61 protein-coding genes (1 of these 61 running past the window's edge) are annotated in these 115,343 nt (G+C 69.5%); 26 read left to right on the forward strand and 35 right to left on the reverse strand.

Annotated elements, in window-relative coordinates:
* Positions 1-309: 309 nt before the first annotated feature.
* Complete coding sequence (locus tag ACT53Q_RS00005) at positions 310-786, forward strand: hypothetical protein (protein ID WP_476184615.1); 477 nt, start codon at positions 310-312, stop codon at positions 784-786.
* Here ACT53Q_RS00005 and ACT53Q_RS00010 read toward each other — a convergent pair.
* The 5 genes from ACT53Q_RS00010 to aptA all read right to left on the reverse strand — a co-directional run bounded on the left by ACT53Q_RS00010 (position 769) and on the right by aptA (position 6,327).
* The gene (locus ACT53Q_RS00010; protein WP_476184616.1) at positions 769-1,476 is read right to left on the reverse strand and encodes an SIR2 family NAD-dependent protein deacylase; all 708 of its coding nucleotides are present in this window, start codon (positions 1,474-1,476) and stop codon (positions 769-771) included. The genes ACT53Q_RS00005 and ACT53Q_RS00010 overlap by 18 nt on opposite strands.
* 10 nt (positions 1,477-1,486) lie before the next feature.
* Positions 1,487-2,053, reverse strand: coding sequence for a hypothetical protein (locus ACT53Q_RS00015; protein ID WP_476184617.1), 567 nt, complete (start codon positions 2,051-2,053; stop codon positions 1,487-1,489).
* Positions 2,054-2,108: 55 nt separating this feature from the next.
* Positions 2,109-3,599: a CoA-acylating methylmalonate-semialdehyde dehydrogenase gene (locus tag ACT53Q_RS00020; protein WP_476184618.1), complete on the reverse strand. Its 1,491-nt coding sequence runs from the start codon at positions 3,597-3,599 to the stop codon at positions 2,109-2,111.
* A gap of 265 nt (positions 3,600-3,864) precedes the next feature.
* Complete coding sequence (ald, locus tag ACT53Q_RS00025) at positions 3,865-4,980, reverse strand: alanine dehydrogenase (RefSeq protein ID WP_476184619.1); 1,116 nt, start codon at positions 4,978-4,980, stop codon at positions 3,865-3,867.
* Between the two features lie 36 nt (positions 4,981-5,016).
* Positions 5,017-6,327: an omega-aminotransferase AptA gene (gene aptA, locus ACT53Q_RS00030; RefSeq protein ID WP_476185146.1), complete on the reverse strand. Its 1,311-nt coding sequence runs from the start codon at positions 6,325-6,327 to the stop codon at positions 5,017-5,019.
* A 202-nt stretch (positions 6,328-6,529) separates the two neighbouring features.
* On the opposite strand from aptA, the gene ACT53Q_RS00035 reads away from it, so the two are divergent.
* From ACT53Q_RS00035 to ACT53Q_RS00050, 4 genes are all read left to right on the forward strand, one after another.
* Entirely contained in the window at positions 6,530-7,078 is a 549-nt protein-coding gene (locus tag ACT53Q_RS00035) for a cupin domain-containing protein (protein WP_476184620.1), read from the forward strand.
* Positions 7,079-7,139: 61 nt separating this feature from the next.
* Complete coding sequence (locus tag ACT53Q_RS00040) at positions 7,140-8,642, forward strand: aldehyde dehydrogenase (protein WP_476184621.1); 1,503 nt, start codon at positions 7,140-7,142, stop codon at positions 8,640-8,642.
* Positions 8,643-8,791: 149 nt separating this feature from the next.
* Positions 8,792-9,553 carry a metallophosphoesterase family protein gene (locus ACT53Q_RS00045; RefSeq protein ID WP_476184622.1) on the forward strand — a complete coding sequence of 254 codons (762 nt, stop codon included), beginning with the start codon at positions 8,792-8,794 and terminating at the stop codon, positions 9,551-9,553.
* Positions 9,554-9,563: 10 nt separating this feature from the next.
* Positions 9,564-10,382 (forward strand): 4'-phosphopantetheinyl transferase family protein, encoded by an 819-nt coding sequence (locus tag ACT53Q_RS00050; protein WP_476184623.1) that lies wholly within the window; start codon positions 9,564-9,566, stop codon positions 10,380-10,382.
* A gap of 36 nt (positions 10,383-10,418) precedes the next feature.
* On the opposite strand, the gene ACT53Q_RS00055 is transcribed toward ACT53Q_RS00050, so the two are convergent.
* Together ACT53Q_RS00055 and ACT53Q_RS00060 are read right to left on the reverse strand one after the other, a co-directional pair.
* Positions 10,419-13,076, reverse strand: coding sequence for a hypothetical protein (locus ACT53Q_RS00055; protein WP_476184624.1), 2,658 nt, complete (start codon positions 13,074-13,076; stop codon positions 10,419-10,421).
* Positions 13,073-14,026 carry an acyltransferase domain-containing protein gene (locus ACT53Q_RS00060; RefSeq protein WP_476184625.1) on the reverse strand — a complete coding sequence of 318 codons (954 nt, stop codon included), beginning with the start codon at positions 14,024-14,026 and terminating at the stop codon, positions 13,073-13,075. Before ACT53Q_RS00060 ends, ACT53Q_RS00055 begins: the two co-directional genes overlap by 4 nt.
* A gap of 210 nt (positions 14,027-14,236) precedes the next feature.
* Between ACT53Q_RS00060 and ACT53Q_RS00065 the strand changes: the two genes are divergently transcribed.
* Positions 14,237-16,996, forward strand: coding sequence for an Ig-like domain-containing protein (locus tag ACT53Q_RS00065; protein WP_476184626.1), 2,760 nt, complete (start codon positions 14,237-14,239; stop codon positions 16,994-16,996).
* 147 nt (positions 16,997-17,143) lie between these two features.
* Here ACT53Q_RS00065 and ACT53Q_RS00070 read toward each other — a convergent pair whose 3' ends face one another.
* The 4 genes from ACT53Q_RS00070 to ACT53Q_RS00085 form a co-directional block, all read right to left on the reverse strand.
* On the reverse strand, positions 17,144-18,073 hold the full coding sequence (locus ACT53Q_RS00070) for a hypothetical protein (protein WP_476184627.1): 930 nt from the start codon (positions 18,071-18,073) through the stop codon (positions 17,144-17,146).
* A 3-nt stretch (positions 18,074-18,076) separates the two neighbouring features.
* On the reverse strand, positions 18,077-18,526 hold the full coding sequence (locus tag ACT53Q_RS00075) for a hypothetical protein (protein ID WP_476184628.1): 450 nt from the start codon (positions 18,524-18,526) through the stop codon (positions 18,077-18,079).
* Entirely contained in the window at positions 18,526-19,341 is an 816-nt protein-coding gene (locus tag ACT53Q_RS00080) for a hypothetical protein (protein ID WP_476184629.1), read from the reverse strand. Before ACT53Q_RS00080 ends, ACT53Q_RS00075 begins: the two co-directional genes overlap by 1 nt.
* A gap of 298 nt (positions 19,342-19,639) precedes the next feature.
* Positions 19,640-20,860, reverse strand: coding sequence for a glycosyltransferase family 4 protein (locus ACT53Q_RS00085; protein WP_476184630.1), 1,221 nt, complete (start codon positions 20,858-20,860; stop codon positions 19,640-19,642).
* Positions 20,861-21,052: 192 nt separating this feature from the next.
* On the opposite strand from ACT53Q_RS00085, the gene ACT53Q_RS00090 reads away from it, so the two are divergent.
* Positions 21,053-22,087, forward strand: a complete 1,035-nt coding sequence (locus ACT53Q_RS00090; RefSeq protein WP_476184631.1) for a zinc-dependent alcohol dehydrogenase family protein — start codon at positions 21,053-21,055, stop codon at positions 22,085-22,087.
* A gap of 12 nt (positions 22,088-22,099) precedes the next feature.
* Here the strand turns inward: ACT53Q_RS00090 and ACT53Q_RS00095 are convergent, their stop codons facing one another.
* Positions 22,100-23,947, reverse strand: a complete 1,848-nt coding sequence (locus ACT53Q_RS00095) for an ATP-binding cassette domain-containing protein (RefSeq protein WP_476184632.1) — start codon at positions 23,945-23,947, stop codon at positions 22,100-22,102.
* Positions 23,948-24,121: 174 nt separating this feature from the next.
* Between ACT53Q_RS00095 and ACT53Q_RS00100 the strand changes: the two genes are divergently transcribed.
* From ACT53Q_RS00100 to ACT53Q_RS00120, 5 genes are all read left to right on the forward strand, one after another.
* Positions 24,122-24,925, forward strand: coding sequence for a class I SAM-dependent methyltransferase (locus ACT53Q_RS00100; protein WP_476184633.1), 804 nt, complete (start codon positions 24,122-24,124; stop codon positions 24,923-24,925).
* A gap of 103 nt (positions 24,926-25,028) precedes the next feature.
* Entirely contained in the window at positions 25,029-27,152 is a 2,124-nt protein-coding gene (locus ACT53Q_RS00105) for a hypothetical protein (RefSeq protein WP_476184634.1), read from the forward strand.
* Between the two features lie 69 nt (positions 27,153-27,221).
* Positions 27,222-29,336 carry a hypothetical protein gene (locus tag ACT53Q_RS00110; protein ID WP_476184635.1) on the forward strand — a complete coding sequence of 705 codons (2,115 nt, stop codon included), beginning with the start codon at positions 27,222-27,224 and terminating at the stop codon, positions 29,334-29,336.
* Between the two features lie 45 nt (positions 29,337-29,381).
* The gene (locus ACT53Q_RS00115; RefSeq protein WP_476184636.1) at positions 29,382-31,385 is read left to right on the forward strand and encodes a carbamoyltransferase family protein; all 2,004 of its coding nucleotides are present in this window, start codon (positions 29,382-29,384) and stop codon (positions 31,383-31,385) included.
* Positions 31,386-31,557: 172 nt separating this feature from the next.
* Positions 31,558-32,868, forward strand: coding sequence for an amidohydrolase family protein (locus ACT53Q_RS00120; RefSeq protein ID WP_476184637.1), 1,311 nt, complete (start codon positions 31,558-31,560; stop codon positions 32,866-32,868).
* A gap of 98 nt (positions 32,869-32,966) precedes the next feature.
* Here the strand turns inward: ACT53Q_RS00120 and ACT53Q_RS00125 are convergent, their stop codons facing one another.
* From ACT53Q_RS00125 to ACT53Q_RS00195, 15 genes are all read right to left on the reverse strand, one after another.
* A complete protein-coding gene (locus ACT53Q_RS00125; RefSeq protein WP_476184638.1) occupies positions 32,967-33,461 on the reverse strand; it encodes a DinB family protein in 495 nt (164 codons plus the stop codon).
* Between the two features lie 102 nt (positions 33,462-33,563).
* Entirely contained in the window at positions 33,564-34,844 is a 1,281-nt protein-coding gene (locus ACT53Q_RS00130; RefSeq protein WP_476184639.1) for a cupin-like domain-containing protein, read from the reverse strand.
* A gap of 14 nt (positions 34,845-34,858) precedes the next feature.
* Positions 34,859-36,046, reverse strand: a complete 1,188-nt coding sequence (locus tag ACT53Q_RS00135) for an ABC transporter permease (protein ID WP_476184640.1) — start codon at positions 36,044-36,046, stop codon at positions 34,859-34,861.
* Between the two features lie 10 nt (positions 36,047-36,056).
* Positions 36,057-37,205, reverse strand: a complete 1,149-nt coding sequence (locus ACT53Q_RS00140) for an ABC transporter permease (protein ID WP_476184641.1) — start codon at positions 37,203-37,205, stop codon at positions 36,057-36,059.
* 128 nt (positions 37,206-37,333) lie between these two features.
* A complete protein-coding gene (locus tag ACT53Q_RS00145; protein WP_476184642.1) occupies positions 37,334-38,284 on the reverse strand; it encodes an aldo/keto reductase in 951 nt (316 codons plus the stop codon).
* A 10-nt stretch (positions 38,285-38,294) separates the two neighbouring features.
* Positions 38,295-38,981 carry an ABC transporter ATP-binding protein gene (locus ACT53Q_RS00150; protein WP_476184643.1) on the reverse strand — a complete coding sequence of 229 codons (687 nt, stop codon included), beginning with the start codon at positions 38,979-38,981 and terminating at the stop codon, positions 38,295-38,297.
* Entirely contained in the window at positions 38,978-39,970 is a 993-nt protein-coding gene (locus tag ACT53Q_RS00155; protein WP_476184644.1) for a polysaccharide deacetylase family protein, read from the reverse strand. The genes ACT53Q_RS00150 and ACT53Q_RS00155 overlap by 4 nt, the downstream gene beginning before the upstream one ends.
* A gap of 30 nt (positions 39,971-40,000) precedes the next feature.
* A complete protein-coding gene (locus ACT53Q_RS00160; RefSeq protein ID WP_476184645.1) occupies positions 40,001-41,101 on the reverse strand; it encodes a glycosyltransferase in 1,101 nt (366 codons plus the stop codon).
* Positions 41,102-41,104: 3 nt separating this feature from the next.
* Positions 41,105-41,986: an alpha/beta fold hydrolase gene (locus ACT53Q_RS00165; protein WP_476184646.1), complete on the reverse strand. Its 882-nt coding sequence runs from the start codon at positions 41,984-41,986 to the stop codon at positions 41,105-41,107.
* Positions 41,983-42,213 (reverse strand): MbtH family protein, encoded by a 231-nt coding sequence (locus tag ACT53Q_RS00170; protein WP_476184647.1) that lies wholly within the window; start codon positions 42,211-42,213, stop codon positions 41,983-41,985. Before ACT53Q_RS00170 ends, ACT53Q_RS00165 begins: the two co-directional genes overlap by 4 nt.
* A gap of 147 nt (positions 42,214-42,360) precedes the next feature.
* Positions 42,361-52,710 carry an SDR family NAD(P)-dependent oxidoreductase gene (locus ACT53Q_RS00175; RefSeq protein ID WP_476184648.1) on the reverse strand — a complete coding sequence of 3,450 codons (10,350 nt, stop codon included), beginning with the start codon at positions 52,708-52,710 and terminating at the stop codon, positions 42,361-42,363.
* Between the two features lie 108 nt (positions 52,711-52,818).
* On the reverse strand, positions 52,819-69,795 hold the full coding sequence (locus ACT53Q_RS00180; protein WP_476184649.1) for an amino acid adenylation domain-containing protein: 16,977 nt from the start codon (positions 69,793-69,795) through the stop codon (positions 52,819-52,821).
* On the reverse strand, positions 69,792-88,685 hold the full coding sequence (locus ACT53Q_RS00185; RefSeq protein WP_476184650.1) for an amino acid adenylation domain-containing protein: 18,894 nt from the start codon (positions 88,683-88,685) through the stop codon (positions 69,792-69,794). The genes ACT53Q_RS00180 and ACT53Q_RS00185 overlap by 4 nt, the downstream gene beginning before the upstream one ends.
* A 68-nt stretch (positions 88,686-88,753) precedes the next feature.
* Complete coding sequence (locus tag ACT53Q_RS00190; RefSeq protein WP_476184651.1) at positions 88,754-89,536, reverse strand: Stf0 family sulfotransferase; 783 nt, start codon at positions 89,534-89,536, stop codon at positions 88,754-88,756.
* Positions 89,537-90,261: 725 nt separating this feature from the next.
* Positions 90,262-90,759: a DUF4124 domain-containing protein gene (locus ACT53Q_RS00195; protein ID WP_476184652.1), complete on the reverse strand. Its 498-nt coding sequence runs from the start codon at positions 90,757-90,759 to the stop codon at positions 90,262-90,264.
* A 206-nt stretch (positions 90,760-90,965) separates the two neighbouring features.
* Between ACT53Q_RS00195 and ACT53Q_RS00200 the strand changes: the two genes are divergently transcribed.
* The 3 genes from ACT53Q_RS00200 to ACT53Q_RS00210 are packed head-to-tail and all read left to right on the forward strand — an operon-like array spanning position 90,966 to position 96,494.
* Complete coding sequence (locus tag ACT53Q_RS00200; protein WP_476185147.1) at positions 90,966-92,417, forward strand: Wadjet anti-phage system protein JetA family protein; 1,452 nt, start codon at positions 90,966-90,968, stop codon at positions 92,415-92,417.
* A complete protein-coding gene (locus ACT53Q_RS00205; protein WP_476184653.1) occupies positions 92,414-93,073 on the forward strand; it encodes a DUF4194 domain-containing protein in 660 nt (219 codons plus the stop codon). The genes ACT53Q_RS00200 and ACT53Q_RS00205 overlap by 4 nt, the downstream gene beginning before the upstream one ends.
* Complete coding sequence (locus ACT53Q_RS00210; protein ID WP_476184654.1) at positions 93,060-96,494, forward strand: SbcC/MukB-like Walker B domain-containing protein; 3,435 nt, start codon at positions 93,060-93,062, stop codon at positions 96,492-96,494. The genes ACT53Q_RS00205 and ACT53Q_RS00210 overlap by 14 nt, the downstream gene beginning before the upstream one ends.
* Positions 96,495-96,501: 7 nt before the next feature.
* Here ACT53Q_RS00210 and ACT53Q_RS00215 read toward each other — a convergent pair whose 3' ends face one another.
* From ACT53Q_RS00215 to ACT53Q_RS00240, 6 genes are all read right to left on the reverse strand, one after another.
* Positions 96,502-96,978: a DUF4124 domain-containing protein gene (locus ACT53Q_RS00215; protein ID WP_476184655.1), complete on the reverse strand. Its 477-nt coding sequence runs from the start codon at positions 96,976-96,978 to the stop codon at positions 96,502-96,504.
* Between the two features lie 64 nt (positions 96,979-97,042).
* A complete protein-coding gene (gene crcB, locus ACT53Q_RS00220) occupies positions 97,043-97,444 on the reverse strand; it encodes a fluoride efflux transporter CrcB (protein ID WP_476184656.1) in 402 nt (133 codons plus the stop codon).
* A gap of 64 nt (positions 97,445-97,508) precedes the next feature.
* Positions 97,509-98,840 (reverse strand): replication-associated recombination protein A, encoded by a 1,332-nt coding sequence (locus tag ACT53Q_RS00225; RefSeq protein ID WP_476185148.1) that lies wholly within the window; start codon positions 98,838-98,840, stop codon positions 97,509-97,511.
* A 162-nt stretch (positions 98,841-99,002) separates the two neighbouring features.
* The gene (locus ACT53Q_RS00230) at positions 99,003-99,713 is read right to left on the reverse strand and encodes a hypothetical protein (protein ID WP_476184657.1); all 711 of its coding nucleotides are present in this window, start codon (positions 99,711-99,713) and stop codon (positions 99,003-99,005) included.
* Complete coding sequence (lolA, locus tag ACT53Q_RS00235) at positions 99,710-100,354, reverse strand: outer membrane lipoprotein periplasmic chaperone LolA (RefSeq protein ID WP_476184658.1); 645 nt, start codon at positions 100,352-100,354, stop codon at positions 99,710-99,712. The genes ACT53Q_RS00230 and lolA overlap by 4 nt, the downstream gene beginning before the upstream one ends.
* A gap of 127 nt (positions 100,355-100,481) precedes the next feature.
* The gene (locus tag ACT53Q_RS00240) at positions 100,482-102,773 is read right to left on the reverse strand and encodes a DNA translocase FtsK (RefSeq protein ID WP_476184659.1); all 2,292 of its coding nucleotides are present in this window, start codon (positions 102,771-102,773) and stop codon (positions 100,482-100,484) included.
* A gap of 220 nt (positions 102,774-102,993) precedes the next feature.
* Here ACT53Q_RS00240 and ACT53Q_RS00245 point away from each other — a divergent pair, with 220 nt between their 5' ends.
* The 5 genes from ACT53Q_RS00245 to aat all read left to right on the forward strand — a co-directional run bounded on the left by ACT53Q_RS00245 (position 102,994) and on the right by aat (position 107,104).
* Positions 102,994-103,707 (forward strand): pseudouridine synthase, encoded by a 714-nt coding sequence (locus ACT53Q_RS00245; protein ID WP_476184660.1) that lies wholly within the window; start codon positions 102,994-102,996, stop codon positions 103,705-103,707.
* A gap of 135 nt (positions 103,708-103,842) precedes the next feature.
* Positions 103,843-104,796 (forward strand): thioredoxin-disulfide reductase, encoded by a 954-nt coding sequence (trxB, locus tag ACT53Q_RS00250; protein WP_476184661.1) that lies wholly within the window; start codon positions 103,843-103,845, stop codon positions 104,794-104,796.
* Positions 104,797-104,799: 3 nt separating this feature from the next.
* Complete coding sequence (locus ACT53Q_RS00255; protein ID WP_476184662.1) at positions 104,800-105,234, forward strand: GNAT family N-acetyltransferase; 435 nt, start codon at positions 104,800-104,802, stop codon at positions 105,232-105,234.
* On the forward strand, positions 105,231-106,364 hold the full coding sequence (locus tag ACT53Q_RS00260; protein WP_476184663.1) for a GNAT family N-acetyltransferase: 1,134 nt from the start codon (positions 105,231-105,233) through the stop codon (positions 106,362-106,364). Before ACT53Q_RS00255 ends, ACT53Q_RS00260 begins: the two co-directional genes overlap by 4 nt.
* Complete coding sequence (gene aat / locus ACT53Q_RS00265; RefSeq protein ID WP_476184664.1) at positions 106,361-107,104, forward strand: leucyl/phenylalanyl-tRNA--protein transferase; 744 nt, start codon at positions 106,361-106,363, stop codon at positions 107,102-107,104. Before ACT53Q_RS00260 ends, aat begins: the two co-directional genes overlap by 4 nt.
* Positions 107,105-107,183: 79 nt before the next feature.
* On the opposite strand, the gene ACT53Q_RS00270 is transcribed toward aat, so the two are convergent.
* The gene (locus tag ACT53Q_RS00270; RefSeq protein ID WP_476184665.1) at positions 107,184-108,443 is read right to left on the reverse strand and encodes a beta-ketoacyl synthase N-terminal-like domain-containing protein; all 1,260 of its coding nucleotides are present in this window, start codon (positions 108,441-108,443) and stop codon (positions 107,184-107,186) included.
* 708 nt (positions 108,444-109,151) lie between these two features.
* Between ACT53Q_RS00270 and ACT53Q_RS00275 the strand changes: the two genes are divergently transcribed.
* The 6 genes from ACT53Q_RS00275 to ACT53Q_RS00300 all read left to right on the forward strand — a co-directional run bounded on the left by ACT53Q_RS00275 (position 109,152) and on the right by ACT53Q_RS00300 (position 114,870).
* Positions 109,152-109,283: a hypothetical protein gene (locus ACT53Q_RS00275; protein ID WP_476184666.1), complete on the forward strand. Its 132-nt coding sequence runs from the start codon at positions 109,152-109,154 to the stop codon at positions 109,281-109,283.
* Between the two features lie 390 nt (positions 109,284-109,673).
* A complete protein-coding gene (locus ACT53Q_RS00280) occupies positions 109,674-110,903 on the forward strand; it encodes a cytochrome P450 (RefSeq protein ID WP_476184667.1) in 1,230 nt (409 codons plus the stop codon).
* Between the two features lie 297 nt (positions 110,904-111,200).
* Positions 111,201-112,169: an ATP-binding cassette domain-containing protein gene (locus ACT53Q_RS00285; protein ID WP_476184668.1), complete on the forward strand. Its 969-nt coding sequence runs from the start codon at positions 111,201-111,203 to the stop codon at positions 112,167-112,169.
* A complete protein-coding gene (locus ACT53Q_RS00290) occupies positions 112,166-112,969 on the forward strand; it encodes an ABC transporter permease (RefSeq protein ID WP_476184669.1) in 804 nt (267 codons plus the stop codon). The genes ACT53Q_RS00285 and ACT53Q_RS00290 overlap by 4 nt, the downstream gene beginning before the upstream one ends.
* Positions 112,970-113,121: 152 nt before the next feature.
* Positions 113,122-113,268: a hypothetical protein gene (locus ACT53Q_RS00295; RefSeq protein WP_476184670.1), complete on the forward strand. Its 147-nt coding sequence runs from the start codon at positions 113,122-113,124 to the stop codon at positions 113,266-113,268.
* Between the two features lie 276 nt (positions 113,269-113,544).
* Positions 113,545-114,870, forward strand: a complete 1,326-nt coding sequence (locus ACT53Q_RS00300; protein ID WP_476184671.1) for a cytochrome P450 — start codon at positions 113,545-113,547, stop codon at positions 114,868-114,870.
* Between the two features lie 190 nt (positions 114,871-115,060).
* Here the strand turns inward: ACT53Q_RS00300 and ACT53Q_RS00305 are convergent, their stop codons facing one another.
* On the reverse strand, positions 115,061-115,343 hold the 3' end of the coding sequence (locus ACT53Q_RS00305) for a GMC family oxidoreductase N-terminal domain-containing protein (RefSeq protein WP_476184672.1). 1,022 nt of this gene lie beyond the right edge of the window; the window shows 283 of its 1,305 coding nt (coding positions 1,023-1,305); the start codon falls outside the window, past its right edge — the gene reads right to left on this strand; its stop codon occupies positions 115,061-115,063.

Raw genomic sequence — 115,343 nt, forward strand, 5'->3', positions numbered from 1 at the left:
TTCTTCATGAGTTCTCCTTGGTCTGTCGAGGGTAGAGAACTCACCTGCCGATCGGCTACATGATTCGTCTCAGGTCAGCTCGACTTCCATCGTGACGACGCGCAGACGCTGCTGTTCTTCCTCGTCCGCGAACCCGATGGCCGCTACGCCCCGGTCGCAGGCCAGACCGACCCGGCGGGGTTCTCTGTGTTCCGGATGGATCGGGGGTTGTAGCTCGCGTATGTTTCACAGAAACCGGTGGGAAATTCCAACCCTTGTGATTGAGGCTGCATGAAATCTGCGCCAAGAAAGATGTCGAAGGACCGAATAATGCGGCTTGTAGAGGGGCAGGTCTTTCATGTCACAAGGGTTGAAAATTGGCCGGAAATCATTCGTTCCGACGGCCTTCTCCCCAACTCGGATGATTCCTTTGTCAGTACTTTCGGATCATCGAAGAACTCGTTCTTCAGGCGCCTTGGCTGCGTTTCACTCTTTGATTGGCGGGATCAGCCTAATGAAGAAATCGATGATTTCAGAAGAAGATGCTGGCCATTCCAGGCGGCAAAGCCAGGTGGTGACGGTGTCATCTTCATGATTGCCAAGCAGGAAATCTACGGGCAACTTGTTTCGTGGAAAAAATGGCAGGAGGAAAGAGCGTTCGATCAGATGATCGTGCCATTCGTCGAGACGGGATTTCCCGGCAAGTTATCTCTCGATCATTTCAAGCGTTTCGCTCTATACAAGTGCAAACCTGACAAGCCCGGATCTCTGGCGGAGATTGTTGCATCGTCATTTGGGCCTCGATAATGTCGATGTTCCCAACCACTCCCGCACCAACCCCGGCACGATCTCCGTCGCCGGGCCGCGCAGCATGCGGAAGCCCCACGGCAGGTCGTCGACCTCGAACGCGCACACCACCTTCTCCGCGGTCGGGCTGGCGTAGCGGGTCAGCGAGGCGGCGGGGTAGACCGACAGCGAGGTGCCGACGACCAGCACTTTCGCCGCTTCGGTCACGTGGCGTGCGGCGACGTCCATCATCGGCACGTCCTCGCCGAACCAGACGATGTCGGGTCGCAGTTGCGAGCCGTCGTCGCACAGGTCGCCGATGTGGATCGGCGCGGCGTCGATGCGACGACGCAGCCGCCGCGGCGAGGTGCCGCGCGCCCACGCCAGTTCGCCGTGCAGGTGCACGACCTGCGTCGACCCGCCGCGCTCGTGCAGGTCGTCGACGTTCTGGGTGACGACCACGACCTCGTACTTCGATTCCAGTTCGGCGATCGCGCGGTGCGCGGCGTTCGGTTGCGCTTCGGCGGCGCGGGCGCGGCGTTCGTTGTAGAACTCGAGCACGACTTCCGGATGCTTGCGCCAGCCTTCCGGGCTGGCGAGCGCACGCCAGTCGTGATTGCGCCACAGCCCGTCGGCGTCGCGGAACGTGGGCAGCCCGCTTTCGGCGCTGATGCCGGCGCCGGAGAGGATGACGATCTTGTTCGGATGCATGCGTTTTCCGTCATCCATGATCGATCGCCTTGCGCATGGAGTGGCGGCCACCGGGACGATCGATTTCGCATTCGATGTCGTCGAGCCGCCAGCCGGCCTGCGTGCGGATCCAGCGATAGCGGTCCTTCCAGCGGTAGGTTTCGCCGTGATAGAGCTCGTGGAACGAAACGATCACGTCGGCGGACGAGGATGAGGTGTGGCGCACGGACGAAATGGCGTAACCGTCCAATGAACCGTCCGAGCAGATGAAGGTGAAATCGGCGTGGGGCGGCTTGGCAGTCGGATCCTGTGCCGAGGTTTCGCGATCTTCGCGGAAGGCCGCGTCGAGGGCCCGGAAGAACGCCGGCGACAGGACGCGGCGCAAGTTCGCCATGTCCCGTGCATCGCGTTCCGGAGAGACCTTGTAGTGCTCCACGAAACGACGGGTTTGCGCGCCGAGATCGGGGCGTGCCGGGCGGCCCGCGGAAACCGGCACGGAGACCGCGGCCAGCGAAGCGAGGGCGGCTGCGACCAGAGCCCGGGCGCTGATCCCGGCGCCCGAGAGGATGACGATCCTGGTGCGGTTCAGCGTGTGCAAGCAGATCCCTCGCATGCGTTCGGGATGACCTTCGATGCGCGATGCGCATCGTTGGTCACTTCATCGTCGGCATCACGAATTCCGCGTGGCGGACGTCGTCCGGCCAGCGCGCGGTGATCGTCTTCAATCGCGTGTAGAAGCGCACGCCGTCGGGGCCGTGGACGTGCAGCGGGCCGAAGATCGAGCGCTTCCAGCCGCCGAAGCTGTGGAAGGCCATCGGCACCGGGATGGGCACGTTCACTCCGACCATGCCGGCCTGCACGCGATGCGCGAATTCGCGCGCGGCGCCGCCGTCGCGGGTGAAGATCGCGGTGCCGTTGCCGTATTCGTGTTCGTTCACCAGCTTCAACGCGGTCTCGAAATCCGGCACGCGGACCACGCTCAGCACCGGGCCAAAGATTTCCTCGCGGTAGATCGTCATCGCCGGCGTGACGCGGTCGAACAGGCAGCCGCCGAGGAAGAAACCGTCGGCGTGGCCGTCGACCGCGTGGCCGCGGCCGTCGACGACCAGCGTCGCGCCCTCGGCCACGCCGGCGTCGACGTAGCCGCGGACCTTGTCGCGGTGCGCGCCGGTGACCAGCGGGCCCATCTCGGGATCGAGGCAGCCGGGACCGATCTTCAGCGCGGCGACCTTCGGTGCCAGCTTCGCGACCAGCGCGTCCGCGGTGGCGTCGCCGACGCACACGGCGACCGAGATCGCCATGCAGCGTTCGCCGGCCGAGCCGTAGCCGGCGCCGAGCAACGCGGAGACCGCGCCGTCGAGATCGGCGTCGGGCAGCACGACCATGTGGTTCTTGGCGCCGCCCAGCGCCTGCACGCGCTTGCCGTTGGCGCTGCCGCGGGCATAGATGTACTCGGCGATCGGTGTGGAGCCGACGAAACTGATCGCCTGCACGCGCGGCGCATCGAGCAGCGCATCGACCGCGACCTTGTCGCCGTGGACGACGTTGAACACGCCGTCGGGCAGCCCGGCCTGCTTCAGCAGATCGGCCATGAAGTTGGCGGCGGACGGATCGCGCTCGGAAGGTTTCAGCACGAACGTGTTGCCGCAGGCGAGGGCAACCGGGAACATCCACAGCGGCACCATCGCCGGGAAGTTGAACGGCGTGATGCCGGCGACGACGCCCAGCGGCGCGTATTCGGTCCACGAATCGACCTCGCGGCCGACGTTCATCGAATGCTCGCCCTTGAGTAGGTGCGGGATGCCGCAGGCGAACTCGACCACTTCGAGGCCACGGGTCACTTCGCCACGCGCATCGGACAGCACCTTGCCGTGCTCGGCGGTGATGATCGCCGCGAGGTCGCCAGCGTGTCGCTCCAGCAGATCCTTGAAGCGGAACATCACCCGCGCGCGGTTGAGCGGCGTGGTCTCGGCCCAGGCCGGAAACGCGGCGGCCGCGGCGTCGACCGCGGTGTGCACGTCGTCGACGGAGGCCAGCGGCACGCGCTTCGTCACCGCGCCGGTGGCGGGATCGAAGACGTCGGCGTGGCGGTCGGAGCGGCCGGCGGTGTGGGTGCCGGCGATGCAGTGGGGGAGAGTGGGCACGGAAGCTGACATCGGATTGAACCTCTCTTCAAACGTCGATCGTGTCCGTCATCGCTTCCGCGATATGGCTTGATCAGGTTTCGGCAGAGCGCCCCTCATCCGCCTTCGGCACCTTCTCCCCGCATGCGGGGAGAAGGAACTCCCGCATCCGCCGCCTGCGTGTGGAAATCACCGACTGGCTTCGGTAGAGCGGCCTTCAGGCCGCTGCTTCATTCGGAAGCCAAAGCAGCGGCCTGAAGGCCGCTCTACCGATGTGCTGCGTGCCTCAACCCAGCGCCTTCTCCGCCGGCACGTATTCGTAGCCGAGGTCCTGGGCGACCGCCTGGTAGGTGATCTTGCCGGCGTGCACGTTCAGGCCGTTGAGCAGGTGGGGGTCGTCCAGCAGCGCCTTCTTCGCGCCCTTGTTCGCCAGCTGCACCGCGAAGGGCAGGGTGGCGTTGGTGAGGGCGAAGGTGGAGGTGCGGGCGACGCCGCCGGGCATGTTGGCGACACAGTAGTGGATGATGCCGTCCACTTCGTAGGTCGGGTTCTGGTGGGTGGTGGCCTTCGAGGTCTCGAAGCAGCCGCCCTGGTCGATCGCGACGTCGACCAGCACCGAGCCCGGGCGCATCAGCTTCAGCTGGTCGCGCGACACCAGCTTCGGCGCGGCGGCGCCGGGGATGAGCACCGCGCCGATCACCAGGTCGGTGTCGGGCAGGCGTTCCTCGATGGCGTCGTGCGTCGAGTAGATGGTGGTGAGCTGGTGACCGTAGACCTCGTCGAGGTACTTCAGGCGCTCCAGCGAGCGGTCGAGGATGGTGACGTGCGCGTTCAGGCCCATCGCCATGCGTGCGGCGTTGATGCCGACCACGCCGCCGCCGATCACCAGCACTTCCGCCGGCTTCACGCCCGGCACGCCGCCGAGCAGCACGCCCGAGCCGCCCTGCGCCTTCTCCAGCGCATGCGCGCCGGCCTGGATCGACATGCGGCCGGCGACCTCGGACATCGGCGCCAGCAGCGGCAGGCCGCCGCGCTTGTCGGTGACGGTCTCGTAGGCGATCGCGGTGCAACCGGACTTCACCAGCGCCGCGGTCTGCGCGGGGTCGGGCGCGAGATGCAGGTAGGTGTAGAGCACCTGGCCGGGGCGCAGCATCGCGCATTCGACCGGCTGCGGTTCCTTCACCTTGATGATCATGTCGGCGCGGGCAAAGATTTCCTCCGCGGTGTCCACGATCTCGGCGCCGGCCTTCACGTACATCTCGTTGGTGAGGCCGATGGCCTTGCCGCCGTCGCGCTGCACCATCACCCGGTGGCCATGGTTCACCAGCTCGCGCGCGCCCGCGGGCGTCAGGCCGATGCGGTATTCGTGATTCTTGATTTCCTTGGGAACGCCGATGAGCATGGCTGGATACCGTTCAGAGGATGGGCAAGGCGCGCATTAGGCCGTTTCGGCGATCACATGCGCAAGGGTTCGGAAGATGCGGTCGATGTGGTCGCGGTCGAGGATCAGCGGCGGCGACAGCGCGATGACGTCGCCGGTCACGCGGATCAGCAGGTTTTCCTGGTGGAAGCAGCGGGTGAACACGTCGTAGGCGCGGGCGCCGGGCGCGCCCGGGCGCGGCGCCAGCTCGATCGCGCCGATCAGGCCGATGTTGCGGATGTCGACCACGTTCGGCAGCCCGCGCAGGGCGTGGATGGCATCGGCCCAGGCGTCTTCCAGCACGATGGCCTGCTCGAAGAGGTTTTCCTCGGCGTAGGTGTCCAGCGTCGCCAGCGCGGCGGCGCAGGCCAGCGGGTGGCCGGAATAGGTGTAGCCGTGGAACAGCTCGATCATCTGCTCCGGGCCCTTCATGAAGGCCTCGTGGATGCCGTCGGATACGAACACCGCGCCCATCGGCACGCAGCCGTTGGTCAGGCCCTTCGCGCAGGTGATCATGTCGGGCTTCACGCCGAAGCGTTCGGCGGCGAACGCCTTGCCGACGCGGCCGAAGCCGGTGATGACTTCGTCGAAGATCAGCAGGATGCCGTGCCTGTCGCAGATTTCCCTCAGTCGGCGCAGGTAGCCTTCCGGCGGCAGAACCACGCCGGCCGAACCGGCGACCGGTTCGACGATGACGGCGGCGATCGTGCTGGCATCGTGCAGCAGGACGAGGCGTTCGAGGTCCTCGGCCAGTTCCAGCCCGTGCGCGGGCAGGCCTCGGCTGAAAGCGTTGCGTTCGATGTCGAGCGTGTGGCGCAGGTGGTCGACGCCCGGCAGCAGGCTGCCGAACCACTTGCGGTTGTTGGGCAGGCCGCCCACCGAGATGCCGCCGAAACCGACGCCGTGGTAGCCCTTCTCGCGGCCGATCAGGCGGGTGCGCTGGCCTTCGCCGCGGGCGCGGTGGTAGGCGAGGGCGATCTTCAGCGCGGTGTCGACCGATTCCGAACCGGAGTTGGTGAAGAACAGGTGGCCGAGATGGTCCGGCGCGATCGCCTTCAGGCGCTCGGCCAGCGTGAACGGCAGCGGGTGGCCCATCTGGAAGGTGGGCGCGAAATCGAGCGTCGAGATCTGCTGGCGCACGGCCTCGACGATGCGCGGGCGGGCGTGGCCGGCGTTGCAGCACCACAGGCCACCGGTGGCGTCGAGGATCTCGCGGCCGTCGACGGAGCGGTAGAACATGCCTTCGGCGCTGGCGAGCAGGCGCGGGTTCGCCTTGAACTGGCGGTTCGCCGAGAACGGCATCCAGAACGCGTCCATCGCGTCCGGCATGCGGGTGGCCTGGGCCGTGTAGGCGGCGCCGAGGGAAGAGGCGGAAGTGTCGTCGCGCATGGGGCGGGATCCTGGGCCGAACGGGTCGACGGGAAGCTTAGCGCGTTGAAAAAACTTTACAACCGGTTCGCATTTGACGAAAAATGCTGCACGGCCGTAGCCGTGTAAAGTATCCCGCTACACCAAAGTCGACCGGAACCCAATGGACATCGGCGCACGTCTGCAGCTCGTCCGCAAGAACAAGGGGCTCAGCCAGCGCGAGCTGGCCAAGCGGGTGGGGGTCACCAACAGCACCATCTCGCTGATCGAACAGAACAAGGTCAGCCCGTCGGTGAGTTCGCTGAAGAAGGTGCTGGACGGGATCCCGATCTCGATGGCCGACTTCTTCACGCTCGACATCGACACGCGGCCGTCGGACCAGCCGTTCTACGGCGTCGACGAGCAGCCCGACATGGGCAGCAACGACATCCACTATTTCCTGATCGGCCACCATCGCCCGAAGCGGCAGATGTGCGTGTTGCGCGAAGTCATGGAACCGGGCAGCGACACCGGCTCGGGCATGATCACCCACGACGGCGAGGAGGGCGGCGTGATCCTGCAGGGCCGGGTCGAACTGACCGTGGACGACCAGGTGCGGGTGCTGGAGGCGGGCGAGGGCTACTACTTCGACTGCCGCAAGCCGCACCGCTTCCGCAACGTCGGCGATGCCGACGCGGTGATCGTCAGCGCCAGCACGCCGCCGACCTTCTGACCTCCTCCCAATCTCCCACGGGCCGTTCCGTCGGCCCCGTCCCGCATCCCGGAGCCCCCGCATGACCACCCCCGACACCCGCGAACGCTGGCAGGCGATCGCCGACGGCCTCGCCATCCGGACCCGGGCCTTCATCGATGGCCGCTACGTCGACGCGGCCGACGGCCGCACCTTCGACTGCGTCAGCCCGATCGACGGCCGCGTGCTGGCGCAGGTGGCCGAGGGCGGCGCCGAGGACATCGACCGTGCCGTGGCCGCGGCGCGACGCAGTTTCGAGGCGGGGATCTGGGCGGACACCCGGCCCACGCATCGCAAGAAGATTCTCATCAAGTTCGCGCAGCTCATTGAAAAATATGGCGACGAGCTGGCCGTGCTCGAATCGCTGGACATGGGCAAGCCGGTCACCGACGCCCGCCAGGTCGACATCGCCGCGACCATCCGCTGCCTGTCGTGGACCGGCGAGGCGATCGACAAGGTCTACGGCGAGGTGGCCGCGACCGGCCAGGACGAGCTGGGCCTGATCACCCGTGAACCGCTGGGCGTGATCGGCGCGATCGTCCCCTGGAACTTCCCGCTGCTGATGGCGGCGTGGAAGATCGCCCCGGCGCTGGCCACCGGCAATTCGGTGGTGCTCAAGCCGTCCGAGAAGTCGCCGCTGACCGCGCTGCGGCTGGCGGAGATCGCGATGGAGGCGGGCATCCCGGCCGGCGTGTTCAACGTCGTCCCGGGCTTCGGTCGCGAGGCCGGCGAGCCGCTGGCGCTGCACATGGACGTCGACGGGCTGGTGTTCACCGGCTCGACCGCCGTCGGCCGGCACCTGCTGCAGTGCGCCGGGCGCTCGAACATGAAACGCGCCTACATGGAGTGCGGCGGCAAGAGCCCGAACCTCGTCTTCGCCGACGCGCCCGACCTGGAGCAGGCCGCGAAGGCCGCCGCCACCGCGATCTTCTACAACCAGGGCGAGGTCTGCACCGCTGCCTCGCGCCTGCTGGTGCAGCGCTCGGTGAAGGAGGAATTCGTCGCGGCGGTGGTCGAGGCCGGCCGCGCGATGCAGCCGCGGCATCCGTTCGAGCCCGGCGCGGCGATGGGCGCGATGGTCGACGAAGGCCAGACCGCGCGCGTGCTGGAGTTCATCGCGAAGGGGCAGGCCGAGGGCGGGAAGCTGCTGCTGGGCGGACGCCGGGCCGACGTGGTGGCCGGCGGCTGCTACCTCGAACCGACCGTGTTCGACGACGTCGCCCACGACCACACCATCGCCCGCGAGGAAATCTTCGGCCCGGTGCTGTCGGTGATCGGCTTCGACGACGAGGCCGAGGCCCTGCGGCTGGCCAACGACACCGAGTACGGCCTCGCCGCCGGCGTCTGGACCCGCGACATCGGCCGCGCGCACCGCGTGGCGCGCAAGCTGCGCGCCGGCAGCGTCTGGGTGAACTACTGGGACGGCGGCGACATGACCGCGCCGTTCGGCGGCTACAAGCAGTCCGGCAACGGGCGCGACAAGTCGCTGCACGCCTTCGAGAAATACACCGAAGTGAAGGCGACCTGGATCAATCTCGCCACCTGAGTGATCCATCGCGCATGCCGGGCCGGCGTCGTGCATGAACGCCGGTCACGGATGCGAAACGCTCGCGTTTGACCCGGTCCGGGGCACGGTGGAGAATCGCCGCGGCCCGCGCCATTGCCGGGCTTTCCCTTTCACGCCCCAGGACAGCGATGCGCGTCTTCGCGATTTCGGACATCCATGTCGACTACGACGCGAACATGCGCTGGGTCCACGGCCTGTCCCGTGCCGACCATCGCGACGACCTGCTGATCCTCGCCGGCGACGTGTCGCATCGGCCGAAGCTGCTGGCCGAATGCATCGATGCCTTCTCCCGCCGGTTCGCGCAGGTGCTGTTCGTGCCCGGCAACCACGACCTGTGGGTGGTGGGCGAGCCGCCGGAGCGGCATTCCCTGCAGAAATTCCGCGAAGTGGCCGACATCGCCGCCGACAACGGCGCCTCGATGCAGGCCTTCCGTCGCGAGGGCACGCTGATCCAGCCGCTGCTGGGCTGGTACGACTTCTCCTTCGGCAAGCCCGACGACAGCCTGCTGCAGATGTGGGCCGACTTCCGCACCTGCCGCTGGCCGGACGGCGCGGGGCCGGAGGAGGTCTCGGCGCTGTTCGACGACATGAACGAGGCGCCGCCGGACGACGTGCCGGCGCGGGTGATCACCTACTCGCACTTCATGCCCCGGATCGACCTGGTGCCGATGTTCGTGCCGCAGCGGCACCGCACGCTGGACCCGGTGCTGGGTACGGTGCGGCTGGAGGCGCAGCTGCGCCGGTTCACGCCGCACATCCACGTCTACGGCCACAGCCACATCAACCGCTCGGTGCGGCTCGACGGCGTGCACTACATCAACAACGCCTTCGGCTATCCGCAGGAGGATGGGATCGCCTCCAAGCGGCTGCTGTGCATCGACGAGATCTGAGTACCGGCGCATGGGCGGAACGGACGCCACCGACACGTCGACATCGACGCCCGGCGCCGACATCGACCTGTGGCTGGCGTACTACGACCTCGCCGCCGACCTCGTGCCGCGGCTGCGCGCGCTGCTGACCGAGGACGAACTGGCGCGCGAGTCGCGCTTCTATTTCGCCGACGATCGCCTGTGCTACCTCGTGACGCGCGCGCTGGTGCGCACCGTCCTCTCTCGTTATGCGCCGCTGCCGCCTGCCGACTGGCGGTTCGCCGACAACGGTCACGGCCGGCCGCACATCGCACCTGAGATCGTCGCCCGCTGCCCCGAGGCCGCCGACCTGCGTTTCAACGTGTCGCACACCAGCGGCCTGATCGCGCTGGGCGTGACCCGCGGCCGCGAACTCGGCGTGGACGTGGAGCACGTCGGCGACCGCAAGGGCCCGCTGGAGGTCGTCGACCGTTACTTCGCCCCGGCCGAGGTCGAAGCGCTGCGGCAGCAGCCCGAATCGATCCGCCACGATCGCTTCTTCGAGTACTGGACCTTCAAGGAGTCGTACATCAAGGCGCGCGGCCTGGGGCTGGCGCTGCCGCTGGAGCGTTTCAGCTTCCACTACCCGCACGAGACCGGGGTGCGGCTGGCGATCGAGCCCGAGCTGGAGGACGCGCCCGAACGCTGGGCGCTGTGGCAGTACCGGCCCGCCGGCGACTACCTGCTGGCGATCTGCGCCGAGCGCGGCGAGCGGCCGCCGACGACCGTCGCGCTGCGCCGCTGCCTGCCGCTGTGTCCGGACGAGCCGATCGCGGCCGTGTCGACGCGGCGCTCCGACGCCGACGCCTGAGCGTCGGCGTGTGCCGGCCGTCAGTGCGGCCGGCTCTCAGTCCGGCGCGTTGAGGAACATCCGCAGGAAACGCTCGGCGATCACCGGGTCCAGCCCGTGGCGCGCCGGATCGACCGCCAGGCGCTGCGCGATCGCGGCGACCTTGCGGTACTCGTCCGGATCCTGCGCGCAGTGCTGCAGCAGTTGCCCGGTGCGCTGGTCGAGTTCGGCGTTGGCCGCGAGCCAGTTCGGGTCCAGCCGCGGCAGGCGCGAGAAGGCCTCCTTCGGCAGTTCGTCCTGGCGCCACTGGAAGCGCAGGGCACTGCCGTTGTGCTTCGCGGCCAGCGGTAGCGCCTGCCCGGCCGAGATCCGGACCTCGGGCAGGAACTGCAGGCCCTGGTGCCAGTGCAGCGGCGCGGCGTCGGGCGCGTTCGACAGTGCGATGTCGCCGTCCAGGCGCAGGTCGAACCAGAAGAGCAGGGCGCCGGCGGTGCCGTCGGCGGTCGCGACCGGATCGATCGCCATCTCCTGCGGCTCCGGCCCGGCGGTCGCGAAATCGAAGTCGAACAGGTCGAACGGGTCGCTCAGCGGGCGATGGCCGAGCGTGCGCGCATCGACGTTCACGAATTCCAGCGACGCCAGGTAGGGATTGAGCAGCCCGGCGTCGACGCCGAGCACGTGGTCGAAGCGGTACTCGACCACCTGTGCGCGCAGCCGCGCACCGGCGGGCAGGAAGCGCGCGTCCGGTCGCAGCAGGTGCTCGCGGGCGTGGGCGAGGAAATGCAGCACGCCTTCGCCGATCAGGCTGCAGTCGAACAGCTCGAACAGCGCGAGGTCGGCGCGTTCGGGCAGGTCGGCGGGGATTTCCAGCGCGCGGCAGTCCTTCTCGACGAAGGCCACCCGGCCGGCATGGCCGTTCGCGGCCACGGTCTCGCGGCCGACGGCCGCGATCGCGGGCAGTTGTTCGCAGGCGACGACCCGCGTGGCCCCGGCTTCCACGGCCAGCATCGACAGCAGTCCGGTGCCGGCGCCGATGTCCAGCGCCAGCCGCGTCGGTGCCAGCCGCAGCAGGTCGCGCAGCGCGCGCCGATACGCCGCGTTGCGGCGAGCGTCGCATAGCATCGGCACGTACCACGACGGCAGCGTGTTGGCGTGCGGGCGCACGGGCGCGGGCACGGTGCGCACGTGCAGCCTGGTGTCGTGGAGGCCGACATGGAGCTGCAGCGGCTCGCCCGCGCGCACCGGCACGCCGTCTGCGGCGTGGACCGCCGGGCGCAGGCAGCGCAGGCCGCCGTCGGGCGCGCTGCTCAGGCGCGCGTCGGCCGAGGTACCGTCGAGGTCCAGGTCGAACCAAGTCAGCACGGCGTCGATGCGGCCGTCGCACAGCGCGGGCAGGTCGAAGGCCTGCACGCGCTCCTCGAACGCGGCGAAGTCGAGCGTGCCCACGCAGACCGGCGCGGCGAGGGCGGTCCAGCACTCGGGACCCAGCTCCAGCGCCTGCGGATAGGCGCTCCAGCGCAGGCGGTCGACGGCGGTCAGGTCGAAGCCGGCCGCGGCTTCGTCGTCGGGATACCGCCACTGGATCGGCATCGCGTACAGCGTCGCCCGCGCGGGCATGACCCGCGGCACGCCGCCGTCGGCGGTGCGGGCGGCGCGGATCGCCGGCACCAGGCCGGTGCCGAGGAGGGTGTGGTCGATGCCCGGGAACACCACGACGTCGCAGGGCGCGTGCGCAGCGGCGGCGTCGGCGGCCGCGATGTCGACGGCCTGGGTGAAGGCGTCGAAGGAGTCGCGGCGCTCGTCGTCGGTCCAGGTGCGGACGACGTCGCCGTGCTGCGCGTGCCAGGCGCCGAGGAAATGCTTCTGCACCATGCCGGTGGCGATGCGGCCGTCCAGCGGGTGGCGCTCGACGCACAGCGCGTGCGCGGCACCGTGCTGCAGCGCGCGCAGCGCCAGCACGCCGAGGTCGCTGCCGGCGAAGCGGACGCGCAGGCCGGCGGTGCCCCCGAGCGCGCGGTCCCACGCCTCGCACCAGCGCGGATCGCGCAGGCGGTTGATCGCGAGGCGCGGCGAGGCCTGGTTGCCGTAGCGGCCGAGGTGGCGCACGAGACCGTCGATGCGGAAGGCCTCGGCGTCGGCGGGCATCGCCGGGTCGTCGCGGATCGCGGGATCGAAACGGGACTGCGGGGGCGGCGGCAGTTCGATCCGGGGCGACTCGGTGGCGGCGTCCGGGTCCAGCGTGCGCCGCAGCAGCTCCGCGCGGCCGTGTTCTGCCTCGAGGATGCGGATGCGCTCGGCCAGCGCCGGGTCCGACGTCGCGGCCTGCGCCCGGCGATAGGCCGCCAGCGCTTCGCCGAGGTCGCCCAGACCTTCGTGGGCCTCGCCGGCGAGGCGCAGGGCGTCGGCGTGGTCGCCGGCCGCGTGCAGCAGGCGGCGGGCGTCGTCGAGCGCATCGTCGTGCAGGCCCAGCCGCAGCCGCAGGCGTCCGCGGGCCAGCCGGGCCGCGGCCCGTTCCGGCGCCGCTTCCACCAGGCAGTCGCGGTAGAACAGCGCTTCCTCCAGCCGCCCGGCGCGCTCGCCGTCGTCGGCCATCCGGTCCAGCAGCGGGATCGCCTGCCGCAGCGCGCCCTGCGGCACGGTCGACAGCGCCCGGCGCATGGCCTCGGGTTCGCCGGACGCCAGCGCGTCGGCGAGCAGCGTGCTCCAGTCACTCATCGCGGTGCCGCCAGCAGGGTGTCGAGGTTGCGCACGTCCTGCCCGTACGGCGTGAGCACGGCATGCACCGTGGACGCGGAGCCGCGGGGCAGGGCGTACTTCAGGAAGGTCGCCATCGTCCCCGAGGGGCCGACGTCGATGTAGCGGCACGGGCCTTCGCTTTCGAGCCGGGCGATCGTGTCGAAGAAGCGGATGGGCAGCCGGGGGGCGTCCCACAGGTCCTGATGGACGAGGGTGCGGACGTCGGTGGTCGCGCGGTCGCAGCAGGCGATCGGCAACGTGCCCGGGCGCAGCGTCAGCCCGCGGATCGCGTCCAGGTACGGCGCGCGGGCGGGGTCGATCCACCGCGAATGGAAGGCGAACGACACCGCGAGCCGCTGGTACACGATGCCGCGCCGCTTCAGTTCGACCTCGATCGCATCCAGCGCCGCCTGCGGCGCCGCCACCCCGAAATGCATGTCGAAATTCAGCGCGGCCAGTTCGCTCGCCTCGTGCAGGAAGGGTTCCTGCTCGTACAGCGACGGGCTGTCGAGGATCGCGATGATGCCGCCGCGCGGGCAGGTGGCCTCGAAGGTGCGGGCCTGGGCCACCACGGCGGTCATCGCCGTCGCTTCGTCCATGCAGCCGGCCTGGGTGGCTGCGGCGAAGGTGCCGAGGCTGGCCCCCAGCACCACGTCCGGGCGGATACCGCCGGCGACCAGCCGCAGCGCCAGCGCCTGTTCCAGCATGAAGATCGCCGGATGGGTCAGCAGTGTCCGGTCGAAAGCGTCGTCCTTCCGGCCGGCGAAGGTGGCCTCCAGGACCGAGACGCCGCAGTGTTCGACCGCCAGCGCATCGAGGCGGTGCAGGTGTTCGCGGAAGAGGGGGTCGGCGTCGTACAGCGGCTGACCCATGCGGTAGTACTGCGATCCCTGTCCGGAAAAGACGAAGACCGTCCTGGCAAACGACATCCCACCACTCCTGTGCGTCCGTGTCGGCGACCCGCGATTATGGCATCGCCGTCGTGGCCGCGGCGGCGGGCCGGCACCGGGGCAGGGCGGTCGCCCGCCCGCCGGGCCTGCCCGGGCGGGCGTCTCGTGCTTGCAATGTGCACGGTCCATACTATGCGGCGCAGGACGCCAGCCGCACGGACGCGGACCACATCCCCGGGAATCCCACACATGCACAATCGCCTTTGGCGCCGGCAGGCCCTTGCCTGCGCGCTTGCCTTCTGCTGTACCAGTCTCGCGACCGCGGCCGATCTCGGCCATCCCGACCATTACGAATTCGACGCCACGCTGTCGGTGCCGTTCCAGCCCGTCGACGCGAAGTTCCCGATCCGGGTGGACTTCGACTACCCCGGTGCCGGCGACAACACCCGCGCGGCGTGGATGGTCGAGGTGCTCGCCGCCAGCGGCCGGGTGATCGGCAGCGACAGCGGCATCGCCCGGCTGACCGACGGCCGCGGCTTCAAGCTCGGTCGCTGGAACGGCCTGGACGCCAGTGGCCGCGCCCTGCCGTCGGGCTACTACACCGTCCGCCTGCGCGCGGTGCCGACCGTCGCCACCAAAAGCGATGCGCGCCTGAGCGTCGCCCAGCAGGTGAAGCTGGCCTTCGCCACGTTCCATGACGAGATGGTCGAACAGCGTTACGACGTGATGCTGGGCACGGTGCCCGCCGCGCGCGTCCAGACGATCGCGCCGCTGCCGACGGGTCGCCAGAGCGCCGCCGCCACCGGCGCCCCGACGGCGACGCAGAAGAGCATCGCCGCCACCGGCGGCCTGCCGTACACCATCTACTACGGCAACATGCACAGCCAGACCAGCCACAGCGACGGCGGCACGCCGGTGGCCAGCTGCGGCGGTTCGGAAGTCCCGCAGGGCGGCACGATGGGCCCGGCCGATGCCTACACGATGATGCGGACGCAGGCGGGCGGCGATTTCCTGCTGACCTCCGAACACAACCACATGTACGACGGGTCGACCGGCACCAACACCTCCGCCTCGCCGACGACCGCCAACAACCTCTTCAGCAGCGGCCTGCAGGCGGCGGCGTCCGCGCGCACGGCCAACCCGGGCTTCATGGCGCTGTACGGCCTGGAGTGGGGCGTCATCAGCAACGGCGGCCACCTCAACATCATCAATCCCGATGTGCTGGCGGAGTGGGAATACAACGGCTCCAACCAGCTGATCGGCGGTGTCTTCACCGCGAAGAACGACTACGCCGGGCTGTATTCGGTGATGAAGCAGCGCGGCTGGATCGGCCAGTTCAACCATCCGGCGAGCAGCGGCCAGTTCCAGATCGGCGGCGTGTCGCTGGCGTACGACGCCAACGGCGCGGACGTGATGGTGCTGGCGGAAGTGATGAACAGCGCCGCGTTCTCGACCAACACCACCCAGACCGAAGTCGGCCGCAGCAACTACGGCGACGCCTGGAACAAGCTGCTGGAAGCCGGCTACCACGTCGCGCCGTCGAGCGACCAGGACAACCACTGCGCGAACTGGGGCCTGAGCTTCACCAACCGCACCGGCGTGCTGCTGCCCAGCGGCACCGCGCTGACCACGACCGCGTTCTACGACGCCCTGCGCGCGCGCCGCGTGTTCGCGACCGAAGATCGCACCAGCCAGCTCGTGCTGACCGCGAACGGCCACGTGATGGGCGAATCCTTCACCAACACCGGCAACGTCACCCTGACCGCGAACTTCGCCAGCACCAGCGGCCAGACCGCGCAGCGCGTGCAGTTCTTCGAGGGCGTCCCGGGCCGCAAGGGCACGGTCACGCAGCTCACGGAGGGCAGCGGCACTTACACCTTCACGCCCGCCACCGGCCAGCACTTCTACTACGCGCTGATCACCCAGGCGAACGGCCTGCGCCTGTGGTCCGCGCCGGTGTGGGTGGACCAGGGCGGCACGCCGCCGACCGATACCACGCCGCCGACCGTCAGCGCCAGCGAGACCGGCACCAGCGGCACGATCACCCTGGCCGCGACCGCCAGCGACAACGTCGGCGTCAGCCGCGTCGAGTTCTACGTCGACGGCGTGCTGGTCGGCACCGACACCACGGCGGCCTATTCGCTGTCGCTGAATTCGACCACGCTGGCCAACGGCAGCCACAGCCTGACCGCCAAGGCCTTCGACGCCGCCGGCAACAGCGCCACGTCGACGCCGGTCGCCTTCACCGTGTCGAACACCACCGCCGACACCACGCCGCCGACGGTCAGCGCCACCGAGACCGGCACCAGCGGCACGATCACCCTGGCCGCCACTGCCAGCGACAACGTCGGCGTCGCCAAGGTCGAGTTCTACGTCGACAACGTCCTCAAGGCCACCGACACGACCTCGCCGTATTCGACGACGCTGGATTCGACCACGCTGGCCAACGGCAGCCACACCCTGACCGCCAAGGCCTACGACGCCGCCAACAACGTCGGCACGTCCAGCGCGGTCGCGTTCTCGGTCAGCAACACCACGTCCGCGGTGGAGCGCATCGTCAACGGCGGCTTCGAGTCCGGCAGCACCAGCTGGACCGTGACCAGCGGCGTGATCACCAGCACCGGCACGCTGCCGGCCCGCACCGGCACCTGGAAGGCGTGGCTCAACGGCTACGGCGCCACGCACACGGATACGGCGTACCAGACGGTCACGATCCCGTCCACCGTCACCAGCGCGACGCTGACGTTCTGGCTGCGCGTGGACAGTGCCGAGACCACGACCACCAACGCGTACGACACGCTGACGGTGCAGGTCCGCAACAGCAGCAACACCGTGCTGGGCACGCTGGCCACGTACTCGAACCTCAACAAGGGCACGAGCTACGTCCAGCGCAGCTTCAACCTGAGCGCCTACAAGGGCCAGACCATCCGCGTGTACTTCCTCGGCGTGGAAGGCACGCAGGTGGCGACGTCGTTCCTGATCGACGACGTGTCGCTGATGACGCAGTAAGCGACGTCCTTCGCCCCCGCAACGCCAGGCCGGCGATCCGGCCTGGCGACGGGCGAGGCGGGGGAGGTCGGAATATCGGTGCAGGCACGTCCCTGCACCGTTTCGAAGGACCGGGCGGCCGCATCGGCGACCGCCCGGCCTGCGACATCAGCAGGCGTCGACCGTGAAGTTCGTGTCCGGATCGACGTGGCTGAAGGGCGGGGCACCGGTGGATCGCCCGGACAGCGCATGCCCGCCTTCGCGCACGAACCAGTACGCGCGGGCATTGTCCAGGTCGCCCATGATGATCAGGTTCCCCGGCGTGGTGATGTAGTCGCCGATCGTCAGCGGGTTGTCGCCCGCGGTCGGATCGTTGTCCTCGGCGGCGGCCTTGCCGATCATGCCGCCGACGAAGGCGCCGACGAGCGCGCACACCGCGACCACCACCGCGACGATCAGCAGCACCACCAGCAGGCACAGCAGGTAGAACGGGCCCGAGGCCGAGCAGCCGATCGCCGCGCCGATGGCCACGCCGGCGACGATGCCACCGATGCCGCCCACGGCCGCGCCGATCATCGCCCCGCCACCGGCCGCGCACACGGCCTTGCTGTCGAAGAACGCCGAGAGGATGGGGGAGCGATCCGTGTCGTCGTTGCACACCACGGTCGCGCCGCCCTGCTCGACGAGGTTCCAGTAGTCGCACTTGACCACGACGTCGATGCGCGGATGGCTCGCGGAGAACGGGAACATCCACTCGTGCCAGTCGTCGAACGAGGGGAACACTTCCTCGATCACGCCGGCGGAGCAGGTGTCCAGGCCCTCGGGCTTCTCGAAGCAGTTCTTGTACCAGAAGACGCCGATGACGATCAGCACGGTGACGAAGGTGGCGATCGCGCCCAGCCAGTACAGCGCCGGTGCCGAGATGCCGATGACGGTCCAGATCTGGGTGAGAAACGCGGTCACCTCGGCGAACTTGGTGATCACGCCGATCACGCCGGAGATCAGCCCCACGAGGAAGATGATCAGGCCCCAGAGGTCGGAGAACGTGGAGGCGGTCGAAGCGCTGCCCGAGCCGCAGGGTGGTTTGGTCAATGACATGGCTCAGCCCTCCTTTCCCTGGACGATGGCGGCGCGCGACGGACGGCGGCAGAACCGGCACAGCAGCCGGCCCACGGCGAATCCGACGGCGATCCCGATGGCGACGAACAGCGCGGGCTTGCCGACGACGTTGCACAGCCAGACGGTCAGCACGCTGGTCAGCACCGCGTTGACCAGTAGCGGCCCGGCCACCGACGACGGCGAATAGCGCAGCGGCCCGCACAGCAGCCCGAACAGCGCGCACCAGCAGAACGCGGCCAGCGCCAGCGCCATCTGCAGCCACAGCGGGAAGGCCACCGGCACCCAGGTCGGGTCGGCCTGCCGGCCGGCCATCCAGGCGACGGAGAAGAACAGCCCGGTGAGCGCGCCGATCAGCGCGCCGTTGAGTTCGCAGGGGGTCATCCGCATCGAGAACGGGCGGCTGACGGCGATCAATCCCCGGATCATGGTCATCATGCGTCGACCCTCACGAGCAGCGTGACGCCACCGATCAGATGGCCGCCGGCGTCGTAGCCGACGACGGTGGCTTCCTTCAGGATGAAATCGCCCGCCGGCGGCACGATGGCGGCGGGCACGGTCGTCGACAGCGTCGCCACGATCTGTTCGTTCGGGGCGTACAGCCGGCTTGCCGGCGTGACCGTGGCGCCGATGTCGTTGGGCATCACCGCCAGCGTCAGCACCTGCGATGCCCCCGACGGATTGCGCACCGCGAAGTGCATCGACGGCGAACGGCCGACCTGCGAGGTGCGCACGCCGTGGATCGCCTGGTAGCCGAGGTTGTTGTCCGGCGCCTTGTCGTGCGGGTGGCTGATCCGCACCTCGATCGAGACATCGTTGCCCAGCGCCCGGACCGCATCGTTGATCGGGAACTGCAGGTCGCGGGCGTCCGGCGCGAAGCCGAGGTTGATCATCTGGTCGCCCAGCGGCGAGAACGGCGTGCCGATCCCGAACGCCGCCCAGCGCACCTGGACGAGCGTGTTGATCGCGCTGGCCTCGTTCGATTCGTTGTGGACCCGGACCTGGATCGCGTCCATGAACCGCCAGTCGTCCCACCAGTTCGTCTGGACGTCGGGGCTTTCCCAGCTCGCGGGCTGGCCCTGGGCGATCCGCTGGGTCTGGCTGTAGATGGCGGGATCGGGCCGCTTCGGCGGGTGGTCCGTGCTGATGCATGTGCAATGCGGACGCTTCGGCCGTGGCCGCCAGTCGCACCGGTTGTCGTTCGGCCGCGTCACTGAATCCTGCGCGACCCTGCGTGCAAATTCCGACATGACATCCTCCTGACGTGGTGCGGGACCATCCCGCGTTGCACCTCATGAACTGCAACGCGCGTCACACATTTGCACGGACATCGCCAGAAGGTGCTACGGGAGAAGGTGACGGAAAGCCCGGGAACCTGCGCCTCCGCATGGCCATGGCTTTATTTACATAATATGCATTATGCGAAATAATGGGGAATGCGCCCGGGCGATCGAAATGGCATCTGCGCTGCCTGCCAAGGCCAAGTCCCCCGGATCGCGACCCTCGCCGGCAATGCCGTCTTCCTCGCCCGCGCCGTCCCGCCGATCCTCAGGCCTTGGCGGTTTGCGTGCGGCGATACGCCTGCAGCGTCCGGTCGGCCATGCGCGTGCCGGTGAATTCGGCGGCGCGCGTCAGGCCCGCCTGGCGGAGGCGTTCGGCCTTCGCCGGATCGTCGACCAGATCGACGATGGCCGCTGCGAGTGCGTCCGGGTCGATCCGCGCCAGGCCGTCGGCATCGAACGCGACGTCGACGAGCACGCCGTTGCGGTCGTGCTCGACGATCTCGGCGAGTCCGCCGATGCGGCTAGCGACCAGCGGCACGCCGGCGGCCATCGCCTCGGTCGCGGCGTAGCCGAACGGCTCGTACAGCGACGGCACCACCGCGACCGCCGCCCGTGCGTACAGCGCCCGCAGTTGCGGCCGGTCCAGCTTGCCCACGAGCCGGGTCGAGGCCGCCAGCAGCGGATCGGTGGCGGCGAATTCGCGAAGGGCCTCGGTGTGGTCCTCGTTGCCGTCGCCGGCGACGATGAGCCGGAGGTCGTCGCGTTCCGCCGCGATCCGGCGGAACGCATGCAGCAGGAAGCGCAGTCCCTTCTGCGCCGTCAGCCGTCCGGCGAAGACGACGAGCTTCACCGGCGATCCGTCGGCGGCGGTGTCCCCGGGGCACAGCGCATCGATGGCCGCGGCGGCCTCGGGATCGACCGCCGGCCACGGCGCCGCGCCGTTGTGGATCACGACGACGTCCGCATCGGGGTGCAGGCTGCGGACCTCCGCCTCCACCGACCGGCTCACGGCGATGATGAGGTCGCTGGTGCGGCACAGATCGCGTTCCAGCCGGGCGATGAAGCCCAGCGTGTCCACGCCCCAGCGCGGCGTGATCAGGTGTTCCAGTGAATGCACCGTCGACACGATCGGCCGGCCCCAGCGCGCGCGCAGCCGCTGCCCGCAGCGATAGGTGAACCAGTTGTTGCAGTGGATGACGTCCGGGATGCCCGGTCCCGCTTCGCAGCGCCGCGCGACTTCATCGGCGATGCCGTCGGAAAACAGGTTGAAGCGTTCGCTGCCGAGCACCAGCGGATCGACGTCGGCATGCACGAAATGCACCTGCCGGTTGGCTTCGACGAGGGTGTCGCGCGGCCCGCATCCGCCGATCGCGATGGTCAGCCGGAGGTTTTCCGACGCCAGCGCGTCCGCGATCTGCCCCAGGTAGGTGGCCACGCCGCCGATGGTGACCGGCGGGAATTCATGGGCGAGGATCAGGATGTGCATGCGGTGCGAGGCCTGTCGGTGCGGGGCGATGCGCCGCCCTCCCCGGCCAGCGCGTCGCCGCGGCGTGGCGGGAGTGCCGATTCTCGCCGATCAGTCAACGAATGCAATCAATGCGTGGCAGGGAACGCTCCAGCGAAGCTCGCGCGAGTGTGGTAAGCCTGTGCTTCCCCGAATCGACTTCGAGCAGGTTCCATGCGCGCCACAGTCCTCCACGGAGCGGGCGACGTCCGCATCGAGCACGTCCCGGACGCGACCCTCGTCCACGACACCGACGCGGTGATCCGCGTCCTCCGCAGTTGCATCTGCGGCAGCGACCTGTGGCCGTACCAGTCGATGCCGCCGAACGGGCCCGGGCTCCGGATCGGCCACGAGGCGATCGGCGTGGTCGAGGCGATCGGCCGCGAGGTCCGCACGCTCCGGGTCGGGGATGTCGTGATCATGCCGTTCGCGTTCTCCGACGGGACCTGCGCCTTCTGCGACGCGCACCTGCACACGTCGTGCGTGCAGGGCGGGCTGTTCGGGATGGGGCCGGTCGCGGGCGCACAGGCCGAAGCGGTGCGCGTGCCACTGGCCGACGGCACGCTCTACCCCGTCGCCGCCACGGCCGACGAGGCGATGCTCGCGTCGCTGCTGACGCTGTCCGACGTGATGGGCACGGGCCACCATGCCGCACGCGCCGCGCAGGTCGCGCCCGGGAAGACGGTGGCCGTCGTCGGCGATGGCGCGGTCGGCCTGTGCGGTGTGATCGCGGCCAGGCGGCTCGGTGCCGAACGCATCATCCTGCTCGGCCGCCATGCCGATCGCGTCGCGCTGGGCCGCGAATTCGGCGCGACGGACGTCGTGGGCGAACGCGGCGAGGAAGCGGTCGTGCGCGTGCGCGAACTCACCAACGGCTTCGGCGTGCATTCGGTGCTCGAATGCGCAGGGCATGGCGAATCGATGGCGACGGCGATCCTCATCGCCCGCCCGGGCGGCCACGTCGGCCGCGTCGGCGTGCCGCAGGACGGCACCCTGCCCGCGTCCATGCCCGCCTTCATGCGCAACGTCACCATCGGCGGCGGCGTGGCACCGGCGCGCGCCTACATCGACGAACTGCTGCCCGATGTGCTCGAAGGCCGCATCGCGCCCGGGCGGGTGTTCGACCGCACCACCGACCTCGACGGCGTGCCCGACGGCTACGCCGCGATGCAGGAACGGCGGGCGCTGAAGGTGATGATCGCGCCCTGAGGCGGGCCGGCCTCAGGCCGGCGTCGCCGTGGCGGTGTCTGCCGACTCGCGCTGCAGCGTGGCCGCGCGCAGTTCCGCGTATTCGCGCGAGGTCGCGGCCAGCAGCGATTCCGGTCCCTGCGCCACCAGCCGGCCGTCGCCCATCAGCAGGACTTCGTCGAAGTGCTGCAGCAGGTCGAGGCGATGCACCGAGGCGACCAGGCAGGTGTCGGCGAATTCGGCGAAGAGATTGCGGTACACCGCCGCTTCCGTCCGCGCATCGAGGCTCGCGGTCGGTTCGTCCAGCAGCACCAGCGAACTGCCGTGCGCGGCGAGGATGCCCCGCGCCAGCGCCACGCGCGCACGCTGCCCGCCCGACCAGTTCGCGCCGTTCTCCGCGATCTGCGCCTGCAGCGGATCGGTGTCGGCGGCCATGAAGTCCGTCACCATCGCCAGTTCCAGCGCGCGCGGCAGCGTGTCCGGCGCCGGCGGGCCGTGCAGCGACTCGCACATCGAAAGATTCTCGGCGATGGTCGCCTGGAACAATTCCGCGTCCTGCGGAATCATGGTCGTTGATCCGCGCAGGAGGCGTGCCGCGGCGCGCGGCGTGTCCGCCACCGTGCCGTCGCTGGTTTCGACGACGATGCCTTCGGCGACGTACAGGCCGGCGAGCACGCGCATCAGCGTGCTCTTGCCCGAGCCGCTCTTGCCGATCAGCGCGTAACGCTTGCCGCGCTGCAGCGACAGCCGGATGTGGTCGAGCGTGGGCGCTTCGTCGCGGCCGTCGACATGGCGGAACACCACGTCGCGGACTTCGCAGCGCTGCCACGACAGCGGGACGATCGGCGCGTCGAGTTCCGTGTCGACCTCGGCGTGGCGGATGGGATCGGCGCTCTGGTAGTTGGCGTATTGCCCGGCGAACTGCTGGAAGTTGCTGGCCACCGACGCCACGACGGCGCCGGCCTGCACCGCGTATTCCCACACCATGTAGAGGCTGCCGAGCATCAGCCCCTGCCCGCCCGACGACGACGGGCGCAGCACGAGCCAGGCATACACGCCGACCAGGCAGCCGCTCAGCACGCGGCTCGCCATGTCGACCACGAACCACTTGCCTTCGTTGAGCACGATCATCCGCTTCAGCGGCACGAAGATGCCGTCCACCAGTTGCCCGAGCAGGTGGACGAAGGGGCGCACCTGGCGCAGGGCGAACACGGTGGTCGCGTTGCCCAGCGCATCCGCCAGCACAGCGCCGTAGCGCCGGTCCGCGTCGTTGGTGCTGATCGCCAGCCGCACGATCGCGCGATCGAAACCCGCGACGGACGTGGCGATCACCACCAGGCCCAGCGCCGCCATGCCGCCCACCAGCGGATGGATGACGACGAGCGCGGCGACCGGGCCGACCAGCCGCACCGCACTGCTGAGGTACACGAACTGGCTTTCGGCGAAGTTGCCCAGCGCCGCACTGCTCTGCTGCACCCGCTGCGCGGTGGCCACCGAATGGTTGCGGTCGTGCCACGACAACGGGAACGACAGCAGGCGCTGGGTCAGCGTGGTCGCCACGCGCGCACGCACGCCGAGCGCGATGTTGCGTTCGAGGATCCGTCCGGGCGCATGGATCAGCCAGCTCCCGAGCGCGGCCGCGAGCACGGCGACGAGCCAGAGGGCCGCTTCCCCCGCGCCGGCACCGCCCTTCGCCTGCAGGACATTGAAAGCGCGGCCGAGCAGGTACGGGATCAGCAGCAGCACCAGCTGCGCCCCGATCAGCAGCAGCATCGAGCTCACCAGGGTGGTGCGCCTGCCGCGTGCCTGCCGCCAGAGTTCTCGGTAGAGCAGCAGGACCGGGCTGACCGATCTGCCCTTCTTTGCCTCGTCGGGATTCATGCGCTTCCAGCGATGTGGGACGGGATGCCGCAACGCACTGTAGTCGAGCAGCCCCAAAACTCAACCTTCCGGATTCCGCCTGAGGTCTGCCGCACCGCGCCTTGTGGGGGGCAAGGGGCCATGCAATACTCCGGCCGCGACGGAAACGGAACTAGTCTAAGGTTGGAGACGCGCGTGTCACAGAGCGCCATGATCAAGGGCTACGACACGGCCATGCAAGGCGCCGTGATCGAGGCCTACTACGGCTCCAGCGACTTCTACAACTTCGGATTCTGGACTCCGGACACGAAGGCACAGTCGCAGGCTTCCGAACAGCTCGTCGAACGCCTGCTCGCGTTCATTCCCGACGACGCACGCGGCGGACGCATCCTCGACGTGGCCTGCGGACTGGGGGCGTCCACCCGCCATCTGCTGCGCCATTTCTCCGCGGACCGCATCGTGGCGATCAACGTGTCCGGGCACCAGCTGGAACGCGCCCGCCGGAATGCGCCGGGCTGCGATTTCCGGGTGATGGACGCGACCCGGCTGGATTTCCCCGACGCGTCGTTCGACAACATCCTCTGCGTCGAGGCGGCGTTCCACTTCGACACCCGCGAGGCCTTCCTGCGCGAAGCGCTGCGCGTGCTCAAGCCCGGCGGCAGGCTGGTGCTGTCCGACATCCTGATGTCCGGGCTCTCGCCGACCACGGCGAAACGCACGCACATCCCCGACGCCAATGCCATGACCTCGCCGGCCGCGTACGAACCCGCGCTCGTCGGCGCCGGTTTCGCGGAGGTGACGGTCGTCGATGCGACCGACGCGTGCTGGAAGCCGTTCCTGCGTTCGGTGCGGCAGTTCAAGGCGAGCCACGCGGCCGCCGGCCAGGTCTCGGCCATTCCACCCTCGCGACGCGAGGGGCCGATCTTCTTCAATCCTGAATACCTGGCGCGCTTCATCCGCGGATACGTGCTCGCCTGCGCGCGCAAGGCAGGCGATTGACCACGCGTTGAATCCCGGGGCGTGCTGTCCCGGCGTCGTGCATGGCATGGATGCATGGCGCCCGGGCGTCGTTCGGGACGCCCGTCCTGATCATGGAGACACGATGCAATCCGATGTTCCCGCCACCGCTCCTGCCGCATCGGCGGACGAGGTCGATGCGATCCTGCTGCAGGACCCGATGCAGGCGTTCGCATGCATGGATGCACGTTCCCGCCAGGATTACCGCGACCGTGTGCGCATGTGGGCCGCACGCGCGCGGCGCGACGCACCGGAGGTCGCGCGGCTCGTGGTCGATCTCGCGACGCAGGCTGGCGAGCGCCACGGCCTGTCCGACCGACGCGCGCACGTGGGCTATTTCCTCGTCGACGACGGCATCGCGGACCTTGCCCGTGCCCTGAAGACGAAGACGACCTGGCGCGAAGCCCTGCGCCTGCAGCGACAGGGCACGCTGGTGTTCGCGTATTGCGCGCTGGCGGGCTTCCTCTGCCTCGGCGCCGGCGTGGCGGCGGTCCTGCTGTTCGACATCCGCATGCCGTGGCCGGGCCAGGCCTTGCTGGGACTCGCGGTGGCGCTGTTCCTGAGCGGCATCATCCCGGGCTGGTTCAACATGGTCATCTCGCGCGCGCTGGCGCCGCGCTGGGTGCCGCGGCTCGACTTCCGCCAGGGCATTCCCGATTCGGCGAAGACGCTGGTCGTCATCCCCTGCCTGCTCACGTCGCGCGAAGGCACGCTCAAGCTCGCGCGCACGCTGGAACGCCTCTACCTGGGCAGCGTGCGCACCGGCGTCGGCTTCGCGATGCTGTCCGACTTCGTCGACGCCGATGCCGAGACCGCCGAAGGCGACGACGCGCTGCTCGGACATGCGCGTGCGGAGATTTCCGCGCTCAACGAGCGCCACGGCGGCGGCTTCGCGCTGCTGCACCGGCCGCGCCGCTGGAATCCTTCCGAAGGTCGCTGGATCGGCTGGGAGCGCAAGCGCGGCAAGCTCGAAGAGCTCAACGCGTTCCTCGCCGGCGAGGCGTCGCCCTTCACGACGATGCACGGCGACCTCGCTGTCGTCGACGGCGCGCGCTACGTGCTGACGCTGGACGACGACAACGCCAATCTCTCGCCAGGCGCCATCGCGGCGCTCGCCGGTGCGATGGCGCATCCGCTGCATCGCCCGGTGCTCGACGCCGGCGGCAAGCGGGTCGTGGCCGGCTTCGTGATCATGCTGCCGCGATTCCGGATCAGCCTGCCGGACGACGACGAAGCGAGCCGGATGGAGCAGCTCTTCCAGTCGACGATCGACATCGAGACCGCGGGCGAGCACTACTCGCCCGAGCCGATCGTCGACGTCGACCAGGACGTCTTCGGCGAGACGGTCTACCTCGGCAAAGGCATGTACGACGCCGCGATGTTCCACCGCCTCACCCGCGGGCTCATCGCCGAGAACACCATCCTCAACCACGACGTGCTGGAAAGCGGCCTGCTTCGTGCCGGCCTGGTCAGCGACGTGCTGCTGGACGAGACCTTCGCGCCGACGTTCCTGGCCGCCACCAAGCGCACGCATCGCTGGCAGCGCGGCGACTGGCAGCAGATCCCGTGGCTGTTCCCGAAGATCCGCAACGCCGCCGGCGTCCGCGTCGAGAACACCGTGTCGCTGTTCGGGCGCTGGAAACTGGTGCAGAACATCATGCGGCTGCTGTTCCCGGTGTCGGCCATCCTGTGTTTCGTGGCGGGTTGGGCCACGTCGGGGCGGCCCGGCCCGTGGACGCTCAGCCTGCTGGCGATCGTCTGGCTGCCGTCTCTCTTCGGGTTGCTGCTGGGTGCGATCCGCAGCCTGCTTTCGAGGAATTTCGCGTCGATGCTGCGCGGCATGGGAGCCGCGCTGTCCATGCGCCTCGGCGGCTTCATCTTCGGCGTGCACCATGCCCGCGTCGCGCTCGACGCCGTCCTGCGCTCGAGCTGGCGGATGTGGGTCTCGCACCGGAAGATGCTGGAGTGGACGGCCTCGATCATGGACACCTCGCAGCGCGGGCTCACGCTGTGGCAGTACGTGCGGCTGATGTGGTTCTCGCCCGTCTTCGCGATCGCGGTGTTCCTGCTCGTCGCCAGGGTGAATCCGCCGGCGATCACGAGCGCGATCCCGTTCGTCGTGCTCTGGTCCCTGGCGCCGTGGCTGGCCTGGTGGTGGAGCCAGAAATCCGGCGAAGACGCCTATTCCGCGCAGCCTTCCCAGCCGTGATGGCGAGGCGCCCACCCGCATGCCGGTTCCCCGTCCCGGCGGCATCGAGCCCGGCACCGGAGGAATGCGATGGCGACTGAGGGTTCTGCGATGGAAGCGGTCGACACGGTCGACGCCCTCCTCCACGCGGATCCCGCCCGCGCCTTCGGGCGCATGGACGCGGGATCGCGCGACGACTATCGCGATCGCGTGCAGGCATGGGCCGCACGGGCGCGACGATCCGGTGAAGACATCGCGCGCACGGTGCTCGCGCTCGCGACGACCGCCTGCGACCGCCACGGTCCCGACGATCGCCGTGCCCATGTCGGTTACTACCTGACCGACGCCGGCGTCGTCGATCTCGCCGCGGCCCTGCAACTGCGGTTGCACTGGCGCGAGAAACTGCGCGTGCGCACGTCCGATGGCCTGCTGCTGGCGTACTGCGGCCTGACCTATGCGCTCTGTGCGCTGTACGGCGTGCTGTCTGTCCGCTGGTTCGACATCCGCCTGCCGTGGCCCGGCCAGGCGCTGCTGGCGCTGGCGGTCACGCTGTACGTCGGCGGCATCATCCCCGGCTGGTTCAACATGATCCTCCACCTGTCGCTGGTGCCGCGCCGGATGCCCCGGCTCGATTTCGGCGCAGGCATCCCCGCTTCGGCGAAGACGCTGGTGGTGATCCCCTGCCTGCTCACCTCGCAGGTCGGCATCGAACGGCTGGCGCGCACGCTGGAACGCCTGCGCGCGCGCAACGTGGAGGCCGGCGCGGGCTACGCGATGCTCTCCGACTTCGTCGATGCCGATGCCGAACACGCGGACGGCGATGCGGCGCTGCTCGACGCCGCGCGTGCGCAGATCGATGCGCTGAATGCGCGCCACGGCGGCGGCTTCGCGCTGCTGCACCGGCCGCGTCGCTGGAATCCCGCCGAAGGTCGCTGGATCGGCTGGGAGCGCAAGCGCGGCAAGCTGGAAGAGCTCAACGCGTTCCTCGCCGGCGAGGCGTCGCCGTTCGCGACGATGCACGGCGATCTCGGCGTCGTCGACGGCGCGCGCTACGTGCTGACGCTGGACGACGACAATGCGGACCTCTCGCCCGGCGCCATCCGGCAACTGGCCGGCGCGCTCGCGCATCCGCTCAACCGTCCGGTGCTCGACGACAGCGGCCGGCGCGTCGTGGCGGGTTACGTCATCATGCTGCCGCGCTCGCGCATCAGCCTGCCCGGCGAAGAGGCGCCGACCCGGCTCGAGATGCTGTTCCACACGACCGTGGAGATCGAGACCTCGCGCGGGCAGGACGACGACAAACCCGTCGTCGACGTCGACCAGGACGTGTTCGGCCAGAGCTGCTACGTCGGCAAGGGCATGTACGACGCCCACCTGTTCCATCGCCTGACGCGCGGCCTGATCGCGGAAAACACCATCCTCAGCCACGACATCCTCGAAGGCGCGCTGGTGCGTGCGGCGATGGTCGGCGACCTGACCCTCGACGAGACCTTCGTCCCCACGTTCTACGCCGCCGCGCGGCGTACCCATCGCTGGCAGCGCGGCGACTGGCAGCTGATCCCGTGGCTGCTGCCGTGGATCCGCGACGCCTCGGGCCAGCGCGTGAAGAACACGCTGTCGCTGTTCGGTCGCTGGAAGCTGTTCCAGAACCTCATGCGCGTGATGTTCCCGGTCGCGGCGCTGGTGTGTTTCGTCGCCGGCTGGGCCACGTCGGGCCGGCCCGGCGCATGGACGCTGAACCTGCTGGCGATCGCCTGGATCCCCGCCTTCGTCGGTCTGTTCATCGGCGCCATCGTGATGCTGCTGTCCGGCGACCTGCGATCGATGCTGCGCGGGTTGTGGGCCTCGCTGTCGATGCGCGCGGCCACCTTCATCTTCGCGGTGGACCATGCCCGGAACGCGCTCGACGCGATCGTCCGCGCCAGCTACCGCATGTGGGTGTCGCACCGGAAACTGCTCGAATGGACGGCATCGATCCTGGTGTCGACGCAGCAGGGGCTCACGTTCCCGCAGTACCTGCGATTGCTCTGGTTCTCGCCGGTCTTCGCGATCGCCGTGGTCGCGCTCGTCGTGCGGGTCAATCCGCAGGCCCTGTGGAGCGCCCTCCCCTTCGCCGTGCTGTGGTTCATCGCCCCCTTCGTTGCCTGGTGGTGGAGCCAGACGGTGGCGGCGCCGCGCACGCCGTCCCGACCTTCGCGCGACTGATGCATCCACGCCACGGACATCGTTTCACCATGGAGGACAAGACTGATGCGGATACTCGGTTATTACGGCGGCTTCGGCACGGAGTTCGAGGACGATTCGCCCACCCAGACCCATGATGGCGCCGCGGTGCTGATCAAGGACGGCGACGTCGTCGCCGCGATCGAGGAAGAGCGGCTCAACCGGATCAAGCATTCGTATGCCGCGCCCCTGCGCGCGACCCGCTTCGTGCTGGCGGAGGCGGGAATCGGGCTGGGCGATGTCGACTTCGTCGCGATCCCCTACCGGCCCGAATCCGCCGAACGGCTGCTGCGCAGGCTGTACCGCGAAGACCCGACGGCGACGCATCCGATGGACATCGTCGACGCCCTGCGCGCGCAGTGGCGCGAACACCTCGGGGTGGACGTGCCGCGCGACCGGGTCCGGTTCGTCCCGCACCACATCGCCCACGCCACCGCGACCTTCGCGATGTCCGGCTTCGAAGACGCGCTGGTGATGACCATCGATGGCCAGGGCGACGCCGAATCGGGCCTGGCGCTGGCAGGCCGCGCGGAGGGGCTCGATCTGCTGCGCAGCATGTCGATCCGCGACTCGCTCGGCCATTTCTACCTCGACGCGATCGGCTTCCTGGGCTACCGGCTGTTCGACGAGTACAAGGTCATGGGCCTGGCCCCCTACGGCGATCCGGCGCGCTTCCGGGCCGATTTCGCGCGCATGTGCGAACTGCTGCCCGACGGTCACTGGCGCCTGCATCCGCACCTGCTCGACGAGTTCCACGCCACGCTGGTCCCGCGCCGCAAGGCCGAGCCCATCGTGCAGATCCACATGGACTTCGCCGCCGCCCTGCAGGAAACCCTCGAACGGGCGGTGATGCATGCGCTGCGGCATTTCCGCGCCGCCACGGGGCTGCGCCGGCTCTGCCTGAGCGGCGGCGTCGCCCACAACTGCACCATGAACGGGAACATCCTGCGCTCCGGTCTGTTCGACGACGTCTTCGTGCACCCCGCTTCGCACGACGGCGGCAATGCGCTCGGCGCCGCGCTCGTCGTCCACCGTTCGATCGCCGGCCCCGGCACGCCGCAGCGCCTGCGCAGCGTCTGCTGGGGATCGGACATCGGCGGCCGCGACGACGTCGAAAGCCGGCTGCGCGCGTGGTCGGACGTGCTCGACATCGTGCACAGCGCCGGGATCGAGGAGGACACCGCGGCGCTGCTGGCCGCGGGCGAAGTGGTCGGCTGGGTGCAGGGCCGCTCGGAATTCGGGCCGCGGGCGCTGGGCCATCGCAGCATCCTGGCCGATCCGCGCCCGGCGGCGTTCAAGGGACTGATCAACCGCATGGTCAAGACCCGCGAGTCGTTCCGCCCGTTCGCGCCGGCGGTGCTGGAGGAAGCCGCGGCCGACCATTTCGAACTGCCCGACGGCAGGACCGAATTCCCGTTCATGTCGTTCGTCCTGTACGTGCGGCCCGAGAAGCGCGAGCTGCTCGGCGCGGTGACCCACGTCGACGGCAGCGCCCGCGTGCAGACCGTCTCGCGCGACGCGAATCCGCGGTTCTGGCGCCTGATCGACGCGTTCGGCCGCCGCACCGGCGTGCCCGTGGTGCTCAACACGTCCTTCAACAACAACGTGGAGCCGATCGTCGACTCGATCGAGGACGCCATCGCCTGCTTCCTCACCACCGGCCTGAACGCGCTGGTGGTGGGGGATTTCATCCTGCGCCGGAAGGACGGCGGCGACCGTTCCTCGCTCGTGCCCGGCCTCGCCGACAACGCGCGCCTCGTCGCCACGCGTCGGCGCGAGGCGGACGGTCGTTTCCACGATCGCTTCGAACTGCGCCGCTCGGAATGGAACGGCCACGCCGCGAAGCCGCTGGATGCGGGGATCCACGCCATGCTGCGGGCGATGGACGGCCGTGCCTCGATCGCGGCGCTGGCCGCGACGGCCGGCGTGCCGCTGGACGAGGCCATGCCGGTCATGGACGCGCTGTGGGCGGAACGTTTCCTGGTGATGCGTCCGTCGCGCACGCCCGTCGTCGCGGAGCCGACGCCGTGAACCTGATAGAGTGCATGGCCTTCCCTGCGGCCGCCCCGCGGCATGCGCGGCTGCCGCCGATGCCTTTGCCGATAACGGTACCGATACCGCGGTGCCGCAGCGGTCGGAACCGCACGATGCAGACGGATCGCCATGGCGGATCCGTGGACCCGATGACCAGGAGGTGCCCGCGATGAAACCCTACACCCTCATTTCCGTGGACGGTCATGCAGGCCTGCCGGCCGCGGGCTACCGCGACTATCTGGAGCGCAAGTACCACGCCGCGTTCGACGAAGAGCTGGAGCAACTGGCCGAGATGCGCAAGCACTTCGTCAATGCCGGCAGGAACGTCGCCGACGTGCCGCTGATGTACAAGGCGCACATGCACCGCTACTCGAACCCCGACAACACCGAGATGCAGGAACGCATCCGCGGCGCCTGGGACATCTCGGTGCGCCTGAAGGAACTGGATGCCGAAGGCATCGCCGGCGAAGTGCTGTTCCCGGACGGCCAAGGCTTCAATACCTTCCCCTTCGGCGGGTTCTTCGGCGATCCGAAGTGGGCGGGCGATGCCGAGCTGCGCGTCGCCGGTGCGCGCGCCTACAACCGCTGGCTGGCCGAGTTCTGCGCGTCCAGCGGCGGGCGCCTGCAGGGCGTCGCGATGATCATGCCGTTCGACATCTGGCAGGCCGTGTCCGACGTGCGCTCGGCCTACGCGGCCGGTCTTCGCGGCATCGTGCTGCCGCCGCCGGACGAAACCTATCCGCTCTACCACGAGAGCGTGTTCGATCCGCTGTGGGCAGTGTGCGCCGAACTCGGCATGGCGGTGCATACGCACGGCGGCGATCCGCCGAAGATCTATGGCAACGGCATCGCCTCGCAGACGCTGGCGATCCTCGAACTCGGCTTCTTCCGCCGGCGCATCCTCGCCCAGCTGATCTTCGGCGGCGTGTTCGTGCGCCACCCCAACCTGCGTTTCGTCTACACCGAGCAGGGCATCGACTGGTTGCCCAACCACATCGAGATGCTGGAGCACGTCTACCACAACGACTGGCTGCGGATGGGGCATGCGCCGAAGAAGTGGCTGGCGCTGTCCCCGAAGGAGGCCTGGGCGCGCAACTGCGCCGCCGCCGCCACCGCCGCGACCTACGACGAGGTCCAGCAGATCCGCCGGATCGGCATCGACAACATCATGTGGGGCGCCGACTATCCGCACGTCGAGGGCGGCTGGCCGAACTCGTGGAAGGAGATCCGGCAGGCGTTCGCGACGCTGGACGATGGCGACCGCCGCAAGCTGGTCGGCGAGAACGCCATGCGCTTCTACGGGTTCGATCCCGACGTGATCGCGCCGCTGGTGTCGCGGATCGGGCCGCCCGAAGGCGCGCTGGTCGGCGACGAAGCACCCGCGGGCCCGTCGCCGTTCAACGAGCACGATTTCACCAACGGCTGGGTCAACACCTACGGCGGTTTCGCCCGCAACATGCGCTGGTCGCTCGATTCCTGAGCGGCCGCGGCCGGCGACGGTCCCGATCCGTCAGCCCGGGCACCCGCCGGTGCCCGGTGCCCCGCCCCGCCGAGATGGCGGGGCATTGCGTTTCGCGGTCAGCCCGCATCCTCGATGTTGATGCCCGGGGCGCCGTAGATCGTCGGCGGCTGCCCGCCCGCCACCATCATCAGCATGCTGAGCTGGCCGCGATGGTGCACCTCGTGGCGGAACATCAGGTGCAGCAGATCCATGCGCGTCCACGGCTTGCCGTAGAAGTTCACGCTCTCGTCGACCCAGGCCTCGTCCTTCGACGCGACGATGTCCATCAAGGCCGTGTGGGATGTGCGGAAGGCATCCGTCATCTCGGCGATGCTCTCCGGCTGCCGGTTGGACGGCACCGGATTCTCGCCCTCGGGCTTCGCGCCCATGATCTCCGCGCAGAACCAGCGCTCGCTGATGCAGATGTGCCAGGCCAGTTCGCCCAGTTTCCATCCCTTGCCGGGAACGATGGTTTGCTCGTTGCGGCCCTCGGGGATGGCCGCGAAGACCTCGAGGGTCGTGTTGTACTCGCGTTCCCACGTGTTCAGGGCGCTCTGGATATCGGCTCGCATGCGTAGGGCTCCAGTCTTGGGAGAAACCAGGATTCGTGAACAGGATCAGCGAAATCGAGGGATGCGTGGGATCAGATGACGCGGACGACGCGGCGCGGACGGTCAGACCAGCGTCGCGCCGGGCGAGCGCAGGTAGACCATGAACTGCACGGCGTCGATCTTGCTGAGGCTGTCGAGGTCGGTCTTGCCGAGCCGATTCCACATCAGGTGCAGCAGCAGGTCATCGGAGTAGCCGAGCCGGCTCGCGATGCGTCCGATCGTCTGCTTCTGGACGTCGGTGATGGGGCCGACCGGCCGGGCGCGGGCCGCGAGGTCGGGCGCGACGTAGCGTGCCGTCTGGCCGATGTCCGCGATGATCTTGTCCACCTCCTGGTTTTCCAGGTGCGGCGGACAGAACCGCGACGGCTGCGCTTCGGGCATCACGCGCTCGCAGACGCGGCGCAGCACCGAGCGCATGCCGGCGACCTTGTCGCGCAGCGAGTCCGCCGGTCGCACGTATTCCGCCTCGATCTCCGGCATCGCCCGGGTGTAGACGTTCTCGCCGCGTGATCCCGCCAGCTTCCAGCCGAGGTTCTGGATGTACGAATCCCGGTGCACGTTGTCGACGCAGAGGAAGCGGCCGTAGCGATTGCGCTTGAAGCGCAGGTTGAACGACATCGCGTCGTCGATGTAGCCGAGGTAATGCCAGATCAGCGCCGGCATGTAGATCGTCTCGCCCGGCTCCAGCACCGCGTGGTAGCCGCCCACTTCGGCGACGAAATCCAGCCGCTCCTGCGGCGACATCCGCTCCAGGTAGATGCCCGGCGTCCACGGCGAGGCCGTCGTGGTCCGCAGGTGGAGGCAGGCGTCGGGATTGAACAGGATCACTTCCTTGCGGCCGAACATCTGGTGCAGCAGCACCTGCCGGTGGTCGCCGTCGAAATGCAGGTGCGCCCGGTTGCCGCTGTTGGCGACGAAGATGTTGAGGTAGAGGTCGTGGTCCCCGTACTTGCGCGGCAGGCCGAGGACCTCCGGCACGTCCAGGTCGTCCGCGAGGCAGAAGTCGGGCAGCCGGAACATCCGCATGATGCTCGGCGGGATCTCGTACTCGGTGCACAGCAGCGATGTGTCCGGATGGGCATCGACGTGCGCCCAGTACTCGTCGAACGTCATCGTCGTCTCGACGGCGCTCTCCGGCGATTCCGCCGCGACCGTGTATTCCGTCTGCACGTTCAGCGGCACCTTGCCGAAGGCGGCGCTCGCGTCTTCCCGCGTGCGGATGCGGTCGATCGGCTGCCCCTCGAACAGGCCGGTGATGATGACCGGCGTACCGGTTTCCACGTACTCGCGCAGGAACTTCTCCGGTTCCGGCCTGGAGATTCTCGCGATTGCTTTCGCTGTCATGTCGTTTCCCGTTTTCAGATGGCCCGCAGATCGTCGACGATCTGACTCCTGATCGAACGCACGGCCGGGATCGCGCCCCCGAAGATCCCGATCGCCAGCGCCGCCCCCAACCCCTTCAACACCACCGCCGGCGTCATCGCCACGTCGAACACCAGCTGGCGGAGATCGCCGCCCACCGCCGTGCTCACCGTGCTGCCGTTGGCGACCATCCACGCCACCAGTGCGCCCACCGCGCCGCCGCCGAGCGCCAGCAGCGCCGACTCCACGACGATCGATGCGACGACCACCGTCGACGGGAACCCGAGCGCCCGCAGCGTGGCGATCTCGCGGCGGCGGTCGTCGACGCTGGCGTACATCGCGTTGATCGCGACGAACACCGCACCGAGCGCCATGATCCCGCCCATGACGTAGGCCATGAATTCCAGCAGGCCGTTGAGGCTCTGCGACTCGCGCTGCAGGAACTCCGATTCGCTGAACACGTCCATCGCGATGCCGGGGTTCGCGGCGATCGCCTTCTTGAACGCGTCCATCTTCGAGGCGTCGGGCAGCACGACGGTGACGTTCTGGAACATCGGTCGCTGGCTGACCTCCATCACGACGCTGGCGTCGGCCATCAGTTCGGATTCGCGCACGCTGCGGCCGGACGTGAAGACGCCGACGATCTTCCACTTCGTGTTGTAGGCGGACAGCTCGCCGCCCAGCTTCAGCCCTTCGAACTGCTGCAGCGCCTGCTGGCCGACGACGAGCTCGAACTTGCCGGGGTTGAACATGCGGCCGGCGACGATCCGGATCTCCGGCCGCACCGCCATGACCTCGGGGCCGACGCCGCGGATCGTGCCGTTGACCTCCATGCCGCTGCGCTTCTCGATCAGGGTCAGCGGCGCGACCGCCTCGCCGGTGATCAGCGGCACGCCGTCGGCGCCTTTCCGCGCCGTGGTGGAGTTGCGGATGATGTCCAGCTCGTCTCGCGAGATCGCGCTGGCGATCTCCACGGTGGAGCCGGCGCGCAGCACGACGGCGCGGTCGGGCCGGCCGGCGTCGCGCATCGCGTCGTCGAGGCCGGCGTTCATCGCCAGCACGCCGGAGAACACCGCCACCACGCCGGCGATGCTCAGGCACATGACCAGCGCGTTGAGGCGCCTGCGCGCGAGGTTGCGCAGGTTCATGACCGCCGTGGACAGGATCAGCTTGAATGCATGCATGGGCGTCTCCTCAGCGTCCGGACAGCGCGCCGACGATGCTGAAACGCATCGCACGGACGATCGGCAGGGCCGCGCTGACCAGCGCCAGCGCCACCGCGATGAGCAGACCGGTGACGAATCCGCCCGGCTGCAGGCGCATCGAGCCGAACAACGCGGCCACGGACGGGAACGCCACCGCGGTCAAGGCGAAGCCGGCCGCCGCGGCCAGCAGGCAGAGCAGCAGCGCCTCGCCGAGGATCAATCCGGCGATGCGCGCGGGCGTGAAGCCAAGCGTCATCAGCACCGCCAGTTCGGAGAATCGCTGCCGCACCGACTGCATCATCGTGCTGGCGCTGACCACGAACAGCGTGAACAGCACCGCGATCACGATGACGTTGCTGATCTTGCGCAGGTCGGTGATCTGCCGCCATTGCACGGCGGCGTAGGCGTTCTCGGTGCGCGTGCGGGTCTGGAACGGCGAGTTCTCGGACATCTGGTCGATGGTCTTCGCGATCGCACCGCTCTGCGCCTTGTCCTTGACGCGGACGATGATCAGGTGCACCGCGCCGGCGCCGAACGCACGCGCTTCGTCGAAGTGGTCGAGGTTGATGAAGAACAGGTCGTTCAGCGCCGGCGACGCCTCGGACGGCTGGTAGATGCCGACGATGTCGAAGTACCACGCATCGCCGCCGTCCTTGCGCGGCCAGATCGCCGACTTCACCGGCACGCGGTCGCCGATCTTCCAGCCGAAGCGCTTGGCCAGGTGGTCGCTGATCACCGCGCCGGTCTTGATCCGCGACATCGCCTGCAGCTGGTCGGCGGGCAGGCGCAGTTCGGGATACATGCGGAACATGCGCGGCACGTCCGCCGCGACGATCGGCAGCTGCACGGTCGGCTTCTGGTAGTAGCCGACGAAGTAGGCCCAGTACGCGACGTCCGCGACGCCGGGCATCTTCTCCACTTCCTGCGCGAACGGCACGATCAGCGGGTGGTACATGCTGATCTTGTTCATGACGTAGAGACGGTCGAGGTGGAACCGCTCGGTGACGTGGTCGAGGCCCTGGTTGATGCCGTTGAGCAATCCGAACAGCAGGAACGCGATCGTCATCGAGGCGAAGGTCAGCGAAGTGCGCACGGGCTTGCGCCAGAGCCCTTTCCAGATCAGCAGCCAGTCGTTCATGGTCCCTGCGTCCTCTTCGCCGATGGTGTGGAGCGTCGTTTCATCCGGTCATGTCCTGGTTCGCACGGGCCTGGCGCTTCGCGTCGCCCGTGCATGGTTCAATCGAAGCATCTTCAATTGGAGCATCTTCAATCGGAGCATCGCAGTGCGCGCACGTGGGGGTCGAGCAGCGCCGGGTACGGCGTGTGCGGCATCGACGCGGCGTCGAGCATCGCGAGGTGTTCGGGCGCCAGCCGCAGGCCGGTGACGCCGAGGTTCGCCTCGATCTGCGCGAGCGACGACGCCCCGACCGCCACCGCATCGACGCCGCTGCGATCCAGCGTCCAGCGCAGCGCGACCTGCGCCATCGGGCGCGCGACCTGCGCCGCCACTTCGGCCAGCGTCGATCGGATGCGCATGATGCGCGACGCTTCCGCCGCGTCCGCTGCCCCGACCTCCGCGTCGGCATTCGCCAGCGCGCCGCGCGCCAGCGGGCTCCACGCGACGACGCCGACCCGCTTCTGCACGCACATCGGCAGCAGTTCGGCCTCGATGTCGCGCGCCAGCAGGTTGTAGTGCACCTGCACGCAGCAGTAGCGGGCGAGATTGCGCGTCAGCGCGATCCACAGCGCCTCGTTGAGGCGCCATGCGGTGTGGTTCGAGGCGCCGACGTACAGCACCTTGCCCTGGCGCACGAGCTGGTCGAAGGCGGACAGCGTTTCCTCGATCGGCGTGAGCAGATCATCCGAATGCGCGAGGTAGAGGTCGATGTGGTCGGTCTTCAACCGGCGTAGCGAGGCCTCGCAGGCCTGCACGATGTGCTTGCGCGACAGGCCGGCATCGTTCGGGCCCGGGCCGGTCGGCCGGAACACCTTGGTCGAGAGCACCAGCGCGTGGCGGCGCCCGTCGCACCAGTCGCCGAGCAGCGTTTCGCTTTCCGGCGACGCGTCGGCGGTGTCGATGAAGTTCACGCCGGCATCGACGCTGCGATCCAGGATCGTCCGCGAGACATCGGCGGGCGTGCTCGTCCCGAACGCTGCCGCACCGAGGCACAGCTCGGAGACTTTCAGGCCGGTTCCGCCGAGGAAGACGTGGCGCATGCCCGATGCCTCAGTGGACCGCCGGGGCGTCGACCGCGCGCCCCTTGTCGAGATGCAACTGGCGCGTCGCGCGCGCCGCTGCCTGCGGATCGTGGGTCACCATCACGATGGTCTTGCCCTGGTGCTGGTTCAGCGCGGACAGCAGGTCGAGCACCTCGTCGGCGCTCGCGCGGTCCAGGTCGCCGGTCGGTTCGTCGCAGACCAGCAGCGGTGCATCGGTGACGATCGCGCGGGCGATGGCCACGCGCTGCTGCTGTCCGCCCGAGAGCTGCGACGGCTTGTGGTCGTCGCGATCGGCCAGGCCCACCAGCGACAGCGCCGCGCGCACCCGCTGCCGGCGCTGGGCGCTGCCCAGGCCGGTCAGCAGCAGCGGCACTTCCACGTTCTGCGCCGCGGTCAGCATCGGCAGCAGGTGATAGAGCTGGAACACGAAGCCGATGTGGCGGGCGCGCCAGTGCGCCAGTTCGGTCACGCCCATGGTGGCGATGCGCGCATCGGCGACCACGACTTCGCCCGAGGTCGGCTTGTCGAGGCCCGCGATGATGTTGAGCAGCGTCGACTTGCCGGAGCCGGACGGCCCCATCAGTGCGAGGAATTCGCCCTGCGCCACCTCCAGATCCACGCCGTGCAGCACTTCGACGCCCTGCCGGCCGAGTCCGTACGTCTTCTTCAATCCCTGCAGCGATACCAGGCTCATGCGAAGGTCCTGTCGAAATGATGGGGCTGCGGCGGCATCGCGAACATCGCCTGCAGGCGTGCGCCGAAATCGTCCCCGGCCTGCACCGCGCAGCGCGGCAGCACCAGCGGATGGCTGCGCCGCCAGGCCGGCTGGTTGCCGGTGGTGACGGCGACGGTGAAGCCCGCCCTGCCCGTCACGTCCACCGTCTCCGCGTCGAAGGCGCCGTGCGGATACGACAGCGACTGCACCGCATGCCCGAGCAGCGTTTCCAGTCGCTGTTTGCAGTGTGCGATCTCGTGTTCCTTCGTCGCCGCGGACTGCGCCGGCAGCAGCAGGTGGTGCGCGGTGTGCGCGCCGATCTCCATGCCTGGCAGACGATCCAGCGCGCGGATCTCCTCGGGCGTCATCGGCCGGATCGCCCGCGTCGCCTCCGCCGGCGGCAGCCCGGCCCAGCGCAGCAGCGTCGCGACGCGTTCGCGCTGCCCTTCGAGCGGCAGCGTGTAGAACGTGCGCCGCACGGCATCGAACGCCGCGCGGATCTCGTCCGGCGTGCGCGTGGGCATCGGCTCGGCGCCATCGGCCAGCGCGACATCGAGCATGGCGGGCAAGCCGTCGTGGGCGAACACGCGCTCCAGCGCTTCCCACCAGAATTCCGAGGTTTCGTCGAGCGTGGAGGAGATGATGAAGAAGGTCGCCGGGTGGTCGAATTCCTGCAGGATCGGCACCGCATGCGTCAGCGCATCGAGATAGCCGTCGTCCAGCGTGATCGCGACGCTCTTCTCCGGCGCGTCGCCGCGCGCGAGTGCAGCGGCCAGTTCGGGCAGCGGCAGCACGCGATAGCCCGCCTCGCGCAGCAGCGCCATGTGCGCACGGAATTCGGCCGGCGGCACGCACAGGTCGGTGCCGTCGTCGGCGATGCGGTGGTACATCAGGATGACGGCGTTTCCGGCGAGCGGCTCACCGGCACGCACGTCTTCGGCCACGTCATCGGCAGGGGCATCGGTCATCGAAAGTCTCTCCATGGCATCGTGGCGGCCTCAGGCTTGCCGGTAACGGCCGGTGGCCCAGGCGATCAGGCGCAGTCGCGGCCGCAGCGGGATGGGCTTCGACCACAATTCGCGCACGAGTTCGCGGTAGACGCGCGACCGCTTGCCGAAGGCGGCCGCGTTGCGCCGGAAACGATCGAAATCCAGCGGCACGTCCGGGAAATCCTGCGGTCCGGCCACGGGCGCACGATCGGGCTTGGGCTCGAACAGGCGCAGCACCTGGTCGTTGCCGAAATGGTTGCTGACGACGAACGCTTCGACGCCATCGCTGATGTCGACGAAGCGGAGGGCGTCGTCGATCGCGTCCGGCGTATCGCTGCTGCTCTCGACGCGCCGCCTGAAATCGTCCATGCGTCCGCCGATGAAGGCGGCGGCTTCGCCGGCATGCGTGTCGGGCAGCGACCAGCGTTCCTGCAGGAGCCGCATCAACGCCTCGCCGCGCTCCGGCAGGAACCACAGGTCGGCGATCTGGTGATGGATGGCGAGTACCGTCAGTCGGTGCGTGGGCCATCGGCACAGCAGCGAGAGCCCGGTGGACAGGATCCATCCGCCGCGATGCCAGGCGCAGGTGTAGCCGAGCGGCGCGCGCCGGCTGTGCACGAGTTCCCATTGCACGCCCTTGCGGCTGGCGAGCGTGGCGACCGGCGCCAGCGTGTCGGCGTGTTCGACGGCCGCGCGCTGCAGCGTCTCGATGAAGTGCGCGGGCAGCGCATCGTCGTCGTCCAGCAGCGTGGTCAGCAGCCGGGTGGCCTGCGGCGGCGCATAGGGCTTGAGCCACGTCGTCCCGGTCAGGTCTTCGGACGGATCGTAGACATGCAGATGCGTGCGCGGACGCCCGGCGACCAGGGCCTCCAGCCGTTCGCGCCACGTCGGCGGCAGGTCGCGGTCGACGATGAGGAACCAGTCGAAGTCCTGTTCCGTCTGCGCCAGCAGCGACGGCAGGCAGGTCAGCTCGAACAGGGAATAGCGGAACGCCAGCCGCTCCGGCTGCAGCGGATCGCGCTTGAGCACCGAGACGAGCACGCCGTCGAGACCGGCGGCCGCGGTCGTGTGGCGGTAACTGAAACGGGTGATGACGGCGTGCCAGAGCATGGGTCAGCCCGCGCTCCCGGCGTGCAGTCGCGGGACATCGCGCAGGCCCTGCCAATGCGACAGGTATTGCAGGACGAGCGCATTGAAGCGGGTCGGGTTGTCGAGCATGACTGCATGGCCCGCGCGGTTCACGGTCTCGATCGCGGCCTGCGGCATGAGGGCCGAGAACGCATCGCACCACGCCTTCGTGCACAGCGCGGACGCCGCGCCGCGCACCACCAGCAGCGGGATGCGCATGCGTTGCAGCGCCTGCCACAGTGCGGCGTCGATCGAAGGATCGTGCACCTGGTAGCCCAGCGTGCGATCCGCCTTGAGGCGATATTCGCCGGGTGCAAGCTGTGCCAGCGCATCGGCGGCCATCGCCTCCAGCACGGGCGTCGCCGCCATGGGCATGCTGGCCTGCAGTTGATCGCGATATTCGTCCGTCGATCGATAGCGGAACTTCAGCTGCAGGAATTCCTCGCGGATGTGCGCCGATGCCGCGGCGCTCAGGCCCGGGCCGCCATCCACGAGGATGACGGCCTGCGGCCGGTGCGGCAGGCGCTCCGCGGCGAGGATCGCCACCGAGGCGCCGAGCGAATGGCCGACGAGCACGCAGTCCTGCAGATCGAGTGCACGCGCGACCGCGGTCACATCGGCGACGTGGGTCGCGATGTCGTACCGCCCGTGGCGATCGCGGTCGGAATCGCCGTGCCCGCGCAGATCGACCGCGGCCAGGCCCAGGTCGGGCATGGCATCGGCCAGCGCATCGGCGAGACCACGCCAGACGAAACCGCCATGGCTGAAACCGTGGACGAGGAGCATCCCGGGCGGCCGCGCGCCCCACGTGCGCACGTGCAGCGCGATGCCGTCGTCGACATCGATGTGCAGGGATGCGGAGGTCATTCCGGCTTGTCGACGGGGGCGGCGGACGACGAACGCGCGAGCCGCACGCTGCGCGGCGTGAGGTCCTTCCACACGGCATCGACGTAGTCGAGGCAGGCCTGCCTGCCGGCCGGGCCGTGCACCACGCGCCAGCCGGCGGGAACGGGATTCGATTCGGACCAGAGCGAGTACTGCTCTTCGTCGTTGATCAGGACGATGAAGTCCAGCGAAGCTTCATGCTCAGACATCGTCACCTCTGACGTGGGGTGTGGCGGGCGCCGTACGCTCCTGCGGGACGGCGCGGCCACCCCGTACCCATGGTAATTGCAGAGCGGGAACGACGTCCATGGACGTCGTCCCTGCCCCGCCCGTTTCGCATGCGGGCATTGCGGCGGTCATATCGTGTAGCTCATCGGCTGCGGACGCCGCTTCGCCTGCGCGGCCGCTGCCGGCTCGGGGATGGCCGCATCGACGGGCGACGCCTCGTCGTCGCGACCGGCGAGGATGTGCGTCATCAGAGCATCGAGCGTCGGATGGTCGAACGGACTGGTCGTCGTCAGTTCCAGTTGCAGCGACTGGTTCAGCCGCTCCACCCACTGCACGGCCAGCATGGAATCGAGCCCGTAGTCGGTGAACGGCGTCTGCGCATCGATCTCGGCGACGTCGATCTCCAGCACCTCGGCCAGCGACTGCAGCACCTGCGTGCGCAGCACCCCGCCGGACGATGCAGGTTTCGCGCGCGCCACCGGTGGCGCGGTCTCCATGGCCGGGGCCGGCGGTGCCGATGCGATCGCGACGCCGAGGTCGAAGCCGCCGTCGCCATCGATCGCGGTCTCGCCGCCCGCGAGATGCGCGACCAGCGCATCGATCGTCGGATGGTCGAACAGGCTGGTGGTCGTCAGCTCGACCGACAGCCGCTGGTTCAACACTTCGACGATCTGCACGGCGAGCATCGAATCGACGCCGTAGTCGGTGAACGGCACATCGCCGCGGATGTCCCCGGCGTCGATGCCGGCGATGTCCACGAGCGCCTGCGCGATGCCGCGCGCCAGGGCCTGCGCGGTGTCCGTCCGCGCGGGTGCCGCCGGTCGCGGCGTGGCTGCGGCGGCAGGCGGTGCCGTGTGCTGCGACGGCGCCTCGGCCGGGACGGCTTCGACCGCGATGCCCGACGTCGACAGCAGGTGTGCGACCAGAGCGTCGATGCTCGGGTAGTCGAACAGGCTGGTCGTGGTCAGCGACGTGCCGGCCGTGGTGTTGAGGACTTCCACCGCCTGCACCGCGAGCATCGAATCGAGGCCGTAGTCGGTCAGCGGCGCATCGTCGCGGATCGCGGCCGGGTCGATGTCGAGCGTGGTCGCCAGCGTCTTGCGCACGATGCGGCGGATCGCCGCTCCCGCGCGATCGACGGGGGCCGCGGCCACGGGCGCTGGCGCCGCAGGTGCCGGTGCTGGCACCGACGGCTTCGCCGCGATGTTCGACGCCGACGATGTGCTTGCGGCAGTGAGCGCAGGCGCGGACGACGATGCGATCGCGGGCTGGCGGAGCCAGCCGTCGCTGCGGGCGACGACGATCTGCTGCCCGAGGATGGCCGCGTTCTCGGCCGGCAGGCCGATCGCCTCGAACCCCTCCTCTGTCAGCACGCTGCGCCACGACGCCGGCGACAGCGCCGGCGAGCCGGGGATGCGCAGGTGCGCGTCCTCGTACAGCCACCAGCCCTTGAGCAGGCCGAAGGTGACGTGCGCGAACAGGCTGGTCGCGCAGACCTCGTTGACCAGCAGGATGCCGTTGCGCTTCAGCGTCGCCTTCGCGTTGCGCAGCGTGCGCCGGATGTCGCGGGTCGCGTGCAGCACGTTCGCGGCGACGACGATGTCGAATTCGCCGAGGCCGATGCCCTGCGACGCCGGCGAACGCTCCACGTCGAAGCTGCCGTACTGCATGTACGGCGCGCGTTCGGCGAATTCACGCTCGGCGGCCACCGCGAACGCCTTCGACAGATCGGTGAAACGGTATTCGGCGATGGCATCCGCATACGGCGCCAGTGCCTTCACCAGCGGCGTCGTCGTGCCGCCGGTGCCCGCGCCGATCTCCAGGATGCGCAGGCGGACATCCGGGTCCACGCGGCGACGGCGTTCGATGTGGCGGACCAGCACCGAACTCAACACGCGGTTGAAGAAATCCGGCACCGGACTGTCGCGATATATGCCTTCGACCAGATGCGGCGAGGCCTTCGGGAACAGCACGTCGGTGGCCTGGCGTCGACCGCTCAGCACGGCATCGAGTTCGCGTAGCGTCGCTTCCGCGAGCGCGACCGGTGCCGCGGTTTCCGGATTCGCGCGCCACGCCGGCGCGGCGCTGTCCCACTCATCCCAGGGCGACACGTCCGCCGAGGGGCCGGCGATGCGCCAGCCGTCCTCGCCTTCGACGACGAGACCGCGTTCGGCGAGCAGGTCGAGCGTGTGCCGCAGCCACGGCTGGTACTGCGGGACGATGCCATTCGACGGAGACGATGCACCGCCGTCCGCGAACACGCCGAGTCCCGCGAGCGTGTGCCGCAGCAGCTTCAGGATCAGCGTCTCGAACGCTTCGGGCAGGCCCTGGCCGATCAGGCTGTCGATGTCGGTGTCGACGGGCGTGTCGAGCAGCACGACGGGCGCGGTGTTCTCGATGCGCGACACGCGATCGTTGGAGAAATGCACGCCGCGGAGCGCGTCGGCGCGCTTCGTCTTCAGGAAGGCGAGCTGGCGGAACGGACCGGCGAGCAGGCGTTCCAGCGCGGCCATGCCCTCGGCGGGTTCGACCGATCCCATGCCGGCCTGCGCGATCCAGTTGCGGTAGCCGCTGGAGATCGCGGCGAAGCCGACGCTGCCCCAGTAGCCCCAGTTGACCACGCGCACCGGACAGCGCCAGTCGTGCGCGAGCCGCGCGGCGAAGGCGTCCTCCACCGTGCAGCCCGCGGCGTAGTTGGCCTGCCGCGGCGTCTTTTCCAGCGCCTGGATCGACGAGAAGAACAGCACGAAGTCCAGCGGCAGGTGCGCGAAGGCCTGTGCCATGCGCACCGACACCTCGATCTTCGCGGCCAGCCCGCGCCAGAAGCGCTGTTCGTCCATGCGCTCCAGCGGATCGCCGGCCATCAGCAGCGCTGCGTGCACGATGCCGTGGATGGTGCCGAAGCGACGCTCGACGTCGGCGCTCGTCCGCTCCAGTGCCAGCGCGTCGGTCGCATCGGCCGAGATGTAGTGCGGCGCGGGCCCGAGCTTCGCCAGACGGTCGATCTTCTCCTCGATCACCTCGTCGCGCTTGCGCAGGCCGATCCACACGACCTGCGCGGCGTGGCGACGGATCAGGTATTCGCTGAAGGCTTCACCGATGCCGCCCGCACCGCCGATGATCACGTAGACGCCGCCGTGCCGGAACGCACTCTGCTCCGGCTCGGGCATGCGGCACGGCACCCAGCGCTGGCGGTGCCAGCGACCGAAGCGATGCGCCCAGGCGTTGCCGTCGGGGTCCGCCGGCAGCGCCAGCATGTCCTGCCACGGCCAGCGCGGGCCCGGCTGCACGTCCACGAGCCGCACGCGCCAACCGGGATATTCCTTCGCCAGCGTGCCGACCAGACCGTGCACGCCGGCGTGCATGGGATCCACCGCCTCGTCCTCGAACACCGGCTGCGCACTGCTGGTGACGAAGGTGAGGCCCAGCGGCTTCTTCGCGTACTCCAGCCGCAGCAGCGCCTTGACGAGACGGAACACGGCCATCACGCCACGCTGCTGGCCGACGACGAGGCCGTCACTGTCGATCGACGTGAAGCCCGTGTCCGGCAGCAGCCAGACGAGATGGTCGATGCTGCCGAGGCCGCGCAGTTCTTCCGCCGCGCGATCCACCGTGTCGGCGATCGCGCCGGACACGCGCCGGGCGCGCGGGTAATGACGTTTGAGCTGCGCGTACTGCGCCTCGTTGTCGCCGATGACGACGACCGCCGCCGTCCCGACCGGCCAGCGCTCGCCCTCGGGCGGCACGGCCGGTTCCCACGCGGGCGCGAGCGTCAATGCGCCCACCCGCACGTCGTCCGTCTCGACCTCGACAGCCGCGGCCGGCGACGTTGCGGGCACGCTCGCGACGGCGGCCGGGGGTTGCGGCGCGACGCGCGGCGCGGCGACTTGCGTCGGCATCGGCTGCGCGGGTCGTGCGGAAGCGCCCGCCTCGCGCGAGGTCACGCCCTGCAGTCGGGCGACGACGCGCCCGCTCGGCGTGCACAGGTCGACGTCGAGCTTGTGGCTGGCCTGCCGGCGGTCGCGACGGATCCACACCCACATCTGCGACGTGCAGCGTCCGAAAATCTCCATGCTGTCGAGCGCGAAGAGCATCAGCGAGCGCTGCTCGCCCTGCCCGTCCCCGGGCTGCACGACGCCGATCTCGAAGCCGATCGACACCTGCAGCGCACTGTCGAGCAGGCTGGGATGCAGCTGGAACGCCGAATCCTCCATATCCTCCGACTCGGTGGCTGCGATCACGTCGGGCAGCCGGAGCTGCGCGAGGATCTGGTCCTCGCCGACGAACGCGCGCTGGATGCCGCGATAGCCCTCGCCGTAATGCAGCCCCATCAGATCGAAGACGGCGTAGTAGTCCTGCGTCGTGAGCACGCGCGCATCGCAGCGGGTGCGCACCAGACCGATGTCGATGGCCGGTGCGGCCGCGGGCTGCGCCGCGGGGGCCATCGCGATGCGTCCCTGGCAGTGCGGCGTCGCGCTGCCGGCGCCGAGCACGCGGAAGGCGATGTCGCCCGACGGCGCGGGTTCCAGCACGATCTCCAGGTCCACCGGCGTGGCGACCGCGAGCGGCCGCAGCCACACGACGTTGCGCAACTGGCGGACGCGCTGCTCCGGATACGCCAGGCCGGCCGCGGCGCGCACCATTTCGAGACAGCCCGCGCCGGGCAGCATCGGTGCGCCCTGCACGACGTGATCGCGCAGGAATAACTCCTGCCCGGTCCAGTGCGTGGCGAAACGATGGACGCCCGTCGAGGCATCACCGACGGCCGCATGCACGAACGGATGCAGCGGCGCGGCATGCGGGGCCACCCTGGCGGTCGGCGCAGTGGCGACGATGGCCGCTGCAGGCGCAGACGACGGTACTGCCGACGTGGCGACAGGCGCGATCGATGCCCGGGGCTCCGCCGCCTTCGTTTCCACGACCTTCGCCGGGTCCGGCACCCAGTAGCGCTTGCGCGAGAACCGGTACAGCGGCAGCGGCACGCGTCGCCGGGTGTCGAACAGCTTCGCGAAATCGAGTGCCGCGCCCTGCACATGCAGGGACGCGATGTCCGACAGCGCCTGCGCGCGTCGGGCGTCGCCCGACGCGGTCGCCAGCGCTTCGACGGCACGCTGCGCCTGCGCGGACAGCGCGGCGCGTGCGTCGTTGCCGAGGATGCTGGCAGCGATCACGCGCGACGGCGTGCCGGCACGCCAGCGGCGCAGTTCGGCGGTCGCTTCGATCGCCGAGTCGGCCACGAGCGCAATGCGATGGCGATGATGGCGGCGACCGATCGCCAGCGTGAAGCCGACGGCGTCGAGATCGATGGTCGCGGCCTCGCGTTCGAGGTGCGCGGCGAGCGCATCGATCTGCGCGGGCAGGTCTTCCTCGCGATAGCCCGAGACCACGAGCAGCGTCGGACGCGGTGCGGACGCGGCGACGGATCGTGCCGGCGCCTCTTCGACGACCATGTGCGCGTTCGTGCCGCTCAGCCCGAACGAACTCACGGCCGCGAGACGGCGACGCCCGATCGGCGCGGGCCAGTCGCGCAGCGTCGTGTTGACGACGAACGGACTGTCGGCGAAGGCGATGTGCGGGTTCGGCGCCTCGAAATGCAGCGACGGCGGGATCTGCCGGTGGCGGAGCGCCAGCAGTACCTTGATCAGCCCCGCGACGCCGGCCGCGGCGCCGGTGTGGCCGAGGTTGGTCTTGATCGAGCCCAGCGCGCAGAAGCCCTTGCGATCGGTGTAGTGGCGGAATGCGCGCGTCAGCGCCGAAGCCTCGATCGGATCGCCGAGGATCGTGCCGGTACCGTGCGCTTCGACCAGTTGCAGGTCCGCGGGATCGATCCCGAACATGGCGTAGACGTGCCGCTCCAGCCGCTCCTGCGCGGCGGCGCTGGGCGCGGTGATGCCGTTGCTCGCGCCGTCCTGGTTGATGGCGCTGCCCTTGATCACGCCGTGGATGTGATCGCCCGCGTCCAGCGCATCCTGCAGGCGCTTGAGCACGACCACGCCGACGCCTTCGGACGGCACGAAACCGTCCGCGCCCGCAGCGAAGGCGCGGCACTGGCCGGTCGGCGACAGCATGCCGGCGCGGCTGGACGACATCAGGAAGCCCGGCGTGCACTGGATCCACACGCCGCCCGCGAGCGCGATGTCGGTTTCGCCGGTCCACAGGCCCTGGCAGGCCAGGTGCACGGCGACCAGCGAACTCGAACACGCGGTGTCCAGCGTGATCGCCGGCCCCTGCAGGTCGAGGTGGTAGGCGATGCGCGAGGACAGCACCGACGCCGCGTTGCCCCACATCGCGTGCGGCGGCAGCGACGGCTGCGCCTGCAGCAGTTCGCCGTAGTCGCCGCCGTTGAAGCCGACGTAGACGCCGCAGCGCGCGCCGGCGATGCCTTCGCCGGCGTAGCCCGCGTCTTCCAGCGCGTGCCAGCACGACTCCAGCAGCAGGCGATGCTGCGGGTCCATGTAGGTCGCTTCGGTGCCGGAGATGTTGAAGAACAGCGGATCGAACAGGTCGATGTCGCTCAGGAATCCGCCGCGCGGACAGACGCGGACGTTCTCCGGCAGTGATGAGGTGTCGACCGGCCAGCGCGAGATCGGTTCGGTCACTTCATGGCCCGCGGCGAGATGCATCCACAGGGCATCCAGATCGTCCGACTTCGGGAAACGACCGCTCATGCCGACGACGGCGATCGGGCCGGGCGCGGTCATCGCCGCGACGCGGGGGCCGGCCGGTGCCATGGATACGGTCGCATCCGCTGCTGAGCGAACCTCGTCGACGGCAGGCGATGCCGGCACGACATGCTGCGCCGGTTGCGGCGCGCGGGATGCCGCGGCCGCGGCCTGCAGGCGCGACGCATCGCCCTCCTGCAGGATGTGGCGAACGAGCTTGTTGACCGAGCTGTGGTCGAAGAGGCTGGTGCCCGCCAGTTCGATGCCGAGCGCCTCGTTGAGCGCGCGCACGATGCGCACGCTGCTGATCGAATCCACGCCGTAATCGGCGAAGGCGCCGTCGGGATCGATGCGCTCCGGCGAGAGTTTCAGCGTGGTCGCCAGCTGCGTCAGCAGCGTGTCCTTCACGTGGGCTTCCAGCGCCCGGGCGTCGATGTCGATGGTGGCCACCGTGTCGTGTGTCGTGGATGTGGGGGCGGATGCAGTTGCGGAAACCGCTTCGGATGCGGCGGTGTCGTACGTGACTGGTGTGAGGCGATGCAGCGCCGCCATCTGCGGGACGCCGGACTGCATCAGGATCTCGACCGCGGCCATGGCCTCGTCGGGCTGCAGCGCGCCGACACCGGCCTGCGCGAAGCGTTCGCGCACGAGCGGAGACATCGCCGCCGTCGCGCCGATCGCGCCCCAGAAGCCCCAGTTGATCGTCTTCACGGGGCGACCGAAGCGCAGCGCCATCTGCCGGGCCAGCGCATCCTGGTAGAGACTGCCCGCGCTGTAATTGCTCTGCCCCGCCTCGCGCGAATAGCTCGCCAGCGACGAGAACAGCAGTACGCAGTCGAGCGCGTCATCGGCGAACGTGCGGAAGACGTTGGCGGCGATCCGCGCCTTGATCGCGAACGCCTGCTCGAAGTGCGCGGCGTCGAGGCTGGCGATGCTGCGGTCATGCAGTTCGATCGCCGAGTGGATCACGCCGTGGATCGCGCCGAACGTCCGCAGCGCGACGTCGCGCGCGGCGGCCAGCGCCACTGCGTCCGTCGCGTCTGCCTGCAGGTACAGCGGTGTCGGGCCGAACGCGGCCAGCCGCGCCAGCTTGCCGGCGATGGCCTCGTCCGCACGACGCCGGCCGATCCACACGACCCGCGCGCCGTAGCGGCGCAGCAGGTGTTCGGTGAAGACCTCGCCGACGCCGCCGGCGCCGCCGATGATCACGTACACGCCATCGCGTCGGAACGCACGCTCCGCCTGTGGGCGCGCTTCCACGCTGCGCAGGCACTCGCGCGTCCACTGGCCATCGCGATGGAGCCAGGCGCGACCCTGCGCATCGCCGGGGATCGCAGCGATGCGTTCGACCGGCAGCGCGTCGTCGCGACCGAGGTCGACGAGCGCCGCTGTCCAGTCCGGATGTTCCTTGACCGCGCTCGCCACCAGCCCCTGCAGCGCGGCATGGGTCGGATCATTCCGCGCATCGCGGGTGACCAGCGTCCACTGCAGGCGCGCGTCGCCGCCGCCCTGCGCCAACAGGGCCTTGAGCGCATGGAAGCAGGCCAGCACCGGCAGGCGTCCGCGTTCGTAGGTCAACAGGGCGTCCTGCGAGGCATCGCCGGCCTCCGGCGCGAACCAGAGGACCTGGTCGATGCGGCCGGCGGCGCGCAGCGAGTCCGTCCACGCGTCGATGCGATCGGGCGCAGGTGCCGGCAGCGCGATCGCGTGCGGCCAGACGCGCGCGAAGGCCGCGATCTGCGCATCGGTGGCACCGACGATCGCCACGCATGCATCCGCGGCGATGGCCTGTTGCGGGAGCGGCACGGCTTCGGCGTCGGGCACGAGCAGTTCGAGGTGGTCGAGCGATGCAGGCGCAGTCTCCGCAGAAACCGATGCCACGGCCGACGCCGACAGGCTGCCGGCATCGGAAGCCGCATCGACCCAGCAACGCTCGCGCGCGAACGGATACGTCGGCAGATGCGCCAGACGCACGCGCCCGGTCCGCGGCAGATCGCGCCACTTGGGCTCGAAGCCGCGCACCCACTGCGCCGCGAGTTCCGCCAGGAAACCGGCGGTCACGAACGCCGGCATCGGCAGCGGCGCCGCGTCGTTCGCGGTCTCGCGCATCAGCGCCGTGAGACGTCCCATGAAGAGGCCGTCTGCGCTGCGTCCCTCGCGTGCGTCTTCCAGCTTCGCGATGGCCTCGTGGTGCGTGGTGGCGACGAACGCGAGGCGGTGATCGAAGGCCGCGCGCCCGACCTGCAGCGTGTGGGCGACATCGGCCAGCGGCAGGCCCGTCTCGCGCGCGAGGAAGCGCGCGAGCGCCGCGCATTGCGCCTTCAGTTCCTCCGCGCCACGGGCGGAGACGACGAACAGTTGCGGCTCGGCGTCCGCGGTCGGCGTCGCAACCGGCTCGTTCCATTCCTCCAGCACCACATGGGCATTCGTGCCGCTGTAACCGAAGGAACTGACTGCCGCGCGACGCGCCTGTCCCGGGAGCGTCGTCCATTCCCGCAAGGCGGTGTTGACCACGAAGGGCGAGCCGTCGAACGCGCAGTGTTCGTTCGGCTGCGTGTAGTGCAGCGTCGGCACGAGACGCTTTTCGCGCAGGGACAGCACCGCCTTGTGCACGCTGGCGACGCCCGCCGCGGCCGACGTGTGGCCGATGTTGCTCTTCACCGAGCCGAGCGCACAGAACTGCACGGCGTCGGTCGATTCCCGGAAGGCGGTGACCAGCGCTTCGAACTCGATCGGATCGCCCAGCTTCGTGCCGGTGCCGTGCGCTTCGACGTAGCCGATCGTGGCCGGGTCGATCGCGTGGCGCTTGTGGACGTCGCGCAGCAGATCGATCTGGCTGCGGATGCTGGGCGCGGTGATGCCGTTGGTGCGCCCGTCCTGGTTGATGCCGGAGCCCAGCACCACCGCATGGATGCGGTCGTTGGCCGCGATCGCATCGCGCAGCCGCTTGAGCACCAGCACGCCCACGCCCTCGCCCGGCACGAAGCCGTCGGCGCCGTTATCGAAGGCACTGCAGCGACCGGAGGCGGACAGCATGCCCGAGTCGCACATGCTGATGTAGCTTTCGGGCGTGAGGTAGAGCGTTACGCCGCCTGCCAGCGCCAGGTCGATCTCGCCCGCGAGCAGCGCCTGGCAGGCCAGGTGGGTCGCGACCAGCGACGACGAGCACGCGGTGTCGATCGCGATCGCCGGCCCCTTCAGGTTGAGCTGGTACGCGATGCGTGCCGCGGCGATCGAGCCACTGTTGCCGGTCGTCTCGCCGAGGCCCGCGCCGGCCTGCTGGCACAGGTTGACGTACTCGTTGTTCATGATGCCGAGGTAGACGCCGCAGCGCGCGCCGTCCAGTACCGATGGCGCAAGGGCGGCATCCTCGAACGCGCGCCAGCTTTCCTGCAGGAACAGCCGGTGTTGCGGATCCATCACCGTTGCTTCCGCCGGCGAGATGCCGAAGAACAGCGGATCGAAGGATTCGACGTCGTCGAGCATGCCCAGCCAGCGGCAGTAGACCTTGCCCGGTTGCTGCGGACGCGGATCGTAGTAGCGCTCGACATCCCAGCGCGACGGCGGGATCGCGCGCACCGCGGAGCGGCCTTCGGCCAGCAGGTCCCAGAACGTGTCGAGCGATGCGGCGCCGGGGTAGCGGCCCGACATGCCGACGATCGCGACGCGTTCGCGTGCGGCATCGGGTTGCCGTGCCGGCGGCGTCTGCGGCTGCGGCGCTTCGCCGTCCCGGGCCAACGCTTCGAGCCTCGCCTTCGCCTGCTCCGGGGTGATCGTCCTGGCCTGCAGGGCGCGCAGAATGTCTTGTCGAGTCATGTCCGTGTTCCGCTTCGTCGTCATTCCAGACCCCGGGTTGCCGCGCTGTGCAGGCGTGTCAAAACGCGAGATCGCATGGCCACCGCCCTGCCCGCCGGCATCGTCCGCTCACTGCGCATGGGCCACTCCCGCCGCATCGGCGTCCGGCATCGCCAGCCAATCCTGTGCGTCGGCGGGATCCGCCGTGCCGTCGTAGATCGCCTGCAGCCAGTCGTCGACCGTGCGCGCCTCGGATGCAGGCGGTTCGGGCATCGGTGCGATCTCCGTGTCTGCTTCCGCCTCCGCCTTCGGCATCTGCGCGTGCACGAAGGCCGCGAGATCGCGGATCGTCGGGTACTCGTAGATCTTCGTGGGGCCGAGCGACACGCCGAGCCGTTCGAAGATCACCGGCAGCCAGGCCACGCCCATCACGGAGTCCATGCCGAGGTCGACGAACGTCGTGTGCAGGCCGACGTCGGCGGGCTTCATGCAGAGCACGTCCGCAAGCGTTTCGCGCAGCACCTCTTCGACCCGCCTGAGTTCGGAGAGCGCGGGCTTCGTGCCGGCGGATTCCATCGCGGTCGCGACGGCGGCCGTCGTTGCCACGGGCGCGATGCGGGTCGGCACGGCGTCGGCTTCGTCGGCGATGGCCGGCGTCGGCGCAGGTCGTGCGGCCTGCGGCGTGCGGAGGCCGCGGATCGCATCCGGCGCCCAGTAGCGTTCGCGCGCGAACGGATACGTCGGCAGGCGCACGCGCGGCGGCCGCTGCCCGGGATACAGCGATTCCCAGGCGCAGGTGGCACCGCGCACCCACGCATCCAGCAGCCGGCGTTCCTCGCCTCGTGCGAGCATCGCGGCCGGATCGGCGATCGGCGCTGCGGACACGCCCGCAGGGTCGTCATCCACCACGCCGCAACGACAGAGGGTGCGATCGCCGTCGAGGAAGGCCTGCAGCTTTTCGCACAGCTCGACGATCGAGCGCGCCGACAGGCCGAGGCGATGGGCGTGATGCTCGCGCCCGGTCTGCAGCGTGCAGGCGATCGCCGCCAGATCGGCATCGCACCAGTCGCCCGACGACATCGCCGTGAGCAGGTTGCGGGCGCTCTGTTCCAGACGATCGGCATGGCGTGCGCTCAGCAGGATCAACGCCGGCGCCGGCGATGGGGCGACGTCGGTCAGCACCGGCACCGGTGCGCGGTATTCCTCGATCAGCAGGTGCGCGTTCGCGCCGCCGGCACCGAACGAGGAAATCGCTGCCATGCGCGGCCGCGGTCGCCCATGCTCGTCTGTGCGCGCCAGCCAGGGCGCCAGCGTGCGCTGGACCACGAACGGCGTCTGCGCGAAGTCGATGTTCGGGTTCAGCGACTGCGCGTGCAGCGTCGGCACCAGCGTCGCATGTTGCATCTGCAGCAGGACCTTGGTCAGCGCGGCGATGCCGGCCGCGCTCTCGCAGTGCCCGATGTTGGACTTGACCGAGCCGATCCGGATCGATCCCGCCGCGGGCGTCGTCGTGTCGCCGCGCAGTGCGCGTGTCAGGCCTGCGATCTCGATCGGATCGCCGAGCGCGGTACCGGTGCCGTGCGCCTCGACGTAGTCGATGGCCTGCGGGTCGACGCCGCTGCGTGCGAGCACGCGTCCGATCAGTTGCGCCTGCGCCGCCGCGTTGGGCACGGCGAAGCCGTTGGATCGTCCGCCGTGGTTGACGCCGCTGCCCCTGATCACGCCGAGGATGCGGTCGCCGTCGCCGATGGCGCGCGCCAGCGGTTTCAGCACGACCGCGCCGACGCCCTCGCCCGGCACGTAGCCGTCGCCGCGGTCGCCGAAGGCCGCGCAGCGGCCGCTGGCGGAGGCGAACTTCGCTTCCGACAGGCCGAGGTACTTGTTCGGATGCAGCGACACGTTGACGCCGCCGGCGATGGCCACGCCGCATTCGCCGGCGCGCAGGCTCATGCAGGCCAGGTGGATCGCGGTCAGCGACGAGGAGCACATCGTGTCGACGGCGATCGACGGTCCCTGGAAATGGCCGAAATAGCTGACGCGATTGGCGATCGAAGCGATGCCCGACCCCAGCGCCAGCGGTTCGCCGAGCAGTTGCGCCTGCGCCCCGTACAACTGGTACTCGGTGTGCATCACGCCGACGAACACACCCGTACCTGCCGCGCCGACGCCCGCCGCGTTTGCGGAACGGTTCAGCGCTTCGCGGGTGTAGCCTGCATCCTCCATCGCATCGTGGGTGCACATCAGGAACAGGCGTTCCTGCGGGTCCATCATCGGCGCTTCACGCGGCGAGATGCTGAAGAACGTCGGATCGAACTCGGCGACGCCGTCGATGAAGCCGCCCCACTTGCAGTAACTCTTCCCGACCGCGTTCCGGTCGGCGTCGTAGAAGCCGTCCAGCGCCCAGCGGTCGGCCGGAATCTCGCCGACGCAATCGACGCCCGCCTTCAGGTTTTCCCAGAACGCCTCCAGCGTCGGCGACTGCGGATAGCGTCCTGCGAGACCGATGATGGCGATGTCGTCGACGGTCTGCGGTGCAACGGCCGCGGCGTCCTGCGGCGCAGCAGACGCGGCAGCGTCGTCGTGCGGGATGGCATCGGACGTGGCAACGGTGACGGCAGCCGCATCTGCCGCGATCGCCCGCACCGGGCGTCGGCTCGCCAGATGCTCGGCCAGCTCGCCCACGGTCGTGTACTCGAAGAACAGGGTCTTCGACAGCGGGCCGTGGACTTTCTCCAGCGCGGCGACGAGTCGCACCGCGACGACCGAGTCGATGCCGAATCCGTCGAAGGTGTCGTGCGCGTGGATGCGCCCCGGCGCGATCATCAGCTGCGTCGCGAGGAAGTCGCGCAACGCAGTCGTCGCGTCCGCGTCCTGCGGCGCAGAGGCGACGGGCGCCGCTTCCACCGCCGGCAACGGCGCGGGCGCGGGTCGTTCTGCCGGCGGTGCTGCGGTGGTGCCTGTTGCATGCAGCGCCGCGCGGATCCGTGCGGGCTGCCCGTGCGCGATCGCCACTTGCGGATGGTCGGTCGCCAGCGCCCGCTTGAGCGCGTCCAGGCCGGTCTTGGCATCCAGCGGCGCGAAGCCCTGCCGTTGCATGGCGTCCACGGTTTCCGCCGGCACCTGCATGCCGACGTCACTCGCCCAGTACGGCCATGCGATCGACAGACTGCGGCCATGGCGTTCGCCCAGCGCCTGCAAGGCATGGCGATACTGCGCGTACTCGTCGAGGAAGGCGTTCGCCGTCGCATACGCGCCCTGGCCGATCGCGCCGGTGCGGGCGGTCAGCGACGAGAACAGCACGAAGCAGTCGAGCGCGAGATGCCGGGTCGCCACGTCGAGATGGCGTGCGCCCAGCACCTTCGCGGCGAGCGTGTCGCGCAATTCCGCCGCCGACAGGCCGGCGAGCAGCCGGTTGTGCGCAACGCCCGCGCAGTGCAGCACGCCGTTCAGCGCGCCGAAGTGGCGCGTGATCTCCTCGACCAGTTCCTCCACCTGCGCGCGATGCGCGACGTCCACGCAGCGGTAATGCATGCGCGCGCCATCGGCGGCCAGGCGACGCAAGCGTTCGCGCCCGGTCGCGTCCAGCGCGCGACGGCCGGCGATGATGACGGTGGCGCCCGGCGTGCGGGCGATGTCGGCCACCACCGCGCTGCCGAGACCGCCGAGGCCGCCGGTGACCAGATACAGGCCGCCTTCGCGCCAGCGCGCGGCGTGTTCACGCGCGGGCACGTCGACTTCGCGCAGCGCGGCCGCGTCGATGATCTCCGCGCCTTGCGTCCCCAGCGCGAGCGTGCGGGTGCGCAGCGCGGAGGATTCGGCTTCCGCAGCCAGCAGCAGCGTGGCCAGCGCGCCCTGCAGTCGCCCGACGCCCTGCCCCGGCACGCGCAATTCCAGTGCCGATGGCGTGCGCATGCGCAGCGTCGACTGGACGATGTCTAGCATCTGCTCGGCGTGCGCGACGAAGCGCTCGGCGGGATCGGCTGCCGTGCTCTCCAGCACGGTATCTGCTGTCGATGTCGATGCCGGGAGATCGCAGACGATGATCCGCGGCTGCGCACCGGCTTCTTCCGGCCATGACGGCTCGGCCTGCCGCGGCGCGGGCACGAAGAACAGCGTCTGCGATGCGGCCGACGGCGTGGCGGCTTGCCGGTATTCGCGGCCACTCAGGCCTTCCATGCGCACGCAGACGAGCCCGGCGTCATCGCACAGGTCGATGTCGGTACGCACGAGGCCCGAGGCCGACGCCGTGCGGCGCACCACCGCCCAGCACTCACGCGGACAGGCGCGGAAGAATTGCAGGCTGTCCAGCGCGAACGGCACCGATGCCACGCGTGCGGCATCGCCTTCGGGTGCATCGCCGACGTCGAAACCGGCGGCCTGCACCGCCGAATCCAGCACGCCGGGATGCAGGCCGAAGCGGTTGGCGTCCGCGTGGGCGACCGACGGCAGGCGCAGGCGCGCCAGCACGAAGCGGCCGCGCGCATCCGCGCCCGGCTGCAGCTCGACCACGCCGCGGTGCGAGGGGCCGTATTCGACGCCGGCTTCACGCAGATCGCGATAGCAGGCGTCGGCGGACATCGGCGCGGCCGTGGTCGCGATGCGCAGCGCGGCGATGTCGAGCGCGGGCGCCCGCTGCGGTCGCAGCGACACGGTCGCACGCACGCACGGTGCCTGCTGATGGCGCGGATCGCCGCCCTCGCCCTCCGCGGCGGGATCGCGCATGAATTCGCAGACGAGATCCTCGCCCTGCGGCTTGATCCGGACGTGCAGATCGAACGGCGCGGCGCCGGCCACGACGGGCTTGAGCCAGACGACATCGCCGATCCGCATCGAGACCTGCGCATCGCCCTGCTCGACGGGCGAGCCCGTGGCGAGCGCAGCCGCGGCACGCGCCATTTCCAGATAGGCGACTCCAGGCAGCAGCCGCTGACCCGAGACGACGTGGTCGGCGAAGATCGCCTCGTCGCCGGTGAAGGTCGAGCTGAAGCGAAGACCCTGCAGCGTCGACGTGTTGCGATGGACCAGCGGGTGCAGCACGCGGTCCGCATCGGCGTCGGTGCGCGAGGTGGATGCCTGCGGTGCCGGCGACGGGGCCGGCGTCATGGCGGCGAGCCAGTAGCGCTCCGGCGCGAACGGGTACGTCGGCAGCGGGATCCGCTGCGGCATGCCGTGCTGGGTGCTTGGCGAATACAGGCGTTCCCACTCGACCTCGGCCGTGCCGTCGACCCACGCGGCGAGCAATGGCGCGTGTTCGCCGCGGATCCTCCAGCCGTCCAGCAAGGCGTTGACGCGTTCTTCGGACAGCCGCTCCGGTGCCTTGCGCCCCCGGCGCGCGATGCCGGCATGGAAGGCGTCGATGTCGTGGCGACCGAGGAGGAACCGGTCCAGCTTGTCGCAAAGTTCGCTCATCGAATGCGCCACGCAGGCCAGACGCACGTCCATCGCTTCGCGCCCGACCTGCAGCGTGCAGGCGACCTCCGCGAGGCGGTCGTCGCCGAGCGCGCGGCAGGCATCGAGCAGGCGACGCGCCTGCTCGTGCAGGCGGACGTCGTCCTTCGCCGACAGCGGCACCAGCACCGGTCCGCGCGCGATGGCGGGCCTGGCGGCGGTCGCGGGGGCGACGTATTCCTCGAGGATCACGTACGCGTTCGCGCCGCCCGCGCCGAAGGACGACACGGTGGCGATGCGCGTGCCCGTGGTGCAGGTCGCCGGCAGCGACCAGGGCGCCGACGTGCGCTGCAGGCGGAACGGGCTGCGCTCGAACGCGATGTGCGGATTGACGCGTTCGGCGTGCAGCGACGGCACCAGACGACGGTGCCGGAGCTGCAGCAGCACCTTGGTCACGCCGGCGACGCCGGCCGCGGCTTCCAGATGCCCGAGGTTGCTCTTCACCGAACCGATCGCGCAGAACCCGCGTTCCGTGGTGGTGTCGCGGAACGCCTGGGTCAGCGCATCGATCTCGATCGGGTCCCCGAGTTCGGTGCCGGTGCCGTGCGCTTCGACGAACGACACGTCGCGGGCATCGATGCCCGCCTTGCGCAACGTCGATTTCACCAGCTCACGTTGCGCGGCGGGATTCGGCGCGGTGTAGCCCTTGGACCGCCCGCCGTGGTTGATGCCGGTGCCGCGGATCACGCCATGGATGGGATCGCCGTCGGCGATCGCGCGCGACAGGCGCTTGAGGATCAGCACGCCCACGCCTTCGCCGGGCACGAAGCCGTCGCCGCCTTCGCCGAAACTCAGGCAACGCCCGGACGTGGACAGGAAGCGTCCTTCGCAGGATGCGACGTAACGCGACGGATGCAGGTTGAGATTGACACCGCCCGCCGCCGCCACGTCGCATTCGTCGCGCAGGAGGTGTTCGCAGGCTTCGTGGATCGCGGTCAGCGAGGACGAGCACATCGTGTCGATGGGCATGCTCGGTCCCTGCAGGTCGAGCAGGAACGAGATCCGGTTCGCGACGGAGCCGAACGACGTCTGCGGATGGATCGCGTCGCCGCTGGCGTCCAGCGCGCTCGCGCAGCGCTCGAAGCCGGATTGCGAGATGCCCGCGAAGACACCGACGCGGCGGTCGTGCCGCTTCGCCAGCGACGCGCGGGTGTAGCCCGCGTCCTCGAAGGCGCGCCAGGTTTCCTGCAGGAACAGGCGTTCGTGCGGATCGATCGCCATCGCCTCGCGCGGCGCGATGCCGAAGAACAACGGATCGAAATCGGCGAAGCCGTCGATGAAGCCGCCCCACTTGCAGTAGCTCTTGCCTTCGGCGATGGCCTTCGCGGGATCGGGTTCGTAGAAACCGTTCAGCGACCAGCGCTCGGCCGGAATTTCGGTGACGCAATCCTGTCCGCGTTCGAGGCAGGCCCAGAACGCATCGACATCGGCGGCCTGCGGATAGCGGCCCGACAGCCCGATGACGGCGATGGCGCGATCGTCGGCCTGCGCGGGACTGCGCGCACCGACGGGTGCCTCGACGCTCGGCGCGGCATGAACGTCCGTGGGCGGCAGGACCGCCGTGTCGATGCGGGGACTCGACACGCTCGGTGCGGGTGCGTCCGCCGCGATCGGCGCCTGGGCGCGTGACACCGGCAGCAGCGTGCGTGCGGCCTCCGGCTGCGTCGCGACGAAGTGTTCGGCGATGGCGGTGACGGTGCGATGTTCGAACAGCACCGTGCTGCCGACGTCATGGAAGGTCAGGCGCAGCGCATTGGCGACGCGGATGGCGAGGATCGAATCGACGCCGTAGTTTTCCAGCGGTTCCTGCGTGTCGATCTCGTCGGCCGGCTGCTCCAGGGTCTGCGCGACGACGTCGCGGACGAAGGCGACGGTTGCCTCGCGAACGTCGGCGGACGTCGCCGTGGGCTTCGGCGCGGGTGCGGCGACGACCGGCGCCATCGCGGCGGGCGCAGCCGGCAGCAGCGTGCGCGCGGCGTCCGGCTGCGTCGTGACGAAGTGCTCGGCGATGGCGGTGACGGTGCGATGCTCGAACAGCACCGTGCTGCCGACGTCCTCGAAGGTCAGCCGCAGCGCGTTGGCGACGCGGATGGCGAGGATCGAGTCGACGCCGTAGTTTTCCAGCGGTTCCTGCGTGTCGATCTCGTCGGCCGGCTGTTCCAGCGTGCGGGCGACGACCTCGCGGACGAAGGCGACGGTCGCCTCGCGGACGTCGGCGGACAGTGTCGCCGGTTTCGGCGCGGGTGCGGCGACGGCCGGCGCGACCGGCGCCATCGCGGCGGGCGCAGACGGCAGCAGCGTGCGCGCGGCCTCCGGCTGCGTCGCGACGAAGTGCTCGGCGATGGCGGTGACGGTACGGTGCTCGAACAGCACGGTGCTGCCGACGTCATGGAACGTCAGGCGCAGCGCGTTGGCGACACGGATCGCGAGGATCGAATCGACGCCGTAGTTTTCCAGCGGCTCGTGCGTGTCGATCTCGTCGGCCGGCTGCTCCAGCGTGCGGGCGACGACCTCGCGGACATGCGCGATCGCGGCCGAGCGGAGGTCGGCGGGCGCGCTCGGGAGCGAAGTCGCGGCAATCGGCGCAGGCATCACCGTCACGGCATCGTGGGCATGCCCGGCGGACGCCGTCTCGGTCGAAGCGAGATGGCCGGCCAGCGCGCGCACGTTCGGGAACTCGAAGACGACCGTGCTCGACACCTCGCTGAAGCGGGCGCGCAGCGCATTGGCGAGCCGGATCGACAGGATCGAATCGATGCCGTAGCTCTCGAACGGCTCGTCGATGTCGACCTCGTCGATCTCGAATTCCAGCGCTTCCGCGACGCGCGCACGCACGTAGCGGATCGCGTCCTCGCGCAGCATCGCATCGTCGCGTGTGCGGGGCGTTGCGGTCGCCTGCGCGGAGGGCGCCGCCGGTGCGGCGCGGGTGAGGGACGGGATGCCGTGGTCTTCGGGTGCAGGCCGCACCGTCGTGCGCTTGTGTCGGAACACGCCGTCGCTCTCCGCAATGATGATCTGCTGTCCGAAACGGTGTGCCTTCCCGACCGGGAAACGCACCGCGCGGAATCCTTCTTCTTCCAGCACCCGACGCCAGGTGTCGGGGGCGAGCCCGGGCGAGCCGGGTTCACGCAGCCAGCCGTCCTGATACGCCCACCAGCCCGGCAACAGACCGAACGTCAGGTGCGCGAACAGCTCGTGGCCGCGCATTTCGTTGACGATCAGCAGGCCGTTCCGTCCCAGCGCGCTCTTGGCATGCCGCATCGTGCGATGGATGTCGCGGGTCGCATGCAACACATTGGTCGCGATCACGAGGTCGTACGCGCCGCATTCGATGCCCTGCTCCGCCAGCGGCCGTTCGATGTCGACGATCCGTCCCTGCAGGTACGGCGCGAGGGCGCGGTATTCGCGCTCGGCGTGCGAGAGGAAGGCACGTGAGAGGTCGGTGTAGGCGTATTCCGCCACCGATGCCGCGAACGGCCGCAGGGCCTCGAACACGCGGGCGCTGGTCGCACCGGTGCCCGCACCGATCTCCAGGATGCGCAACCGCGCGTCGGGGGTGGCGCGCAGGCGCTGCTCGATCCAGCTCGACGCCAGCACCGCCGCCACGCGGTTGAAGTAGTCGATGAACGGATTCTTCTTGTAGACGTCTTCCACCCGCTGCAGGGAGGCGTTCGAGAACATGACGTCGGTGGCTTCGCGCCGTCCGGCGAGGATCTCGGGCAACGCGCGCAGCATCGGCGCGATCAGGTCCGCGTGCGCGCGGGCGCTCTCGTCGCCGCTGGCCTGCGTGGTGGCGAAGTGCTGCTCCACGACGGCCCAGTCGGCGTCGGTGATCGCACGCACGAATGCGAACGTGTCGCGGCCGAGCGCCTGCACGTGCCCTGCCCGGCACAGGAACGCGATGGCTTCGCGCAACCAGCGGGCGTACAGCGCCGGCTTTGCGAGCCGGGCTTCGAGCGATGCCAGCGTGAACGTGCCCGATGCGACGCCACCGAACTCCGCGATCCGGTACGCCAGGCCCAGGGCGAGCATCGCGTCGAGGTCGTCGGGCGCCTGTGGCGCCGCGGTCTCCGGCAGTGCAATCTGCGACGGTGCATCGGTCAGGGCGAACCGGGCCGGCGTCGGCGGTGGTGCGATGGCCAGCGCTTCGTTCGCGAGGATCGGCAACGCTGCCCCGCCATGCGATGCGGCGCGCTTGAGCAGGCCGAGCTGTTCGAACGGGCCGCCCAGCACGGCTTCGATGAAGGGCATCGCTTCCGTCGGCTCGATCGACCCTTCGCCGATGTGCGCCATGCGCCGGCGGTGCGCGGCCGACGCGACGATGCCCACGCTGCCCCAGTAGCCCCAGTTGATGACCCGCGCGGCGACCACGCCCTTGCGCCGCAGCCAGGTCGCGGTCGCATCGACGAACACGCTGCCGGCGGCGTAGCTGCTCTGCCCGGGCGATGGATTGAAGCTCTGCAGCGCGGAGAAGAACAACACGAAATCCGCCGGGCGATAGCGCGCCAGCGTGGCGGCCAGCGCGGCGCCGGTCCGGATCTTCGACGACAGCGCGTCGGTGAAGGTCGCTTCGTCGACGGTCATGACGCTGCGGTCGTGCAGTGTCAGCGCCGTGTGGATGACGCCGTGGATGATGGCGTGCTCGGATTCGATTTGCTTGAACGCGGCTTCGAGGTCGGCGCGTTTCCGCGCATCGGCGCGCACGTAACGCACGCTGCCGCCCAGTGCGGAGAGCGTGCGGAGGGACTCCGCGATCTCGTCCGTGATCTCGCGCCGTCCCAGCCAGACGACGTTCGCGCGATGGTGTCGCAGCACGTGCTCGGTCCACGCGCGGCCGAGTCCGCCGGCACCGCCGATCACGACATAGACGCCGCCGTCGACGATCTTCGTCGGCGTGTCCATCGGCAGCACGGCCGGGAGGAGACGTCGCTGGTAGGCGCCACCGTCACGCAAGGCGGTCGAACTGTTTTCCGGGTCCGCCGGCGAATCCAGCAGCGCGGACCACGGCGTGTCGCCGGCGATCGTCGGCGTTCCGGTGCGATCGGCCGTGCTGCCATCGAGTGCCGACAGACTGTCCACGTCGAACGCATGCACCGACCAGTGCGGATATTCCTTGGCGAGGGACCCGACGAACCCGTGCACGGCCGCCTGTGCGGGATCGCCGCAGTCCGCGTTGCGCACGGCGAGCGCCAGCGTGGTGATGGCGGTGAAATGCTGGGCCTGCGTTTCGCAACCGGCCTGCAGCAGTGCCTTGACCAGCCGGAAGCAGCGCAGGACCTGCGCGTCCGCTGCATCCGCTGCGGAACCGGAGGTCGACATGCCGGCGGGATCCGCGATCCACACCACGTGCGTGGGGCGATGCGAGCGGATCAGTGCGATCGCGTCGTCCTGCGCGTGATCGGCTGGCAACGCGATCACCTGCGCGTCGGCATGCACCGCGCGCAACGAGGCGCCGACTTCGGCCGACGCGCCGACGAGCAGCACGCGACGCGGCGCACCCGATGCGACGGGGCGCGTCAGTGGCCCCAGGCACTCCCACACCGGCGCCAGCGGGACCGTGCCGAGCGGCAGCGTCGCTGCGCCTGCGGCACTCGTTTCCGCTTCACTGCCCGTTTCCACGTTGTCAGCGGCCTTCGGCAGCGCCGGTACGGGCGCCGCAGCGGCAGCTTGCGCGGCCCGCGCAGCGTCCGCCGGCGCATCGGAGACCACGCGAGCGCTCAGTCCCGCGATCTCCACGAGGACGCGGCCGCTTTCGTCGCAGATCCGCACATCGAGCTTGCTCACGCGCTCGGAACTGCCGGCCGCTTCGCGCACGTGCACCCAGGCCTGCTCGCCCGGCGCATGCAGGATGCGCACGCGATCGATGCTGAACGGCAGCGTCTGTTCCAGAGAGTCGTCGTCCAGCCTGTCGCCGCTCAGCCCCATGCCGATCGACGCCTGCAGTGCGGAATCCAGCAGGCCGGGATGCAGCACGAACCGACCGTCGCGCTGCGCATGCGCCGGAAGCCGCAGGTGCCCCAATGCGAAGCGCGTGCCGTCCGGTGCGTCGCCGCAGCGCGTCTCCACCAGCGCCTGCAGCGAGGGGCCGTAATGGCAGCCGAGCTTGTCGAACAGCGCGTAGCAGGCCTCGCCGGTGACCCCGTGCTTGCATTGTCCACGCAGCGCCGCGAGATCGAGACGATCCGGCGTCGTGTCGTTGACGAGCGAAGCCGTTCCTTCGCAATGCACGCATTCGGCGGTGCCGTCGGGCTGGCTGTATACCTGGAACGAGAACGCGTCGGCACCGCGCGCGGCGATGCGGACATGCACGGTCGTCGGTGTCGAGCCGGCAACCAGCGGCCGCAGCCACGCGACATCGCGCAGCACGATCGAGGTGCCCGTCGAACGCGTCGCCCGCGCGACCGCGGCACGCGCCATTTCCAGATACGCGACACCGGGCAGGAGCCGCGTGCCGCGCACGTCGTGGTCGGTGAAGACGAACTCGTCGCCGCGGAAGACCGAGGTGTAGCGATGCTCGGCGAGGCTGGACGAGTTGTGATGCAGCAACGGATGCAGGGTCGTTGCCGACATGGGCATCGGCATCGGTGCGGCCTGCGGCGGAGTCAGCCGCCGGACGTGACGCGTCGGCGCGAACGGATAGGTCGGCAGCGAGATCCGGCGCGGTCGATCATGCCCGTGATCCAGTCGCGTCCAGTCGATGTCGGCGCCGCCCATCCAGACGGTGGCGAGCTTGCGCCATTGGCCGTCGGCGATCCAGTGCGGCAGCAGCCGCGCGAGATCGTCCGCATCCAGCGCGGCGTAATGCACGGCACGCGCGTCACGGCCCTCGGACGCGCCGCCGTCGAGGAATCCGCGCAGTGACTGGCGCAATTCGTCGACGGAGGAAGCGACCAGCGCAAGGCGACAGTCGAACGCTTCGCGCCCGATCTGCAGTGTGTGGGCGATGTCGCGCAGCGACAGCGCGTCGTGGCGCTCCAGGAAAGCCAGCAGATCCGCGGCGTAGGCGCGCAGCCGTTCCGGCTTCCGTGCCGACAACGGCACCAGGCACGGCGTGGTGGCGTTGGCCATGCTGGCCGTCGCTCGCGCTTCGTCGACGCGACATTCTTCGAACAGCGCATGCGCGTTGGTCCCACCGATGCCGAACGAGCTCACGCCGGCCCGGTGCGGGATCGCGCGCGGCGGCAGTGCGATGCCGGCACCGACCACGTAGAACGGCGAATTCGCGAAGTCGATTGCCGGATTCGGCCGTGAATAGTGCAGTGACGGCGGAATCACGCCGTGCTTCAGGCCCAGCATCACTTTGATGCAGCCGGCCAGGCCGGCCACGGTGTCGAGGTGGCCGATGTTGCTCTTGACCGAGCCGATGCCGCAGAACTGCCGGCGCTGCGTGTGACGCCCGAAGGCCTCGCCCAGCGCCGCCAGTTCGAGCGGATCGCCCAGTCGGGTGGCGGTGCCATGTGCTTCGATGTAATCGATGGTTTCGACGTCCACGCCGGTGTCGCGCAACACGCGGTCGATGACGTTCGCCTGGCCGGAGAGACTCGGTGCGTAGTAACCGGCCTTGTCGGCGCCGTCGTTGTTGACGGCGACGCCGCGCAGCAGCGCGTAGATCGGATCGCGATCGGCGATCGCCTCGCTCGCCCGCTTGAGCAGCAGCACGGCGACGCCCTCGCCGCCCAGCATGCCGTCCGCGGCGGCATCGAACGGTCGCAGATGGCCGTCGCTGGAGAAGTTCATGCCGTGTTCGGCGACATAGCCCAGCGGTTCGCTGATCGACAGCGAGGCCGCGCCGACCAGCGCGTGCGTCGCGTCGCCGGCCATCACGCTGCGGAACGCGGTCTGTAGGGCGACCAGCGACGACGAACAGTTCGAGTGCACGAACAGGCTGGGGCCGCGCAGGCCGAGCCGATGGGAAATCAGCGTGGGGATCGCACCGCTCTGCGACCAGGCCGAGGTCACGTACGCTTTCGCGCCTTCCATCACCGTCCACGGCGCCGGCGGCGTGTCGGCGTGATAGCCGGCGTTGGCGGCGGTCATGAACACGCCGGCATCGGCGATGTCGGACGTGCGGTAGCCCGCGTCCTCGACCGCTTTCCAGGCATGCTGCAGCAGCAGGCGCAACTGCGGGTCCATCGCCTGCGCGTCCTGCACGGAGACGTGGAAGAACTCGGCGTCGAAGCAGTCTTTGTCGGCGATGGTCGCGCGTGCGGCGACCAGGCCCTGCTTCGCCAGCAGGTCTTCCGGAACCCCGCGGGCGCGCAGCGTGTCGGTGCCCAGCACCTCGATGCTTTCGACGCCGCTGCGCAGGTTCTCCCAGAACTGGCGATGATCGCGCGCACCGGGCAGGTGGCAGGACAGGCCGATGATCGCGACGCAATCGTCGATGCCCGCGGATGGCGCAGGCTTTGTCGTCGGCAGCACAGGCGCGGCGACGCCATCGACCACGGGCGACGACTCATTGGCGAGCGCGCCCGCGCGGATCGCAGCGATGTGCTCGCCGATGCGACGGACGCTGGCGAGGTCCAGCAGCGCCATCACGTCGAACGGAATACCGAAGGTCTTCGCGATGCGCGATGCCACGCCCACGGCAAGGATCGAATCGCCGCCGATGTCGAAGAAGCCTTCGTCGAGCGGCACCTTCTCCAGCCGCAGGCTTTCGGCCATGATCGAACACAGCGTCGATTCGATCTCGCGGTCGCGTACGGTCATCGTCGGCAACTCCTGGGTGTTCCTGCGGTGCGAGCGTTCGGCGAGCGCACGTCGATCGATCTTGCCGTTCACGTTGGTCGGCAGTTGCGCCACGCATTCGACATGCGTCGGCACCATGTAGTCCGGCAGGCGGGCCGCGATGTGCCGCCGCAGCGACGATGCCTCCGGCGCGGCGACGCCGTTCGCCGGCACGACGAAGGCCGCGAGCTGCCGGCGATCCTCCAGCAGCACGACCGCGCATTGCGCGACGCCGGGATGCGATTGCGCCACGGCTTCGACTTCGCCCAGCTCCACGCGCGAGCCGCGGATCTTCACCTGCGCGTCGGCACGTTCGACGAACTGCAGCTCGCCGTCGGCCAGCAGGCGCACGCGATCGCCGGTCCGGTACAGCCGCGCGCCCGGCGGTCCGAACGGATCGGCAATGAAGCGCTCGGCGGTCAGCCCCGCGCGGCGCAGGTAGCCGCGCGCGAGCGCGGTGCCGCCGACGAACAGTTCACCGATCTCGCCCGCCGCGACCTTGCGCAGCGTCCGCGGATCGAGCACGTGGACGGTCGTTTCCGTGATCGCGCTGCCGATCGGCACCGAACCCGATGCGACACTGGCCGGCGATGCGGGATCGCAGATCCTGAAGGTGGCGCAGACCGTCGTTTCGGTCGGCCCGTAGGCATTGACGAAACGGCAGCGCGGCATCCAGCGCTCGGCGAGCGCCGGCGTGCACGCCTCGCCCGCGACGATCAGCGTGCGCAGGTCGGGCAATGCAACAGCTTCCAGCAGCGTGACCGCCGACGGCGGCAGCGTGGCGACGTTGATCCGCGCCTGCTGCATGAGCGTCGCGAGCTGGCCGCTGCGGCGCAGCGATCCGTTCGGCGCGAGATGCAGCGTCGCGCCGGCCTGCAGCGCCATCGTGATTTCCCACACCGACGCATCGAACGTCCACGGTGCGAACTGCAACACGCGATCGCCCGCCGTCACGCCGAACGCGTCCGCCTGCGTTCGCGCGAGGTTCGCCAGTCCGGCATGCGTCAGCGCCACGCCCTTGGGCATGCCGGTGGAGCCGGAGGTGTAGATGACATACGCGAGTTGTCCCGGCAGCACTGCGGGCGCAACGAACGCATCGGCGTGCGCTGCGCCGTGCCGGTCGACAGCCGTCATGTCGTCCAGGGTCAGCAGGCGCGCCACCGGGCAAGGTAGACGATCGCGAAACGCGTCTTCGGCGATCACGGCCGCCGGATCGGCATCCTCGAGCAGGAAGCGCAGCCGTTCGGCCGGAAGTTCGGGATCGAGCACCAGATAGGCGGCCCCGGCCTTCCACACGCCCAGCAGCGCGCACAGCGCTTCCGTTGAACGTTCGAGCAGCAACGCGACGATGTGGTCCGCGCCGATGCTTGCGTGCTGCAGTCGTCCGGCGATGGTATCCGAGCGTTCGTCGAGTTCGGCGTAGGTGAGGCATGCCGAATCGTGCACGGCCGCGAGCGCGTCGGGATGACGTTGCGCCTGCGCGCGGATCAGCGCGTGCAGCGGGCGCCACGCAGGATTTAGCGGCGACAACGATGACGGCAGGAGCGACGTCGGCGCGGCTGGCGTTTCCCGCGTGGACAGCACGGCCCCGATCGAGACGACGAGCCGTTGCAGCCAGGCATCGACCGTCGTGTCCGGCAGTCGCTCCGCATCGTGATCGAAATAGAGGATGTAGCTGCCGTCGCGCTCGGCGACCTTGAAGGCAAGCGGGTATTCGCCTTCCTGGTAGAGCCCTTCCACCGGTTCGAAACGAACCCCGGCCCACGTTGCCTGCAGCGGCTGCAGCGCGAAGAAGCGGCGGCTCTTGTACTCGAACACGGTGTCGAAGAGATCGCCCTGGCCGGGATTGCGCTTCCGCAGCGCACGCGCCACGCGCGGGAACGGATAATCAGCATGTTGCAGCGCTTCGGCCATGCGGGCATGCGTCGCGCGCAGGTGTGCCTCGGGCGCGCTCGCGGGGTCATGCGTCGCGCGCACCACGATGAGGTTGACGAAATGGCCGACGGTGTCGTCGAAGCCGGCGTGCGGGCGACGATCGACCGCCATGCCGACGGCGACATCGTTCCGGCCGCATACCGAAGCCAGCAACGACTGGTACATCGACAGGAAGAACGCGGCCGGGGTGATGCGCAACCGCGAGCACAGCGCGCCGACGGCACGGCCGATGTCGGCATCGAGGGCATGCCGCACGGTGCGTGCGCGACGTGCGCCGCCGGGCGTGCCGCCCAGACCGAGCGCCGGTGCGACGCCTTCCAGCGTCCGTTGCCAATACCGACCGGCGGCCTCGCCCGCTTCGCTGGCGACGAACGCCTGTTCCCGGCGGACGAAGGCATCGAAGTCGTGCGCCGGCACCGGCGGGATGACCGCGGAAGCATGTCCAGCCGCACGCGCGTAGGCGGTGCACAGCGTGCGCAGGAAGACGTCCACCGAGCCGCCGTCGAAGGCGATGTGATGCACGACGATGAGCAGCGTCCATGCATCGCGTCCCCGTGCGTACAGATCGACGCGCATGAGCGGGCCTTCGGTGAGCGTGAACGGCGCCCGCAGCCGTTTCGACATCCGTGCCGTCAGCAGTTCCTCGCTCAGGTTTTCGGCGTCGTGGATCGCGAAAGGCAGCGTTTCCGGCGCAACACGCTTCCGTCGCGGCCGGCCTTCGCGTTCGACGATCGCCGAGGCCAGCACGTCGTGCGTGCGCAGCACCTCGACGCACGCGGATTCCAGCGCCTGGGGATCGAGTGGGCCGCTCAGACGCAGGCAAATCGGGATGTTGTAGGCGAAGGCATCGGGGCGCACGGACTGGAGCATCCACAGCCCCTGCTGGCCTTCCGACAACGGCAGGTCGCCTGTCGTCGCCTCCTGCAGCTTGCGACGCAGTTCCGCGCGCGGGAGTTCGCCGCGCTGGAAAGCGATCAACAGTTCGCGGATCGTCATGACGCCGCTCCTTCCTCGATGAGTCGCGCCATGGCGTCGAGACTCAGATCGCCGGCCTCGAACGCATCCAGCCATCCGTCAAGGCGATCCTTCGTTTCGACGGCGGCATCGGGGATCTGGGGTGCGCTCTTCGATGCCCGCAGGCTGCCGACATGCGCCGCGAGCGCGGAGACAGTGGAATGCTCGAACAGTTCGCGGCCGGAAACCTGGACGCCCCAGTGGTGCGCGAGTTCGCGCATCAGGCGCATGCTCACCAGCGAGTCCGCCCCGAGCGCCTGCAGGTCCGCATCCGGCGTCAGCTCGCCCGGCTTCAGCACGAGCGCGCGTTCGAGGAACTCGGTGATGAAGGTCTGCAACGTGCCGTTCGCATCGGTCATCGCATCGTTTTCCACCGGTTTCGCGATGTCGGGAGCTTCGATCGGCACGGGACGCGGCGCCGGTTCCGCAAGCCAGAAGCGTTCACGCGCGAAGGGATAGGTCGGCAGCGGCATGCGCCGACCGTTGCCTTCGAACAATCCGGCGAAGTCCGGCGTGGCGCCGCGCACGAACACCTGTCCCAGGCGCTGCAGCGCGGCGTCGCGCGCCTGCGGATGCCGGGCCGATGCGATGCATTGCGCGGCTTCCTTCATCAGGGCATCGCGCTCGCGCGCGTCGAGCCTGCTCCGGTCGTTCGCCGGCGCGACGGCGAGCGCCGCGACGAGCGCTTCGACCAATTGCCGCGCGCTGGATGCCACGCACGTCCAGCGATGTTCGAAGTGCTGGCGACCCTGCAGCAGCGTGCAACTGATGGCCATGCAATCCACATCGCGTTGTTCGTCGACGAGCTGTCGCAGGTGCGACAGCAGGCGCTGCTGGCTGGCGCGCAGCTGTTCCGGCGTGCGGGCGGACAATGCCATGAGCCAGGGCAGTGTCGGCTCGCGAATCGCAGGGGTTGCGGCCGGCGGCGCTTCTTCGATCACCAGATGCGCATTGGTGCCGCTCAGGCCGAAGGCGCTGAGCGCGGCGCGGCGCGGGCCGGTCGCCGGCGCGGGCCAATCGCGCAGCGCGGTGTTGACGCGGAACGGGCTGTCCGCGAAATCGATGTGCGGATTGAGTTCGCGGACATGCAGTGTGGGCGGCATCTGCTTGTGCTCGAGCGACAGCAGCACCTTGAACAGGCCCGCCATGCCGGCTGCTTCCGCCGAATGACCGAGGTTGCTCTTGACCGAACCGATCGCGCAATAGCCGGTGCGCGTCGTGCGGCGACGGAAGGCGCGGGTCAGCGCCTGCACTTCGATCGGATCGCCGAGCACCGTGCCGGTGCCGTGCGCCTCGACCATCTGGATGCCTTCGACATCGATGCCGAAGCGCGCGTAGACCTCGGATTCGAGCTGTTCCTGCGCGAGTGCATTCGGCGCGGTGAGGCCGTTGCTCGTGCCGTCCTGGTTGATCCCGCTGCCCGCGATCACGCCGATGACATGGTCGCCATCGGCCTGCGCCGCGGACAGCGTCTTCAGCACGACGATGCCGACGCCGTCGGAGGGCACGAAGCCGCTCGCGCGTGCGTCGAACGTGAAGCAGCGGCCCTCCGGCGACAGCATGCCGGTGCGGCTGCCGATGAGATGGAACCCCTGCGTGCACTGCACGTGGACACCGCCGGCGATGGCCAGTTCGATCTCGTCCATCCACAGCGCCTGGCAGGCCAGATGCACGGCGACGAGTCCGCTCGAACACGCGGTGTCCACCGTCAACGCGGGGCCATGCAGATCCAGGTGATAGGCGACCCGCGACGACAGCAGCGCGGTCGAACTGCCGTGCATCGCGGCATCCGGCAGGTCGCCCGGAATGAGCTGCGTGTAATCCTCGCCGCTGCAGCCGATGTAGACGCCGCATTTCCGGCCGGCGATGGCCACGCCGACGTAGCCGGCCATTTCCAGCGCCTTCCAGGATTCCTCCAGGCACAGCCGCTGCTGCGGATCCATGTACAGCGCGTCGGCACGGGAGATGCGGAAGAACAGCGGGTCGAACGCATCGACATCGCGGACGTAGCCTGCATGGCGGCACAGCGGGCCTTCGATGCCCGTGCTCCATGCGCCGGCCTGCCAGCGCGTCGCCGGTTCGATCAGGTCGTGCCCTGCCGCGAGGTGGCGCCACAGTTCATCGCAGTCGTCCGACTGCGGGAAGCGCCCGCTCATGCCGATGATCGCGATCGGCTCGCGCAGCCGCGCGCGTCCGGTCTGCGGTTCGGCCGCGGGGGCGGTGGCGGCATCGGGCCGCTGCGCGGACGACGCGATCGATGGTTTCGTCGCGGCGCGCGCACGCGACACGCCTGCGTGGTGCGCGTCGAGGATGTGCGCGGTCAACTTTTCGAGGCTGGGATGGTCGAACAGGCACGGACCCGGCAGCGCGATGCCCAAGGCGTCGTTGATCGCGCGCACGACCTTCAGCCCCGTGATCGAATCGACGCCGTATTCGGCGAACATCGCCTGCTCGTCGAGCAGCGACGGGTCCATCCTCAGCGCACCGCAAACTTCGCGCGCGACGGTCGCCTGCACGAACTCGTGCAACGCGAAGGGATCGTCCGCGCCATCCGTCGCAGGGAGTTCCGCGACGACCGCCGTGGTGGCGCGCTCGGCTGAAGGCGCGCGTGCCGCCCGGCGCACCGTGCTGCCGTCGACCTGCAGCATGTCGTGGACATTCATGCCTTCGACCGAAAGCGGTCGCTGCGTGCACAGGAATCCGCACTGGTCGAACGGCCCGGACAGCAGGGTGTCCAGCGCCCGGCCGCCCGAGGCGGCATCGATGAACGCGATGCCGATCTCGCGCAACTCTTCCGTGCGCAGCGGGTCGTCGATTGTCCAGTAGCCCCAGTTCATCACCTTCGCCCGAATGCCGTTGCGTCGCGACAGCAGATGCGCGAATGCGTCCTGCCATGCGCAGGCGGCGGCATAGTGACTCTGCGCCCGGTTGCCGATGAACGACACGAGCGAGGAGAAGAACACGATGCCGTCGAGCGCATCGCCCTCGAACGTCCGGGCGAGGTGGATCGCCGGCGCGACCTTGGCATCGAAGGCCGCGCGCAGGTCCGCGCGCGAGAGCGAAGCGAGCGGCGCGAGCGAGAAATGTGTGGTCGCGACCAGCAATGCGTCGATCCGGCCGAAGCGTGCGAGCACCGCCTCGCGCATGCGCTGCAGCGATGCCGGATCGGCGGCGTCGGCCTGCACGTAGGACGGGCGGCGACCCGCGGCGAAGGCGGACAGCGCGTCCTGCACATCCGCGGCCGCGCGCCGGCCGACCCAGACCACGCGGGCCGCATGCGTGCGGATGAGGTGTTCGGTGATCCGCTGGCCGACATGGCCCGCGCCGCCGACGACGACGTACACTCCGCCGTGCCGGAAGGCGCTCGGCAAGGTCCCGGCGACCTCCACGGCGGTCAGTCGGCTGCGCTGCCAGCGGCCGTGGCGATACGCATGGACCGTGGCCCGCCCCGCGATCACGCGCGCGGACGCCAGCGTTTCGATCGACGGCACAGGCGTCGCGTCGCCGGCATCGAGATCGAGTACCGCGATGCCGCCGTGGCGGTATTCCTTCGCCGCGGACCGCAGGAAACCCGCGACCGCGGCATGCGCAGGGTCGAGCCCGTCGTCACCGTTGCTGGTCGACTGGCCTTGCCGCGTGACGGCGACGAGATCGATCGTGGCGCCCCGCTCGCCCGCATCGAGGAGTGTCTGCAGCAGCGCGGCGCACTGCTCGACCGCCTGCGCGTGCGTGTCCAGCATCGCGTCGAAAGTCTCCGCAGCCGCGGACGGCGCGAACCAGACGACCTTCGCGAGGCGGTGGCCGATCAGGGATTGACGCAGCGGTGTGCCGTCGTTCGCGGCGATTCCGACCCACTCGATGGCGTGGCGCGCGTCCATCGTCGATGCGGCCTGCCAGGCGTGTCGCTGCGCCGCCGGTGCGTTGACGACCACCAGCGTGCCCGCGAAGGGCGTGCCCTCGATCGCGTCGACGTCTTCCCACTCGGGCGTGAGCAGGAGTTCGCCCGCTTCGATCGATGCGACCGGGGCCGGCTCAGCGATGCGGGTGCTCGCTGACGACGGCGTCACCGGCCAGTACGTCTCCCGCGCGAACGGATACGTGGGCAGCGACACCAGCGCCGGGCGTTCGCCATGGAGACGCGTCCAGTCGATCGACGCGCCGGCGGCCCAGGCGGCCAGCAACGCATCGCATCGCGCGGCCGTCCATGCGTCATCCGCCGGCAGCGGCGGCGCGTCGACGCTCGTTCCGCGGCGCTGCAGGCCGACGTGGATGCCGGACGGCAGCGGGTCGCCCTGCGCGAAGCGCTGCAACGTCTCGATCGCGCCCGCCAGCGAGGTCGCGACGAACGCCAGCCGGTGCGCCATGGCCTCGCGGCCCAGTTGCAATGTCGCGGCGATGGCGGCGAGGTCGCCGTCGGTGAAATCGCCTTCCGCCAGCGCCGCAGCGAGTCGCTGCGCGTACTCCGCCAGACGGTCGGCGCGACGCGCGGACAACACGAACAGCGCGGGCGCTTGTGAGGCGGCATGCGTCGCTGCCGGAACCGACCGGGTGGCCAGTGGTTCGCGCACGACGAGAAACGCGTTCGCGCCGCCGGCACCGAACGACGACACCGTCGCGATGTGCGGCACTGGCGTGCCATCGTCCCGATGCGCATGCCGCCATGGCCGGGCGTCGTGCTGCAGGAAGAACGGCGTCCGCGACAGCGCGATGTTCGGATTGACGGACGTGCTGTGGATCGTCGGCACGAGCGTCCGGTGCCGGAACTGCAGCAGCACCTTGGTCAGGCCGGCGATGCCGGCCGCGGCTTCGAGATGGCCGATGTTCGACTTGATCGAACCCAGCGCGCAGAACTGCCGGTCCGTCGTGGTGGCGGCGAACGCCTGCGAGAGTCCGTCGACCTCGATCGGGTCGCCCATCTCGGTGCCCGTGCCATGCGCTTCGACATGGCCGATGTCGCGGGCCTCGACGCCGGCGCGCGCGAGCGTGTCGCGGATCAGGTCGCGCTGCGCCCGCGGGTTCGGCACGGTGTAGCCGTGCGTGCGGCCGCCGTGGTTGATGCCGGAGGCCAGGATCACGCCGTGCATGCGGTCGCCGTCGCGCTGCGCCAGCGACAGCGGCTTGAGCAGCACCACGCCGACGCCTTCGCCGGGCACGAAGCCGGTCGCATCGGCGCCGAAGCTGCGGCAGCGGCCATCGGTCGACAGCATGCGCTGCGAGCACAGGCCGACGTAGGTCGACGGATGCAGGTACAGGTTCACGCCGCCGGCCAATGCCAGTTCGCACTCGTCCCGCAGCAGGTGTTCGCAGGCTTCGTGGATGGCGGTCAGCGACGCCGAACACATCGTGTCGATCGGGAAGCTCGGGCCGTTGAGGTCGAGCAGGTAGGACACGCGATTCGCCACCGACGCGAAGCTGGTGTACGGCGTGGCCGGATCGCCGCGCTCCGCGAGATCGCGCCCGTGCAGTTCGAAGCCGGTCTTGGTGATGCCGGCGAAGACGCCGACGCGGCCGCCGTGCCGGCGCGCCAGGAGTTCGCGCGTGTGGTTGGCGTCTTCAAGCGCTTCCCAGCAGGCCTGCAGGAACAGCCGTTCCTGCGGATCCATGTCCATCGCCTCGGCCGGCGACAGGCCGAAGAACAGCGGATCGAACTCGGCGAATCCGTCGAGGAACCCGCCCCAGCGGCAGTAGCTCATCCGGTTCGCGATCGCGGTCTGCGGGTCCTCGCAGAAGAAGCCGTCGAGCGACCAGCGTTCCGCCGGAATCGGATCGATGCAGTCGCGGCCATCGCGCAGGTTGCGCCAGAACGCATCGAGATCGCGCGCATGCGGATAGCGACCGGCGAGACCGATGATGGCGATGGGTTCGCGCATGCCGGAGCCGGACGTGCGCGCGAGGGGCTGCGTCGCCATCGCGACGGGAACGTCGCGTCGCGGCGTCGCGGACGCGTTCGCCGGCTCCTCGCGTGCGGCCGCGGGCTCGAGTCCGGCGGCCGTCCATCGACGGCACGCTTCCGCGTGGTCCGCGAGCAGGTGATCGCGGATCGCCGCCAGCGTCGCGAACTGGTAGAACACGGTCTTCGACAGGCCGGGGAATGCGGGCGCGAGACGCTGGTTCAGCTGCACGATCATGATCGAGTCGATGCTGAAGGTTTCCAGCGACTCGGTCCCGTCGATCCGCGCCGGATCGATCTTCGACACCTCGGCGAAGACCGCGATCAGTCGCTGCAGCGTGTTGCGGGCGATCGACGACGCGTCGTCATCGATGACGCCATCGCCGATCGCAGCTGACGACGACGCGGCGGTCGCTTCCACGCGCTCGTCGAGCGACGCCAGCAGATCGCCGAGGTGCGCGCCCTCGCCTGCCAGCACAGTGACGCAGGATGCGCCGCTGCCCCAGGCGCGCTGCAACGCGGCCAGTCCGTCCGCGGTTTCCAGCGGTGCCAGGCCGACCCGGCGCAACTCGGCTTCCGCGTGCACCGAGAGCTGCATGCCGCCCTCGCGCCAGTACGGCCAGTCGATGCACAGCGTCCGGCCGCGGCGCAGGCCACGCATGGCCTGCGCGTTGCGCCGTTCGGCGAACGTGCGCATGAAGGCGTTGGCAGCGGCGTAGTCGCCCTGCCCCGCACTGCCGGCGACGCTGCCGATCGAGCCGAAACAGATGAGGAAATCGAGTGCCGCCGCGCCGAGGGCAGCATCGAGGTGTTCGAGCCCCGCCACCTTCGGCGCCAGCACGCCGAGCATCTGCGCGGCGCGCTTGCGCGCGAGATAGCCATCGTCCAGCACGCCGGCCGCGTGCACGATGCCGTCGATCCCGCCATGGGCCGCCGTCATCGCCTGCAGCAGCGATCGCGCCTGCGCGGCATCGGCGATGTCCGCGCGGCGGAATTCCGCCTGCAGCCCCTGCGTACGCAGGGCCGTCACGTGTTCCGCGGTCTCGGCCGACGGTTCGCCACGGCCGGCGAGCACGATGACGCCGGAGTGCAGCGTCGCTGCCATCGCGCCGGCGACGATCCTGCCGAGCCGGCCGTTGCCGCCGGTGATCAGATAGCGGCCGCCTTCGCGCCATGGCACGTTCGACACGGAGGCGTCAGGCAACGCCTCGAAGCGGCGCATGCGCGTCGCTGCGCCGAGGCCACGCACGTGTCGCGCCGCGAGGGGCGCGACGTCGAAGAGCTGCGCGAGGATCGCTTCCGGCGCGATCTCGGCGGCGACATGCAGGGTCTGCACATCGAGCCGATCGTATTCACGCCTGGCGCTGAGCAGCAGCGACGTCAATGCCCCGCAGACGATGCCATCCTCGTCGTCCGGCAGCACGAGCTGGAGCATCGCCGGCGCGATCGAGGCCGTTTCCCGCAGCAGGTCGAGCAGCGCGGTTGCGTGCGCTGCGTAGCGCTCGCCCACCGGCGCGACAGTGCGCGGCAGCACGTGCAGCGCGAGATTGGAGGCCGCGGCTGCCCGCGCCATGGCGGAGCGCACGAGCGGCGCGTCGGCCGCGAAATCGCACAGGACGACAACGCGTCGATGCGGCCAGTGCAGCCGCGCGGTGGCCGGGCGATCCCAGCGTTCGACGAACAGCGCCGGCGACGGTTTGCGCGCCGTCGGTTGGGCGGCCGCGACCGGTGGCGCATCGAGCCAGAACCGCTGCTTGCGGAAGGGATACGTCGGCGCGCTGATCCGGCGCGGCGGGTCATCCGGGTACAGCGCGCGCCAGTCGAAGGCGAAGCCGGTCACCCACAGCAACGCCAGCTTTTCGAAATGGCCGTGCCGCGCCCAGCGTGCGAGCGCGGCTTCCAGCTCGGCACTGGCCGGATCGTGCGCGGCGTTGCCGGCGCGCTTCGGCGCGCAACCGACGTGCACGCCGGTCGAGGCCTCGCCGCCGTCGAGCCAGCGCTGCAGGCGCGTCTGCAGCTCGTTTGCATCGGTCGCGACGATGGCCAGGCGATGCGACATTTCCCTGCGGCCGACCTGCAGCGTCCAGGCCAGGCTGCGCAGCGACAGCGACGGGTGCCTCGCCACGAACGCCGACAAGCGTGCGGCCAGCATGCGCAGGCATTCGGGATCGTGCGCGGACAGCGGGAACAGCCAAGGGCCCGGCGTGTCGTCATTGATGGCGTCGGCGACGTCGCATGCCTCGAGGATGACGTGCGCATTGCTGCCGCCCACGCCCATCGAACTCACCGCCGCGCGGCGCGGACTCGGCCCTTGCCACCGCTGCCGTTCGGCGACGACATGGAACGGCGATCGGTCCAGCTTCAGCGCCGGGTTGGGCGAACGGAAATGCAGCGTCGGCGGGATCTCGCCGCGCGACAGGCTCAGCGTCGCCTTGATGCAGCCCGCGAGACCGGCGGCGGTGTCGAGGTGCCCGATGTTGGTCTTGACCGACCCGATGCCGCAGAAGCCGCGCGCCTGCGTATGCCGGCCGTAGGCCTGCGACAGCGCCGCGATCTCGATCGGATCGCCCAGCGGCGTGCCGGTGCCGTGCGCCTCGACGTAGCCGATGGTGTCGGGCTCGATGCCGGCGTTGGTCAGGGCCCGGTCGATGGCCTCGCGCTGGCCGGCGACACTCGGCGCGTAGAAGCCGGCGCTCTCGCCGCCGTCGTTGTTGATCGAGGTTGCGCGCAGCAGCGCGTAGATGTGGTCGCCGTCGGCGATTGCCTCGTTCGCGCGCTTGAGCAGCAGCACGGCGACGCCCTCGCCGCCGACGGCGCCGTCTGCAGCCGCATCGAACGCGCGCAGGTGGCCGTCGCTGGAGAAGTTCATGCCGTCCTGGTGCACGTAGCCGGCGCCTTCGAAGCTGGCGACGCGCGCCGCGGCGACCAGCGCGAAGCGCCATTCGCCTTCGAGCAGCCTGCGATGCGCCAGGTCCAGCGCGGTCAGCGAGGACGAACAATTGGAATGCACGAACAGGCTGGGCCCCTTCAGCCCCAGCTTGTTGGAGATCACGGCCGGCAGCGTGCCGCTCTGGGCCATGATCCAGCCCACGTACTGCTCGATGTCGTGCGCCGACGCGGAGGCCATCAGACGCGCGTGGTAGGCGCTGTTGCTGGCGGTGGCGAACACCGCCGTGTCGGCGACGTCGTCGACGCGATAGCCCGCGTCCTCGATCGCGCGCCACGCATGCATGAGCAGCAGGCGCAACTGCGGGTCCATCCACTGCGCGTCGCGCTCGGAGATGTTGAAGAACGCGGCGTCGAACAGCTCGCGGTCGGCCAGCGTGGAACGGACCGGGACGAACTTCGGATCGGCGAGGACATGGTCCGGCACGCCGAGCGCGCGAAGCTCGGCCTCGGGAATGCGCTCGATGCTTTCCCGTCCCTGCAGCAGGTTGTCCCAGAAGGCGTCGTGGTCGTCCGCGCCCGGGAAGGCGCAGGACATGCCGACGATGGCGACGCTGTCCGCGTAGTACGCAGGCACGCCTGCGGTCGTCGCATCGGCGGCCGCGGCCGGGATCGATGCGGTTTCGCCAACGGTATGGGCATCGTCTTCCGCCGCAGCGGATGCATCGCCATCGAGCGCTTCGAGATGCCGCGCGATGCGTGCGATCGAGCCGAACTCGAACAGCGCGGTGATCTCGAACGTCGGCTGCAGTTCCGCGGCGATCCGCTCGGCGAGGGTCACGGCCAGCAGCGAATTGCCGCCGATCTCGAAGAAGCCGTCGTCCGGATCGATGTCGTCGCGACCCAGCGCATGGCGCCACATTGCGAGCAGCTGGCGTGCGTATTCGTCGTGCGAGCGTCGCGGCCGGGCTGCCGCCGTGGCCGTTGGTGCCGCCATGGATACCGGTGTGGATGCGCCTGCGCGCAGCGTCGCGATCGCGGTGCGGTCAACTTTGCCGTTCGGCGTCAGCGGCAGTGCCTGCACCGCGATGAAGTCCACCGGGATCATGTGCTCCGGCAGCGACACGCGCAGGAAGGCCTGCAGCGCGCGTCGATCGGGCATCGAGGCTGTGCCCGGCGCGGGCACGCAGGCCGCGACGAGTTGCGGCTCGCCGTCGCGACGCACGGCGCAGGCGCAGAGGTCGATGACGGGATGCTTCGCCAGCGCCGACTCGATGTCGCCCAGCTCGATGCGGAAGCCGCGCAGCTTCACCTGCGCGTCGTGGCGTCCCAGATACTCCAGCCGCCCATCGGCCTGCCAGCGGGCCCGATCGCCGGTGTGGTAGAGGCGCCCGCCGATCGAGAACGGATCGGCGATGAAGCGCTGTGCGGTGAGCGACGGCCGGTTCCAGTAGCCCAGCGCCAAGCCGTCGCCGCCGATGTACAGATCGCCCTCCACGCCGATCGGCACCGGCGCCATCGCCGCATCCAGCACGTACACGTGCGTGTTCGCGATCGGCCGGCCGATGGTCGTGGCCGCATCGCGCACGAGACGTTCGGTCGTGGACCAGATCGTCGTTTCCGTGGGGCCGTAGAGGTTCCATGCGGCATCGCTGTCGAGCAGGTGCCCGCGCAGCGTGTCGGGCAACGCTTCGCCGCCGCACAGCAGGCGCATGCCGGTGTCGTTGCGCCAGCCGACGCGATACAGCATCTGCCACGTCGCCGGCGTCGCCTGCATCAGCGTCGGCTGCACCTCGCGGATCGTCCGCGCCAGGCGCTGCGCATCGCGGGCATGCGCCGCCGGGCAGACATGCGTCCGCGCGCCGCGCAGCAGCGGCATCAGCAGTTCGAGACCGGCGATGTCGAAGCTGTAGGGCGTGACCGCGAGCAGACGATCGTCGGCCACGAGATCGAACTCGTCCGCCAGCGCGCCAAGCAGATTGAGCAGGCCGCGGTCGGTGACGACGCAGCCCTTCGGCCGGCCGGTGCTGCCCGACGTGTAGATGACGTAGGCGACGCTGTCCGGCGAGCGCGCGACGTCGTGCACGGTAGTGTCTTCGGACGGAAGCGGATCGATTCCGTCGATCACGAGCAGCGACGTCGCCGCGACCGATCCGGTGACGCGCGCCGCGCTGGCGCGATCGGTCAGCACGCAGCACAGCGCGCTGTCCTGCACCATGTCGTCGAGGCGCTGCTGCGGATAGGCCGGGTCGAGCGGCACGTAGGCCGCGCCGGACTTGAACACGGCCAGGATCGCGACGACCAGGTCGACCGTGCGATCGAGACAGAGGCCGACGCGCTCGCCGGGGGCCGCCCCTGCGCTGCGCAGTCGCGAGGCGAGTGCGGAACTGCGGCGGTCGAGCTCCGCGTAGGTCAGCGCGCGATCGGCGCAGGACACGGCGATCGCCTCCGGACGGCGCTGCGCCTGCAGGCGGACGTGGTCGGGGATCGACAGCGCATCGAGCCCGGTGCACGCGGTGTCGTTCCAGGATTCGAGGATCTGACGGCGCGCGGCGTCGTCGAGCAACGGCAGGCGGCTGGCGCGGGTCGATGGATCCGCGACCGCGCCTGCCAGCAGCGCGAGGAAATGTCCGCTCCAGCGCGCGATCGTCGCAGCGTCGAACAGGTCGGTGGCGTATTCGAACTCGCACGACAGGCCGTCCGGCGTCTCTTCGACGTACAGCGACAGCTCGTACTTGGCGTGGCTCCAGGGACTTTCGACGCGCTGCCATTGCGGCGCACCCTGACCGGACGACCGGTCGTTCGACTGCGGATAGTTCTGCAGCGAGAACAGCACCTGCACCAGCGGCGGACGTGCACGATCCCGCTTCGGCTGCAGTTGCGCGACCAGACGGTCGAAGGGCAGTTCGCGATCGTCCTGGGCGTCGAGCGTCGAGCTGCGGATGCGCGCGAGCAGATCGACGAACGTCGGATCGTCCGCCAGGTTCGCCCGCACCACGACCGTGTTGAGCAGTGGTCCGACCACCGTTTCGAGCGCCGGTTCCGTGCGCACCGCGAGCGGGGACCCGATCAGCAGGTCATCGACGCCGCCGAGGCGGGCCAGCAGCACGCCGTAGGCGGCGAGCAGCGTCATGTAGAGCGTGGCGCCCTGCGCTGCGCCCAGCTCGGCGAGCGCACGGTGCGTCTCCACGGGCAAGCGGACACGATGCAGCGCACCGCGGTACGACTGCACGGCTGGCCGCGCGCGGTCCGTCGGCAACTCGAACACCGTCGGCGCACCGGCCAACCGTTCGCGCCAGCGCGCTGCCTGCCGTTCCAGCGCGGGATCGTCCAGCCGGTGACGCTGCCAGACGCTGTAATCGACGGATTGCAGCGCGGGTTCACTCAGCGGCGACGTGCGTCCCGCGGCGAAGGCGCCATACAGCGCGCGCAGTTCGTCGACCAGCAGCGCGATCGACCAGCCGTCGACGGCGATGTGGTGGGTCATCAGCACCAGCAGCGCGTCGTCGTCGCCGACGAGCAGCACCGCGCGCAGCAGCTGGCCGCTGCCGAGATCGAAGCGGCGCTGCATTTCCGCCTGCTGGATGCGGTCGATTTCCGCGCGCCGTGTCGCGGCGGGCAGCGCGGCGAGGTCGCGGACATCGAGCTGCACCGGCTGCGGCGGCAGGATCGTGCAGAAAGGACCGTCGCCGTCGCTCGCGAACCGCGTGCGCAGGCTTTCGTGCCGGCGCACCAGTTCGGACAGCGCGCGGCGCAGGGCCTCGACGTCGACCGCGCCGCCGGCAAGTAGTGTGATCGGCATGTTGAACGCCGCGCCCGCCGAGCCCAGGCGTTCCAGCGTCCACAGGCTCTGCTGCAGCGAGGACAACGGCATCCGCGGCGAACGCGGCACGGGGACGGGCGACGTGGTCGGCGTCTCGTGGTCGCGCGTCGCATCGACGATGGTCTCATCGACGACGGTCGCCAGCGCTTCCAGCGTGGTGGCGGCGAAGAACTGCTGCAAGGTGATCGCGACCGCCAGCGACTGGCGGATGCGGCCGACGGCGCGCGTGGCCAGCAGCGAATGGCCACCGAGTGCGAAGAAATTGTCGGTCATGCCCGGCGGATCGCAGCCGAGCACGTCGGCCCAGATCGCGGCGAGGCGCTGTTCGGTCGGCGTGCGCGGAGCGACGTGCGCGTCGGCCGTGCGTTCAGCGGCGGCGGCGCCGGGCGCGGGCAGTGCGGCCCGATCGATCTTGCCGTTCACCGTCAGCGGGAAGCGGTCCAGCACGACGATCGCCGACGGCACCATGTAGGCCGGCAGACGTCCTCGCAGCGAGGCCAACAGAGCGTCCGGGGACGGCGCCGATCGGTCCGCGGCAACGACGTAGGCGACGAGGCTGCGACCGTCGAGTTCGCCCTGCGCGGTGACGAAGGCCTGCGCGATGCGGCCATCGCGGAGCAACGCGGCTTCGACGTCGCCCGGTTCGATGCGATAGCCGCGCACCTTGAGCTGCTGGTCGATGCGGCCGAGGAATTCGACGACGCCGTCGGCGCGGATGCGGCCGCGATCGCCGGTGCGGTACATGCGCGCTCCGCCGCCGGCGAAGGGATCGGCCGGGAAGCGCTCGGCGGTGAGCGCGGGCTTGCCCAGATAGCCGCGCGCCACGCCGGTGCCGCCGATGACGATCTCGCCCGCGATCCCGTCCGGGACGCGCTGCAGCGCATCGTCGAGCACGTGGACCGTCGCGTGCGCCAGCGGCCTGCCGATGGGCGGGTCGCGCGGATCGGCCGAATCGCAGACATGCAGCGTGGCGCAGACGGTCGCTTCGGTCGGTCCGTAGGCATTGATGAAACGCACCGGCGTCGGCCAATGGCGCACGATCGCGGCCGTGCAGGCTTCGCCCGCCACCACCAGCGTCTGCAGGGTCGGTGCGCCGCCCGCATCGACCAGTCCCGGCACGACGCTGGGCGGCAGGGTCACGTGGGTGATGGCGCGCGTGTCCAGCAGCGTGGCCAGCGCGTCGCCGGCGAGCATGCGCACCGGTCCCGGCAGGCACAGGCAGGCGCCGCGGCACCAGGTGGTGAAGACTTCCGACACCGAGGCGTCGAAGCTCAGCGACGCGAACTGCAGCAGCCGGCTGTGCGGCGTGATGGCGAACGCATCGATCTGCGCCAGCGCCAGCGCACGCAGGCCATCGTGTTCGACCAGCACGCCCTTGGGCATGCCGGTGGAACCCGAGGTGTAGATGACGTAGGCGAGGTCGCCGGGCGCGGGCGCCGCGTCCCGCAGTGCCATGTCCCCTGCCCCCGCGGTCGCGTGCGCGATGTCCGCGAACGTGACGCACGAGCCCGCGTTATCCGGCAGACGATCGCGCGCGGCGGCATCCGCGAGCACGAGGCGCGGGCGGGCGTCATCGAACAGATGGCGCAGCCGCTCACGTGGCGATTCGATGTCGATCGGCACGTAGGCCGCACCGGCCTTGAGCACCGCGAGCAGCGCGACGAACGTCTCGATGTCGTGGTTGCCGACCACGGCGACGAGATCGCCGGCACCGATGTTCCGACGGCGCAGTGCGACGGCCATGCGGTCGGCATGCGCCTTCAGTTCGGCGTAGGTCAGGCAGGCGGTGGGCGATTCCAGCGCGGGTGCGTCGGGCGTCGCGGCGGCCTGCGCCTCGAACAGATCGCAGACGGTGCGGCGGCGTGCCGGCGCGGGATCCGCCTGCGGTCGCGGCGTCGCGGCCGCGATCAGGCGCAGGCGCGATACCGCGTGGTCGGGATGCGCCATCGCGTCGTCGAGCAGCGCGCCGTACATGCCGGCCACGCGGGCGATGGTCGTCGCCTCGAACAGGTCGCTGGCGTATTCGATTTCGGCCGCCAGGCGATCGCCGGCTTCGATCACGTTGAGCGTGAGGTCGTACTTCGACGTGCCGCTCGGGCATTCGATGGGTTCGATGCCGGTGCCCGCGAGCCGCAGCGCCACCGGGGCGGTGTTCTGCAGCGCGAAGATCACCTGCACGACCGGTTGCCGCGAGGGATCGCGGTTCGGCCGCAGCTCGGCCACGACCTTCTCGAACGGCACGTCCTGGTGGGCGAACGCCGCCAGGGCCGTGTCCTTCGCCTGCGCCAGCGCCGCGCGGAAGCTCGTCTGCGGTTCGATCCGCGCGCGCAGCGTCAGCGTATTGATGAAGAGCCCGACGAGCGGCTCGGTTTCGCGATGCGTGCGGCCGGCCGTCGGCGTGCCCACCACGATGTCGTGGCCGCCGCTCCAGCGCGCCAGCAGCACCTGGAACGCGGCGAGCAGCACCATGAACGGGGTGACGCCTTCCTGGCGGGCGAAGCGGGGCAGACGTTGCGCGACCGCGACCGGGAGTGCGAAGCGATGCAGCGTGCCGCGGAAACTCGCCATCGCCGGGCGCGGATGATCGGTGGGCAGCGCAAGCAGTTCGGGCGCGTCGGCGAGCTGCCGTTTCCAGTACTGCAGCTGTGCCGACAGCGCGTCGCCGTCGAGCCAGCGGCGCTGCCACGCGGCATAGTCGGCGTATTGCAGGGCCGGCGGCGGCAACGGCGACGGCTCGCCGCGCGACCGGGCGTCGTACAGCGCGCCGAGTTCGCGCAGCATCACTTCGTGCGACCAGCCGTCCGCCGCGATGTGGTGCGCGGCGAGGATCAGGGCGTGTTCGTCATCGCGCAGGCGCAGCAGTTTCGCGCGGAACAGCGGGCCGCGTTCGAGATCGGTGCGATGGTGCGTTTCCTCGTCCAGCAGTGCGGCGAGGCAGCGCTGCGCCTGCACGGCATCGGGCGCGCCTGGATCGACGATCTCCAGCACGTGTCCCGGCGGCGGATCGATCACCTGCCGCGGCGTGTCGCCGTCGATCACGAAGCGCGTGCGCAGCATCTCGTGGCGCGTGACGAGATCCGAAAGCGCCGCGCGCAGCGCATCGACGTCGAGCGGGCCGCGGATCCGGAACGCGAGCGGCACGTGGTAGGCCGCGCCGAGCGTGCCGAGCTGTTCGAGGAACCACAGCCGCTCCTGCGGGAACGACAGCGGGATCGCGTCGTGTTCTTGACGCGCCGTGATCGGCGGCAGCACACGCGGTGCGGCGTCGCCCTGCCCTTGCTGCAGGACCTGTTCGAGCCGCGCGACGGTCGGATGCTCGAACAGCGTGCGCAGCGGCAGTTCGACCGCGAGTTGGGAACGCAGCTGCGCGACGAGCCGCATCGCCAGCAGCGAATGGCCGCCGAGCTGGAAGAAGTCGTCGTGCAGGCCGACCCGGTCCAGGTGCAGCACCTCGGCGAAGAGGGTCGCGAGCGTCTTCTGCAGCGCCGTCTGCGGTTCGGCGTAATCGGTGACGTCGGGACGCGCCTCCGGCGCCGGCAGCCGGTCCTTGTCGACCTTGCCGTTGATCGTGAGCGGCAGCGCCGGCAGCAGCATCGTCGCCGACGGCAGCATGTGTTCGGGCAGGCTTTGGCCCAGGTGTTCGCGCAGGCTGCGCAGGAAGGCCTGCTGCGTCGCGTCCGCGAGCGGATCGTTGGCATGCGCCTGCGGGTCGCCGGCGACGACGACGGGAGCAGGCAACGCGCCGTCCGCCATCGCAATGACGGACGCATCGACGAAGGTCGCCACGAGGCATCCCGGATCGGCGTCGGACCACGTGATGCTCACGGTGTAGCCATGCCGTTCGCCCAGACGCCACAGCGCCTCCGGCTGCACGCCGCGCAGCGGTCGCTGCCCTGCCCGTTCGCACAGCGCGCGCCAGGTCTCGCCGTCGGCGGCGTCGCGCAGCAGGGCGAGCGTCCGCAGTGTCGGTTCGATGCGGGCGTTCGGGATGTCGTCAACGCGCACGCAGGCGGGACGCTGTTGTGCGAGATGCCCGTCGAGGGCGGCGAGGAGATCGTCGCCGTCCGGCTGCCACGCGGTGGCGGCCGGAGCGACAGTCGGCCTCGTGCCAACGTGCAGCCAGACGTCGTAGCGGTACTGGTTCAGTTCGTTGTCGGCATCGCCGCGCTTGAGCTGGATGTCGACGCCGGTGATCGCGGGCACCCACTGCGGCAGCGCCCGGAAGAACGACGGCGCCACCAGCAATTCCTTCTCCTGGCGGATGCCGGAGGTGATCGCCGCGCGCAGGCGGTCGGCGGTCGTGTCGTCGCCGGCCCGCGCGAACTGCGCGTCGGCATGGAAGGCCTCGTGCAGGCCGTGGTGACGCACGTCGCCGACGAAGATGCGTCCGCCGGGCGCGAGATGCGCCGACGCGCGGCGCAGCACGTCGAGCAGGTACTGCGCGCCTGGAAAATACTGGATGACCGAATTCAGCACGACGGTGTCGAAATCGCGCGGAATACCCTCGAAATCGACGGCCGGCCGGGCCGCGAGCCGCACCTGCGGCATGTCATCGCTCGTCCGCAGCCAGTGCTGCAGGCGCGCGATCGCCATCGGCGACAGATCGGTGCCGAAGTAGGCGTCGCAATGCGGTGCCAGCCGCCGCAGCACGAGGCCCACGCCGCAGCCGATCTCCAGCAACCGCTGCGGGCGCCGGGCGAGGATGCGCACGGCCGTCGCCTCCAGCCACTCCCGCATCTCCTCTTCGGGAATGGGCGCGCCGGTGTAGCTGCTGTGCCAGCCGACGAAACTCGGACTGCAGTCGTCTTCCGCCGGCTGGTAGGTCTCCTGGTAGATCGCCTGCCACTGCGCGACGCTTTCGTCGGCGCGCGTCGCGTCGTCCTGCGCCGGAGCCGGCACGACGTACGCCACGAGACGCGGCTCGCCGTCGTCCTCGCGCTTGGTCACGACCGCCTGCCGCACGCCGGGATGGCGCAGGAAGACCGCTTCGATTTCGCCCAGCTCGATGCGGAAGCCGCGCAGCTTCACCTGCTGGTCGATGCGGCCGAGGTACTCCATCCCGCCGTCCGGGAGGCGTCGGACCAGATCGCCGCTGCGATACAGCCGTTCGCCCGGCACGAACGGACTCGCGACGAAACGCGAGGCCGTCAGCGACGGGCGATCGAGGTAACCCCAGGCCAGGCCCGCGCCCGCCACATGCAGTTCGCCCGGCTCGCCGTCGGCGATCGGCTGCTGGCGCTCGTCGAGGATGTGCGCCTGCAGGTGCGGCAACGCCTCGCCGATCAGGCTGCCGCGCGGCTGCAGCGCTTCGGCCATCGTCACCTCGTGCCAGGTGACATGCACCGTGGTCTCGGTGATGCCGTACATGTTCACGAGCGCCGGCCGCGCGTCGCCGTGGCGCTCGAACCAGCCGCGCAGTTCGCCGAAGCGCAGCGCTTCGCCGCCGAAGATCACCAGGCGCAGGTGCAGCGGCAGGCGCCGGACTTCGTCGACCGCCGCGAACTGCCCGAACGCCGACGGCGTCTGGTTGAGCACGGTGACGCCTTCGCGGCTCACAAGTTCGTGGAAGGCCTCGGGGTTGCGGCTGGTCTCGCCGGGCACGATCACGAGCCGGCCGCCGTACAGCAGCGCGCCCCAGATTTCCCAGACCGAGAAATCGAAGGCGTAGGAATGGAACAACGTCCAGACGTCGTCCGCATCGAAACGGAAACGCGGCTGCACGGCGTCGAACAGCGCGGTCACGTTCGCGTGCGGGATCAGCACGCCCTTGGGCTGTCCGGTCGAGCCCGAGGTGTAGATCACGTAGGCCAGCGCACCGGCGGGGACGTCCCGCTCCGGGCTTTCCGCGGCATCGGGTGCGACAGACGGGATGCCGGGATCGACGTCGCGGTCGAGGCGCAGGATCGTGCAGTCGGGAAGATTTTCCGCCAACGCCGGGCCCGTGCACAGGTCGCGCTCGGTGACGAGCCACTTCGACCGGCAATCGCCGAGCATGAAGACGGTGCGGGCTTCGGGCGTGTGCGGATCGATCGGCAGATACGCCGCGCCCGCCTGCAGGATCGCGAGCACGCCGACGATCAGCCGCGGCGAGCGTTCCATGCACAGGCCGACGATGTCGCCGGGCCCCACGCCGAGCCGCTGCAGTTCACGCGCCAGCGCCGTCGCGCGGGCATGCAGTTCGCGATAGCTCAGCCGGGTCTCGCCGTGGCTCAGCGCGATCGCTTCCGGGGTGCGCACGACCTGCGCCGCGAACCGCGCCGACAGCGTCTGCATGCCGGCATCGCCGCCGGACGGTCCGGCGGGGGGGCGGGGATCGGCGTTGGTGGCGGACGGCGCCTCCATCAGGCGGCCATCTCGCGGTAGCGCGCCGCCCACTGCTCGGAGATCGCGTCCGCCTGCCGGCGATGCCGCGTCTCCGCGATCACGGGCACCTGCGACGACAGCCCGAGGTACTCGAGCACGGCGCGGAGCGTGGGTGCGTAATCGGCCGCGAGGTCCTCGTAGTCGATCGTCATCGGTTCGATGCGGTGGCGCTTGAAGAAGGTGCGCCAGCCGTCGTCGCCGCTCTGCAGCCAGGCGGCCAGCCGCTGGATCGCGGCGAAGTCGAAGTCGTCCTCGCGGACCGGACGGACCGGATCGTGCGTGCCCTCGACGCGCACGAACTCGCTGCTGCGGATCGCCTTGAACAGCGACACCGCCTGCGCGACGCGGTCCTGCCGGCGCAGCCACAGATACGACAGCCGCGGGAACGCGCGGCCGAAGAGTTCATGCGGCGACGCCTGCCGGTCGTCGAAGCGGGCCTGCAGCACTTCGACCGCGTTGTGGAAATCGGAGAACGGCCGCTGGAAGTGGATCTTGACGCCGAACACGCCGTTGTCGGTGGTGCCGGCCTCGATGATCCCGCGCAGCACCTGCTCCGCGGGATGGGTCAGGCGATGCGCCTCCAGCAGCTCGCGATAGCGCGTGGGCGCCATCTCGAACACTTCCGCCTGCGGCAGCCGCACCGGCGGTGCGAAGTATTCGTCGGGCCGGCCGGCCACTCCCGTCTCCCGCAACCCGCTGGCGAGCATCGTGCTGCCGCTGCGCATCGTGGTGCAGATGATGTAGGAGCGCTGGTTCCGCATCGTTCGAGATTCCTTGCTTCCGTGGTTTCCAAGCCGCACTCGTCCCGTCTGCTGCGACCGCAGGCCAGACGCGACACTTCCCCCTGATGTTCACCCGTGGCAGCCGCCACAGGTCAACGACGAACGGACGAACACGATCCCGGGTGCGACTCGGCGCCCGCGAGCGACGGGCGATGCACCCGTCAGGCCTTCCCCCCGAGCGAGGGTGGCGAAGTGCGACGCAGGCGGGCTGCGGTCGCGCACGACGGATGCGGCCCCGTCACCGGCCATGTCCTCCGGGAGATCGACCTCGTCGTGCAACGCACCGACGGGGCGTGCGGCCGACACGACGCTTGCGCATGTCCGCAGCGCAGGTCGTCCCTGCGGCGGGCGATGCCGCGCCATGTCCGTCGGCCCGAACGCAAGGCCGCGACCGATGGTGCGCATCGCCGCGTATCGCCCGCAGACCGCGTCGGCGGCTGCGATGGCGAGGATCCGATCCAGAACTCATGGTCCGAGTTCACATGCATACAGTCACTCCGTCCTGAAGCAGGGCGGCGCATCCCTGTGCACCCGACAGGGGGCCGATTGAATCGCATCGGGATTCGGCCGTCAATGCACGTCATCAATCGCAAGCGGTGCGCCACGGGCCGGCGATCCTCCGTGTCCGAATCGGACATCCGTTGCGGGCGATGCCGTTGCGCACGAGATCGCGCCGCGTGGATCCGCCTCGCCGTGCCGTGGCCTCAGGCCCCGGGCGCGTCCTTGCAGGCGTCGTAGACCTCGCGGTCGAGTCGGCTCAGCAGTTCGTAGGTCCGCGACAGGCCCGCGGCTTCGAGCACGGCCTCGCGATGTGCCTTGGCGACGCGGCAGCGATCGACCTTCGGATCGCGGCGGCGTTCCTCGGGCCAGCCGAACGAATAGTCTCCGCCGCCGGATCGACGCCGCCGTTCGACCGCCTGGCGATCGGCTTCGACCTTGGCGGCGGCCTGCGGATTCCAGCCCGGGTCCAGGTACGGCCGGACGGCCTGAGTCTCGGACCCCTGCGGGCACGGCGCGTTCTGGTAAGTGCGATGGCCCTTGGCGTTCACGCAGGTGTAGAGGACACCATCCGAAGCCCGGGCGATCGGCACCGCCGTCGCGGCCCACGCGATGAACAGGCTTGTTGCGAGCAGGCCTGCCGCGAGCAGGCGTGTCGCCGGCTGGCCCGTCGTCGGGCCGATGGCGGATCGTGTCGTGCGCATTCCCTTGCCCCCTGTGGCTGCCGGCAGTATGCCGCGGGCCGGTCTTCCCGTGGCCGGGGCGGCGAATGAAAGCGTCGATGGCGCCGCGTGGGTCGCCAGACGGCGTGAATGGATCGCCGCGGACCGGCCGGCGGTGACGCTGTCCGGGATTCTGGGATAATCGGCGGTCGCCCCCGTTCCGCCCCGCCGGAGTCTGCCCGTTGAGCGTGTCCCCGGCCGAAGTCGGCCTGTTCTCGACCCTGCCCGAAGGGGTGTTCGGCCCGCTGGCGTCGCCCAACCGCCGGCACTACTGGCGGCTGCTGTGTCGCCTGTTCGACGAATTCTTCGGCCCGGACGCGCCCCTGCCGCCCAGCACCGGCTTCCTGCGCCGCGAGATCGTCGCCGCGCTGGAGCGCTACCTGCTGACCGACGACCCGTGGGAGGCCGACGACGGCGAGCCACCGGACACGCCGCTCTCGATCCGGGCGCAGTCGGTCTACGACCGTTTCCGCCAGGCCGGCTGGCTGCGGCAGGAGCGCATCGGTGCCCGCGAGATGGTGTCGATGACCCATCCGGTGTCGCGGCTGCTGGGCCTGCTGGTCGAGTTCGCCGAACGCGGGCCGACCTTCCTCGGCGCCAAGGTCCGCTCGATCGAGCTGCAGTTGCAGCAGGTGGTCGATGGCCATGCCCAGGGCGACATGCTGGACGAGGCGGCCGAGCAGGCCCGGCACCTGCTGGCGCACGTGGCCGCGCTGGGCGTGCAGGTGCGCGACCTGATGCCCGAGCTGAGCCGCGCCGAATCGACCGCCGCGTTCGCCCGGCACCTGTTCGAGCGCTACGTCGGCGAGCTGTTCGTCGGCGACTACGCCGAGCTGCACAACAGCGACCATCCGCTGGCGCGGCGCACGTCGATCCTCGCCATGGTGCGGGAGATCGAACACGGCCCGGCGCGGCCGCGGCTGCTGGAGTGGTACGCCGCGCACGTCCCCGGTGGCGATGCCGAGCGCGCCGCGCTGCGGTTCTCGCGCAGCCTGCGCCGGCTGTACGAACTGGACCGGCTGGACGACTACCTCGGCCGGCTCGACGACGACATCCGCCAGGCCAACCGCCGGGCGCTGGCGTTCCTCGACTACCGTCTGCGCGCCCCCGACCGGCTCGATACCCTGCTCCGCCGCGCCTGTCGCGGCGCCCTCGCCGCGCCCGAAGGCGAGTTGCGCCTGCCGGTCGCGCCGGGCGGACTGATGGACGAAACCCGCCTGCGTCCGCCGAAGGCGCGGCCGCGGCCGATCCCGCGCACCGCCAACGCGCAGGCCGAGCCCACGCCCGAACAACTGGCGCGGCTGAACCTGCTGCGCCGGATCAAGCGCGCCCGGCTGGTGCTGCCCGAAGACCTCGGGCGCTACCTCGACCGCCAGTGGCGCGACCGCGGCGAACTCGATTCGCAGACGCTGGAAATCGCCACGATCGAGGATTTCCGCGCCTACCAGACCCTCATCACCCTCGCCCTGCGCAGCCGCCGCGCCGGCGGCCTGCGCCGCGACGATCCCCTGCATCGCCTGCTGCAAGGGTTCCGCATCGCGCTGGTCGAGGGCGAACACGCCGACAACGCCCATCTCCGCGGCCCGCGCTTCGTGCTGCGCCGCGACGCGGGCCGCAAAGGAAAGACCGCTTCCGCATGAAACGCACCTGGTCCCAGCTCAGCCAACTTTCCGGCGGTACGTACATCCCGCAGGACTTCGAACGCGCCGCCTACCGGCTGGTCACCGAACAGGTGCTCTACGCCAGCGATCGCGGCACCAAGAACGCCTACCACCTCGTCGACACCTGGTTCAGCGACTTCGCCGCGGCGCTGGAGCCGCTGGGCGTGCGGCTGGAGCGCAACGCGCATTACCGCTACGTCGTCGCGCTCCCCTCGCACGGCGAAGGCACCGCGGTGTCGCTGGACCAGACGCTGCTGCTGCTCGTGCTGCGCCAGCGCTACGACGCGGCGATGCGCCAGGGCCAGATCGAGGACCAGGGCGAGGTCTACGTCGACCTGCCGGAACTGCAGGAGGCCTACGCCGACCTGACCGGCCGGCCGATGCCCGACATCGGCACGCTGCGCGAGACCCTGCGCGCCCTGCGCCGCTGGTCGGTGGCGCGCGTGGTCGATTGCGAACCCGACGACCCGCAGCCGTTCCGGATCGTGGTGCGGCCGGCGATCGTCGAGATCGTGGGCGCGCAGTGGCTGCAGCGGCTCGACCAGCACAACCGCGACGAGGATGACGACGGCGACCTTGGCGCAAACGACGACGAGACCGGCACGCCGGCGGAGGACGCGCATGCGCCAGCTTAAGCGGGTCCATCTGGTCCAGTTCTTCCTGTTCGAGGCCGAGACGCTCGACCTCGACGCCACCACCGCGATCATCGCGCCCAACGGCGCCGGCAAGAGCGCACTGCTCGACGCGTTGCAGATCGTGATGCTGGGCGGCGACCGCAACACCATCCGCTTCAACGCGCAGGCCGGCGGCAGCCACCGCGCCCGCACCATCCGCGACTACTGCCTCGGCGTGTACCGCGCCGGCGACGACGGCCGCGTGCGCAAGACGGCGACGACATACATCAGCCTCGTGTTCGAGGACACCGTCACCGGCGAATGCCTCACTGCCGGCGTCGCACTGGGCGCGTCCGAGGACGAGCCCGACCACCGCGTGCACGGGCTGTACCTGCTGCCCGGCGTGGCGCTGACGCTGGCCGACCATCTCGAAACCCAGGGTGGCCGCGAACTGCCGCTGACCTGGGCGCAGTTCCGCACCGCCGCCGCCGCGCACTGCAAGACCGCCGGCAGCAAGCCGGAACTGCACGCGACCAGCGAACGCTTCCTGCGCGACCTGCTGCTGCACCTGCGGCCGGGCGGCAACCTGCACATCGACCCGGTCGCCTACCGCAAGGCGTTCCAGAACGCGCTGAACCTGCAGCGCGTGAGCGACGTCGACCACTTCGTGCGCACGCTGGTCGCCGAGGAGCGCCCGACCGACATCGCCCGCTTCCGCAGCCTGCTCGAAGGCTTCCGGCAACTGCGCGAGAAGATCGAGCAGGTCGCCCAGCGCATCGGCGCCGCCGAAGTCGTGGAGCAGCAGTACCGCAAGGTCGCCGCGCACGCCACCCGCGCCGCCTCGTGGCGCGCACTCGCCGCCGAATACCGCCGCGACGCCCACGGCGAGCAGGTCGACGCCGCCGAAGACGCGCTGACCGCGTTGCAGGAGGCGTCCGCGCGCATCGCCCGCCAGCTCGACCAGGCCCGCAGTGACCGCGGCAGCGCCCGGCAGCAGGCCGAAGACGCCCAGCGCCGGTTGCAGGGCACCCGCGGCTACAGCGAGCAGGCCTCGTTCGACGAGATCGCCGGCCGCGATCGCGACGAGATGGCGCAGCTCAAGCGCGAGCTGATGCGCAACGCCGGCTACGTCCGCGATGCGCTCGCCGGCGCGGCGAAGCTCGAACTGCCCGGGCTGGACGCCGACGCGCTGGTCCGCGCTGCCGCCACCTGGGGCGCGCTCTACACGCAACTGGCGAGCCTCGCCGACGACGCGGGCATCGACCATGCGCCGGAAGCGCTGCATGCGCAGCTGATCGACGCCCTGCGCGCAGCGGCGCCGGCGATGGCGCACGTCGCCGCGCGTGCGCACGAGGCGCGCAGCGAGCTCGAACAGGCGCGCCAGCGCGAGAAGCTCGCCGCGCAGAACCAGAGCCGCCTGCAGTCGGGCCGCGCCGAGCTGCGCGCCGACGTGGTGCGGCTGATGAGCTATCTCGAAGAAGCCGACATCCCCTGCCGCCCGGTCTGCGACCTCGTGCAGGTCAGCGATCCCGACTGGCAGGGCGCGATCGAGGCCTACCTCCGCACCCACGTCGAGGCGCTGCTGGTCCCGGCCGAACACGAGCAGCGCGCGGTCGCGCTGTATCGCGGGCTGAAGGGCCACCGCTCGGTCTACGGCGTGAAGCTGGCGCTGACCAGTCAGGTCCGCGGCGGCCGCGAGGCGAAACCCGCCGATGGCCGCGTCGCCGCCCTGCTCCGCGGCGACGCCGATGCCGTGGCCTACCTGCGCCAGCAGCTCGGCGATCTGCGCTGCATCGAGACCGAGGCCGAGGTCGTCGCGACCCGCCACGGCCTGACCCGCGACGGTCTGGTGACCAAGGGCGGCGGCGTCGAACGCCTGCGCCTGCCGGGTGCCGGCGAACTGAAGATCGGCGCTTCCGACCAGCGCGAGCGGCTGAAGCTGCTGCGCGAGGACGGCGAGCGCGCCGGCCGCGAGATTCGCCGGCTGGAGACGATCTGCAATGCGCTCGACGCCCGCGTCGCCGACTGGACCCGCATCGGCGGCCCGGAGCACGCCGCGCAGGCCGTCCACGACGTGCTGCTGCGCCACCGCGAAGCCGCGGCGCGCTACGCCTCGCTGCGCGACCAGTTGGCGGCGATCGCCGATCCGGACCTCGTGCGGCTGACCGAGCAGGCGCATGCGCTCGATGCCCGCTGCCGCGAACTCGACGCGCTGGTCGAACGCCTCGTCGGCGAGGACGCGGTCGTCCGCGGCAAGGTCGTGGACGCGCAGTCGCGACTCGAACAGCTCAACGCCGAGAGCGACGCCATCGCCCGCGCCGCGGTCGACGCGTTCCGCCATCCCGACGTCGATCCCAACCTCGTCGAGCAGCATCGCGACGACCTCGACGAGAAGCATCCGGAACTGGTCGACCGCATCGCCCGCTGCCGCCAGCGCGCCGACGATGCCGACAGGGCGCTGCAGAACGTGCTGCCGGACGCCTGGTCGGGGCTGGCGCAGTACGCCAAGGACCACGGCGTCGGCTTCGACGTGGAGCCGCAGGACTGGCGCCGCGCCGGCGCGCTGCTGCAGGCCGAGATCGCGTACCTGCGCGACACCGAACTGGTGCAGCACCAGACCCGCGCCGACGAGGCGTACGGGATCGCGGTCGAGACCTTCCGCAGCAACGTCGCCTCGGCGCTGTACGACAACTTCAAGCGGCTGGAGCAGCAGATCCGCACGCTCAACCGCACGCTCGCGCAGAGCCCGGCGTTCTCCAACGACGAGCGCTACCAGTTCCGCTGCGAGGTGGCGCCGGAGTTCCGCGACCTGCATCGCTTCATCCTCCGCGTGGCCGACGTCGGCGAGGCCGACACGCTGTTCGGCAGCGCCGGCGAGGTCCCGGCGGCGTTCCGCGACATCGTCGAGGACCGCGTCGGCGGCCGCGGCAGCGCGCCCTCGCCGCTCGACGACTACCGCCGCTTCTTCGTGTTCGAGGTCAACATCCGCCAGGGCGAGCAGGTCATCGGCACGCTCAGCGAACGCATGCGCTCGGGCTCGGGCGGCGAACACCGCGCGCCGATGTACGTGATCGCCGGTGCCGCGCTGGCCGCCGCCTATGGCAAGCGCGACGGCGAACTCGGCGGCCTCGGCCTGATCATGCTCGACGAGTTCGGCGACAAGATCGACGCCCAGAACGCCCGCGCCACCACCCAGTACCTGCGCTCGCTCGGCCTGCAGCTGGTGCTGGCCGCCCCGGACACCGCCCAGGGCACGCTCACCGGCGTCCTCGACAGCTACATCGAACTGTTCCGCGACGGCCCGCTGCTGCAGGTCGAACGGATCGAGGTCACCGAGGACGGCCGCGCCCTGCTCGCCAGCGACCAGTTCGCGTTGCACCCGGAGCTGCTGGCGGCGGAAATCGCGCGGATCGAGGCGGAGCAGCCCGCGCCCGCGGCCTGATCCCGCCTCAGAACCCGTGGCAGGCGTCCCAGACGTCGCCGTCTAGGCGGCTGAGCTGGTCGAAGGTGCGCTTCAGGCCGACGCGCTTGAGTTCGGTGTCGCGGCGACCCTTGGCGGCGCGGCACGGGTCCGGGGCCGCGTTCCGTTTTGCCGCCGCGGTGCGGACGATGCGGACATGGTCGCCGCCGCCGCGGTTGCGGCGGTCCATCTCGGCTTCGATCGCTCGGGTGCGGGCTAATGCCGCCGGGTCGGGGACGATCGTGGCGAACTCGCGGGTGGCGACGCTGTGCTGGGCGACGGCACACGGCGTGTCCTGGTAGCTGCGGACGCCGCGGGCATCGACGCAGACGTGGATCGTATAGCTGGCGGCATGGCCTGCGACGGGCAGGCAGGCGGCGAGGACGAGCGGCAGGCAGCAGGCGAACGGTTTCATCGAAGGCTCCGGAAAAGCGCCGGTCGGCGCGGTCCGGAACAGGATCGTCATCGCGGCTGGCGGCCGGGATCGGGGAAGTCCCGCTGCTGCGTGCGGCATTGCCCGCGTCGGCGGGTCAGGAAACCCTGAGCGCGTCCGCGGTCCGCGCGCCGAGCCAGACCAGCGTGAGGCCGGCAGCGAGCGTGACCACGAGGTAGCCCAGCGCCCAGTCGCCGCGGCTGGACTTCGCGAACAGCAGGCACTCGACCATCAGCGCCGAATAGGTGGTCAGCGCGCCGAGGATCCCGACCATCAGGAACGCCCGCCAGTACAGCGCCGACGGGCCGCGGCCTTCCAGCCAGATCGCCAGGAAGCCGGCCGCGAACGAGCCGATCAGGTTCACCGCCAGCGTGCCCCACGGGAATCCGGTGCCGACGTGGCGCAGCAGCAGGCCGCCCAGCCAGAAGCGCAGCATCGCGCCCAGCGCCCCGCCCGCGGCGACCAAGCCGAGCTGCTGCCACCAGATGGCAGGATTCATGCGTCGCCTCGTCTGTCGACCCGACCTTTCATTTCAAAGATTTGGAAGTCGAACGTGAAGTGATTCATGAGCTTGACGCATTGTCGTCTTCGCCACCGCCCGCATCGTTCCGGGCGCGGGTACGGGCCTGCTCGCGGTCCGCGCGGAGGCGGTCGAGCTTGTCCTTCAGCTTGATCTCCAGGCCACGCGCGACGGGCCGGTAGTAGACGCGCTCGCCCATGGCGTCGGGGAAGCCGGTCTGCTCCAGCGCCACCCCGCCCGCGCTGTCGTGGTCGTAGCGGTAGTTCTTCCCGTAGCCGATCGACTTCATCAGCTTCGTCGGCGCGTTGCGCAGGTGCAGCGGCACCTCCTGGGTGCCGTGTTCGGCCACGTCGCGCTTGGCCGCACCGAAGGCGGTGTAGGCAGCGTTCGACTTGGCGGTGCTGGCGAGGTAGATCACGAGCTGCGCCAGCGCGAGGTCGCCTTCCGGGCTGCCGAGGCGGTCGTAGGTGTCCCAGGCGTCGATCGCCATCTGCAGCGCCCGCGGGTCGGCCAGGCCGATGTCCTCGACCGCCATGCGGGTCATGCGCCGGGCGAGGTAGATCGGGTCGCAGCCGCCGTCGAGCATCCGCGCCAGCCAGTACAGCGCGGCGTCGGGGTTGGAGCTGCGCACGGATTTGTGCAGCGCCGAGATCTGGTCGTAGAACTGCTCGCCGCCCTTGTCGAAGCGGCGGGTGCGGTCGGCGAGGACTTGTTCGAGGATCTCGTCGGTGATGGTGCCGCCCTCGCCGGCCGCATCGCCCTCACCTGCCAGTTCGGCGGCGATCTCCAGCAGGGTCAGGCCGCGGCGCACGTCGCCGTCGGCGGCGACGGCGATCAGGTGCAGTTGGGCAGGCGCGATCGTCAGGGCGCGGTCGCCGAGCCCGCGTTCGGGATCGTCCAGCGCGCGCTGCAGCGCGACGGCGATGTCGTCGGCCGACACGGCTTCCATCACGTGCACCCGGCAGCGCGACAGCAGCGCCGAGTTCAGCTCGAACGACGGGTTCTCGGTGGTGGCGCCGACGAACAGGATGGTGCCGCGCTCGATGTGCGGCAGGAACGCGTCCTGCTGCGCCTTGTTGAAGCGGTGCACCTCGTCCACGAACAGCACCGTGCGCCGACCCTCGGCGAAACGGTTGGCGGCTTCCGCCAGCACCTGCCGCACCTCGGGCAGGCCGGAGAGCACGGCGGAAATCGCACGGAAATCGGCGTCGGCGTACTTCGCCAGCAGCAGCGCAAGCGTGGTCTTGCCGCAGCCCGGCGGGCCCCACAGCACCATCGAATGCACGTGGCCGGATTCGATCGAGCGCCGCAGCGCGGTACCCGGCGCCAGCAGCCGGCGCTGGCCCACCATGTCGTCCAGCGTGCGCGGGCGCATGCGCTCGGCCAGCGGACGCAGCGCCTCGCGATCGACCGCCAGCAGGTCGGGCGCTTCGGAGAACGGTGCGGGCGGCGTGGCGCGGGGCAAACGAGGACGTCCGGTGCGGGAGCGCCACCTTAGCAGGTCGGCGTCGCAGGGGCCGAGCCGCGGATCAACGCCTCAACGATGTCCGACCGGCGACGGACTGCTGCCGGCGTCGTTGCTCGTGTCCTGGTCCAGCGTGTACGACGCCCGCAGCCAGGTCTTGTCGAGGCGGTCGTACAGGCCCTCGACCCGCACCGGTGCGGTGCCGTCGGGCCCGAAGTCGGCGATGCCGGTGGCGTCGATGCGCGAATAGCGCGGGCTGGCTTCGGTGGTGGCGATGCGATCCAGTTGCAAGCGCACGTGCTGGCCGCCGAATTCCTCGCCCAGCTTCGCGACGACGTGGTCGTCCAGTTCGCGGATCAGGGTCGCGTCGTTGGGCACCGGCCGGCTGGCGGGGCCGGCCGCGCCGATGTCGAGTTCGGGATAGCCGGCACTTTCGAAGATGGCGTCGTACAGCGCGACGAAGCGGAAGCCGATCCATTCCTCGGCGTTGCCGATCTGCACCTCGCCCTGCCCGCTCACCCGGCGGTCGCGCAGGCTGGTGGTCTGCACGTCGACGCGGCCAAGCTTGAGCTTTACCGCGCGGCCGCCGAGCTGCTCGGACAGCGCCCCGACCAGCGAGGCGGCGACGACGCTGTCCAGCGTTTCGCGTTCCTGCGCCGCAGCGAGCCGGGCGGTGGCGGGATTGGGTTTCGGTGCCGTCGGTGGTGCCGCGGTCGCGCACAGCGCGACCGCCAGCAACAGCGGCGCGGTCGCGACGGCAGCGTGGTGCGGGAGATGCCTCACTCGCCGCGCACCACGTCGACGCCCTTCGGCGGCGAGAACCTGAAGGTCGCGGCGGCGAATTTCGGATTGCGCTTCCAGCCAGCGAAGGTGATCTCGGTGCGCTGGCCGAGGCTGTCGACGATCACCATCTTCGCGAGCGCGGTGCCCTCGAAGCCGAGGCGCGCCCGCTCGAACCCGGTGTTGTCCTTGCGCTTCGGCGACAGTTCCAGCCACTCCAGCCCGCCTTCGCGGCCGGCTTCGGTGATGGCGAAGGACTGGTCGAGCTTCTTCGGATCGGTCAGCACCGCGAGCGGGCTGTTCTGCTCTTCGGCACCCTGCGAGCGCACCGTGACCTGCTTGAGGTCGGGGTCGTAGATCCAGACCTTGGCGCCATCGGCGACGATCAGCTGCGGGTACGGCTTCAGGTATTCCCAGCGGAACAGCTTCGGCGCGGACAGCGCCACCGAGCCCGACGAGGCTTCCTTGCGACGGCCCTGGTTGTCGAACACCTGCTGGGTGAAAGTGCCCTGCAGGCCCTTGAGATCGCGGGTGAAGGCGTCGAGGCCGTCGCGGGCGCCGGCCTGGGCGAAGCCGGAGGCGAGCAGCAGGAACGCGGCGGCGGAACGGACGGCGGCGGAACCGATCTTCGGGAGGCCGATCATGGGGCGGGGAAGCTCCGGGCGGGACTGGCGGCGAGTCTGAACGGAAGAAGCTGAACGCGGATTGGCCGCGGCCGGCCCGACGTCCGGAGACGGCAGGTCGCGGCGCGAGGCGGGTCGGATCGTGCAATCAGCGCGGTGGCGGCGGCGCGATGACCGTGCGGTCGCCGTTGTGCTCGGGCGGCGACACGATGCCGGCCTGCTCCATCGCCTCGATCAGGCGGGCGGCGCGGTTGTAGCCGATCTTCAGCCGGCGCTGGACGCCGGAAATCGAGGCGCGGCGGCTTTCGGTGACGATCTTGACCGCCTCGTCGTACAGCGGATCGCTCTCGTCGCCCGCTCCGCCGCCGGTTTCGGGAAGCCCCGTCGGGCCGACGACCACGCCGTCGCCCATCGTCTGCACTTCCTCCAGCACGCCCTCGACATAGTCCGGGCCGCCGCCGATGTGCTTGAGGTGTTCGACCACGCGATGCACTTCCTCGTCGCTGACGAAGGCGCCGTGCACGCGTTCGGGCATCGCCGTGCCCGGCGGCAGGTAGAGCATGTCGCCGTGGCCGAGCAGCGTCTCCGCGCCGCTCTGGTCGAGGATGGTGCGCGAGTCGATCTTGCTCGACACCTGGAACGCGATGCGGGTCGGGATGTTCGCCTTGATCAGGCCGGTGATGACGTCCACCGACGGGCGCTGGGTGGCGAGGATCAGGTGGATGCCGGCGGCGCGGGCCTTCTGCGCCAGGCGGGCGATGAGTTCTTCCACCTTCTTGCCGACGATCATCATCATGTCGGCGAATTCGTCGATGAAGATGACGATGAAGGGCATCGGTTCCAGCGCCGGCGGGGCTTCCTGCAGCTCGGGGTTCGGCCGGAACAGCGGGTCCAGCAGCGGCTGGCCGGCGTCCTGCGCGTCCTTCACCTTCTTGTTGAAACCGGCGAGGTTGCGCACGCCGACCGCGCTCATCAGCTTGTAGCGGCGCTCCATCTCGGCCACGCACCAGCGCAGGCCGTTCGCCGCTTCCTTCATGTCGGTGACGACCGGCGCCAGCAGGTGCGGGATGCCCTGGTAGACGCTGAGTTCCAGCATCTTCGGGTCGATCATCAGCATCCGCAGGTCCTTCGCGGAGGCCTTGTACAGCAGCGACAGCACCATCGCGTTGACCGCCACCGACTTGCCCGAGCCGGTGGTACCGGCGACCAGCAGGTGCGGCATGCGCGCGAGGTCGGCCACGGTCGGCCGGCCGGCGATGTCCTTGCCCAGCGCCAGCGTGAGCGGGCTGACCGACTTGTCGTATTCCTTCGAACGCAGCAGTTCGCTGAGATAGATCATCTCGCGCTTGGTGTTCGGCGTTTCCAGGCCGATCACCGACTTGCCCGGGATCACGTCGACCACGCGCACCGACTTCACGCTGAGGCCGCGGGCGATGTCCTTGTCGAGCGAACTGATCGAACTGACCTTGATGCCCGGTGCGGGCTCGATCTCGAAGCGGGTGATCACCGGGCCCGGGTAGGCACCGACCACCTGCGCATCGATGCGGAAGTCCTTGAGCTTGAACTCGATCTGCCGCGACAGCGTCTCCAGCGTGTCCTCGTCGTAGCCCTTGGGCTGCGGCTTGGGGTCGTCCAGCAGCGACAGCGGCGGCAGGCCGCTGCCGTCGGGGACGTGGAACAGCGGGATCTGCTGCTCGCGCTTGGCCCGGTCGCTTTTCTCGACGGCGGCGGTCGGCGGCGGCGGTTCGATCTTCACCGGCTCGCGCTTGGCGCGCTTCTCGGTCTCGACCTTGCGGACTTCCTCGCGCTCCTCGCGCATCGCGCGCGCGGCCTGCCATTCAGTGGCCTGCTGGGTGCCGCGACGGAACAGCGGCGGCAGCTTCATCAGCCAGAAGCCGATGCGATCCATCACCGCCAGCCACGACAGCCCGGTGGCGAGGGTGATCGAGATCAGCAGCAGCGCGATCAGGAAGAGGTTGCCGCCGATCATGCCGAACCCGCGCAGCAGCGAGTCGCCGACCAGCTTGCCGAGGATGCCGCCGGCGCCCGCGGAGAAGTCCGCGACCGAACCGATCTTCAGCGTCAGCAGTCCGGTGGCCGCGACCACGAAGCCGACGATGCCCACCAGACGCAGCGCCGGGCCGAGGTCGGCGTCGCCGTCCCCGTCGGTGTCCATCCCAAACAGCGCGATCCAGGCGATCGCACCGAGGATCAGCGGCAGCACGAACGCGACGTAGCCGCACAGGTACAGCAGCACGTCCGCCAGCCACGCACCGACCCGGCCGCCGGCGTTCTCCAGCGGCGCGGTCACGCTGCCCGAATGCGACCAGCCCGGGTCCTGCGACGAAAAAGTGAAGAGACAGACCAGCAGGTACAGCAGCAGCGGCGCGATCATGATCAGCGCGATGTCGCGCACCAGCCGCTGACGGCCGGGGCTCATCTTCGGCGCTTCGGTCGCGGCCGCTGCGGCTGGCGCAGCGCGACGGGATTTGCCGCCGGAGGTGGGAAGCTCGCGTGCCACCGTGTGGGAATGCCTGAGAAAAGTCGTCCAGATGGCTGATCTTACAGGTATCCCGGGTCAGGCACGAGGCCGCCGCAGGCGATTTTCCGGCCGCCACCGGCTACGATGCCCGCCCTGCCCCGAAGCCCGCCGCCCGTCCATGCGCCTCAACAAACACATCAGCGACACCGGGTACTGCTCGCGCCGCGAGGCCGACCGGCTGATCGGCGAAGGCCGGGTCACGGTCAACGGCGTCCGCGCCCGGATCGGCACCGAGCTCGGCGAGGAGGACGAGGTCCGGATCGACGGCGAGGTGCTGCGCCCGCGCACCGCCGCCAAGGGCCAGCGCCGGCACGTCTACATCGTGCTGAACAAGCCGGTGGGCATCACCTGCACCACCGAGGAGCACGTCAAGGGCAACATCGTCGAGTTCGTGGGCCACCAGCAGCGGATCTTTCCGATCGGCCGGCTCGACAAGGACTCCGAGGGCATGATCCTGCTGACCAGCAACGGCGACATCGTCAACGCGATCCTGCGCGCCGAGAACAAGCTGGAGAAGGAATACCTGGTCGCGGTGAACCACCGCGTCACCGACGAATTCCTGCGCGGCATGAGCCGCGGGGTGCCGCTCCACGGGGAGACCACCCTGCCCTGCAAGACCGGCAAGCTGGGGCCGTTCGGGTTCCGGATCGTGCTGGTGCAGGGCCTCAACCGCCAGATCCGCCTGATGGCCGCGCACTTCGGCTACCGCGTGAAGCAGCTCGTGCGCGTGCGCATCGGCAAGCTCAAGCTGGGCCATCTCAAGCCGGGCCAGTGGCGCAACCTCACCGACGCCGAACTGCGCGGGTTGCTCCCCGACCATCAGGACTGGTGACCCGGGTCCGACCGGGGCGCGATGCAGCGTTCCGCCTGCGGCGCACCCGGCCGGGTTGATCCGGCCTCCCTTGGCTACAATTCCCCTCTGCCGCGGCGCCCTGCCGGCATCGCCCCCGCCCCTTCGCGAGACACCATGAGCACGCCCAAGCATTCGAAGCTGATCATCCTCGGGTCCGGCCCGGCCGGCTGGACTTCCGCCGTGTACGCCGCCCGCGCCAATCTCAAGCCCGTGGTCATCACCGGCCTGCAGATGGGCGGCCAGCTGATGACCACCACCGAGGTCGACAACTGGCCGGGCGACGCCCACGGCCTGATGGGCCCGGACCTGATGGCGCGCATGCAGGCGCACGCCGAACGCTTCGAGACCGAGGTCGTGTTCGACCACGTCCACACCGCCGACCTGTCGCAGCGGCCGTTCCGGCTGAAGGGCGACAGCGGCGAGTACACCTGCGACGCGCTGATCATCGCCACCGGTGCCACCGCCAAGTACCTCGGCATCCCGTCCGAGGAGGTCTTCAAGGGCCGCGGCGTGTCCGCCTGCGCTACCTGCGACGGCTTCTTCTACAAGGACCAGGACGTCGCCGTGATCGGCGGCGGCAACACCGCGGTCGAGGAAGCGCTGTACCTGTCGAACATCGCCCGCAAGGTCTATCTCGTGCACCGCCGCGACACGCTGCGCGCCGAGAAGATCATGCAGGACAAGCTGTTCGCGAAAGTGCAGGCCGGCAAGATCGAACCCGTGTGGCACCACACCGTCGACGAAGTGCTGGGCGACGACAAGGGCGTCACCGGCGTGCGCGTGAAGTCGATGCTCGACGGCGCCACCCGCGACATCGCGATCCACGGTCTGTTCGTCGCCATCGGCCACACCCCGAACACGACGCTGTTCGAAGGCCAGCTGGCGATGAAGAACGGCTACCTCACCATCCAGACCGGCCTCGACGGCAACGCCACGCAGACCTCGATCCCGGGCGTGTTCGCCGCCGGCGACGTCGCCGACCAGGTCTACCGCCAGGCGATCACCTCCGCCGGCTTCGGCTGCATGGCCGCACTGGACGCCGAGCGCTTCCTCGACAAGGAAGGCTGAGCGATGCTGCGGACCAGCGCGAATTTCGACGACCTCGACCTCGCGCTGATCCATCGTTTCCTGTCCGGCGACTCGTACTGGGCCGCCGGCATCCCGCGCGACACGCTGGAGCGCGCCCTGCGCCATTCGGTCTGCTGCGGCGGCTTCCTCGACGGTGTCGGCCAGGTCGCGTTCGCCCGCGCCGTGACCGACCAGGCCACCTTCGCCTACCTCGCCGACGTCTTCGTGCTGCCGGAACACCGCGGCCACGGCCACGGCCGCACCGTCGTCGAGGCGCTGATGGCCGATCCGCGCCTGCAGGGTTTGCGCCGCTGGCACCTCGTCACCCGCGACATGCAGCCGCTGTACGCGAAGCTGGGTTTCGAACCGCTGTCGCAGCCCGAGCGGCACATGCAGAAGCATGATCCGGACGTGTACCTGCGATCTCCGACGACATGAAGCTCCGGGCACTTCATTCGCTCGATGACCTCCCCGCCGCCGCGTGGGACGCCCTCCACGACGGCTGCAATCCGTTCGTGTCACACGCCTTCCTCTCCGGGCTGGAAACGCACGACTGCCTGCGCGAGGACTGGGGTTGGAGGCCACTGCATCTCACGCTGTGGGAAGGAGACGAACTGGTCGCCGCCGCGCCGGGCTACGTGAAAACCAACTCGCACGGCGAATTCGTGTTCGACCATGCCTGGGCCCGCGCCTACGCGCACTACGGCCACGATTACTACCCGAAATGGCTGTGCGCCGTGCCCTACTCGCCGGTGACGGGCCCGCGCCTGCTCGCGCGCGATGCAGAGGCACGTGCGTTGCTGGTGCACGCGATGCCCGCGTTCGCGCACGCGGCGGGCTGCACGTCGGCGCACGTGAACTTCCTGCCCGAGGCGGAAACCGCGGCATTCGATGCACCGTGGCTGTCGCGACTCGACGTGCAGTACCACTGGCACAACGCCGCCGGCTGGCGCACGTTCGACGACTACCTCGCCGCGATGGACCACAAGCATCGCAAGAACATCCGCCAGGAGCGCGCGAAGGTCGCGCGTGCCGGCGTGACGTTCCGCGTGGTCCACGGCGACGAGGCGAGCGAGGCGGATCTCGCCGCGATGCACGGTTTCTACCGGCGCACCTTCGACGATCACGGCAATTCGCCGGCGCTGACGCTGCCGTTCTTCCGACATCTTGCGCAGGCGTTCCCGCGCGGGCTGGTGCTGGTGTTCGCCGAGCGCGACGGCCGGCCGATCGCGGGCGCCTTCTGCCTGCGCGGCGGCGACACCCTCTACGGCCGCTACTGGGGCCACGACGAAATGCATTCGGGGCTGCATTTCGAGACCTGCTACTACCAGGGCATCGAATACTGCCTGCGCGAGGGTCTCACCCGCTTCCAGCCGGGTGCGCAGGGCGAGCACAAGATCGATCGCGGCTTCCTGCCGACGTTCGTGCACAGCCGGCACTGGATCGCCGACGCCGGGTTCGCCGAGGCGATCGCGCGCTGGTGCGACGAAGAACAGGAAGCAACCCGGCGCTACGCGGCGGAGATGGCGCGGCACTCGCCGTTCCGCGATCCCGCGCCCGACGCATGACCCTGCGCCTGCCCTGGCTCTCGCCCGATCCCGCAGCGCCGTTCCCGCCGGTGTCGAGCGCGTTGCGCGAACCGAACGGCCTGCTTGCCGCAGGCGGCGATCTGCAGCCGCAGCGACTGCTCAACGCCTATCGGCAGGGCGTCTTCCCGTGGTTCTCGGAAGGCGAGCCGATCCTGTGGTGGTCCCCTGCCCCGCGTGCCCTGTTCCGCACCGACGGCGTGCACCTGTCGCGCCGCGATCGCCGCACGCTGCGCGGCCTCGGCTGGACCGCGCGCGCCGACACGCAGTTCGCCGAGGTGATCCGCCACTGTGCGCACATGCCGCGCCCCGGGCAGGACGGCACGTGGATCACCGATGCCATGCAGGCCGCGTATCGCGAACTGCATCGGCTCGGCCACGCGCACAGCGTCGAGGTCTTCGATGGCGACGGCGCGCTGGTCGGCGGCATCTATGGCGTCGCCGTCGGCCGAATGTTCTACGGCGAAAGCATGGTCAGCCCGGCCTCGGGCGGTTCGAAGGCGGCGCTGGCGGCCCTCGCGCATCGCTTGCACGCATGGGGCTGGCCGTTGATCGACGCGCAGGTCGAGAACCAGCACCTCGCGCGGCTCGGCGCCGAGGCCTGGTCGCGTGCGCGGTTCCTGGCGGCGATCGAGATGCAGACGGCACAGCCGGGCCGTGTCGGGTCATGGAAGGAGGCGTTCGGCGCACTGCCGATCGCGGAGATCGTCGACGCCGTCTGATGCGGCGTCGGCGCGCACGGCGTCGCCACGCGCGAACAACACGCCACCGCCGTTTGCAGCCTCCTTCCGCGGTGTCGCGTCAGCTCCAGCGCTGGACGCAGACCGCCGTGTTGATGCCGCCGAAACCCAGGCTGAGGTTGAGGGCGTTGTGGATCTCGTGGTCCTGTCCCTGCTCACCGGTCCAGCGGAACGCCTGGTCGATCGGTTCGTCGAGGTTGCGCGTGGGATGCAGCCGGCCGGCGCGCATCTGCAGCAGGATCGCGACCAGTTCCAGCGTGCCCGCAGCCGTCAATCCATGGCCGGTGAGCGCCTTCGTCGCGTTGATCCAGGCATGCGTCAGCCCCGAGCGGCGCAGGGTCTCGAGTTCGACGATGTCGCCCAGCGGCGACCCGGTGCCGTGCGGGTTGATGTAGTCGATGTCGCCTGCCGACAGGCCTGCGCCGGCCAGAGCACGCGCGATCGCCGCCATCTCGCCATCCACGGACGGGCTCGGGTTGCGGTGTGCATCCATCCACACGCCCCAGCCCGCGAGCTTCGCGTGCGGCGGACGATCGCGATGGCCGAGCGCATCCGCGCGTTCGAGCACCACGGCGCCGCAGGCTTCGCCGAAGATGAAACCGTCGCGATGGGTGTCGAACGGACGGCAGGCCAGATCGGGCGCCTTCGCGTGCCGGTCCGAGCCCATCGCGCCCATCGTGCGCAACCCCTGGCATTCCCAGTAGGACAGGTCCATGAGGGCGCCCACGGCGATGCAGACGTCGACACGGCCCGAGGCCACGGCGTCGGCGGCCTCGATCACGGCCAGCTGGCCGCTGGCGGAGGCGCCGCCCACCGTCCAGGCGCGCCCGCGGATGCCGAACACCTCGGTGCACAGGCCGCACAGGTCGGTGTCGAGGAACGACATGCCGTAGGTCGGACGCAGGAAGGTCTCGCGTCCACGGTAGCGATCCTGCTGCAGGACCAGTTCGCGCTGCTGCACGTTGCAGCCGCCGACCACCAGACCGATGCGCTCCGGCGGAACGCCGTCGAGCCCCGCGTCCTGCCAGGCTTCTTCGAGTGCAGCGAGGGCGGCCTGCGCGGTCAGCGACAGGTTCCTGGCGGCGATGCTGGCGCGTTCCGTCGGGACCTTCGGCATGGCGATTTCGGCGCCGAGGAACGCGGAAGCACTGCCGCCGATGTCGCCTTCGCGCACCGGAATCTGCCGCCCCTGGCGTTGCATCACGCCGAATGCGGCACGACCTTCCAGCAACCCGTGCTGCAGCGTGGCCGCGTCGGCGCCGATGGCGGAAACCGCACCGATGCCGGTGATCGCGATGTCGGAACGGTCAGTACTTTGCATACGATGGGGCATCCATGTTCATGGCGCGCGCCCGATCCTTCGTGCAGCGCAGAGACAGCGTTTCCAGCGTCAGCACGGTGGTGTCGGCGCCGACCAGGGCCGCGCAGTGTAGCCAATCGGCCTGCGGGTTCTCTACCCTCGACAGACCGGGAGGACGCGTGAAGACGGGTTGCGTCGACGCGCAGGTCGTCGCGATCCTGCCGGAACACATCCGAAGCCGGCACGATGTCGATCAAACTGTCGTGCAGGAAACACGACATCGGCGAGCCGGCCTTCTTCCGCCGGCCACGACCACTTCGGCGGGAGGGCGCACGCGATGCGTGACGGCTGAAGGACGCGGAATCGAAGCCTCATGCCGCACGCAGCCGCCATGTCGCGAAGCCGGAGATTCCTGCATGCATCGGAACGCAAGCCGTGGGCCGGAATCATCGGTGGACCCGAGACCGCGCCAACGGTGCTCGATCGGGCAAGTCGAAGCGTGATGGCAGTCGACGATGGCCACGCGCGATCCGACGTGCCGGCGGGAACCGAATGCGGTCGGGCCGCATCGCGAAAACTGCAAGCGCCACAGTCGACGACAGGCACGGCAGAACCGGATGCCGGAGAGAATCCGCGGCTGGGATTACCCATCGGGAAGCATCGGGAATCGAGATATCGTCCTCGACCTGCAGCACACGTTTCCCTCGCGAAACGGTTGACGGCATGGGCATGGCCGTCATCGCCGATCACGGCTTCGTGCATTTTGCGTTGGCCGAGACGTTGGTCAACGCTGCCTCGGATACGTTCGTCTGGAGATCATCATGCCGCTACGGACATATCGTCATGCGCATCCGGGCATGAGGTCGACACCACGTCAATGGCAGAGTTGCAAGTATCAGGCGGCCTGGCCTCGCAGAGGCCGGTCATCGCGCAAATGCATCTCCCGGAGATCGGCCAACAGGCCATGGCGTTCATGGCTGAATTCGCTGGAGCAAGCAAGATACTGCGGACGCGAATTCAAGAAAGATCGTTTCAACTTGCGTATCGTTCGTGAAATGCGAATCGGTTCAGTTTTCGCGCCCGAATGCGGATGTCGATCGCGTGTGCCGGCATCGTATTTTTCGGTCGTGCCTGAGATGCAGGCACCCGGCCACGACGATCTCTCCGCCACGTGGTTGACATGCGGAGAATACACAATATGCTCATGCTGAACCGTACCAAACCATAACTGATAATGGAAGGAACCACGCCGTGACCGAAACAATCCTGGAAGCCGAAGCGACCCCGGAACTCTTCAATCCCTTCGCGCCGGGCTTTGACGAAAACCCGTACGAGCAGTACCGCAGGCTGCGCGACACCGACCCGGTGCAGAAACACCCGATGGGTTTCTGGTTCGTGACCCGCCATGCCGACGTCTCCACCATCCTGCGCGACGCCCGGCTGTCCGTGGCGGACCACAACCTCGCCGAAGGCCCGATGCGCGAGCAGTTCGAGCAGCTCGTCGTCGAGGCGCCGGTCAAGCTGGTGACGTTGATGGACAGCGATCCGCCGGACCACACCCGGCTGCGGTCGCTGGTGGGCAAGGTCTTCACGCCGCGTGCGGTCGCTGCGCTGGAGCCCATGATCATCGAAGTCGTCGAGAAGTCGCTGGACGAGATCGCCGACGCCGGCACCGTCAACCTGATCGACAAGTTCGCGTTCCCGCTGCCGTTCGCCGTGATCTCCAAGATGCTCGGCATGCCGGACGAGCATGCCACGCGGCTGCAGGAGCTGACCGAGACGCTGGTGATCGCGCTGGAACCGGTCGGCGACCCCGAGGTGCTGAAGACGATCGTCCGGGCCGAGATCGAGGCCGTCGGCCTGCTGCAGGAAATCATCGCGTGGAAGCGGAAGAACCTGGGCGACGACCTGATGTCCGCGATGATCGAGGCGGAGCACAACGGCGACCTCCTCACCATGGACGAATTGGTGGCCCAGATCCTGCTGCTCTACGCCGCGGGCCATCACACGACCGTGAACCTGATCGGCAATGGCATCCCCGCGCTGCTGCGTCACCCTGACCAGCATGCGCTGCTGCGCTCGAACCCGGACCTCATCGGCAATGCCATCGAGGAATTCCTCCGCTTCGACAGCCCGACCCACCAGACCCGCCGGATCACCATCGCCCCGTACCAGGTCGGTGGCGTGGAGATCCCGCCCGGCGAGATGATGATCGGCTGCCTCGGCTCCGCCAACCGCGACGAGCGTGTGTTCGGCCCGGACGCCGACGTGCTGCGACTCGACCGCGAACAGGCGCGCCACCACGTGTCGTTCAGCCTCGGCGCGCACCACTGCCTCGGCTCCGCGCTCGCCCGCCTGGAGGGTCGCGTGGCGATCGGCAGGCTGGTGAGCCGTTTCCCCAAGTTGGCATTGGCCGGCCCGGTGGTCTGGAACGGCCGCATCAACCTGCGCGGCGCGAAGAACGTCCCGATCAGCGTGTAAGGCCTCTGACCCACGGGCGGCGAGGCGCAAAAGCCTCGCCGCCGTCGGGCAACAGCGGCACGAACCTCACTCCGTTTCCGGACGGCCGCTCTGGTCGAGCGAAGCCGCGTCCATGGAAACACCGACAAGCACAGGTCATAGACGGCAAGTGGCGCCGATGGATTACGGTGCCGGGATGCTGCCGTCTTCCGCACATGACCTCATCACATGGAACGTCGATGACGATGGATTTCTTCAAGGCAAACGGAATGCCGGACACGATGGCCGCTGCCTCGCTCCCCGCGAGCGGGCACCGACATGCAGGCTGACTCCGGCGTCGAACTGGCGATATTCGCGCGCGGGCTTGCCAAGCATTTCGGGGACGTCAAGGCGGTCGAAGGCATCGATCTCGATGTACGACGAGGCAGCATCTTTGCGGTGCTGGGACCCAACGGCGCGGGCAAGACCACGCTCTTGCGGATGCTGGCCACGCTGACCGCCCCCAGTGGCGGGACCGCAGAGATCATGGGCCATGACCTGCGCACCGATCCCGAGGGCGTACGTCGCGCCATCTCGATGACGGGACAGTTCTCCTCGCTCGACGAAGACCTGACCGGGCGCGAGAACATGGTGATGCTGTCGCGCTTGTGGGGGTTCAGCTGGTCGGCATCGCGGGCGCGCGCCGACGAACTGCTCGCAGACTTCGATCTGAGCGAGGCCGCAGGGCGCCAGGTCAAGTTCTATTCCGGCGGCATGCGACGCCGATTGGATATCGCCGCCTCGCTGGTGGTCACTCCCGGCCTGCTGTTCCTGGACGAACCGACGACCGGCCTGGACCCGAGCGCACGCAAGAACGTGTGGCAGCGGCTCCGTGGCCTGGCCGCGTTGGGCGTCACCATCCTGCTGACGACACAGTATCTGGAAGAGGCCGATCAACTGGCGGACAGGATCGCGGTGATCGACCACGGTCGCAAGATCGCCGAGGGCACCAGCCGCGAACTGAAGGCGGCCACCGGATCCGGCGTGCTGCACGTCACGCCTGCCGATCCATCCCGCATTGAAGAAGCGCACGCGATTCTTGCGACGCAGTTGGGGGCGCCCGTCCAGCACAGCGTCGAGGGGGCATCGATCTACGCGGTTGCAGGAACCGATGCCGCCGCGCTTGATGCCGTTGCGGCACTGCACGCAGCGGGTATCCGACTGACCAACTTCGCCATGGGCCAGCCCAGCCTCGATGAAGTGTTCTTCAGCTTGACCGGCAAATCCAGGACGGAGAATCCGCAATGAGCGATGCAAGTGCCACGTTGATGCGCAGGGTGGCGCCGCCGTCGCGGCCATCCGCGGCTTCCAATGCGCTCGTGTTCGCCTGGCGCGCAATACTGAAGTTCAAACACATGCCGGAACAGCTCTTTGACCTGGTGATCACGCCAGTCATGTTGACGCTGTTGTTCACGTTCATATTCGGCGGCGCGTTGGAGGGATCAACGAAAAACTATCTGCAGTATTACGTGCCCGGCATCCTGGTGCAGATGGTGTTTTTCAATTCCGCCTATTCCGGAATGGCTCTTTCCACGGATTTGTCCAAGGGATTGTTCGACCGGTTCAAGACCCTGCCGATCTGGTCGCATGCGCCCTTCGCGGGGCTCATGGTCGGCGACCTGATGCGCCATCTGATCTCGTGCCTGATGGTTCTGGTCGTCGCCCTGCCCTTGCAATACCGGCCCGAGGCCGGCATCGCAGGCGTTCTCGCCACGTTCGCGCTGCTGTTGGTGATCGGCGTCGGCGTGGGCTGCATCTTCATGGTGATCGGGTTGCTGGTCAGGACGGCGGCGACCGTGGTGCCGATCAGCTACGCGGTGGTGTTTCCGCTGACCTTCGCCTCCAACATCATGGTGCGGCCCGAGACGATGCCTCCCACGCTGCGCTACCTGGTGGAGTTGAATCCGGTCTCGATGATGGTCACGGCGATTCGTGGATTGATGGCGGGAACGGCGACCGGTCTGGACATTGCATACGCATTGATCGCACCGGTCACGCTGATATTGACGTTGCCGCCGGTGGTGCTGTGGTTGCTGCGAAGAAAATGACGCAGGACGAAGGTATGCAGCGAAGCGCATGCCGGCGAAGGATCGCGATCGTGGCGCGTCCTCGATATTGGAAACGGGGTTCCGCTCCAGCCGGAACGGCATGAACAAGTCGAAGTCCACCGACGCGGATTCGGGAGCGTACGAATATCCCGATGACGGCCAATCGCTTTGATCGACTGAATTCACGGCCGATGCGCCGTGAACATGGCGCCAATTGCACACCTTTCAACGGCAACGATGACGTCAGCCGCGACTCGCTGCGGGCCGACGTCGACGGCCGCATGTCCACGCTGCGGTGAATGAATGCGCGCAGCAGTGAGGCGCTGAAATCGTAAACATGCATGTGACCATGACCGTTCGTCGGCATCGGTCGCTGCGCGGGCTGCCATTAATCCACGACACGATCGCACGCATGTCATCACTCTCTGCCCGGGATCGCACGATCGCCATCACTATTTGTCTGTGATTTACCCGATGAAAAAAAGGCGATTCGAATTGCCGCAAGATCCGCGGCGCTGCCATGGCCGAAATGCACGCGGATCAACCTGTGTACTATCGATTTTCCACTCTAATGGATGGAAAACACCATGAATGCAGGAATGCACACAAACGAAACGACCTTTGAAACGGAAACGGCCGCGGAAATGGAAGCGAGCCATGAGACCGGGACCAACGATGAAATGGGCATGCCTCCGATGCCCCCCGGAATGTTCAACCCGTTCACGCCGGGATTTGACGAGAGCCCGTACGAACACTACCGCGAGATGCGCGATCTCCTTCCGGTGCAGGAGCATCCGCTGGGCGTCTGGTTCGTGTCCCGTTACGCCGATGTCTCCGCGTTGCTGCGCGATGCCCGACTGTCCGCATCGGAGGAAAACATCGCGCCCGGCCCGATGCGCGACCAGTTCGAGCAGATCGTCGTCAACTCGCCCGTCAAACTGGTGACCATGATGGACAGCGACCCGCCGGACCACACCCGACTGCGGTCGTTGGTGGGCAAGGTGTTCTCGCCGCGCTCGATCGCCGCGCTGGAGCCCATGGTGGTCGAACTGGTCGATCAGTTGCTGGACCGCATCGCCGATGCGCGTTCGGTCAACCTGATCGACGCGTTCGCTTTCCCGCTGCCGTTCGCGGTGATCTCCCGGATGCTCGGCATGCCGGACAGCATGGACACCAAGCGGCTGCTCGAGTTAACCGAAACCATGGTGCTTGCGCTGGAACCGGTCGACGATCCCGAGGTGATGAAGAAGATCGTCCGGGCCAACGTCGAGCTGTGCGAAATGATGCGTGATGCCATCGTCTGGAAGCGGAAGAATCCGGCCGACGACCTGCTGACCGGGCTGCTCCAGGCCGCGCACAACGGCGACTTCCTCTCCGAGGACGAACTGGTGGCGCAGGTCCTGCTGCTCTACATCGCCGGCCACCATTCGACCTACAACCTGATGGGCAACGGCATCACCGCGTTGCTGCGTCATCCCGACCAGCATGCGCTGCTGCGGTCGAACCCGGACCTCATCGGCAATGCCGTCGAGGAATTCCTCCGCTACGACAGCCCCACTCACCAGACCCGCCGGATCACCGTCGCTCCGTACACGATCGGCGACAAGGAGATCCCGCCCGGCGCGATGATCATCGCCCTCCTCGGCTCGGCGAACCGGGACGAGCGCATGTTCGGTCCGGACGCCGACGTGCTGCGGCTTGATCGCGAACTCGCCCACCATCACGTGACCTTCAGCGTCGGCCTGCACCACTGCCTCGGCTCCGCGCTCGCACGACTGGAAGGCCGGGTGGCGATCGGCCGTCTGGTGAACAGGTTCCCGAAACTGGCGCTGTCCGGTCCGGTGCGCTGGAACGGCCGCATGAACATGCGCGGCGCGACGGATATCCCGGTCAGCGTGTAGGCACCGACGAGAAGTGCCCGATGGGTCATCGTCGATTGCGGGCAATGCCCGCAATCGGCGGGGCCCGCATCATCCCTCGCCTCCGACATCGGCCCGGACAGAACCGTCCGGGCCTTCGTTGCGCCACCTCTTTCCGTCGTTGCGACGGGCCGGGTGACCAGATCCGAATCCCTTTGCGGGAGGGCGCCGGTCAGGCCGGCACGCCCTCCGCTTCTGCAGGTGCATTCCGGGTCTGGGTCAGGTGGTCGGCGAGATATTTTGCCAGGCAAAGCAGTGTCAGCGTCGGCGCGACCCGTCCGTTTTCCGGGATGAGCGAGCCATCGCAGACGTACAGATCGCGCACGCTGGTTTCGAGCCGTGCGTCGACATCGCTGCCGATGCGCAGCGTGCCGTGGACACCGCCGGTGAACAGCGGCGTCTTGAAGATGTCGCTGGCACCGGCGCGCTTGAGGATCGCCCTCGCCGCCTGCTCG

This window comes from Lysobacter sp. DMC97 (assembly GCF_056313745.1).

Bases quoted from the DNA above. Each gene is read 5' to 3' on its own strand.
- ACT53Q_RS00050 (WP_476184623.1), top strand. From the start codon at position 9,564: ATGGGCGGAACGGACGCCACCGACACGTCGACATCGACGCCCGGCGCC.
- ACT53Q_RS00145 (WP_476184642.1), bottom strand. From the start codon at position 38,284: ATGCGCCACGTCTTCCTCGGCGGAACCGGCCTGAAAGTCTCCGAGCTG.
- aptA (WP_476185146.1), bottom strand. From the start codon at position 6,327: ATGCCGGACGCGATGGACGCGTTCTGGATGCCGTTCTCGGCGAACCGC.
- ACT53Q_RS00270 (WP_476184665.1), bottom strand. From the start codon at position 108,443: ATGCAAAGTACTGACCGTTCCGACATCGCGATCACCGGCATCGGTGCG.
- ACT53Q_RS00175 (WP_476184648.1), bottom strand. From the start codon at position 52,710: ATGACTCGACAAGACATTCTGCGCGCCCTGCAGGCCAGGACGATCACC.
- ACT53Q_RS00135 (WP_476184640.1), bottom strand. From the start codon at position 36,046: ATGCATGCATTCAAGCTGATCCTGTCCACGGCGGTCATGAACCTGCGC.
- ald (WP_476184619.1), bottom strand. From the start codon at position 4,980: ATGCTCATCGGCGTTCCCAAGGAAATCAAGAATCACGAATACCGCATC.
- ACT53Q_RS00095 (WP_476184632.1), bottom strand. From the start codon at position 23,947: ATGAATCCCGACGAGGCAAAGAAGGGCAGATCGGTCAGCCCGGTCCTG.
- ACT53Q_RS00040 (WP_476184621.1), top strand. From the start codon at position 7,140: ATGACCACCCCCGACACCCGCGAACGCTGGCAGGCGATCGCCGACGGC.
- ACT53Q_RS00255 (WP_476184662.1), top strand. From the start codon at position 104,800: ATGCTGCGGACCAGCGCGAATTTCGACGACCTCGACCTCGCGCTGATC.
- ACT53Q_RS00010 (WP_476184616.1), bottom strand. From the start codon at position 1,476: ATGCATCCGAACAAGATCGTCATCCTCTCCGGCGCCGGCATCAGCGCC.
- ACT53Q_RS00285 (WP_476184668.1), top strand. From the start codon at position 111,201: ATGCAGGCTGACTCCGGCGTCGAACTGGCGATATTCGCGCGCGGGCTT.
- ACT53Q_RS00290 (WP_476184669.1), top strand. From the start codon at position 112,166: ATGAGCGATGCAAGTGCCACGTTGATGCGCAGGGTGGCGCCGCCGTCG.
- ACT53Q_RS00085 (WP_476184630.1), bottom strand. From the start codon at position 20,860: ATGCACATCCTGATCCTCGCCCATGAATTCCCGCCGGTCACCATCGGC.
- trxB (WP_476184661.1), top strand. From the start codon at position 103,843: ATGAGCACGCCCAAGCATTCGAAGCTGATCATCCTCGGGTCCGGCCCG.
- aat (WP_476184664.1), top strand. From the start codon at position 106,361: ATGACCCTGCGCCTGCCCTGGCTCTCGCCCGATCCCGCAGCGCCGTTC.
- ACT53Q_RS00210 (WP_476184654.1), top strand. From the start codon at position 93,060: ATGCGCCAGCTTAAGCGGGTCCATCTGGTCCAGTTCTTCCTGTTCGAG.
- ACT53Q_RS00190 (WP_476184651.1), bottom strand. From the start codon at position 89,536: ATGCGGAACCAGCGCTCCTACATCATCTGCACCACGATGCGCAGCGGC.
- ACT53Q_RS00055 (WP_476184624.1), bottom strand. From the start codon at position 13,076: ATGAGTGACTGGAGCACGCTGCTCGCCGACGCGCTGGCGTCCGGCGAA.
- ACT53Q_RS00155 (WP_476184644.1), bottom strand. From the start codon at position 39,970: ATGACCGATGCCCCTGCCGATGACGTGGCCGAAGACGTGCGTGCCGGT.
- ACT53Q_RS00065 (WP_476184626.1), top strand. From the start codon at position 14,237: ATGCACAATCGCCTTTGGCGCCGGCAGGCCCTTGCCTGCGCGCTTGCC.
- ACT53Q_RS00300 (WP_476184671.1), top strand. From the start codon at position 113,545: ATGGAAAACACCATGAATGCAGGAATGCACACAAACGAAACGACCTTT.
- ACT53Q_RS00060 (WP_476184625.1), bottom strand. From the start codon at position 14,026: ATGTCGTTTGCCAGGACGGTCTTCGTCTTTTCCGGACAGGGATCGCAG.
- ACT53Q_RS00165 (WP_476184646.1), bottom strand. From the start codon at position 41,986: ATGACCTCCGCATCCCTGCACATCGATGTCGACGACGGCATCGCGCTG.
- ACT53Q_RS00125 (WP_476184638.1), bottom strand. From the start codon at position 33,461: ATGCGAGCCGATATCCAGAGCGCCCTGAACACGTGGGAACGCGAGTAC.
- ACT53Q_RS00140 (WP_476184641.1), bottom strand. From the start codon at position 37,205: ATGAACGACTGGCTGCTGATCTGGAAAGGGCTCTGGCGCAAGCCCGTG.
- ACT53Q_RS00215 (WP_476184655.1), bottom strand. From the start codon at position 96,978: ATGACGATCCTGTTCCGGACCGCGCCGACCGGCGCTTTTCCGGAGCCT.
- ACT53Q_RS00105 (WP_476184634.1), top strand. From the start codon at position 25,029: ATGCAATCCGATGTTCCCGCCACCGCTCCTGCCGCATCGGCGGACGAG.
- ACT53Q_RS00295 (WP_476184670.1), top strand. From the start codon at position 113,122: ATGACGGCCAATCGCTTTGATCGACTGAATTCACGGCCGATGCGCCGT.
- ACT53Q_RS00225 (WP_476185148.1), bottom strand. From the start codon at position 98,840: ATGCGCCCGCGCACGCTGGACGACATGGTGGGCCAGCGCCGGCTGCTG.
- ACT53Q_RS00110 (WP_476184635.1), top strand. From the start codon at position 27,222: ATGGCGACTGAGGGTTCTGCGATGGAAGCGGTCGACACGGTCGACGCC.
- ACT53Q_RS00245 (WP_476184660.1), top strand. From the start codon at position 102,994: ATGCGCCTCAACAAACACATCAGCGACACCGGGTACTGCTCGCGCCGC.
- ACT53Q_RS00045 (WP_476184622.1), top strand. From the start codon at position 8,792: ATGCGCGTCTTCGCGATTTCGGACATCCATGTCGACTACGACGCGAAC.
- ACT53Q_RS00195 (WP_476184652.1), bottom strand. From the start codon at position 90,759: ATGCGCACGACACGATCCGCCATCGGCCCGACGACGGGCCAGCCGGCG.
- lolA (WP_476184658.1), bottom strand. From the start codon at position 100,354: ATGATCGGCCTCCCGAAGATCGGTTCCGCCGCCGTCCGTTCCGCCGCC.
- crcB (WP_476184656.1), bottom strand. From the start codon at position 97,444: ATGAATCCTGCCATCTGGTGGCAGCAGCTCGGCTTGGTCGCCGCGGGC.
- ACT53Q_RS00150 (WP_476184643.1), bottom strand. From the start codon at position 38,981: ATGAGCCTGGTATCGCTGCAGGGATTGAAGAAGACGTACGGACTCGGC.
- ACT53Q_RS00275 (WP_476184666.1), top strand. From the start codon at position 109,152: ATGGCCGTCATCGCCGATCACGGCTTCGTGCATTTTGCGTTGGCCGAG.
- ACT53Q_RS00070 (WP_476184627.1), bottom strand. From the start codon at position 18,073: ATGTCATTGACCAAACCACCCTGCGGCTCGGGCAGCGCTTCGACCGCC.
- ACT53Q_RS00120 (WP_476184637.1), top strand. From the start codon at position 31,558: ATGAAACCCTACACCCTCATTTCCGTGGACGGTCATGCAGGCCTGCCG.
- ACT53Q_RS00185 (WP_476184650.1), bottom strand. From the start codon at position 88,685: ATGCAGACGCTGTCGGCGCGGTTCGCGGCGCAGGTCGTGCGCACCCCG.
- ACT53Q_RS00160 (WP_476184645.1), bottom strand. From the start codon at position 41,101: ATGCTCTGGCACGCCGTCATCACCCGTTTCAGTTACCGCCACACGACC.
- ACT53Q_RS00075 (WP_476184628.1), bottom strand. From the start codon at position 18,526: ATGACCATGATCCGGGGATTGATCGCCGTCAGCCGCCCGTTCTCGATG.
- ACT53Q_RS00115 (WP_476184636.1), top strand. From the start codon at position 29,382: ATGCGGATACTCGGTTATTACGGCGGCTTCGGCACGGAGTTCGAGGAC.
- ACT53Q_RS00090 (WP_476184631.1), top strand. From the start codon at position 21,053: ATGCGCGCCACAGTCCTCCACGGAGCGGGCGACGTCCGCATCGAGCAC.
- ACT53Q_RS00005 (WP_476184615.1), top strand. From the start codon at position 310: ATGCGGCTTGTAGAGGGGCAGGTCTTTCATGTCACAAGGGTTGAAAAT.
- ACT53Q_RS00080 (WP_476184629.1), bottom strand. From the start codon at position 19,341: ATGTCGGAATTTGCACGCAGGGTCGCGCAGGATTCAGTGACGCGGCCG.
- ACT53Q_RS00130 (WP_476184639.1), bottom strand. From the start codon at position 34,844: ATGACAGCGAAAGCAATCGCGAGAATCTCCAGGCCGGAACCGGAGAAG.
- ACT53Q_RS00260 (WP_476184663.1), top strand. From the start codon at position 105,231: ATGAAGCTCCGGGCACTTCATTCGCTCGATGACCTCCCCGCCGCCGCG.
- ACT53Q_RS00035 (WP_476184620.1), top strand. From the start codon at position 6,530: ATGGACATCGGCGCACGTCTGCAGCTCGTCCGCAAGAACAAGGGGCTC.
- ACT53Q_RS00180 (WP_476184649.1), bottom strand. From the start codon at position 69,795: ATGACGATCCGCGAACTGTTGATCGCTTTCCAGCGCGGCGAACTCCCG.
- ACT53Q_RS00170 (WP_476184647.1), bottom strand. From the start codon at position 42,213: ATGTCTGAGCATGAAGCTTCGCTGGACTTCATCGTCCTGATCAACGAC.
- ACT53Q_RS00240 (WP_476184659.1), bottom strand. From the start codon at position 102,773: ATGAGCCCCGGCCGTCAGCGGCTGGTGCGCGACATCGCGCTGATCATG.
- ACT53Q_RS00205 (WP_476184653.1), top strand. From the start codon at position 92,414: ATGAAACGCACCTGGTCCCAGCTCAGCCAACTTTCCGGCGGTACGTAC.